The sequence below is a fragment of the candidate division Zixibacteria bacterium HGW-Zixibacteria-1 genome (genome assembly GCA_002838945.1).
In the GTDB taxonomy this organism is placed as follows: domain Bacteria; phylum Zixibacteria; class MSB-5A5; order GN15; family PGXB01; genus PGXB01.
Map to the genome: position 1 here is coordinate 1 of PGXB01000007.1, position 107,961 is coordinate 107,961.

At 47.9% G+C, this 107,961-nt stretch carries 83 protein-coding genes and 2 tRNA genes; 54 read left to right on the top strand and 31 right to left on the bottom strand.

Features of this window, described 5'->3' with window-relative positions; translation table 11 throughout:
* Positions 1-117: 117 nt before the first annotated feature.
* On the top strand, positions 118-3,069 hold the full coding sequence (locus tag CVT49_04285; GenBank protein PKK84192.1) for a hypothetical protein: 2,952 nt from the start codon (positions 118-120) through the stop codon (positions 3,067-3,069).
* Between the two features lie 76 nt (positions 3,070-3,145).
* Here CVT49_04285 and priA read toward each other — a convergent pair whose 3' ends face one another.
* The 3 genes from priA to CVT49_04300 form a co-directional block, all read right to left on the bottom strand.
* The gene (gene priA / locus CVT49_04290; protein PKK84193.1) at positions 3,146-5,542 is read right to left on the bottom strand and encodes a primosomal protein N'; all 2,397 of its coding nucleotides are present in this window, start codon (positions 5,540-5,542) and stop codon (positions 3,146-3,148) included.
* 55 nt (positions 5,543-5,597) lie between these two features.
* The gene (locus tag CVT49_04295; GenBank protein ID PKK84194.1) at positions 5,598-6,983 is read right to left on the bottom strand and encodes a hypothetical protein; all 1,386 of its coding nucleotides are present in this window, start codon (positions 6,981-6,983) and stop codon (positions 5,598-5,600) included.
* Positions 6,984-7,073: 90 nt separating this feature from the next.
* A complete protein-coding gene (locus CVT49_04300; protein ID PKK84195.1) occupies positions 7,074-8,432 on the bottom strand; it encodes a DUF4139 domain-containing protein in 1,359 nt (452 codons plus the stop codon).
* Between the two features lie 208 nt (positions 8,433-8,640).
* On the opposite strand from CVT49_04300, the gene CVT49_04305 reads away from it, so the two are divergent.
* From CVT49_04305 to CVT49_04330, 6 genes are all read left to right on the top strand, one after another.
* Complete coding sequence (locus tag CVT49_04305; protein PKK84196.1) at positions 8,641-10,038, top strand: hypothetical protein; 1,398 nt, start codon at positions 8,641-8,643, stop codon at positions 10,036-10,038.
* A gap of 288 nt (positions 10,039-10,326) precedes the next feature.
* Positions 10,327-10,830 carry a hypothetical protein gene (locus tag CVT49_04310; protein ID PKK84197.1) on the top strand — a complete coding sequence of 168 codons (504 nt, stop codon included), beginning with the start codon at positions 10,327-10,329 and terminating at the stop codon, positions 10,828-10,830.
* Between the two features lie 80 nt (positions 10,831-10,910).
* Positions 10,911-11,942 carry a hypothetical protein gene (locus CVT49_04315; protein PKK84198.1) on the top strand — a complete coding sequence of 344 codons (1,032 nt, stop codon included), beginning with the start codon at positions 10,911-10,913 and terminating at the stop codon, positions 11,940-11,942.
* A gap of 18 nt (positions 11,943-11,960) precedes the next feature.
* Complete coding sequence (locus tag CVT49_04320) at positions 11,961-13,829, top strand: hypothetical protein (protein PKK84199.1); 1,869 nt, start codon at positions 11,961-11,963, stop codon at positions 13,827-13,829.
* A 40-nt stretch (positions 13,830-13,869) separates the two neighbouring features.
* Complete coding sequence (locus tag CVT49_04325; GenBank protein PKK84200.1) at positions 13,870-14,118, top strand: hypothetical protein; 249 nt, start codon at positions 13,870-13,872, stop codon at positions 14,116-14,118.
* Positions 14,119-14,292: 174 nt separating this feature from the next.
* On the top strand, positions 14,293-14,922 hold the full coding sequence (locus tag CVT49_04330; GenBank protein PKK84201.1) for a hypothetical protein: 630 nt from the start codon (positions 14,293-14,295) through the stop codon (positions 14,920-14,922).
* A gap of 148 nt (positions 14,923-15,070) precedes the next feature.
* Here CVT49_04330 and CVT49_04335 read toward each other — a convergent pair whose 3' ends face one another.
* The 5 genes from CVT49_04335 to ispE form a co-directional block, all read right to left on the bottom strand.
* Entirely contained in the window at positions 15,071-15,745 is a 675-nt protein-coding gene (locus CVT49_04335; GenBank protein PKK84202.1) for a 50S ribosomal protein L25, read from the bottom strand.
* A 33-nt stretch (positions 15,746-15,778) separates the two neighbouring features.
* Positions 15,779-16,723: a ribose-phosphate pyrophosphokinase gene (locus CVT49_04340; GenBank protein ID PKK84203.1), complete on the bottom strand. Its 945-nt coding sequence runs from the start codon at positions 16,721-16,723 to the stop codon at positions 15,779-15,781.
* A gap of 422 nt (positions 16,724-17,145) precedes the next feature.
* Positions 17,146-17,217: transfer RNA gene (locus CVT49_04345), tRNA-Gln, on the bottom strand.
* Positions 17,218-17,219: 2 nt separating this feature from the next.
* Positions 17,220-17,492, bottom strand: coding sequence for a hypothetical protein (locus CVT49_04350; protein PKK84204.1), 273 nt, complete (start codon positions 17,490-17,492; stop codon positions 17,220-17,222).
* Positions 17,493-17,518: 26 nt separating this feature from the next.
* Complete coding sequence (gene ispE, locus CVT49_04355) at positions 17,519-18,472, bottom strand: 4-(cytidine 5'-diphospho)-2-C-methyl-D-erythritol kinase (protein ID PKK84205.1); 954 nt, start codon at positions 18,470-18,472, stop codon at positions 17,519-17,521.
* A gap of 144 nt (positions 18,473-18,616) precedes the next feature.
* On the opposite strand from ispE, the gene CVT49_04360 reads away from it, so the two are divergent.
* The 12 genes from CVT49_04360 (at position 18,617) to CVT49_04415 (ending at position 33,328) form a co-directional block, all read left to right on the top strand.
* Positions 18,617-20,545 (top strand): aconitate hydratase, encoded by a 1,929-nt coding sequence (locus CVT49_04360; protein ID PKK84206.1) that lies wholly within the window; start codon positions 18,617-18,619, stop codon positions 20,543-20,545.
* Positions 20,546-20,547: 2 nt separating this feature from the next.
* Complete coding sequence (gene gcvT, locus CVT49_04365) at positions 20,548-21,663, top strand: glycine cleavage system protein T (GenBank protein ID PKK84207.1); 1,116 nt, start codon at positions 20,548-20,550, stop codon at positions 21,661-21,663.
* Complete coding sequence (locus tag CVT49_04370) at positions 21,664-22,392, top strand: hypothetical protein (protein PKK84208.1); 729 nt, start codon at positions 21,664-21,666, stop codon at positions 22,390-22,392.
* 37 nt (positions 22,393-22,429) lie between these two features.
* Positions 22,430-24,343, top strand: a complete 1,914-nt coding sequence (locus tag CVT49_04375) for a hypothetical protein (GenBank protein ID PKK84209.1) — start codon at positions 22,430-22,432, stop codon at positions 24,341-24,343.
* A gap of 27 nt (positions 24,344-24,370) precedes the next feature.
* The gene (locus tag CVT49_04380) at positions 24,371-25,285 is read left to right on the top strand and encodes a hypothetical protein (GenBank protein ID PKK84210.1); all 915 of its coding nucleotides are present in this window, start codon (positions 24,371-24,373) and stop codon (positions 25,283-25,285) included.
* A 7-nt stretch (positions 25,286-25,292) separates the two neighbouring features.
* A complete protein-coding gene (locus tag CVT49_04385) occupies positions 25,293-27,371 on the top strand; it encodes a hypothetical protein (protein ID PKK84211.1) in 2,079 nt (692 codons plus the stop codon).
* On the top strand, positions 27,368-29,275 hold the full coding sequence (locus CVT49_04390) for a hypothetical protein (protein ID PKK84212.1): 1,908 nt from the start codon (positions 27,368-27,370) through the stop codon (positions 29,273-29,275). Before CVT49_04385 ends, CVT49_04390 begins: the two co-directional genes overlap by 4 nt.
* A complete protein-coding gene (locus CVT49_04395; protein ID PKK84213.1) occupies positions 29,247-29,849 on the top strand; it encodes a hypothetical protein in 603 nt (200 codons plus the stop codon). The genes CVT49_04390 and CVT49_04395 overlap by 29 nt, the downstream gene beginning before the upstream one ends.
* Positions 29,850-30,018: 169 nt before the next feature.
* Complete coding sequence (locus CVT49_04400) at positions 30,019-30,255, top strand: 50S ribosomal protein L31 (protein ID PKK84214.1); 237 nt, start codon at positions 30,019-30,021, stop codon at positions 30,253-30,255.
* A 112-nt stretch (positions 30,256-30,367) separates the two neighbouring features.
* A complete protein-coding gene (locus tag CVT49_04405) occupies positions 30,368-31,333 on the top strand; it encodes a DUF1385 domain-containing protein (GenBank protein PKK84215.1) in 966 nt (321 codons plus the stop codon).
* Positions 31,334-31,390: 57 nt separating this feature from the next.
* Positions 31,391-32,452, top strand: coding sequence for a peptide chain release factor 1 (locus tag CVT49_04410; GenBank protein PKK84272.1), 1,062 nt, complete (start codon positions 31,391-31,393; stop codon positions 32,450-32,452).
* A 66-nt stretch (positions 32,453-32,518) separates the two neighbouring features.
* Complete coding sequence (locus CVT49_04415) at positions 32,519-33,328, top strand: TdeIII family type II restriction endonuclease (protein ID PKK84216.1); 810 nt, start codon at positions 32,519-32,521, stop codon at positions 33,326-33,328.
* Between the two features lie 18 nt (positions 33,329-33,346).
* On the opposite strand, the gene CVT49_04420 is transcribed toward CVT49_04415, so the two are convergent.
* On the bottom strand, positions 33,347-34,504 hold the full coding sequence (locus CVT49_04420) for a DNA methylase (protein PKK84217.1): 1,158 nt from the start codon (positions 34,502-34,504) through the stop codon (positions 33,347-33,349).
* A 238-nt stretch (positions 34,505-34,742) separates the two neighbouring features.
* Positions 34,743-35,564 carry a hypothetical protein gene (locus CVT49_04425; GenBank protein PKK84218.1) on the bottom strand — a complete coding sequence of 274 codons (822 nt, stop codon included), beginning with the start codon at positions 35,562-35,564 and terminating at the stop codon, positions 34,743-34,745.
* 143 nt (positions 35,565-35,707) lie between these two features.
* On the opposite strand from CVT49_04425, the gene CVT49_04430 reads away from it, so the two are divergent.
* From CVT49_04430 to CVT49_04465, 8 genes are all read left to right on the top strand, one after another.
* Entirely contained in the window at positions 35,708-37,156 is a 1,449-nt protein-coding gene (locus CVT49_04430; GenBank protein ID PKK84219.1) for a peptidase C69, read from the top strand.
* 4 nt (positions 37,157-37,160) lie between these two features.
* Complete coding sequence (locus CVT49_04435) at positions 37,161-38,516, top strand: hypothetical protein (GenBank protein ID PKK84220.1); 1,356 nt, start codon at positions 37,161-37,163, stop codon at positions 38,514-38,516.
* Positions 38,510-38,731 carry a hypothetical protein gene (locus CVT49_04440; protein PKK84221.1) on the top strand — a complete coding sequence of 74 codons (222 nt, stop codon included), beginning with the start codon at positions 38,510-38,512 and terminating at the stop codon, positions 38,729-38,731. Before CVT49_04435 ends, CVT49_04440 begins: the two co-directional genes overlap by 7 nt.
* Positions 38,732-38,733: 2 nt before the next feature.
* Positions 38,734-39,594 carry a peptide chain release factor N(5)-glutamine methyltransferase gene (prmC, locus tag CVT49_04445; GenBank protein ID PKK84222.1) on the top strand — a complete coding sequence of 287 codons (861 nt, stop codon included), beginning with the start codon at positions 38,734-38,736 and terminating at the stop codon, positions 39,592-39,594.
* Entirely contained in the window at positions 39,591-40,223 is a 633-nt protein-coding gene (gene nth / locus CVT49_04450; protein ID PKK84223.1) for an endonuclease III, read from the top strand. The genes prmC and nth overlap by 4 nt, the downstream gene beginning before the upstream one ends.
* Before the next feature lie 40 nt (positions 40,224-40,263).
* Entirely contained in the window at positions 40,264-40,854 is a 591-nt protein-coding gene (locus CVT49_04455; GenBank protein PKK84224.1) for a hypothetical protein, read from the top strand.
* A 28-nt stretch (positions 40,855-40,882) separates the two neighbouring features.
* Entirely contained in the window at positions 40,883-41,320 is a 438-nt protein-coding gene (locus tag CVT49_04460) for a sporulation protein (GenBank protein PKK84225.1), read from the top strand.
* A 157-nt stretch (positions 41,321-41,477) separates the two neighbouring features.
* Positions 41,478-41,738 (top strand): hypothetical protein, encoded by a 261-nt coding sequence (locus CVT49_04465; GenBank protein ID PKK84226.1) that lies wholly within the window; start codon positions 41,478-41,480, stop codon positions 41,736-41,738.
* Between the two features lie 111 nt (positions 41,739-41,849).
* On the opposite strand, the gene CVT49_04470 is transcribed toward CVT49_04465, so the two are convergent.
* Both CVT49_04470 and CVT49_04475 read right to left on the bottom strand, forming a co-directional pair.
* Positions 41,850-42,950 carry a hypothetical protein gene (locus CVT49_04470; protein PKK84227.1) on the bottom strand — a complete coding sequence of 367 codons (1,101 nt, stop codon included), beginning with the start codon at positions 42,948-42,950 and terminating at the stop codon, positions 41,850-41,852.
* 79 nt (positions 42,951-43,029) lie between these two features.
* Positions 43,030-43,731, bottom strand: a complete 702-nt coding sequence (locus CVT49_04475) for a hypothetical protein (GenBank protein ID PKK84228.1) — start codon at positions 43,729-43,731, stop codon at positions 43,030-43,032.
* 404 nt (positions 43,732-44,135) lie between these two features.
* On the opposite strand from CVT49_04475, the gene CVT49_04480 reads away from it, so the two are divergent.
* From CVT49_04480 to CVT49_04505, 6 genes are all read left to right on the top strand, one after another.
* A complete protein-coding gene (locus tag CVT49_04480) occupies positions 44,136-44,345 on the top strand; it encodes a hypothetical protein (protein PKK84229.1) in 210 nt (69 codons plus the stop codon).
* An 18-nt stretch (positions 44,346-44,363) separates the two neighbouring features.
* Positions 44,364-44,867, top strand: a complete 504-nt coding sequence (locus tag CVT49_04485; protein ID PKK84230.1) for a hypothetical protein — start codon at positions 44,364-44,366, stop codon at positions 44,865-44,867.
* A 273-nt stretch (positions 44,868-45,140) separates the two neighbouring features.
* Positions 45,141-45,434 carry a preprotein translocase subunit YajC gene (yajC, locus tag CVT49_04490; protein PKK84231.1) on the top strand — a complete coding sequence of 98 codons (294 nt, stop codon included), beginning with the start codon at positions 45,141-45,143 and terminating at the stop codon, positions 45,432-45,434.
* A gap of 16 nt (positions 45,435-45,450) precedes the next feature.
* Positions 45,451-45,969, top strand: coding sequence for a peptide deformylase (def, locus tag CVT49_04495; GenBank protein PKK84232.1), 519 nt, complete (start codon positions 45,451-45,453; stop codon positions 45,967-45,969).
* 33 nt (positions 45,970-46,002) lie between these two features.
* Positions 46,003-46,959, top strand: coding sequence for a methionyl-tRNA formyltransferase (locus CVT49_04500; protein PKK84233.1), 957 nt, complete (start codon positions 46,003-46,005; stop codon positions 46,957-46,959).
* Position 46,960: 1 nt separating this feature from the next.
* Complete coding sequence (locus CVT49_04505; protein PKK84234.1) at positions 46,961-48,502, top strand: hypothetical protein; 1,542 nt, start codon at positions 46,961-46,963, stop codon at positions 48,500-48,502.
* Positions 48,503-48,524: 22 nt separating this feature from the next.
* On the opposite strand, the gene CVT49_04510 is transcribed toward CVT49_04505, so the two are convergent.
* The 3 genes from CVT49_04510 to CVT49_04520 form a co-directional block, all read right to left on the bottom strand.
* Entirely contained in the window at positions 48,525-48,758 is a 234-nt protein-coding gene (locus CVT49_04510) for a hypothetical protein (GenBank protein PKK84235.1), read from the bottom strand.
* Between the two features lie 583 nt (positions 48,759-49,341).
* Entirely contained in the window at positions 49,342-50,172 is an 831-nt protein-coding gene (locus CVT49_04515) for a hypothetical protein (protein PKK84236.1), read from the bottom strand.
* Between the two features lie 105 nt (positions 50,173-50,277).
* Positions 50,278-50,481, bottom strand: a complete 204-nt coding sequence (locus CVT49_04520; GenBank protein ID PKK84237.1) for a hypothetical protein — start codon at positions 50,479-50,481, stop codon at positions 50,278-50,280.
* Positions 50,482-50,911: 430 nt separating this feature from the next.
* Here CVT49_04520 and CVT49_04525 point away from each other — a divergent pair, with 430 nt between their 5' ends.
* A complete protein-coding gene (locus CVT49_04525) occupies positions 50,912-52,285 on the top strand; it encodes a hypothetical protein (protein ID PKK84238.1) in 1,374 nt (457 codons plus the stop codon).
* A gap of 4 nt (positions 52,286-52,289) precedes the next feature.
* Here the strand turns inward: CVT49_04525 and CVT49_04530 are convergent, their stop codons facing one another.
* On the bottom strand, positions 52,290-53,276 hold the full coding sequence (locus CVT49_04530; protein PKK84239.1) for a hypothetical protein: 987 nt from the start codon (positions 53,274-53,276) through the stop codon (positions 52,290-52,292).
* A 336-nt stretch (positions 53,277-53,612) separates the two neighbouring features.
* On the opposite strand from CVT49_04530, the gene CVT49_04535 reads away from it, so the two are divergent.
* The 6 genes from CVT49_04535 (at position 53,613) to CVT49_04560 (ending at position 60,419) form a co-directional block, all read left to right on the top strand.
* Complete coding sequence (locus CVT49_04535) at positions 53,613-54,107, top strand: RNA polymerase subunit sigma-24 (GenBank protein PKK84273.1); 495 nt, start codon at positions 53,613-53,615, stop codon at positions 54,105-54,107.
* Positions 54,108-54,126: 19 nt separating this feature from the next.
* Positions 54,127-55,191 (top strand): hypothetical protein, encoded by a 1,065-nt coding sequence (locus tag CVT49_04540; protein PKK84240.1) that lies wholly within the window; start codon positions 54,127-54,129, stop codon positions 55,189-55,191.
* Positions 55,192-55,200: 9 nt separating this feature from the next.
* Entirely contained in the window at positions 55,201-56,550 is a 1,350-nt protein-coding gene (locus CVT49_04545) for a hypothetical protein (GenBank protein PKK84241.1), read from the top strand.
* A gap of 33 nt (positions 56,551-56,583) precedes the next feature.
* Complete coding sequence (locus tag CVT49_04550; GenBank protein ID PKK84242.1) at positions 56,584-57,438, top strand: hypothetical protein; 855 nt, start codon at positions 56,584-56,586, stop codon at positions 57,436-57,438.
* Positions 57,439-57,614: 176 nt separating this feature from the next.
* Positions 57,615-58,988 (top strand): peptidase S1, encoded by a 1,374-nt coding sequence (locus CVT49_04555; GenBank protein ID PKK84243.1) that lies wholly within the window; start codon positions 57,615-57,617, stop codon positions 58,986-58,988.
* Between the two features lie 33 nt (positions 58,989-59,021).
* Positions 59,022-60,419 carry a hypothetical protein gene (locus CVT49_04560; GenBank protein ID PKK84244.1) on the top strand — a complete coding sequence of 466 codons (1,398 nt, stop codon included), beginning with the start codon at positions 59,022-59,024 and terminating at the stop codon, positions 60,417-60,419.
* 39 nt (positions 60,420-60,458) lie between these two features.
* On the opposite strand, the gene CVT49_04565 is transcribed toward CVT49_04560, so the two are convergent.
* Both CVT49_04565 and CVT49_04570 read right to left on the bottom strand, forming a co-directional pair.
* The gene (locus tag CVT49_04565; protein PKK84245.1) at positions 60,459-62,795 is read right to left on the bottom strand and encodes a hypothetical protein; all 2,337 of its coding nucleotides are present in this window, start codon (positions 62,793-62,795) and stop codon (positions 60,459-60,461) included.
* 90 nt (positions 62,796-62,885) lie between these two features.
* Positions 62,886-64,001 carry a hypothetical protein gene (locus CVT49_04570; protein PKK84246.1) on the bottom strand — a complete coding sequence of 372 codons (1,116 nt, stop codon included), beginning with the start codon at positions 63,999-64,001 and terminating at the stop codon, positions 62,886-62,888.
* 161 nt (positions 64,002-64,162) lie between these two features.
* Between CVT49_04570 and CVT49_04575 the strand changes: the two genes are divergently transcribed.
* Complete coding sequence (locus tag CVT49_04575; protein ID PKK84247.1) at positions 64,163-65,518, top strand: Trk system potassium transporter TrkA; 1,356 nt, start codon at positions 64,163-64,165, stop codon at positions 65,516-65,518.
* Between the two features lie 14 nt (positions 65,519-65,532).
* Positions 65,533-67,134 (top strand): potassium transporter, encoded by a 1,602-nt coding sequence (locus CVT49_04580; GenBank protein PKK84248.1) that lies wholly within the window; start codon positions 65,533-65,535, stop codon positions 67,132-67,134.
* 16 nt (positions 67,135-67,150) lie between these two features.
* Here CVT49_04580 and CVT49_04585 read toward each other — a convergent pair whose 3' ends face one another.
* Both CVT49_04585 and CVT49_04590 read right to left on the bottom strand, forming a co-directional pair.
* Positions 67,151-69,034, bottom strand: a complete 1,884-nt coding sequence (locus CVT49_04585) for a hypothetical protein (protein PKK84249.1) — start codon at positions 69,032-69,034, stop codon at positions 67,151-67,153.
* 10 nt (positions 69,035-69,044) lie between these two features.
* Positions 69,045-71,000 (bottom strand): hypothetical protein, encoded by a 1,956-nt coding sequence (locus tag CVT49_04590; GenBank protein PKK84250.1) that lies wholly within the window; start codon positions 70,998-71,000, stop codon positions 69,045-69,047.
* A gap of 267 nt (positions 71,001-71,267) precedes the next feature.
* On the opposite strand from CVT49_04590, the gene CVT49_04595 reads away from it, so the two are divergent.
* Positions 71,268-72,398, top strand: a complete 1,131-nt coding sequence (locus tag CVT49_04595) for a virion core protein (lumpy skin disease virus) (GenBank protein ID PKK84251.1) — start codon at positions 71,268-71,270, stop codon at positions 72,396-72,398.
* The gene (locus CVT49_04600) at positions 72,376-73,779 is read left to right on the top strand and encodes a hypothetical protein (protein ID PKK84252.1); all 1,404 of its coding nucleotides are present in this window, start codon (positions 72,376-72,378) and stop codon (positions 73,777-73,779) included. Before CVT49_04595 ends, CVT49_04600 begins: the two co-directional genes overlap by 23 nt.
* Before the next feature lie 376 nt (positions 73,780-74,155).
* Here the strand turns inward: CVT49_04600 and CVT49_04605 are convergent, their stop codons facing one another.
* Together CVT49_04605 and CVT49_04610 are read right to left on the bottom strand one after the other, a co-directional pair.
* Positions 74,156-75,508 (bottom strand): hypothetical protein, encoded by a 1,353-nt coding sequence (locus CVT49_04605; protein ID PKK84253.1) that lies wholly within the window; start codon positions 75,506-75,508, stop codon positions 74,156-74,158.
* 30 nt (positions 75,509-75,538) lie between these two features.
* Positions 75,539-77,860 carry a hypothetical protein gene (locus CVT49_04610; GenBank protein PKK84254.1) on the bottom strand — a complete coding sequence of 774 codons (2,322 nt, stop codon included), beginning with the start codon at positions 77,858-77,860 and terminating at the stop codon, positions 75,539-75,541.
* A 186-nt stretch (positions 77,861-78,046) separates the two neighbouring features.
* Between CVT49_04610 and CVT49_04615 the strand changes: the two genes are divergently transcribed.
* The 6 genes from CVT49_04615 (at position 78,047) to CVT49_04640 (ending at position 87,617) form a co-directional block, all read left to right on the top strand.
* Complete coding sequence (locus tag CVT49_04615; protein PKK84255.1) at positions 78,047-79,978, top strand: hypothetical protein; 1,932 nt, start codon at positions 78,047-78,049, stop codon at positions 79,976-79,978.
* A 45-nt stretch (positions 79,979-80,023) separates the two neighbouring features.
* Positions 80,024-82,831: a hypothetical protein gene (locus tag CVT49_04620; GenBank protein PKK84256.1), complete on the top strand. Its 2,808-nt coding sequence runs from the start codon at positions 80,024-80,026 to the stop codon at positions 82,829-82,831.
* Positions 82,832-83,098: 267 nt separating this feature from the next.
* Complete coding sequence (locus tag CVT49_04625) at positions 83,099-83,551, top strand: plastoquinol--plastocyanin reductase (protein ID PKK84257.1); 453 nt, start codon at positions 83,099-83,101, stop codon at positions 83,549-83,551.
* A gap of 38 nt (positions 83,552-83,589) precedes the next feature.
* Positions 83,590-84,681 (top strand): cytochrome bc complex cytochrome b subunit, encoded by a 1,092-nt coding sequence (locus CVT49_04630; GenBank protein ID PKK84274.1) that lies wholly within the window; start codon positions 83,590-83,592, stop codon positions 84,679-84,681.
* A complete protein-coding gene (locus CVT49_04635; GenBank protein ID PKK84258.1) occupies positions 84,624-85,946 on the top strand; it encodes a hypothetical protein in 1,323 nt (440 codons plus the stop codon). Before CVT49_04630 ends, CVT49_04635 begins: the two co-directional genes overlap by 58 nt.
* Positions 85,947-86,090: 144 nt before the next feature.
* Positions 86,091-87,617 carry a cytochrome C gene (locus tag CVT49_04640; GenBank protein ID PKK84259.1) on the top strand — a complete coding sequence of 509 codons (1,527 nt, stop codon included), beginning with the start codon at positions 86,091-86,093 and terminating at the stop codon, positions 87,615-87,617.
* A gap of 82 nt (positions 87,618-87,699) precedes the next feature.
* Here the strand turns inward: CVT49_04640 and CVT49_04645 are convergent, their stop codons facing one another.
* The 8 genes from CVT49_04645 to CVT49_04680 form a co-directional block, all read right to left on the bottom strand.
* Positions 87,700-88,230 carry a hypothetical protein gene (locus tag CVT49_04645; GenBank protein ID PKK84260.1) on the bottom strand — a complete coding sequence of 177 codons (531 nt, stop codon included), beginning with the start codon at positions 88,228-88,230 and terminating at the stop codon, positions 87,700-87,702.
* A 212-nt stretch (positions 88,231-88,442) separates the two neighbouring features.
* A complete protein-coding gene (locus tag CVT49_04650) occupies positions 88,443-89,501 on the bottom strand; it encodes a hypothetical protein (GenBank protein ID PKK84261.1) in 1,059 nt (352 codons plus the stop codon).
* 12 nt (positions 89,502-89,513) lie between these two features.
* Positions 89,514-91,064, bottom strand: a complete 1,551-nt coding sequence (locus tag CVT49_04655) for a hypothetical protein (GenBank protein ID PKK84262.1) — start codon at positions 91,062-91,064, stop codon at positions 89,514-89,516.
* A gap of 11 nt (positions 91,065-91,075) precedes the next feature.
* Entirely contained in the window at positions 91,076-92,023 is a 948-nt protein-coding gene (locus CVT49_04660) for a hypothetical protein (protein PKK84263.1), read from the bottom strand.
* 309 nt (positions 92,024-92,332) lie between these two features.
* On the bottom strand, positions 92,333-93,796 hold the full coding sequence (locus CVT49_04665; GenBank protein ID PKK84264.1) for a hypothetical protein: 1,464 nt from the start codon (positions 93,794-93,796) through the stop codon (positions 92,333-92,335).
* Between the two features lie 123 nt (positions 93,797-93,919).
* Positions 93,920-96,841 (bottom strand): hypothetical protein, encoded by a 2,922-nt coding sequence (locus tag CVT49_04670; protein PKK84265.1) that lies wholly within the window; start codon positions 96,839-96,841, stop codon positions 93,920-93,922.
* Positions 96,842-97,486: 645 nt separating this feature from the next.
* A tRNA-Arg gene (locus CVT49_04675) sits at positions 97,487-97,560 on the bottom strand.
* Between the two features lie 92 nt (positions 97,561-97,652).
* The gene (locus CVT49_04680; GenBank protein PKK84266.1) at positions 97,653-97,832 is read right to left on the bottom strand and encodes a hypothetical protein; all 180 of its coding nucleotides are present in this window, start codon (positions 97,830-97,832) and stop codon (positions 97,653-97,655) included.
* 329 nt (positions 97,833-98,161) lie between these two features.
* Here CVT49_04680 and CVT49_04685 point away from each other — a divergent pair, with 329 nt between their 5' ends.
* From CVT49_04685 to CVT49_04700, 4 genes are all read left to right on the top strand, one after another.
* Positions 98,162-101,227, top strand: coding sequence for a DNA helicase (locus CVT49_04685; GenBank protein PKK84267.1), 3,066 nt, complete (start codon positions 98,162-98,164; stop codon positions 101,225-101,227).
* 635 nt (positions 101,228-101,862) lie between these two features.
* Positions 101,863-103,008 (top strand): hypothetical protein, encoded by a 1,146-nt coding sequence (locus tag CVT49_04690; protein ID PKK84268.1) that lies wholly within the window; start codon positions 101,863-101,865, stop codon positions 103,006-103,008.
* A 128-nt stretch (positions 103,009-103,136) separates the two neighbouring features.
* Positions 103,137-103,331, top strand: coding sequence for a hypothetical protein (locus tag CVT49_04695; GenBank protein PKK84269.1), 195 nt, complete (start codon positions 103,137-103,139; stop codon positions 103,329-103,331).
* A gap of 118 nt (positions 103,332-103,449) precedes the next feature.
* The gene (locus CVT49_04700) at positions 103,450-104,220 is read left to right on the top strand and encodes a hypothetical protein (GenBank protein PKK84270.1); all 771 of its coding nucleotides are present in this window, start codon (positions 103,450-103,452) and stop codon (positions 104,218-104,220) included.
* A 568-nt stretch (positions 104,221-104,788) separates the two neighbouring features.
* On the opposite strand, the gene CVT49_04705 is transcribed toward CVT49_04700, so the two are convergent.
* Complete coding sequence (locus CVT49_04705) at positions 104,789-107,503, bottom strand: hypothetical protein (protein ID PKK84271.1); 2,715 nt, start codon at positions 107,501-107,503, stop codon at positions 104,789-104,791.
* Between the last annotated feature and the right edge of the window lie 458 nt (positions 107,504-107,961).

The window sequence follows — 107,961 nt, forward strand, 5'->3', positions numbered from 1 at the left end:
CGGCGCTGGGCTATCGCACGCCAAATCAAATGGCAGAAACCTATAATTTAACCACGAGGACTCTCTTAGAAAAGGCTTGCTAAATGGGGAGCATTACACAGGGACGATATTAAACTCATGGGAATCAGAATGAGACAAATAATGAGACTATTTCATGCCCCCGTATTGCTGTTCTTGCTTTTTCTCGCTGCCATAAGCCCGACCTATGGCCAGGTCAGTTTTGGCGGCAAACCTGTCAGCTTCGAACGAAAAGTCCGGACCGAAATCCAAAAAGTGACCACGCCGGCGGTTGACGTTCAGGCCCTTCTGGCTCAGGATGACATCGAAGAGGCGGAGGGAATGCCGTTTCGATTCGGTGAACCTATCGAAGTCGATTATGATCTTATCAATTCGGGAACGTGGGAAGAACTTCCCGACGGCTCCGGCCTGTGGCGATTGGAAATCCGGTCGGACGGGGCCTATTCACTGAATTTGATTTATGATCGGTACTGGCTTCCGCCTGATGCGAAATTATTCATATATAATGAGGACCGCTCGACGACCATTGGCGCCTTTACCGAACAGAACAACAAGGAACACGGCCAATTCGGCACGGCGCCGGTGCCGGGTGATATCTGTATTCTGGAATACTTTGAGCCTGCCGGCGTACGCGGGCAGGGCGAAATCGCCATCTCACGCGTGGTCCATGCCTATAAAAATATTTTCGATTATAGTACCACCAAGGAGCTTCTTGATTTCGGCAGTTCCGGTTCCTGTAACAATAACATAAACTGCCCGGAGGGTGAACCCTGGCAAAGCGACAAAAGATCGGTGGCCATGATCCTGACAGCTTCGGGATCGCGTATATGCACCGGCACCCTGGTTAATAATGTGCGGCAGGATCGGACGCCGTTCTTCCTGACCGCCGAACATTGCCTCGGCGGTGAAGAAACCTGGGTCTTCATGTTCAATTACGAGAGTCCGACCTGTGAGAATATCAATGGCCCGACCTGGATGACTGTCTCCGGTTCGACCCTTCTGGCCAATTACGGCGGCTCCGACTTTGCCCTTTTGATGCTTGATGAATCACCGCCCGATTCTTACTACGTTTACTATGCCGGCTGGTCAAATGTGGATGTCGCCTCGCAAGCCTCGACCGGAATCCATCACCCCAGGGGTGATATAAAGAAAATTTCATTCGATTATAATCCGGTAACCTCGGCCAATTATCTCACTACCAGCGGCACCACTCATTGGCGGATCGGCTCATGGGACGACGGCACCACCGAACCGGGCTCCTCCGGCTCGCCGCTATTCGACCAGAATCATCATGTCGTCGGCCAGCTTCACGGCGGCTATGCTTCATGCACCAGTATCACATCCGACTGGTATGGGAAGTTCTCGCTCTCCTGGACCGGCGGCGGGACCCCGGCCGCTCGTCTGCGCGACTGGCTCGATCCTTACAGCTCCGGCGCCACGACTCTGGATGGTTATGATCCGTTTGCAACTGTTGTTATCAGCCATACCCCGCTGGGCAATACCAGGGATACCGTCAATGATTACGAGGTCGTTTGCACCATCACTTCGAACGCCGATTTGATTGACGATTCACTGCTTTTATATTATGAAATTGCCTCAGTATGGAATACGGAATTGCTTTTGCCGACCGGAATAAACAACCAATACCATGCTTTTATCCCGGCTCAGCCGGCTGGAACGGCTATTGGCTATTATCTGTTTGCAAAGGACAGCGCCAACACCGCCGATACCACCGGAATTTATACTTTCAACGTCGAATATTCACCGGAAATCGCGGTTTCACCACTGTCCATTTCGCACACTCTGCCGGCCAATGATTCGACCACCGATGAAATAATAATTGAAAATACCGGTGAGGGTTTCCTTGATTACACGATCGACGTCGAGATGCTGATTGCGGTCAACCCGTTTTATGATTCCCTGGCGGCGGCCGATTTGCTCGCGCCGGCGACACGCGTTTATCCCGAAGGATTCGATGACAACTACATCGACGTGAAGGGACTCGAGGATTACCGAATTGGTTACACGGTTGATAAAAACGCCGGCGGACCCGACCTGTTCGGATATTACTGGATTGACTCCGACCAGAATGGCGGCCCGGTCTTCAGTTGGATGGATATCTCGGCCACCGGCACCGATATAACCGCCGGGTTCGACGATGACAATTTCACGGGGCCGTTTGAGATCGGTTTCACTTTCCCGTTTTATGATGATAATTATACTCAGTTTTATGCCGGATCAAATGGATTGATCGGTTTCGACACGACCAATCTGAAATCCCGCACCAAGGTGGCCATTCCCAGCGGAAATACGCCCAATGCCTTTCTGGCCTGGCTGTGGGATGACCTCGACATAACCAACATAAATAATCCGGGCGGTCAGGTTTTCATGCAGTCCGACGGAGAAAAATGTATCATACAATTCGTAAATTATCCCGAGTACAACGGAAATGCCGGTGATGCCATCAACGCGGAAGTGATCATGGAATCTGACGGAACCATAACCTTCCAATACAACAGCATCGCCGCCGGATTTGATGTCGCTTCATGCGCGGTTGGAATCGAAAATCAGGGCGGAACCGATGGCCTCGAAGTGGCCTACCTTACGCCCTATTTGAGTGATGGTCTCGCCATCCGTTTTGACCGGCCGAAGCAATGGCTGATTCTTTCGAAATTCAGCGGCTCCATCGGAGCCGGTCTCGCCGATACCGTTTTTTGCATGATATCTTCCGTCGATCTCGATACCGGGTTGTACAATTCCAATGTTCTCATCTCCAATAATGACTCTGACCCTGCCGACACCCTCTGGCCGGTGCCGGTGATGCTGACCGTTACCGATATGCCGTCGTACATGTGCGGTGATGTCGACGGCAATTTGAGCATTAATCTTCTCGATGTCACCTATTTGATAAGCTATCTGTACAAAGGCGGCCCGCTGCCGATTCCTGTCGAAGCGGGCGATGTCAATAACAGTAACTCGACTAATTTACTTGATGCCACCTATTTGGTAAGTTTCCTGTATAAAGGCGGTCCTGCTCCGACCTGTCCATAGGTTTACCCCGTTGATACAATTAAAAAAGGACAGCTATAACAGCTGTCCTTTTTTATAAAAAATAATAATGTCGCTGCTACATCATATCATAAGGATCAATGTCGATCGTCAACCTGATCGAAGACGGCAGGCCGTAGTTAGCTTCGGCCTGTTCCCAGGTCCCGAGAAAACCAATAAATTTCAAAATCGACTTGGTCTTCACGAACATGTGGCGGCGGTACATTCCGCGCAGACGATACAGCGGGCACGGCGCCGGCCCGAGGATTTGAACCTTGAGACCGACCTCACTCAGTCTGGCCTCAAGCCTATCCTTGAATCCAAGCGACTGTTTTATGGCGGCATCTTCCTTCACTGATGCGAACCTGAAATTGATAATATGCGAAAACGGCGGATACAACAACTCCCGACGTGATTGAATCTCCCGGGCATAAAATGATTCGTAGTCCTGCCGTGCGGCATCATCGATAAGGTCAAGTTCCGGCCTGAATGTCTGGATAACCACCTCACCCGGAATGATCCCGCGTCCGGATCGGCCCGCCACCTGTATTAATTTCGCAAAGAGTTTTTCCGAGGCCCGGAAATCCGGCATATCCATCCCGATATCAGCCATCAAGACACCGACCAGCGAAACGTCCGGGAAATCGATCCCCTTCGTAACCATCTGCGTCCCGAGTAACAGGTTGTACTTCTTTGATGCAAAGTCGGATAATATCAAATGCGCCCTCTCGCGGCCGGAAGCACTGTCCGAGTCGAGCCGAACGACCCTCGCCTGTTTGACCAGCTCTCCGATCTGATCCTCGATTTTCTGCGTTCCTGTCCCCAGATATACAAAATGATCCCCGCCGCATCCGGCGCAGATATTATACCCCGCGTTGATATAGCCGCAGAAATGACACATCAACCGATTTCCCGATTTATGATAGGTCAGGCTGATATTGCAGTGCGGACATTCGGGCGTGTGGCCGCAGTCGGTGCATTTTATTCTGGGCGAGAATCCCCGGCGGTTAAGGTACAAAATGACCTGCTGGTCCTTATCCAGCGACTCCCTGATCATTCTCAGCAACGGGTGCGTAAAAAAGGGATTGTCCCTGACCGGCGGTTCTTCGCGCAAATCAATCAGCCGCACCAGCGGTATCGCTGCCTCTTCCGGGCGACGGGTCAGTTTCAGAAGGCGGTAGCGGCCCTGCTCGGCATTGTAAAAGGATTCCACCGAGGGTGACGCCGAACCCAGCACGACCGGTACTCCGGCAAGCTTGGCCCGCATCACGGCTGCATCCCGCGCCTGGAACCTCGGCGCCGGATCATCCTGCTTATACGACTCATCATGTTCTTCATCGACAATGATCAAGCCCAGATCGGGCAGCGGTGCAAAGATGGCCGACCTTGCGCCGATAACTATCCGGTACTTGCCGCCCTTGATATTCTGCCAGACCAGCACTCTCTCCCTTGCACCCAGGGCCGAATGAAGCAGGGCGATTTCGTTGCCGAAAAAGCTCTTGAAATAACTCAAAAGCGTCCCGGCCAAGGCTATTTCAGGCACCAGAACGAGAACCGTCTGCTTCCGTTCAAGGATCTTTCGGGCAGCATGACAGTACACCAGAGTTTTGCCTGATCCGGTGATTCCATACAGCAGAAACGGGTCAAACTTGCCGGATGCCGCCGTAATCGCTTCGATGGCCGCCGTTTGCTCGTCGGTCGGTTTTATTTTTTCGATATCCGGGCGCGGCTTGAAATACGCAAAAAGATCCGGCATCCCATAAACAGGTTTAACGGCTCCGCAATCAAGAAGCTTTTTAAAACGATACTCGCTGATTCCGGATGAAATAATATCGGACTTGTTCAACAAATGATCCGAAGCACTGATCTTATCAAGATACCCGGAGACATCTTTCTCCGCTGACAGAGCACTATCTATTTTATATCCCAGCAAAAGTCCGGAAATGACCCCAGACTCATCCACCCAGCTTGGCCTAATTCCACCCTTATCAAGCAGTTTCTCAGCTGCACCGGGCACCATTTTTTCCAGCAGGGTAATATCACGAGGCCGCAGGGATGATTTCTTTTTTAATGATTCCCTTATTTTTTCGGGAATCTGCAATTCATCAGCCGCCTCAATAAAATATTCGGTAATGATATAATTCGGCTTCTTTATTTTTCGCATATCGGGCGGAAGCGCCGCATTGAAGACATCGGCCGAATTAACATAATAATACGAGGCCATCCATTTGAGGAACTTGATAAGCTTATCATCGAAGAGAGGCTGGGGATCAAGAATCTCCGTTACATTTCTTAGCTTCGCTTCCGGTTTTTTTGTCGCCGTTTCGATAAAATACCCGATGGCGCGGCGGCGCCCGAAAGGGACTATGACTCTTTGCCCCGGCTGAAGCGGTCTTTGCGCCTGTTCCGGTTCCAAATAGGTAAACAACCGGTTGGGAGTATTCGGAACGGCAATGTTTAGTAATTGTTTTGTCATCGGAAAAAAAAGGCAGGTCGCGTTAGACCTGCCTTGTTGTTTTATCTAAAATCAATTAAAGATTCTCAAGTTCGGCAATCTTATCCCTGGCCTCTTTGGCTTCTGTCTCCTTGCCCGCCGAAGTATAAAGATCAACCAGAACGGTCCAGACCTTTACATCACTGGGATCGATTTCTGCTGCTTTTTCAAAAGGCGTCAGGGCCTCGTCGAATCGCTGCAACTGGATCAGACAATCTCCCATGTCAATCCAATGTTCTTTGCGAAACGGCTCAATCTCGGCGAGTTTTTCGAAGACGCCCAGAGCATCATCATATTTGCCGCGAATCATGCTGATAATGCCGAAATTGGTAAGAGCATCCATATTTTCAGCGTCCAGGTCCAGACCCTTCTTGAAATAAACCGATGATGAGTCGAACATGTTATCACGCATCTTGATATTGCGTTCGGCCCCCTTGCCATCCGCAAGATCCTGATAATACTTTACGGAATCCGAGAAATCGCGGGACTTGACCAGCCAGTACTTGCCGATATCGATAAAAGCCACCGCATCGTTGGGATTTGCCTTGAGCGCCATCATATTATATGAATAGGCGGAATCATAATTCTGAAGATTGTTATAACAAGCAGCGATATTCATCATTGTGGTAGCATCATCAGGAATCAACTCAACCACTTTGTTAAACCAGGTTACGGCATTCTGCCAGTCACGATTCTGAATAAAGGCATAAGCGGCATTCATGGCCATATTGGCCTCACCCGGCTTCATTTTACTCGCTTCGATAAACCAGACCGCCGACGAATCAAATTGATCGTTACGGTCAAAAACAAGCCCCAGTCCTTCATAGCATTGCGAACTGTCCGGAATAACCAGAATAGCCGACCTGAAATACATGGCCGAACTGTCGACAGCCGCGGCCCTGGCCGCGATTGCCGCCTCTTTTGAGGTCTCATCCACGGCATTGTCTATGTCTGTCTGATATTTTTCATCAAGGTTACCCAGGATTTGAACCGCATTATTATAATTTTCGCGCCAGTAATAGGCCTTGATAGAATCGACTCTTTTGATAAATTCGCTGCAATTCTTTTTCCACTTCTTCTTTATATCATTATCGCCGCAGGATTCAAAAAGAGAATCATAATAAACCGACATTGTATCCAGAAAATCGATTTTCTTGCGAAGATCATATTCCCGGCTGGCGTACTCGCTGAAAATATTGCCTTTATAATAGTAAGCTTCCGGATGCGGCCCATGCAGCGATAATACCTGATTGCAGAGCTCTAGCGCCTCCTCGATTCGGGGCGGATTGGCATATAGAGCGATTCTGGCCGATGACAACAAGGCCCCTTCGCTTTTGACGGCCTCTTTCCTTTGTGCCATTGCGGGCAGGGCCAAAGCTGTCAATAAAAACAGAACCGTCAGATATCTAAAATATTTCATCATTTCCTCCTGTTTCACAATTGCCGGTTACCTTACAACATAGTTTGCGAATTTAATATCTTTTCATAATTATGTCAACCCCGTACATTTTTTTTATCTCGAAGTCCTGACCATGTATTTCACGACCTCCTTGCCGTCCGCCTTGACCGGCACTTCGAAGGTTAACGTGTTGGCATCCTTCTTCTTGAACTCATGGCTCGACTGCGTCACGTCCCAGTCGCCATAAAGTTGTTTTTCAATTATTATTGAGACGTTTTCTTTCTTGTGATTGCGCAATTCAATCTTATATTCACGTTCATCTATCTGCGGAGAAATTCTATTATAACCAAGCACTGTTTCTTCGGCCGAGATATCAAAAGCATAACCGATCGTGAGCTTAACTTCTTCGTCCCGCGGCGTATGATCGATATTATCTTCACCGAGAAGAACCATCGAGCCGTCGTCATCGGCCTTAAAAACCCTTGTCCGTCCCGCCGGCAGAGGAATTCCCAGTCCGGCCTCTTTGGAATTGGTGAACTTTATGACAACTTTGACTTTTTTGGCATTAAATGCCGGCTGATAATAATACTCCTTTTTGATGGTGGTGGAAGCCGGCTCGAATAGGGCGATCTGCTTTATCTCATTATCAGCAATGGTCGCTTTCCGCGGAAGTGTATACATATGATACTCGAAAAATTCCTTCTCTTCAAAACCGGCCGCGGAAGACTTCAACATGACGGCTTCATCAGCCATACCCATCGGCGCGCGCATGCGGGGCGTCGGGGCACGGTGAATATCACCCGCAATTAATTTTAGCGTGGCATTTTTATAAGTCGCCCCCGACCGATTATTGATTGACGACCAGCCGGTCAGATCAAGATTCTTCTCGTCGCCGGAAAGAATCCCCACATATTCGGCATTCCAGTCGATCCCGCTGGTCTGGTAACTGACTTCGCAGTCGGCCTTGCCCGAAAAATCGGAATCGTAAAGCCAGAAAAGTGTCGGCCGTGTGATCAACCCTTCGGGGAGTTCGGGGAAATTGGCATTGACAACCTGTTCCACCCGGACAATCTGGACCTTGCTGTTATCTTCCCTGAGAACAAAGGCCCCGCCGGAGAATGATAACAGCGTTCCGCTGAAAATATTGCCCGATTTGTCAAAGAGATCAATCTTCTTATCAATATATTTGGAATATATTTTTTCCGGCGAAACCAGGTCATAGGCGTAATTCTGCTCAAGGATGACCGCCGATTTGCCCGGATCGGACATTTCGAATCCAACTGAAGTCGGATCAATCTGTGATGGAACATCGGTAAATGAAACGCGGCCGCTTCCCTTTTCGAAATTCAGGGTTCGGGTTTCATGCACCACACCCAGATTACTATTATAGACAGTGACCGATATCTCATCAGCCACAACTGTGCCCCAAATCAATGTTCCCGCAAGCAGGAACAGAAGAGCTGTTCTTCTCATAAATGCCTCCTCTTTCTTTTATTTATACAATGACGATTGTGAAAACTTCCGATACAATCAACAAAAAACTCCATCAATAAACCTAAGCTGTTATGATTGAACTGGATAACCCACCCCGTCAAACATTGACAAAACTTGGAACCTTGCCGGAAATAGGTGGCTCGACGCCCTTCTTAATTATATTTCTCCCGTGCCGATAACCTCTTATATGGAAAGAAGTTGTCCCTCCAGAGTAATAGTCTTTGGAGCCAGACTGTTTCTTGATGAATGGGAACGTCTGCGCTCACCGGATTCTCATCAGGATAGCAGTGTCACTTTACAGGATACGGCCGCCATACCGGATACGGATTATTCCGGCAGCACCGCCTTCGTTGATCTGGATGATGAAAAATTCCGCAGCCCCGAATTTCTGAAGGAACTATCAACATCCTTCGAAAAATTGCAAATAATCGGTATTTCCAAATCCATTTCTCCGAATCAAACCATTGAAGTCGCCAGGATGGGCGTTTCTGAAATCCTGACCCGGGACCAATACCAGACACGGGTCTCATCCTATGCCGAGGCGCCTGCCGCCACTGATCCCCCGCCTGTTCACACAGCCGGGAATCAATATACCCCGGCATCGATCATCGGGATCTCCCCTCGAATAAATGAGATCAAACAGATAATCGATAATCTCAGCGATGTCGATTATCCCAATGCCATCCTTTTCGGGGAGACCGGAACCGGGAAAGATCTGCTGGCCAAGGTGATGCATTATTGTGGCGTCAGGAAAGACAAACACTTTATTGAAGTCAATTGCTCGGCGATACCGGATGAACTGTTTGAATCCGAACTGTTCGGACATAAAAAGGGATCATTTACCGGCGCCAAGTCCGATAAAATCGGCTTATTCGAATTTGCCGATAAAGGCACTATTTTTCTGGATGAAATCGGCAACCTGACTATATCGGCGCAGGCCAAGCTGCTCAAGATTCTGGAGAGCCGCAAGCTGAGACCTTTGGGAGGGGTTGAAGAGAAAGATATTAATGTCAGGGTGATTGCGGCCACCAACATTGATCTTGAGGAAGCGGTAAAGCAAAATCGATTTCGCCAGGATCTTCTTTTCCGGCTGAATCTGATAGCCATACACCTGCCACCCCTGCGAGAGCGTATTGAAGATATCAGCGAGTTGGCCTATCACAATTTTGACTTTTATCGCTCATTATATAGTAAGCCGGATTTAACCATCAGCGATTCAGCCATAAAGAAACTTCTCAATCATAAGTGGCCGGGCAATGTCAGAGAATTAAGGAATGTTATCGAGCGGGCCGTCCTGCTTTCGACCGGCAATAAGGTCGATGCCGAGGAAATAAGTAGCGCCATGCGAAACGGCCGTGAGAAAATCAGGGAAAGACGCAATATCGTTATCGAAATCCCCGAGCATGGCATTCCGCTTAAATCAATTGAGCGCCAGGTGGTTGGTGAAATCCTGAACATGGTCGAGTGGAACCGTTCCGAGGCCGCCAGGATTCTGAATATATCACGGGCAAGGCTTCGCAGGATCATGGAAGAGAACAATCTTGAAAAGGATCGTCGCACTTGTGTTGCTCCTGGCACAAAATAGACCACCCATCATTATCACTCATAAGTCGTTATCAATCAATTAAGTCAATTCTATTTTAGAATATTTGTAAAAAAACCGACTGGTCCATTCTATACCGGTCGATCCGATTTGTGACTGATTCCGGCTATTTGCGAACACCTCATAGCATCCCGTAACTCTTTGCCAGTGAAAAAGTTGTCTAATATTATGCGGGACCGGCATAAGAATTGAATATGTATTCTGATACAAGAACGAAGATGAAAACCGAAAGGAGAGAGTATGTCCAAGGTTAGAAACTTCACGTCAGTCATGGCACTCCTGGCCGCTCTGTGCTTTGTCGGAATCATGGGTTGTTCGCAATTACCGACTGCGAACGATGAACCGGTTATAGCCGATAATCCAATTCTGCTAACACGCGCCGCTTCGGCCGCCAAAATTCTGGGCGATTCGGCCTATGTGGAAACCATCATATCCGCACAGCTGGGCGGTGTCGTCAGCCTCATTGATGTGGAACTGTCTTTCCCGCCCGGGTCTCTGAACAATGACACTTTGATTTCTATTGCCATCCCCGACCTCTTCGTTTTCGAAAATCACTTCGGAACCGACGGTCTGGTATTTAATATGCCGGTCAAGGTTGTCATGAGTTATCGCGACGCCGATCTTACCGGAATCGATGAAACCTCGATCAAGATGGCATGGTACAATGACTCGTTCGATCACTGGGACATTATTGATTGTGAAATCAATTTTGAAAACAAGACAGTTACGGCATTTGTCAATCACTTCTCTGCTTACGGACTGATTTCTGACTAAGGAGACTGAACCGGTTAACAAAACGGTAACAGGTGGTAATTAATATGAAGACCAGTGCAGATCGAAAGAGAGGTGATCGTATGACCCACAGCGCACAGCAACTGCTCGAACTGGCCAGGGACTGGATGAAGCAGGGCAACATTACGATTGCATTTCAATTGCTCAATGATGCACTCAAGCGAAAGGAATCCTCAGAGGATAAAGTCATCCGTGGCGAGATATCCAAAGAAATCGGCCGGATTCATATGCAGACCGGTGAATGGAGCCGGGCCGAAGACGCTTACAATCAGGCGACCTCATTATTCCTTGACCAGGGTTACTTCAAAGGTGCGGCCGAATCAGTCCGGAATCTCGCCAATATGAAATTCCAGCTCGGGCAATTCAGCGATTCGAACTCTCTGTGTGAAAAAGCCGTCGGTTGGGCGACTCATTCCGGCGACTTTCAACTGCGCGCCACCATACTTAACACTCAAGGAGCCATCAAATCAATTGAAGGCAAACAGCATGAGTCGATTAAGATATTTAAGCTGTGTTTATCCGATTTCAGGCGATCAGGCAACAGGCTCAGAGAAGCCTATGTCCTTCATAATATCGGTCTGGCTTATCTGGAAATAAGCGAATTTGCAAATGCGTCCACAGCGCTCGAGGAAGCCCTGTCTCTGGCCCTGGAGAGCAAAGATGCCACACTGGTGGAACTTTGTTATCAGAACATGGCCAAACTACACTTGCGACAGGGCGACGCCGTCGCGGCACGGTCACTGATCAAATCGGCCGGGGAATTGCTTGAAACGCTCAAATCCCCCAATCTGGCGGCAGATCTATCCATAATCGAGGCCGTGGCGATGAGGATGACCGGCGACCTGACCGGAGCCGAAAATATTCTGGAGCAGACCCTGGTAAAAGCGCGCGAACACGGCCTTTTGCAGCACGAAGGTGAAATCCTTTATGAAGCCGGATTGGTGGCAATTGAACGGGGGCAGGCCGAAATGGCCCGCTCGCGCCTGGAAGCGGCAATAACACTTTTTAAGAAAACCGGTGGTGCACAGCTTGAAAAAGCAATAAACAAGCTAAAGGTTTTGGAAGCTTCGGCGAAACATTCACTAAGAATCTAATTTCAAAGGGTGAAGGCAATGGTGCAATTGGACAACATTCGGGCACAGGAAAGCGGAAACGGCAACTGGAATGACACTCTGTCCGAGTTTCTCAGCCTGGCCCGCACAGCCATTGCCGAATTCGATTATGAACGCGCCCTTAGACACCTCTCGACAATGGAGGAATTGTGCGAGCGCAAGGGGCTTCCGAATGATTCGCTGGAACTACGCTATGAACTGCATAGCGAAAAAGGGCGGGCTCTTTCCAAAATGGGGCGATACTCTGAAGCGGTCGACGAATACCAGAAACTGCTTGAATTCTGCCAGAATCATAAACTGGTTGAACAGCGGGTCGAAGTCTTTCTCGAAATCGGTCAGCTTCTGGCTAAAACCGGAGAGCATGACCGGGCCCTTGGCTATGTCCATCGCGCCCTTTCGGGTTACCGCCGGCTGAATGACTCCAACGGAGTCTGCCGGAGCCTCCGGAATCTGGGCGTCATCTATATCGAACTTGGTGAGTTCGATGACGCCGAGACCGTTTACGAGGAGGCCATTGGAATCTCGCTCGAGAACAATTTCAGACTTCTCTACGCGGACCTTCACAATAATCTCGGGACCATCAAGAACATCAAGGGCGACTGGAAAGCCGCTCTTGATTGCTATTACAGGGCAAGAGAAGTATATGATCAGGAAGGTGAAGTCAGAAAAAGCGCCTATAATCTGAATAATATTGGAATCACCCTTATGGAGCAGGAGCAGTATGAAAACGCCCGCGACATCTTTCAGTCGGCTCTGGATGTGGCCGGGACCATTAAGGATGCTTCGCTCCTGCTGATTCTGAACATTAATCTGACTGACTTATCATTGAAAATGGGCGCTTTTTCCCGGGCCAAACAGTACCTGGATGCGGCCGAAGATTATTTCCTGAGAAAAAATTTGAAAAACGGGCAATTGGCCGAAGTCGGTAAGTTGACCGGGAAAATTGCCCTGCATGAACAGGACTTTGACAAGGCTCTTGATTGTTTCGACCGGGCTCTGGAACTCTGCGAGGAACTCGGCCTGCAATATCAACAAGCCGAAGTTCTTTTTGAAAAGGGAAACCTCTTTCTTATTACCGAACAGCATGTGGAAGCGCTCCAGGTGCTCGAATCCGCCTTTAAGCTTTTCCATCAACTTGATGTCACCGGGCGCGTCGAAAAAACCGAAAAACTGATCAGCTCTATCGAGGAGTTGTATCTCAGGATTTTTGAGGCTATGGCAGGCAAAGTCGATCAGAAGGATCCTTATACCAAGGGTCATTCCGATCGCGTGGCAAATATTTCTTTGATCCTGGCCCGAAGTCTGGGCCTCTCCGATCATGACATCAAGGCGGTTGTCGCCGGAGCACTGCTGCATGATATCGGAAAACTGAAGACCCCCGACGAGATCCTCAAAAAGACCGGTCGCCTGACCAGCGAGGAATATGAAGAAATCAAAAATCATCCCGATGCCGGCGTTCAACTCCTGTCCGGAATCACCCTTCCCTGGAATGTTATCCCGCTGATACGCTATCATCATGAAAAATATGACGGAACCGGATACCCGACCGGTCTTGCCGGCGAAGATATTCCGCTTGGCGCCAGAGTAATTTGCCTGGCCGATGTCTTTGATGCCCTGACATCGGAACGTCCCTATCGCGAAGCCTTCTCGCCCCGGAAGGCGCTGGAAGTAATGAAATTCGAAATGCTGGCCGCTTTTGACCGGCTCGGGCTGGAAACGCTCGACCGGCTGGTCAACAATGGCAAATTGGATAAAGTCATCAACCGGCATACTGATTCCGACGAGCTCTATAAAATTTGGGCGCAATGCCGGATAGATGCAGGCTATGAAGCCTGTCAGCCTAACGTCGCCGAACATGTTCCGGCATAGCCTTTTTCAGGCTCCGGAATTTCCATAATTACCGATTTTTTTGTCCGAGCCCATCATTTATATTTTGAAGGCCAAGCGCATTTCGAATATATTATCGGATGTGACCAAAAATGGACCCGAAAATAAGACTGATCCGGCCTGCCCCATGCCGTCGAAGTCGGAAACGGTAATTTATATCAAGGAGGGGCAACTCTGCCCCAATTGCCGTTTTGCCAAATTGATTCGGGAACCGGGGCGTATTATCCGCTGCCCGATTTGCGGCTGGGGCAATGCCGCCGGATGCACCTGATAACATTAGGTGCATCGCCGGTCGGCGATCGACCCCCCCTGCAATCACTGTTGACTGACAGGCATAAAAGACTTATCCTCAAATCGTATTTAAATAATTTTGCTTTTCGAGAATCGACTGTTGAGTATAAAATTAAACATCAAAACCGGCGACTTGCTCCTCCCCCCCAATTTGATGTCGCTGCTCCGCATTGCCCTGACCGCTCCGATCGCTTATTTTCTGGCACAAGACAGCGATGCCGGCGCCCTGACCGCCGCTGGCCTGCTTATCGCAGCCGGGGCCACCGATTTTCTGGACGGCCTGATGGCTCGCAAACTGAATCAAATTACCGCCATGGGACACATTCTCGACCCGCTGGCCGACAAACTTCTGGCCATTATATTGATCATCGAACTTATCATCTTCCGGGATTTCCCCATCTGGCTGGCCGTTGCCGTATTTCTCCGCGATTTGGTGATTCTGACCGCGGGCCTTAAAATTATAAGGGGCCGCCATGAAATCGCGGCCTCGAGTCTCAGTGGAAAATATTATTTCGCGTCACTGGCGATACTTCTGGGAAGCTATATTCTTCGTTTTGAGTTCGGCATAAATCTCTTCTTCTGGATCGTCCTGATATTCTTCACCATGTCATCGATCAATTACGGGCGAGCCTTCGCCGCGATCCTGCGCAACAAACGGATTCCGCAATTTAATGACCGGCCGATTTATGTCCGGATCCGGGGGATTCTTAATCTGTCTGTCTGGATCATCTTTCTCTATCGTTTATATACCGATATCCTGTCAAAATTTATCAGTACTATATAATCACTTCTAATGGGCATTGTTAGTATCGCAGCTTTCATAACTCGATAAATATAAGTCTGAACTGAAATCTCTCGTGCAAAAAAAAGACCGCTCATATGAGCGGTCTTTAATTCCTGTTCGATTTGCCGAAATTCTGCAAATAAAAAAACTATTTCTTCTCGGTCTCTTCTTTCTTTTCTTCGCCTTCGGCAGCACCCTCGGCAGCCTCGCCTTCAGCCGCTTCGCCTTCGGCGCCTTCACCGGCAGCCGCTTCGGCAACCTTGATGACTGTCGGCGGAACGACCGTCACAATCGTCCGCACCGGAGGGGTTAGAATATCCACTTTATCGAGCTGTATGTAGCTGACATGAATCGAGTCGCCAATCTCCAGCTTGGAGACATCCAGCTCTATCCTGTCCGGAATATCGATAGGCAGGCAGGCGATCTCGAGATCGCGAAGAATATGCTGCAATATGCCGCCCAGCTTGACCCCCTCGGGTGTTCCGGTAAGGTGCACGCGGACCGTCATATTGAGTTTCTTCTTCATGGAAACCTGATAAAAATCGACATGTTCATACCCGCCGGTTACCGGTTCCCTTTGCAGTTCGCGGATAATGACCTTGCGCGGCTCCTTCTCATCATTCAGATTAAGATCGATCAGTTTACCGGTGCCGCCCTGCGCACGCAGCAGAGCCGCCAGTTCTTTGATATTGATCGAAACCGGTTGCGCTTCCGTCTCCGGGCCGTAAACCACGCCTGGCATCAGTCCTCTTGCTCGCAATTTGCGGGCAGTACCTTTTCCAACGCCGTCTCTTCGTTCGGCAATAAGTTTGATTTCATCCATTTCTATCTCAACCTCCAAATATTTATTTTCATATCAGTCGGGAAAATCGTTAAACAGCGAAGAAACCGATTTTTCACCCGATATTCTCATAATGGCTTCGCCAAAAAGATTGGCGCAGGACATCACCTCAAATTTATCCGTCAGTTTTTTCTGAGGTCCATTTATCGAATCGGAAATAAACATCTTCTTTATAGCCGATTCCTGGATTCTTTCTATGGCATTACCGGAAAGCACGGCATGCGTACAAATCGCCATAATGCTGATCGCCCCGGCATTGGCCAAAGCATTGGCGGCCTGGCACAGAGTGCCGGCGGTATCAACCATATCATCGCGAATTATAATATTCTTATCCTTTACATTACCGATAATATTGACCACTTCCGAAAAATTCGGCGCCGGGCGCCTCTTATCTATAATGGCCAGGTCGGCCTTAAAATGCTTGGCAAAGGCCCTCGCCATTTTTATCGAACCGACATCCGGCGAAACGATTACGAGCGGATCGCACTCAATATTTGAAACCATATCCTTAAAGACTCTGGTCGAATAAAGGTGGTCGTGAGGAAGATCGAAGAAACCCTGAATTTGGGAAGCGTGAAGATCCAGCGTGATAATCCTCTGGGCGCCCGCAGTCGTGATCAGATTAGCCATTAACTTGGCCGCAATCGCCACCCGGGGCCGGTCTTTGCGATCCTGCCGCGCATAACCGAAATAAGGAATTACCGCCGTTATCCTGGCGGCCGAGGCCCGCCGCGAAGCTTCAATGAGCATCAACAGCTCAATGATATTATCCGCCGGAGCATTAGTGGGCTGTATAATGAATACATCGGCCCCGCGGATATTCTCATTAATCTGGACAAATATCTCACCGTCCGAGAACCGCTTTACCTCACAAGCGGCCAGCTCAATTCCAATATACTTGGCAATTTTTTCCGCCAGGGGGCGGTTCGAATTACCGGTAATTAACTTCAACTCAGGCACGGTTCTTCCCCAATTTTTTAAAAACCCGTCTTCTCAAGTCAAGTATTATAATAGAAAACCGAGGTTTTGGCAAATGGTAATTTAAGGGAATATTAATAAATTGGTTCCGGCGCCGGACGCGGTAAAGTGGGAGCAGATTATTGATGTTTGAGCCAAAAGCATTGGCCCTCCAAGAATTACAATCGAATAATCTAAGATCAATATAGTGAAATGACCCTTATGCAAACGGGAATCAATAACCGAGATTCTATAACAGGGGTTGGCGCAGAACGCTTTCACTTTTGGAAGGTATTTGAAGGAATGGACCGATGGCCGGCACATAATATTTTTATAAGCCGGCAGGATTGGACATCTATAAAACTCGGATTACTTTGGGAGAATGACCGCTTAGGCAGACCGACAGGCCAAAACATCCTAATATGCTGGGGTGGCAGGATTCGAACCTGCGAATGCAAGCTCCAAAGGCTTGTGTCTTACCGCTTGACGACACCCCAGTTTAATAGACTTCGGTACGGCTTTTCAATTCCACTTCATAAGCCTTAAGGACCGCCTCCTCGACAACTCTGCGGGCATCGTTATTAACCGGGTGAGCAATATCCTGATGAGTCCCATCGGGTCTCCGACGGCTCGGCATGGATACAAAAAAGCCCCGGCCTCCCGAAATAATCTTCATCCCGCGAATAACGAACATATCGTCGAAGGTTACATTGGCAAAGCCCTTTAATTTGTCTTCGTCGCGTAATATAATACGCACTTCAGTTATTTCCACGGTAAATCCTCCAGCCGACCTAAAAATTAAATAAATCCGTCCCAGGCTGGCAGAGAAATCGGACGCACAAAGAAAATATCCCACTCCCCCTGGGTTAACTGAGAAAAAACCTTCTCATCGGGCTTGTTCCCAAAAAGGCCGAACATTGTCGGTCCTGATCCACTCATTCGAGCCAATAAGGCTCCGGCGGATTTTAACATCCGCCCGATTTGAGTCAGGACAGGGTAGCGGCTGAAATGATTCGTCTCAAAATCATTTCCCAGCGTCATGATCTGTGCGACCAAATCCGCGAAATCACTACAAGCTGAGAACTTAACGCCGGCATCCGATGATGTCAAGCCCAAATTAAGCCGCTCATAACTCTCTTTTGTTGAAACTGCAATTTTGGGAACAACTAATGCAATCGAATAATCAAAAGGCAGATTAATATCCCTTATCTTATCACCCCTTCCGGTGACCTCAGCCTGCCCCGATGAAAAGAAGAAAGGAATATCGGAACCAAGCTCAAGGCCGATTTTGATCATTTCACTGGTATCAAGATCCAATTCGAAAAGTTTATTAATGGCGTATATTGTTGCTGCCGAGTCAGATGACCCTCCGGCCATGCCGGCGGCAACCGGTATGTTTTTCTGAAGAATTATATCGATCCCGCCCTCCGGAACAAACCTGTCCAACATTAGCCGGGCGGTCTTGGTTATCAGGTTCCCATCGCCTGTTGGTACTGCATAAGCACCTTCACAATAAAGGTTTAGCCCCCTTTTATCCCCTTTGGTAAAGGTTAAATTATCAAAGAGGTCTATCGCCTGGAACCACGAACAGATGTCGTGAAATCCGTCGGGTCTCATCCCCAACACATTCAAAAATAAATTAATTTTCGCTGGTGTCCGTAATTTTAGCATGTCCATATCTCTAAGAGTAATATGACGAAGTTTTGATACAATAAAAATGTTCTTTTTTTCAAAAATTCGATATTTTTTCACAATTTACTCCAAAAAAATCTATTTATATCGCCTTTTGCCAAAATATCCCCATTTTTTACTCCAAACAAAATTATTGACTTTTCGGATGCAGTCCGTTTCTTATGTATTCTTGATATAAAAAGCGTCTATTGAAGGAGTTGTAGAATGGGCAAAAACATAACTGAAAAAATCATCGCAGATCACATTGTAACTGGAAAGATGATCCCCGGCGAAGATATAGCCATAAAAATCGATCAAACCTTAACCCAGGATGCCACCGGCACCATGGCCTATTTACAATTCGAGGCCCTGGGTTTAAAAAGGGTCAAAACCGAAGTCTCGGTTTCATATGTCGATCATAATATGCTTCAGGCCAGCTTTGAAAATGCCGACGATCATCAATATCTTCAGTCCGTAGCTTCCAAGTATGGCATATATTTTTCACGCCCCGGCAATGGCATCTGCCACCAGGTACATCTGGAACGCTTCGGTGCCCCCGGCAAAACCCTGCTGGGTTCGGATTCCCATACCCCCACCGGCGGCGGTATCGGCATGATGGCCATGGGCGCGGGCGGACTCGATGTGGCGGTGGCCATGGGCGGCGGTCCCTTCTACCTTAAAATGCCCGAAGTCATCAACATTCGGCTGAAAGGCAAACTCAGACCGTTCGTGACTGCCAAGGATGTCATCCTCGAGGTCCTTCGGATTTTGACCGTCAAGGGCGGCGTCGGCAAAGTTATCGAGTATGGCGGCCCGGGTGTCGCCGGATTGACCGTTCCTGAACGCGCCACGATCACCAATATGGGCGCGGAGTTGGGCGCAACCACATCGATTTTCCCGTCCGATGAAAATACGAAAGAATTTTTGAAATGGCAGAAACGGGGCGATGTCTATAAAAAACTCGAGGCCGACCCCGATGCCGAATATTCCCGCGTGATCGATATCGATCTCGGCAAGCTGGAGCCGCTTATTGCCCAGCCGCACATGCCCGACAATGTTATTGAAGTCAAAAAACTCAAGAAAATAAAAGTTAATCAGGTGTGCGTCGGAAGTTGCACCAATTCATCCCTGACCGATTTGACCCGCGTGGCAAAAATGCTCAAAGGGAAAAAGGTTCATCCAAATGTTTCAATGACCATCTCGCCGGGATCAAAGCAAGTCTTTGAAGCCATCGCCGACAGCGGCGCCCTGGCCGAGATAATCGGTTCCGGCGCCCGAATAATCGAATCGGCCTGCGGGCCGTGTATCGGCATGGGCCAGGCCCCGTCAACCGATGCGGTCTCAATCCGCTCATTCAACCGCAATTTCCTCGGTCGTTCCGGCACCAAGAGCGCTAATGTGTACCTGGCCAGCCCCGAAACCTGCGTGGCGGCGGCGCTTACCGGTGAAGTCACCGATCCCAGGGAACTGGGAAAATATCCCAAAGTCGAGATGCCGAAATCAATCAGGATTGATGATAGTGGTATTATCCCGCCGTCAAAGACGCCGGCCAAAGTTAAAATCATCCGCGGCCCGAATATTGCCGAACTGCCGCTGAACAAAGAAATGGCCGAATCGATATCGGGAGAGGTTCTTCTCAAAGTCGGCGACAATATTACCACCGATCATATCATGCCGGCCGGAGCCAAAGTCCTGCCGCTTCGTTCCAATATTCCCAAGATTTCCGAATTCGTTTATAATGTGATCGATCCCGACTTCCCCAAGCGCGCCAAAGAAAAGGGCGGGGGCTTTATTGTCGGCGGTGATAACTACGGTCAGGGTTCTTCGCGGGAACATGCCGCTCTGGCGCCGATGTATCTGGGTGTCAAAATGGTCGTGACCAAATCATTTGCCCGAATTCACCTCGCCAACCTGATTAATTTCGGCATCCTGCCCGCCACCTTTGCCAATCCGGCCGACTATGATAAGATCGAACAGGGGCATGTTCTCGAAATGCCGGATATCAGAAAATATGTCAAAGATTCGGACACCGTTGAAATCGTAAACAAGTCAACCGGCGATACATATAAATTCACCATCAGCCTGACGCCACGCCAGCGTGCAATTATCATGGCCGGTGGTCTGCTTAACTATACCAGATCTGGAGGTAAATAAGAGTGGAGGCGGAACAACCCGAGCGTGAGCCTAAAAAGACTCCATTTAATAAATACCATATAGAGGCGGGGGCCAAAATGGTCCCCTTTGCCGGATATCTCATGCCGATCCAGTATTCCGGCATCACCGAGGAGCACCTGGCCGTCAGGAAAAATGTCGGCATGTTCGACATCTCTCACATGGGGGAATTCGATGTGTCCGGCCCGGATGCCCTTGCCTTTATTCAAAAGCTGACCGTCAATGATGCATCCAAACTTACTGTCGGTCAGATACAATATTCCTGCTTGTGCTATGACGACGGCGGCATTGTCGATGACCTGCTGGTGTACCGCCTGAAGGATCGTTACATGCTGGTGGTCAATGCCTCGAATCTTGACAAGGATTTCAAATGGTTGGAAGATCACCTGGAAGGCGATGTCAGACTCATCAACCGCTCCGATGAATACGGCCTGCTGGCCATCCAGGGTCCCAATGCCTGGAAAGTCGTGGCCGAGATGTGCAACTATGACCTGGACTCCATACCTTACTATCATTCCGCGGTGGCGAAGATAGCCGGTCATGAAGTCCTCTTTTCGCGTACCGGATATACCGGTGAGGATGGCTTCGAAATTTACATCACCCACGACGCCGCCGATGATATCTGGGCGGCGGCCGTGAAGGCCGGTAAAAAATATGACATGAAACTGATCGGGCTCGGCGCGCGTGATTCCTTGCGGCTGGAAATGAAAATGACCCTTTACGGTAACGACATCGACCAGACGACCAATCCGATCGAAGCCGGTCTGGCTTGGATCGTGAGTTTCGAGAAAGGCGGCTATATCGCCCGTGAGATCCTTGAAAAAGAGAAACTTGAAAAACCCAAACGACGCCTGATCTGTCTCGAACTGGAGGGGCGCGCCTTTCCGCGGCATGGCCATGAACTGGTCGCCAACGGCAAAGTGGTCGGCCATGTCACTTCGGGTACCTTCTCCCCGTCGCTTCAAAAGCCGATAGCGATGGGCTATCTGCCGCTCGAAATGACCAAGCTTGGCCATCAGGTCGGGGTTAAAATCAGGGATAAGGTCTTCCCTGCCGTCGTGGTCAAACCACCTTTCTATAAGGAAGCGACGCACAGATAAATGAGAGTAGATTTATTTTTGGTTCCGGGGCCGGTCAATGAGGAGCGCCTGTCCAAAAAGACGCTGGTCCTGATCGATGTTCTGAGAGCCTCGACAACCATTTGCCGATCACTTAGTTGCGGTGCCAAAGCGGTCATACCGGTCAAAAAGCCGGGCGAGGCCGCCGAAATGAGATACAAAATCGGCGTCGAGGATACGGTCCTTGGCGGTGAGCGAAAGGGAATCAAAATAGAGAATTTCACCCTCGGGAACTCGCCGCTCGAATATAACGAGGATGCCGTCTCGGGCAAAATAGTGATTCTGACCACATCGAACGGAACCCAGTTATATTCGCGTGCCAGACATTCCAAGCTGGTCATTACCTGTGCGCTGGTCAATATCTCGGCCGTGGCGGCCAGGCTGGCGCAAACATGCGATGATGTGGCAATACTTTGCGCCGGAGAGGAAGGCGATTTTTCGATCGAGGATTCCCTGTGCGGCGGAATGATTATTGACAAGCTCCGGACCGAATTCAATCTTGAACTTGAACTAAATGATGCCGCGGCCCTGGCCCTGCTGCTGTATCAAAACAACAGTAACTGCCTCGCCGGGGCCATTGCCAACGGCGAGCATGGGCGGTATCTGGCTGAAATCGGGTTTGCCGATGATGTCAGATTCGCCTCACAAATCGATTCAATACCGGTTTTGCCGGTTTTGAAGGACAGAAGAATCATCCTGGCGGAAAATTAATTCCAACATTTGATAATTCTGGTTGTAGAACAAACATATGAAGAAATTAACCCTGATATTAACAGTGGGGCTTCTGGCATTTTTATGCCTGACCCCGGAAATTCGTGCTGATGAATCGGATGCCATCCGGTTCGAGCTAATCGTCCGGCAAAAACCGGAAGCAATCGACCGTTATTTCGAAATCACCAGAGACACTATCGATGCCTATGTCGGCAAAAGCATATCGACTTTCCTGGTCAACATGACCGTCGATATTTCGATCGAGGCGGCCGACACGCAGTCGGTTACTTTTAACAGCCACCTTGTCACCATCGGCCCCAACCCGTACAATGCCGCCAAAAGGTTTCGTATTGAATATAATCTGCCGGCCAGGTTCGAGAATATCCCCGGCAAGAACGGTTCCATGTATCAGCTTCTGATCAGCCCCCGTCAGCGGGTCAGGATTGACAAACCGCTGTGCGAGATTGAAGCCAATGACCGCTATTTTGGGATGGATCCATCAGCCAATTTCGATCTGTATTATGTCAAAGGTTCGCTAGGCGACTTTCACTGGAACAACGTCAAGAATTATCTTGAGGCCGACTACACCAGGTTCCGCGAAGCCTTCGACATAACTACCCCCGGCAAAATCGGCCTGTACCTCTGCCCGTGCGCCGTTGAAACGATCAATTGGGATAAACGGTTCGGATATGCCATCGACCCCGGCCGTTCAACGGTGTACACCCTCTACAATCACGATTTCTCTTCGGTCGATGTTATCCTGCCGAATATGCTGATGCTTCTTAAAATCCATGGCTACGCCCCGCCGTTTATCGTCGAGGGCCTGGCCGGATATTTCGACTTCGTGCCCTACAACATGAAAAAACTGAAAAAGGAAGCATCCGTTCCAAAGATAAAAGATATCCTGACCACATCGGGCTATTACAGCATCGACCCGGTAACCGCCGAAACCTGCGCGGCATCGTTCCTCAAATATCTGGCCAACAATTATGGCATCACCAAAACGATTAAATGGTACGATCAGGCCGATGATTTGACTATCCTGAGAAAGCTTGAAGAAGTCTTCGCCAAACCGCTCGATTCGCTGGAAAACGAATGGCTTTACTGTGTCGACACCATTACATTCGATCGAAGTATCTTCGATTATTATGCTTCCCGGGCCAATGCTCTCTATCAGTCCGATAAGATGATCGAATACATCCAGCAGATGACCCACTATGACCAGACCGGCGCCGATTCGGTCGATACGTGGAAAAAACTGTCCACCACCTACTATCAATATGGTCATTATTATGATGCCATCGAGGGATACCACCGGCTGATCGAAATCGACAGCAGGCTCCCGCTGTATTATCAGGTGCTGGGCCACCTGTACTGGATCAGCGGCGAGTATGACAGGGCCTGGGCCTGTTTTGATACCGTTCTCACGCTCGATACTACCTATGCCACGGCCGGTCTAATGCAGGCAAAAATCGCCGCCATCCGGAGCGACACTGCGAAAGCCATTCGGATGGCCGAAAATTACTATAATATCGAGCCGAATGTTCCCGGCAAGATTGAAATCATGCTGTTTTTGGGTGATATGTATGGAGCCTCCGGGACTTATCATGATTCCGCGAAAGCCGAAGGCTATTATTCCGATGCCCTGATCTGGTCGCGCGAGATGATACCGAAAGCACCCGAGGACCCGATTTTCAGACTGCGGGCCGGTCTGGCCCTGATGGGCCTGGGCGAGTATGATGAAGCGAGGCAGTATCTCGAATTATGCGACTTTATCGAATTGAGGGCCTATTACCTTGGATTGATAAAACTGAATCTGGGTGAGCTTGCCGACCTTCAGGGAAATCATGCCAAAGCGATTGAATCCTATCGCGACGCCCTTTCGGTGCCTCTGGCCGACTATTATCGCAAGCTATGCGAGCAGTACATAGAGAAACCATATTGCAGGTAGCGAAATAAATAGGGAGTTCGAGCTGTAATGGACATTATTGAATCCAGAAATCTCTATTGTGCCTATTTAGATATTCTTGGTTTCAGTGAGATCGTGAAAGATTGGGACAGAGCAAAAGACCTGTACCTAAAATTTCAGAAATTAATTGAGAAGGACCTTTCCTTGCATAGAAAGACTGCGGACATAATTGATCACCTCACGGATATAGACCCAGAAGACAGATTTAAATATTTTATAATTTCTGATTCCATTATTCTTATGGATTATAATTTTCGTAGATTGCTGCAAGTGATTCCAACATTAACATGTGATCTAATAAAAGAAGATATCTTCATAAGAGGTGGCTTGTCTTTTGGCAAACACTATTCACGCCATAGTTCTGAGAATCATTTAATACTTAGCCAAAGTCTGACAAATGCATATATAATGGAAAAAAGCATAAGCTACCCAATTTGCATACTGGATCCAAATTTATATTCTCGAATAAAACATTTACCAATTACAAACACACCAAATGAAGTTCTTGATAATTGGTATTATAATAGGATGCTGGGGACTCTTGTACAATGCGATGACCAAAACTGGGCTATTAATCCTTTCTTAGAATCAAGCCAACAGGAGTTGGATGAACTTAAGACCGTCATTGAAAAAAAACTCTCTGAGTACGAAAAGGATAAAAATATATATTTAAAATATATTTGGCTTTATAGACTTCTTATTCAATGGATGAATATACCTAAATTGCATAATGACGCTAAGAATTTAACGGAGCTTCCTCCGAAACGTATTGAAATAAAAAAAAGTGATATAATCTATAATGACAGTTGCCCTAGTTTTGTATTTTTATTGCCAGAGTGGCAAAATAATAATGGCTATGTTCTTTCTCAACTTGGCAGAAGTTTTAATCAAAACATAAAAATTTTGCTTGATTTAAAGTCATAATTTCGCCATGTTCAACTTCCTCAATTCAGCGGTTCTGGTTGCGGCGGCCGCCGCACTTATCCCTCTCCTGATACATCTGTTCTCCAAACGCAAGGTCCGCATCATTGAATTCTCGTCTCTCAAACATCTCAAGGAGATGCAAAAGCGGCAGGTCCGGCGGATTAAAATCCGCCAGTTGCTCCTGCTGCTGCTGCGCATGCTCATTATATTAATTGCGGTTCTGGCCTTTGCCCGTCCCGCCACCAAAGGCGGCTATATCGGGTCGCATGCGGGTGTGTCATCGGTCATCCTGCTCGACCGCTCGGCCTCGATGCAGCGTCAGGTAAAGGACGGCGAAACATTTGATCTGGCCAAAAAGAGCGCCGAGTCTATCCTGGAAAATTTCGGGCAGTCGGATGAAATCCTGGTCATCCCCTATGATCGCAAGACATATTTCCCGGCCGGAGAAAAATTCTTCAGCCGCGATATCGCCGAAAATGTTCTCGCCGAAACGAACGCCGGTTATGATGCCGATAATTTCGGTGATGCGTACAATAAGGCGGTCGGTTTATTGGAGCAGTCGCAAAATCTTAATAAAGAATTATATGTCATCACTGACCGGCAGTTAAGCTCCCTGCCCGATTCGGTGAATAAAACCACCGCCGACATATCGACTTATTTCGTCGATATCCCGGTCGAAACCGACGGCAACTGCGGCGTGGTCGATATCGATATGGGCGGGCAACTGATTGAAGTCGGGGCCGATTTCTCGGTCAAGGCGGAAATACAGAACTATGACACCTTCGCCAAATCGCAGCTTCTGGCCTCGCTGTTTGTCGATGGTATCCGGGTCATGCAAAGTGAATTTTCAATCGATGAAAGCGGCCGCCAATTCGTGCAATTCAAGACGGCCGTGCATCAGACCGGTTTTCATTCCGGCTGGGTGGAACTGTCCGATGATGGTTTCCCCGCCGACAACAGATATTATTTCAGCTTCATGATACCCGACCGCTTCAATATCCTGATAGTCGATGGCGACAACAGCGGCGAATTGGTTCGACTGGCACTGGTTCCGGCGGAAAAGCTGGCCATGTACTGGTCGGTCAAGATGATTGACCCGGATCGTCTCGGGACCGTCAATCTCCGCGATTATGATGCTGTCGTGATGTCGGGGATAAAATCGCTCGGTTCGGTCGAAACCTCACAACTGCTCAAATTTGTCGATGGCGGAGGCGGCATGTTCCTTATCGCCGGCGCCGATATGGAACCGCAGTATTTCAATCAAAATTTCGCCTCAAAGCTGGATATTAATCTCATTGCGCCGCCTCCCTCTTCTTTCACCGGGGCGGGCTATTATACTCTTGAAAGATTTGACTACACACATCCCATATTAAAGGCCTTTTCCAGTTTCCGGCAGGACTCTCTGCCGACTTTTCGCTTCTATGCTCTGCCCAAAATCGAGGGCGCCGGCAGCCGAAGCCTGGCCTATTTTTCCGACGGAACTCCGGCTATTGTCGAAACCGCCTACGGACTTGGCCGGATAATCATGATGACCTCCCCGATTATTCCGCGCTATACCGATCTGCCTTCACATTCGTTTTTCGTGCCTTTTGTTATCCGCACTATGGAATATCTCGCGGGCAGCGTTTCCGAATATGAATCGAAGAATCTGGTCGGCGAAAATGTTTTCAGATCGGTAACCGGACGCTTAACCAAGTACGGCGCGGTGCAACTGATGACACCGGATAATCGTATCTTCGATATTACCGGGACCGAGCAGGTCGGCCGCCAGTTATATGCCTGCCGCCCGGTTGACATACCCGGCCTTTATCAGCTTCGCGGCAGCGACCGGCTGATCGATCTTTTCCCGGTTAATTTGAGCCCCTCGGAAGGCAATCTCGCCTCGGTCGATTTTAACCGCTTTAAGTCGGCCCTGGGAATTGAAAAATTCAAAATGATTCCTTATAATAATACGGCTGCTGCCGTGATCTCGGAGGCGCGGTTCGGCCGTGAGCTGTGGAAAATATTCCTCTGGGCCGCGGTTATTATTATGGCGGTGGAGATGCTTTTCTCCCGGGAAACCGAACCGGAACTAAAAGAGCCATGACATTACTGGCCGGCGAAAACATTATCAAGCAATTCCAGGATCGGGTTCTGTTTGAGAACCTCAATTTCTCTGTCATTGAAACCGACCGGATCGGACTGGTCGGACCCAATGGCATCGGCAAGACCACCCTGTTCGAAATTATGACCGGCCGCATGACCCCCGATGCCGGCAATGTCACCCGTTCCAAAGGATGCTCTATCGCCTATCTCGAACAGGAGTTTGGCGAGTCCGAACAGATGAATCTTTTCGATTTCATTTGCTCGGCCCGCTCCGACCTGCTGGATCTGCGATCCGAAATCGATATGGTTCAGAAGCAGCTTTCGGAGCAGCCGGATTCGGTCGATCTTCTCGAAAAACTGGGCGACTGCCAGCATCGTTTTGAAGCTTCCGGCGGCTATGAATTCGAAACCGAGATTAAGATCATTTTGATCGGGCTCGGCTTTCCGGAAAACCGTTTCCACAACCGCCTGATGGATTTCTCCGGCGGTGAAAAAAACAGGGCCGCTCTCGCCCGGCTGCTGGCCGGACGCAATAATCTGCTCCTGCTCGACGAACCGACCAACCATCTCGATATCGAATCAACCATCTGGCTGGAGACATACCTCAGAAGCGTTGGCAAGGCATATATAATCGTCTCTCATGACCGGATGTTTCTGTCCAACACTATCGAAAAAGTATGGGAAATAACCGGCCGGAAAATCGACCAGTATTTCAACGGCTTCGATAAATATCTGGTCGAGCGCCAGGAACGACTGGATCAAATTGTCCATCTGTATAAACATCAGCAGGAAGAAATCAAACGCATCGAGGATTTCATCCGGCGCAATATGGCCGGACAGAAAACCAAACAGGCCCAGTCCAGACAAAAGTACCTGGCCCGTATCAAGCGCATCAGCCTGCCTCAGACGGAATACAATGCCCCGACCTTCAAAGTCGAATCCAGCGGCCGTTCCTTTAATCTGGTGCTCGCAATTGAAGCGGCTTCATTCGGCTACGGCCACCGGGTTTTGGTGCGCGATGTCAATCTCAACCTTTACCGGGGCGACCGACTCGGTTTTATCGGCCCCAACGGAACCGGTAAGACGACAATTCTTAAGACGATTCTGGGCGAAATGGATCCGGTCGATGGCTCGGTTTCCATCGGCCAGAAGGTCGATGTCGCCTATTTCGACCAGGAACTGTCCGAGCTGGATGAGAGTAACAGCATTATCGACGAGGTTTGGAATCTTGATCCTCTGATAGAAGCGGGACGCCTGCGCTCATTTCTGGCCCGCTTTGGCTTTACTGGAGAAAATGTTTTCAAAAAAATCTCGGTGCTGTCGGGCGGCGAAAAAACCAAGCTCTCGCTTGCCAAGCTATTGTTCAAACCGGCCAATCTGTTGATTTTCGATGAACCGACCAACCATCTCGATATCGACTCCCGCCATGCTCTCGAAGAAGCGCTGAAAAATTACACCGGGACTCTGGTAGTCGTCAGCCATGACCGCTATTTTCTGGATCAGGTGGCCGATCGGATTCTGTCGCTCGAGAATGGTCGAGCCAGGATTTTCAACGGCAATTACAGCTATTACAAAGAAAAAAAGAATGAGGAAACGGCCGTTCCGGTCAGGAAAACAACCGCTCCCGAGAAGATTCAACAATATGTCGAATTTAAAAAACTGTCGCAGGCCAAGGGCCGGATTAAAAAAAAACTGCGCTCGGTAAAATCAAAGATTGAAGATCTTGAAAAAAACCTGGTCCGGCTTGACCAGGACATTCGATTCAACATCCCCCGATCCGACTGGCAGAAGCTGGCCGATATCTCGAGCGAAAAATCTTCAATCGAGGATGCATTATTGGAATTATATTGCCGATTAGAAGAATTGGAGAAGCTGGATGCTCAATATTCTGACACTGACGGGTAGCCCGATTAACGGCAGTTCAACCAACTTATTGCTTGAACATATCGCCGAAGGTATCATTCAAAATGCGCCGCAACCGGCGCATAACGAAATAATTATTCTCAATCATTATCAATATCTCCCCTGTCAGTCATGCGGCAAAAGTCCCGAGCCTGATTATTGCCTGTTTCAGGACGAAATATACCCGATCTATGATCTTCTGATCGACAGCGACATAATTTTATTCGGATCGCCCATTTATTTTGACACCGTCTCGGCCCAGGCCAAATTATTTATCGACCGCTGCAACTGCCTTCGCCCGCCCGATTTTTCGGAAGAACCGGAACATCATTTCAAAAAAATCATCTCCCGGAATAGACTGGGGGCCATGGTGCTGGTGGGCGGCGAGCGCCAGCAATTCGAACATGCCCGTGTGGTGATCGCCGGTTTCTTTAAGTGGGTCGAGATAATAAATTGTGGAACAATCAGTTATGCCGGGACGGGGTGGGAAGCGGGGGCGGTCGGCCAAAATGCCGAAAAGCTGGAAGAAGCTTTTGAACTGGGCCGCCAGATTGTGTTAAAAATCGGAATTCAATGAGTCCAATGACAGCCAAATCCCGTTTTTTTCCAAAAATATTAAATATTTCCTCATTTTACCGAACCTTTTAATAATTAATCAGTTCTTTAAATTAACTTGCGTTTTGGAGTCTTTTAATTATATTTGGTGGCTAAATTGAGAAAATGACATTAGAACTTGAGGTTATGAAATGAAACCGAAGATACATCCTCAATATTTTGACACGACGATCACTTGTGCCTGCGGGAGTGTGATTCAGACCAGATCGACGGTTAAAGACATCAGAGTGGAAATTTGTTCCAATTGCCACCCTTTCTTTACCGGACGGCAGAAACTGGTTGACACCGCCGGACGTATTGAGCGCTTCCGTAGAAAATACGGATTGGACAAGGATAATAAGCCAAAATCCCAGTCCAAAGACTCCTAGACAGTTTAGACATTCAGAGATCGATATTTCCCCCATCATTTCACTGGGGGAATTTCGTATTAATATTTGATGTTTGTCTTGTTAATGTTATTATTGGAGTCATGAGGTTAAAATGCCGGATTTAAGTGTTGGCGGCCAGGCGGTCATTGAAGGGGTCATGATGCGGTCGAAAGATCGTGTCTCCACCGCAGTGCGTATTCCATCGGGCGAGATTCTTGTCAAAACCGAGAATTACATTTCACTAAGCAAAAAATTCAAGATTCTTGGCTGGCCCATTTTGCGCGGTGTCGTCACTTTTTTTGAAATGCTCGTCATCGGCGTCAAAACGCTCAATTTCTCCGCCGATATCGCCGTCAAAGAGGTCGAGAAGGAAGAAGCCATCGCCGAAGGCAAAGTCTATGTCCCGGGCGAAAAAAGCCACAACAACCTGGCTCTTATAGGAACCGTTGTCTTTGCGCTGGCGCTCGGAATACTGATTTTCTTTTTCACTCCGATCGCCATTGCCTCATGGCTCGGCATCGAACGTGACGCCGTCGTCTTTAATCTTGTCGCCGGCGCGGTTAGAGTGATTTTATTTTTGGCTTATGTCTGGCTTATATCTTTGTTTGGCGAGTTCAAAAAAGTGTTTCAGTATCATGGGGCCGAGCATAAATCGATCTTCGCCTACGAAAACGGCGAAGAGCTGACCACCGAAAATGTCTCCAGATACACCACTTTTCATCCTCGCTGCGGAACAAGTTTTATCCTGATCGTGGCGCTGTTCGCAATTTTGATATATTCGATATCGGATTCGGTATATGCCATAATAATGGGCTACCCGCCCGCCCTTCTGACCCGCTTCGCGGTGCACTTTTCGCTGCTTCCGCTGGTCGCCGGCGGTTCCTATGAACTGCTCAAGCTGTCCGGCAAGACGCGCGAAAATTCCATTACAAAGGTTCTTATCCAACCCGGTCTCTGGCTGCAGCGAATCACGACCAAAGAACCTTCCACCGAGCAGATGGAAGTCGCCATTGTCGCGCTTGAATCGGCCCTCGGCATCACCGATTCAAAAATCAGCGTCAATAAGACTTGTCTTTAGCTTTTCAACCTTTTATCCTGAAAACTCATCATTCGACAGGTGAATGCTATGCTTGATATTATAGAAAAATTTGAGAAACGCTTCGACGAATTGAATAACATGCTGCTTGATCCGGCCGTGCTCTCCGACCAGACAAAGTTGAAAAATATTTCACGTGAACGCAGACAAATCGAGGCGGTCGTCAAAGAAGGACGGATATACAGAAAATGCCTCAGCGACATCGCCGGGGCAAATGAAATTATAGAGCAATCCGAGGATCCCGAAATGACCGAAATGGCCCGGGATGAACTGACCTCCGCCGGCGATCTGCTTCAGAAGACCGAAGAGAAACTGAATCAGCTTCTCTCTCCGCGCGATCCCAATGATGTAAAAAATGCCATTATTGAAATCAGGGCCGGAACCGGCGGCAACGAAGCGGCCATTTTTGCCGCCGATCTCTATCGGATGTATTCCAAATACGCCGAGGACAAAGGCTGGAAAACGGAAACGCTCTCCTCTAATTACATCGAGCTGGGTGGTATCAAGGAAGTTATTTTCATGGTCAAAGGCGATGGCGCCTACGGCAACCTGAAATTTGAATCCGGCGTGCATCGGGTGCAACGTGTCCCGGTCACCGAATCGCAGGGACGAATCCACACTTCGGCCGCAACCGTGGCGGTTCTTCTCGAAGCGGAAGAAATTGACATAAAAATCGAAGAGAATGATATCAAAGTCGATGTGTACCGCTCCTCCGGCCCGGGCGGACAATCGGTCAACACCACCGATTCGGCCGTAAGAATCACACATTTACCGACCGGTCTGGTTGTGACCTGCCAGGATGAAAAATCTCAGCACAAGAACAAGGCACGCGCCCTGCAGGTGTTGCGCGCCCGGCTGTATGATAAAATGATCGAGGAGCAAAATCGGGAAATCGCCGAGGAACGCAAATCGATGGTTGGTTCCGGGGACCGTTCGGCCAAAATACGCACCTACAATTTCCCCCAGTCGCGGGTGACCGATCACCGTATCGGCCTGACCCTGCATCGACTGGATGATATTCTCGACGGCAACCTGGATGAATTGATATCGGCCCTGCAAAAGAACGATCAGGAAGAAAGGCTGGCTCAAAAAAAAGTATAATGAATATTGGGACAATATTTTTGGAAAAACTGATAAAAATGAATATTGGGGGCTGAGGAGTAACTCATGGCCGCATTTACTGATAAGGCGAGGCAGGAAATAATAGAAGTCATTGAAGCTTTTATGACCAGAATCCTTGATAGAAGAATATCTGGCGAACCTTTTGACGAAACCATAGAAACACAAAAAAGACCTTTTCATTATGCACTGGTTCCCATAGAGATATGGAAGAGTGCAAAATTGGAACGTTCTTTTGTCACTGTAATGGGACAAATTGGCTTTGAGCATATTGCGAAAATAATCGCTTTGGATGGAAATAATCATGCTGAAAATGGATTTCTAAAAAAGGGGGTTATCCGTAAGAATCAACTGGATACTATACATGATATTCTTTATCAATTGGAAAGAAGTAAAGAGACCGGAAGAAAACCTAATCTTGAGGCTGAATTGAAATCCCTTGATGCCCTAAAAAACAGCGGAGAAGAAGTCGAAATTGAGGTTATGGTAGATTTATACATAAAAAGAAAAACGTCAAAAGAGGAATTGTTTATAGAAATAAAATCTTCAATGCCTAATGCAGATCAAACAAAAGTTTCAAAAGAAAAGTTATACAAAATATATTGTATGGATTCGCAAAATAAAATATATTTTGCCTTACCAGACAATCCTTACCTAAAGAAAGAAAATTATGCATGGTCTCATCCTAAGAGGTACTTCGACATGAAGAATGACAAGATCGTCGTAATGGGTGAAACGTTTTGGAATGAAATTATTGGGAATTCTCCCAAAACATGGGATTATTTGATTGCTCTATTTCGCGAAGTTGGCGGAAAATACAGAGACCGAATAAAGAGTGAATATCTAGGGTTAAGATGATAGAAATCATACAATAGCCTATGACTCACATATAAATACGCTCTCAGAATAATTAAGGTTTCTGCGCCCTGTTCGACGATCTACCTGTCTATTGACAACATGCTTCATCTTAATGGATGCTGTATTAAAAATTTCAGGATAAATATTTAGACTATCATTGGCCACAATAATTATTGGGGAATTTTCTTTCAAATACTTTTTTAAATTAATTAAAACTTCCGATATATCAGAAATATAGGACTTAACAGCCAATTTGCTGCGGCCTCGATACATCGGTCCGATTTCTTTATCTTCATTATTAATAATACCAAATAGCTCATATGCATATTCATGTTGTCTATGATAGTCAATATTTCCAACATATGGCGGAGAGGTTAATACTCCCGAAATTTCCTCGCCATATTTTACTTGCCTTGAATCGGAGTGGATTATTTTAATTGCAGTATTTTTCCGAACAGCACTGAATTCCTCAATACGTCTAACCGTATCTTTTGAATATTGCTCAAGAAATTTCAAACCCTCTGACACTGGGTAACACATTCTAGAATGTTTTTTGCACCAGTATGGCCCTGAAACCGGATCCTTCGGATGATCAAGTTCATAATGCGGAATATTGCGCGCCGATCTTGCTGCGCGACTCATAATTAACATCAGAGTCTCTTTGTACTCATAGTCATTTAAGAAATACTTATATGCCAGGATTTCTTTCAAAGGCTTTTCCAAGTACCATTTATTTAAATATTTACTATTAGTTTGAAGCGATTCAGCAGGAATCTTTTCCTTGAATAATGCATCCGGCAGAAAAAAGTTCCTTGTTCTATCAAGTATCCCAAAGACCTCATTGCGCAGTTTATCTATATTATAATTCCGCGTTTTTGCCTTCGAAATTATACAGTTAAACTCCGATACATCTATGCCAATTGAATTCATATCAAGTAGATTTGCCTCTACTAGTGTCGTTCCGCTTCCCATAAAAGGATCGGCCACCGTTTCACCCTTGGAAAAAAACCTTCTTAAAAATATTTCTGCTAGCTGTGGAATAAACTTGCCAAAATATGGATGTAATTTATGAACATGCTTCGTGCGCACAGTCTGAGGTAATTCTTTCTCTTTCCAATTCAAATTTAGATCCTGCAAATCACAATCCAGATATTTATCTAACTGAAAAACATTCATTTCAATTACCCCTTGAAGCAAATTTTGTCTTCAAAACTTCAACAAACTCTGGTATTTCAACTACCTATATTTATAATAAAGCGAAATTATTACTTTTATGCCATGAGAAAAATAATACATTTTTATTCTTTGTAAATCACATATTTACAATATCTTATACTGTCAGATAATGTCATCTCATTCACCCAATAATTGGCACTAACTATAACCTGAAAGGTTGTTTCGAAATAGCACAAATTTAGTACAATTGACTAATTTGAGGAAGTCCCTTTGTATAATCAATCTCCGATCCCAGAACACTGTGCGGAATCAGATAAACTATCAACGTGACAATTGCCGCCAGAATAATCCAGAAACGCCCTTTCCCCTCGCCGCGACTCCGCCAGAGGGCGATCAGCCAGAATAATACCGCAAAGGCCGTCTTGGAATCGGTCAGGTCATGACCCACCGGCCACCCTGTCCAGTATTCGCCGAAGGCAAATTTTTGAAGCAGCGGACCGAAAATCAGCCCCCCTACTACCAGTAAAATTGTCGTCCAGATGGTCAGACTGTAAGTCTTCGCCCCTTTTGCCAGTGCTTCCAGACCGGCTCTTGTGGCCAGCAGCATCCCCATGAATATTATTATAATATGAGGGAATATAATAAATTTCGGAACCGCACCCTTGTATCTGATTACCACCGGTTCGTCGGTTAACTCATACCGCCTCCCGCCGGCGTCGATGAGCGAAACCTGATACATGACTTTCCCGGCCGGCCGTTGTTTGGGAACGGTGACAATCAAATTCTCTCCCTCTCTCGCCAGCGACTCGACACTCCAATCATCATGACTTTTATATCTTTTGAACTTCATTTCACCGGAAATATTGAGGTCGGCGACTTTTATTTCCATCCGGGCATCTTCATCGGTAACATTTGTCGTCAAAAGGCGGAATTTTATCTTTTCACCATTAACCTCGACCGAGCCCCGAATCGGGTAGGTCGGCCCGGTCGCGTGTTGATAAACAACCGAACCAAGCGTGATGACAATAGCAATAATCCATAAAACAAGCGGCCGTCTCATTGAATAATATCTCCCTTTTATTGATTTACCATCAATCGGCTAAATTACTATATGTTAATACGGATAACAAGTGTCTTTTTTTTAGGGGTGGCATAGTGAATTATTATTTTATATATTGTGGCAATTATCGGGGATAAAATATTATGGAAAAAGAAAAAATAGCACAACTGGCTCTTGATCGCTGCCGGTCACAGGGTGCCACTTACGCCGATGTCCGCATCGAGAAAATCGAAGATGAAAATGTTTCGGTATCAAGCGGCACCGTTGAACCGATCGAGCAGACGATATCTCACGGCATCGGAATCCGCGTCATCAAAAACGGCGCCTGGGGTTTCGCGGCCACCGATGATATGTCGGAAAAATCCATCGCTGAAAAAGCCATCGAGGCGGTGGCCATAGCCGAGGCCTCGGCCATGGTCAATAAGACCCCGGTGGTATTGGCGCCGGTCGATGCCTTCCAGGGACAATTCGTATCACCGCTCGAAATCGATCCCTTTGCGATTTCACTCGATGAAAAAATATCATTCCTCATGGATATCGACAAGGTTATGGCCGAAGCCGGCGGCGAAACGCTGAACTCAAGAAACTGTTTTGCCGGTTTTCGCAGAAGAGACAAATATTTTGTCTCATCCGCAGGATCACTTATTTCGCAGATGCTGATTCAAACCGGGGCCGGATTATCAGTCGGCCTGACCAAGGGTCACCGCGAAAGCTATGAGCGGTCGTTCCCGACATCTTCGGGTCAATATGAATCAAAAGGATTCGAACTGCTTGAAGAATTGAAATCGAAGGATGCCGTCCCGCAGCTAGTCGAAGAGGTCAAAATGCTGCTGTCGGCGGAAGAATGTCCAGCGAAGACGACCACCTTGTTGTTGTCGGGGGATCAGGTTTCATTACAGATGCATGAATCAATCGGCCACCCGCTGGAACTCGACCGCGTCTTCGGCTCGGAAAGAAATTTCTCCGGGACATCGTTCGCCACTCCCGAAAATCTGAATAAGCTTAAATATGCTTCCGATATTGTCACTGTTACCAGCGACCCGACCACACCGCACGGCCTGGCCTCCTATGCCTATGACGACGAAGGCGTCGCCGCATATCCGGCCGATCTGATAAAAAACGGCCTTCTGGTGAATTACCTGTCATCACGGGAAACCGCGGCCCGGATCGGGTTGAAATCGACCGCCGCGATGCGCGCCAATAGCTGGGCCAATATACCGATTGTCCGCATAACCAACATCAATCTGAAACCCGGGGATAAATCATTCGAACAGCTTTTGTCCGAGATCGATGACGGCATATACATGAGCGGGGTTCGCTCCTGGTCGATTGATGACGCCCGGCGGTATTTCCAGTTCGGCTGTGAAATCGGCTGGCTGATCGAAGGCGGCAAATTGACCACGCCCATTAAAAGTCCGACTTATTCCGGCTGTACCACCGATTTCTGGAATAAGTGCAGTGGTATCGCAGACAAAAATTCATACCGAATCTGGGGAACACCCAACTGCGGCAAGGGTCAGCCGGGACAGAATGCCCGGACGGCGCAGGGCGCCTCGCCCGCCCGCTTTGACCATATCGAGATAGGAGGATGATGCTGTGTTTGAAAAAGACAAAGCTCTGGAAATAGCCAAGAAGGCCATATCATTCTCCAACGGTGACATGTGCGAAGCGGTGCTGGAGCATCAGCGGCTGTCGTTGACCCGATTCGCCGAATCACGAATCAGCGACAATATCGATACTACGGAGACTCTTCTATACATTCGCTCCGTCAAGGACAAGCGTATCGGCGTCACCGCTACCGGGGACCTGAGTGATACCGGAATCCGTAAGGCCATCGATGACTGCGAAAAAATAATGGGCTATATGGCGCCCGATGAGAAATTTGTTTCCTTTCCGGTGCAGGAACAAAAACCGCCGGAACGAAAATATGTTATCCCCGGCACAGCCGATTTCGGCCCCAAAGAACGCGCCGATGTTGTGGAAAAAATCGACCGCGTGGGGTTGAAAGGCAACCTGAAAGCATCCGGTGCCTTCCGCATCGAACACAACGGCCTCGCCATTGTCAACAGCCTCGGCATGGAGCGGTTTTTTACGGGCAACAATGCCCAATTATCGCTGACCATGTCCGGCGAGCGGGGCAACTCCGGCTGGGCGATGGAATTTAACCGCGATGCTTCGCAGATTGATTTCCATAACATGGCCAAAAAAGCGGTCGAAAAGGCCGTCCGGTCGATCGACCCGATATCAATCGAGGATGGTCAATACACCGTCATACTGGAACCGGCCGCCGTCGGACAGCTTCTTCTGTTGCTCTCATTCATGGGTTTCGGATGCAAAACATTTTACCAGCAACGATCCTTCATGGCCGGCAAAATCAGCGAAAAAATAGCCGGCGACAATTTCTCGGTTGGAGAAGATACCGACGATCCCGATTTCAACTACTGCCCTTTTGATTACGAGGGGGTCATTCGCAAAAACGTTCCATTAATTGAAAAGGGCGTCGCCACCGGCGTGGTATATAATTCATATTATGCCAATCTGATGGAAACAGCATCCACCGGCCATGCTCTTCCCCCGACCAACAATTACGGCCCATATCCCAAAACTTTGTCGGTGGCGCCGGGCAACAGCCGAATCGACGAGATGATCAAATCAACCGAAAAAGGTATTTACATTACACACTTCTGGTACCTCAATTTCCTCAATCCCATGCGGACAATGGTGACCGGGACCACTCTCGACGGAACATTTTTGATTGAGAACGGCGCTGTCAGCCGGCCGATAAAAAACATGCGCACCAACCAGTCGATATTGGAAGCCTTTTCCAGCATCGAGATGATCTCGTCTGACAGGATCATTTATCCGCAGTATTCGGTCCTGATGAGAGTGCCGGCTATGAAAATAAATAACTTCAACCTGGCGGCTGAAGAGGAGGATGACAGCAAATGCTGAGACGTGATTTTATCAAAACGTCGGTTTTGACATTCAGCGGCGTATTGATTGCTCAAAATGCCTTAATGTCGCTGCCTCTATTGGATACGAATCACAACCGACGTAAAACCGGCAAGCCGGCTTATCACCTGCATGGACACCGGCGCTCCGGCTGTGCCTCTCCTCCCGAATTGCAGAGGATTCTTGAAAACGGCATAACATCACTTCCCTTGTAGATATGGATAAACTCGAATTTCACCGGATGATCAAAGATGCCGAGCAAAAGCTTCGCGATGTCGGTATCGATGCCGCCGCCACCGAGGTCGAAATTATTCTCGAGTATCTCCTCGAGGTCGAACGCATCGCCATCTATTTGCATGGCTGGAAACTTATTGACACCGCCGCCCTTAAAAAATTCCACAAGATTATCGAAAAACGGGCCACGCGCTATCCCCTGCAGTACATCCTCGGTGAAGCTTACTTCTATGGCCGCCGATTCCTGGTCAATCCCGACGTCATGATACCAACCCCGGAGACAGAAACACTCTGCGAACTGGCCATTAATTATATCAATAATGAAAAAATCGAGGCCCCGCAGATTCTCGACCTGTGCACCGGTTCGGGCGTGATCGCCGTGACCATTGCCTCGGAACTTCCCGATACATGGGTCACTGCTTCCGATATCTCCCAGGCCGCCCTGGCTATGGCCAGAAAAAATGCCGCCATGAATGGCGTCGAAAGTATCATTCGGTTTATTAAATCCGATATGTTCGATTCGATTCGGTCCGACGAAAGATTTGACCTGATTCTTTCCAATCCACCCTACATCCGCGATGATGAATACGACACCCTTCAGCCCGAAGTGCTCGTCGATCCCAAGATCGCCCTTGTCGCGGGCGTGGAAGGTCTCGATCTTATCAAAAAACTGCTCGACACCGCCCCTGCCTATCTGAATCCAAACGGGCGAATAATGTTCGAAATGAGTTATGACCAAACCGACAAAATCATCCGCCTTACCGAAAACGACAAACGGTATCGATCATTTACTATAATCAAGGACTTGAACGACATCGATCGCGTGGTTATTTTAAGCGTATGACCGTAAATGCCGCAAAAAAGATTGTCGCCCTTCTGAAAAAAGCCTATCCCGGAGCCGACTGTTCGCTCGATTTCAAAACCCCGCATCAACTCCTCGTGAGCACCATTCTCTCGGCCCAATGCACCGACGAACGGGTGAATATCGTCACCAAAGATCTTTTCAAAAAATATAGGAAACCCCACGACTACGCCGATGCTGACATACACGAGCTCGAAGAAGATATCCGTTCCACCGGTTTTTTCCGCAACAAGGCTAAATCGATCAAGGAATCAGCCATTGTTATTGATAATCATTACAACGGGAAAATCCCGGAAACCATGGAAGAACTGGTCAAACTGCCCGGTGTCGGCCGAAAAACCGCTTCGGTCATTCTCGGAACCGCCTTTAGGAAAGCCGAAGGTGTCGTCGTCGATACCCATGTTATCAGATTGTCCCGCAGGCTCGGTTTGACCGAAAACAAAGATGCCGTCAAAATCGAAAAAGACCTGATGCAAATATTGCCGAAATCCGGCTGGATCATCTTTTCGCATCTGATGATATCCCACGGCCGGGCTGTCTGCAAGGCCCGCAAGCCGGACTGCGGTTCCTGTGTTCTGGCCGGGCTATGCCCGTCGGCGGGCAGCTTTTAGCGCTTGGCTTATCAAAATATCAGCCGACATAGTATAATAGATGATGACCCTTCTCGTAATCATAGCGGCCCTGATAATTCTTTTCTGCCTGGTTTTGGCGGCCTCGATAAGAATTCGGGCCAAATTCGACGACTCCGAAAAGACAGTCGCCGCCGCCTATATTTTCCTGAAGTCGACCTATGATATTTCTTCAAAAACGGTAATGGTATCCGCCTTCGGTATCCGGCTGTTCTCATTTCCCATAAAATCGGAAAAAAAGAAAAAAGAACCGGCCCCGGAGGTCGAAGAGAAAAAGAAGAAGAAACGAAAGCGGTTTAGTTTTTCCGACATAGACATAAAATACCTGAAAATGGCCAAAGCCCTGATCGGTGGAACAAAAATAAAGGAACTGGCTATAAAAATAAGAGGCGGTTTTACCGAACCTTTTTATACAGGCAAAATGTATGGCTATTATTGGGCCGCGAAAGGAATGTATCCGAAATTGATGTCGCATGTTGACTTCAAGCCCGATTTCTCATCGGGAACTTTGATTTTCGAAGGAAAAGGGCTTGTCACTTTGCGTATGTACTATATATTTAGATTTGTCTGCAGTTTTCTATATGACAGGCTGAAACACAAATTAAGCAAATAATCTGCTTTAGAAAAGAAAGGATGAGATCATGGCGGAGAATAACAGGGTATCAGAAATCCTCAAAGATATTGTCGGCGAACTGAAAGATATCGCCAATTCCCAGACAGTTGTCGGCGATCCGATTACGGTCGGAGACAAAACGGTTATTCCGGTGGTTAAGATTTCCGTCGGTTTCGGCGCGGGCGGCGGCCAGGGCGAAACACCCGACAAAGGCGGCGGTTTTGGCGGCGGCGGCGGTGGCGGCGCCAAAATAGAACCGTCCGCATTTATTATTATCGACGGCGACCGGATTCAACTGCTCTCGGCCAAACCCGGCAAGCTGGATGCGCTGGTCGAAGCCGTCCCCGGATTATTCGGCAAAATTAAGGATATCCGGGACAGGATGAAAAAAGACAAGGGCGAGGATAAACCGGCTGAAGAAATCAAACCGGACGAAAAACCTCCGGATCCCAATCCCGGCTATTAAAGCCAAAATAGACCGAAATTAGAGCCGTCGGCGCCTGTCGGCGGTTTTTTTTATCGCCGACATTTCAATCTGATTTTTTTGCCGGTTCGGGTTAAGCTTTTCGATTTATAACCGAATGATTATTATATAGATAGATTATTATAAGGGAGGGAATCCCATGCCCACTTCGATATGTAAAGCCTGTGCCAGGCTGATGAAAGAAAAAACAGATTTCCCTCGCGGTAATTTTGACAGTGATTACTGCGCCGACTGCGTGGACAACAAGGGCAATCTCAAACCGCGCGAAATAATCAGAGTCAATATGATCAGATACAGGGTTAATAATACCGGTATCAGCCAGGAAGAAGCGGCTGAAATAGTTGACAACCTGATGCGTTCGCTCCCGGCCTGGAATCCACCCAAAGTCAAAACGACTTAGGAATCAATAGGTCCCCAAATTATAAAGGGCGTATCTTCATACGCCCTTTTTTTATACGACAGGCAGCAACCATATGCTGACACTGTCTTTAGTACACAGAAAAATACTGCACTATACAGTTGTCATCACATCACGGCGTTTACGCACAATCACGGTTATTGCGGCCAGCACAAGTAGAATTATCAGCACTAGCAATCCATAGCCGGTTAGTGACGGAAGCCTCCTCGGTCCGGGAGAATTCGACATCGACAGCATGACCTTGATTTCCTTTTGGCCTAAAGGTGAAATGGTTCCCAATGACCATTCCATAGCACCGGCGATGCAATCGGGACCAAGGGAATTTCTGTTCAAGAGAACCCGGTTTTCGACATCCTTATTAAGCCCCGTCGCAGGCCAAATATTACCCCCTGCATCCCGAAAATCAGCGACATCATAACGATTAAAAGGATATAAGGTCGAATCGACGCTAAATCCAATATATTCCACATTTCCAAAACTGGACTTGGCCCACATACTTATATCCCAGTGGTAATTCTGCTGGTTATACGTCGGAATGAAGGCTGGATCATATCTGCCTGTGACCTCAGGATCATATTCGTCGCCCGGGTGACCATGCAATAATTGATAGAAATAGACATTGGTCAATGGAAGTGTCGCCGATGTATTTTTGATTGTGTACGTAACATAGGCGATGCAATCGGTGCTTGGAACAAACAATCCGCTACCTATATTCATGGCCACCGGCCCGTCACATACCAATTCATAGTCAATCTGAATTTCCACCTGGGTCATGGCCCTGTCTCGTATCGTCGATGTTCCCGCGCTCTGGTCACCGCTGGTATATGTCGGGCCGGAAACCGGCTCGAAAGTCTCAGCAGTCCTGTAATAAGGGCAGATCCAGTAATCGGTCAGCCAGGTGGCCTGAGGCGAAGTCTCAATACCATCATAATAAATAGCCGCCGCCCAGTCGCCAGAGAGCATTTCATGCGAAGGCGTGGAATCCGGATGAAACCAAAGCCAATCCGAGTACCCAAATACATCAACATCAATGGTCCATTCGCTGCAACCGGCTGGACATGCATAATGTATTTCTCCCGCCCCTTTAGCCTCTTTATCCCTCGATAGGGCCATGTCGGCCTGAAGGGTCACCAACAGCGCCATAAATATTACAATTACCAATAAAGAATTTCGGTTATTTTTATGAATTCTCATCTTTTTCTCCAGTCAAAAGTCATAGATATTACTCGCCTGCAATTACAATTTCAAGCGATCCTGAATTTAAAATATTATTCTAATAAATCAAATGATGGGCCTGCCGCGGAGGGGAACGAGGCGAACATCTGAATATCAGGACTCGAGAAATGAATACTATTTTTTTATAGCGATAAAAATGAAATGCGACATCTTTCAGATGCTTTTTCTTTTCACTCGATTTATTGAATATATAGTGCAAAAATTCCAGTAGAATGGCATTTAACAGGATTACGCCGACAGCGAAGACGACCAGACCGAACAATGTGCTGAGGCTGATTATCATAACCGATCCATTATTCTGCGGAAAAAACACGCTTCCCACTGGGCTGAATTTTTCTATAAATAACTCCTGGGGCAGCCAGGCAAGAGCGACAACCAGCGGATTGGGCCATATAAACTTTTTTATCAGGCCAAGGGAGAGACCAAAAACGGAAAAGACTATTCCAAGGAACAGCAGCTTTATTATAAATGTCATGGGCGCGATCAACAGTTCCTGCGTCGATACGGCGCCGACATAACATAACGCCAGAAGCAGCCCCAGTAGAATAGCATCAAAATAATCTGATCTTAAAACTTGCCAGAGAAATGGAATAAAGGCTGCAAATGATAGGATAAACAGTTCCGGGATAAGATGAGAAATTGCCAGAAGCAGAGCCGTACTTCCCGAAATTAGGAATAGCGATGGAACTCGTAAAAAACGTCTCTGTGCGTAATTATAACGCGATTTCTCGACTTGCATCCGAGACCCTTTCCGGAAGGGTAATTGGATGTCATGCCCCCGGTGCTCGATCCGTTTTATAGCAAATAAAATTGATGTTGGCGGCTGATGTCTGATTCAAAGACTATTAAACAGATAAAATTAATGCGGCGAAATATTAGATTAGTATAGCCCTCGACCAACAGATAAAATAAATATAACGATATTAGACTGACCTGTCAAGGTTAAATATGTGTTTGCCGACACATTTATCGCACTTCGCTACTCCAGATGTTGCAAATATTACAAGCATGTGATAACAATAATTAATATTAATTAATTGCCTTGACATATTAAGAAAATATCATTTTTTAAGCATAAATACATCATTGATTACAATTATGCACTATATACAAAAATTAGTCGTTGTTTTAGTCGCGTTCTTAATGATTCTTGCAGTGACATGCGGCGACAGCGATAATCCCATTTACAGCGGACAAAATCCATTTCCCGCGGTCAGCGGCCCCGGCCTGTATATTCCCGATACGACATTCGATTTTGGTTATGTTCCTCAGTTTGGCACCATAAGCCACAAATACCGGATGTATTCCGTCGGGGATGATACCCTGAATATCCTTCAGATCCGACCCGGCTGAGGCTGCACCAGAGCTCCTTTGGAAAAGGACCAGCTTCTTCCCGGCGATAGCCTTGATCTGGAAATTATCTTCAGCTCCAAAGCCTATTATGGGATGGTGACCAAATCACCCGCCATTTACACGAATGAACCTGATTCCCTGATGCCCCAGAAAATAAGGCGGATTGTCCTGACCGCAAATGTTTATCGCAGTCTCGATACCACTTACCCGATCAATATAATGCCCCACTTATTCAATATCACGACTCCCGTGAATGAAACCGACGACACAATTCCATTTCAAATCAAAAATTTTTCCAGGAACCGGGTCTATATAAATATCGTTGACTACCCGCGGGATTTTTTGAAATTGAGGATGCCGGATAGAATCGGCGCCGGGCAAACGGCAACCGGTTTTATTTCCCTTACGCCTCTTGGGCTGACCAGCGAATTTAGAAAATCAATCACGATCGAATTGAATGGCCCCGGCCGAACCCGCTTTACTATTCCGGTCACGCGGGTACTGCCCGATAGAACACCTTGAGATTAAGGCCATTTTTTCAATTAACCCCCCAAGCCTTATAATTTTTGTATTAATAATAGGAATTTATTAAAATAATCGGAATTGTGGCGCCGGCTGCCGGGCGGCCTGTCGGAACTTTCTATCCGGCTGACTGTTATAGCCATAGAATAAAAGTGTTGCTCAAAAAAGTGGATAGTGTATATTGTGACGATAAAATTTTCCTGTTCAGAAATTGAGCAGGCTGACGATAAAATTATTAAGGAGTAAAAGTTGCATAACTTTTTACTGTTTTTTATGGGAGGCCCCGAAGCCTCACAGGGCGGGGGTTCGTTCTTTGCAACCTGGGGTATATTAATCCCGCTATTCCTGATTATGTATCTGTTACTTATCAGGCCCCAGCGGAAAAGACAAAAGGAGCACGAGAAATTGCTTACGGAGTTGAAAAAAGGCGATAAAGTGGTGACCAACAGCGGTATTTTTGGCAGCATTTTCGCCATTTATGACGACAAAAACAAGATCGTGCTCAAAATTACCGATGAAGTTAAAATTGAAGTTCTGAAGTCCTCCATTGCGGGTAAGGTGGACTGAAAGTTAGGGAGTTTTTGTGGCAGACAGGCCGATAGTTTATTACGGCGACCCGGTTCTAAGGGAAGAAGCTGAAGCAATCCAGGAAGTTGACCGGGAGACAAAAGATTTGGTGAGCGATATGATCGCCGCCCTTAAAGATGCCGGCGGGTTGGGCCTGGCGGCGCCTCAGGTAGGCGTTCCCAGGAGAATTTTTATCATCGATTTGACATCGATTGATTTAACCGAATCCATAAAAGTTTTCATCAATCCCAAAATTATATATACCTCCGAAGAAGAGGTTGTATTGGAAGAAGGCTGCCTTTCATTTCCGGGAATATTTCAACGTATTCAAAGGCCGGAAGTGGTTAGAGTCCGGGCGACCGATCTTGAGGGAAAGGAATTCACACTCGAGGCATCCGGAATGCTGGCTCGGGCAATCCAGCATGAAAATGACCATCTTAACGGCGTCTTGTTTATTGATTATTTTTCGCCGTTATCCCGGGCACTGGTTAAGGGTAAGCTCAATAAACTTAGGAAAATGGCCGCCGCGTCATAACCTTTCGGTTATCCTGCCACAACCGAAATCCATATGAATCTCGTTTTTATGGGCACGCCGGAAATCGCCCGGCGAGCACTTGAGTATTTGTATAACAATACAAATCACAAATTACTGGCGGTTGTAACCGGCCCCGACAGGCCGGCCGGCCGCGGTTTGAAGCTGATTCCATCGCCGGTAAAAACAACGGCCGTAAAGCTGGGCGTTCCCGTCTTTACGCCCGAAGCTTTGAAAGATCCGGAATTTATCGACCGCATGAAAGAAATCGACGCCGATATATTTATCGTCGTTGCCTTTCGCATCCTGCCGGCCGAGCTTTTCACGATTCCGCCCAAGGGCTCAATTAACCTCCATGGCTCGCTGCTTCCCAAATACCGCGGGGCGGCCCCCATCAATTGGGCCATTATCAACGGTGAGACCGAAACCGGCCTGACCACTTTTTTCCTGAAAAAATCAGTCGATACCGGCAATATCATTTATCAGGAAAAAATAAAAATCGAACCGGACGACAATTTCAGCGCTCTATATGAAAAAATGGCTGAAATGGCCGGCCCGGTCATCGAAAAAACTCTGGATTTGATCGCATCCGATCAAATCGAACCGATTAAACAGGATGATTCCCTGGCCACTCCGGCCCCGAAAATATCCCCGTTTGACTGCCTCATCGACTGGGGCTTCCCGGCCAAAAATGTGGTCGATTTCATTCGGGGTATGGCAACCACGCCCGGCGCCTACACCTATTTCAAGGACAGCAAACTTAAGGTTCTCCGTGCGGTTAATGCCGGCATCGACCCTAAGGAAAAACTGCGGCCGGGACAAATCATTCCTGACAAACATAAGTTGTTGATTGCCGTCGCCGACGGAGCCGTCGAAATAACCGAACTGCTCCCTCAGGGAAAATCAAAAATAAGCGGCAATCAGTTCTTGAGAGGCTATAAACCGGCCGACAAAGAAATTTTTGGCGAAATGCCGAAAGGGGTTACAAACTGAAATGAAGAAAGAGATTCTGGTCAACTGCTCCGAATATGAAACCAGAATTGCGATCATGGAAGACGACAAGCTGGTCGAGATGTATCTTGAACGGCCCCAGTCCGAGAGATTAGTCGGCAATATCTACAAGGGCAAAATCAAGACGGTCCTGCCGGGCATGCAGGCCGCCTTCATCGACATCGGCTTCGAAAAAGCGGCTTTTCTGCACGCTTCCGATATCGGATCGATTTCTCCTCACGAGACTCGCTTCGATCCCGAATTCGTCGATGAGGACCCGCCCGAAAAAATCGTCCGCAAAAGCCGCCGTGCCGGCATCGAAACGGTTCTCAAAGAGGGCCAGGACGTTCTCGTCCAGGTCATCAAGGAACCGATTTCGACCAAGGGCCCGCGCGTTACCACCGAAGTCTCGATACCGGGACGATACCTGGTGCTGGTGCCGGATGACGATCATGTTCGCGTTTCCAAGAGAATCTCCAGCTGGAACGAAAAGCGGAGACTGAAAAAAGTGGTCAATCCGCTGCGTCCCGAAGGATTCGGCGTGATTGTCAGAACCGAGGGCGAAGAAAAAAACGAGCCCGATTTCCGGTCCGACATCAAGCGCCTCGTGAAACTCTGGGCGCACCTTAAAAAGGCCAAAGAAACGCTGCCCGCGCCGTCGGTGATTCACAAGGAAGAGGAAATGATCACGTCGATCATCAGGGATATTTTCACTGATGATGTCACCCGCCTGCTGGTCGATGACCGCCGCGAGTACCGGACGATCATGTCCTACATGCGTCATGTCATGCCGCACTTGAAAGACCGCGTCGAAATGTACAAGGGCGACACCCAGTTATTCGACCTGTACAAGCTGGAGCCCGAAATTGAAAAAATGCTCGAGCGTAAAGTCTGGATCAAAAAAGGATCCTACCTTGTCATCGACCAGACCGAAGCCCTCATGACAATCGACGTCAACACCGGCCGCTTTGTCGGCAAAGGTGACCAGGAGACGACCATCCTGCGGACCAACCTCGAAGCGGTCAAAGAGATCTCCCGCCAGATCCGCCTGCGCGATATCGGCGGCCTGATCGTCTGCGACTTCATCGACATGACCAACCGCGGCAACCGCCAGCGGCTCAGCGATGAGTTCCGGAATGCCTTCAAAAACGACCGCGCCAAAAGGTCGATTCTCCCCGTCAACGAATTCGGACTGGTCGAGATGACCCGCGAGCGCATCCGCCCTTCGCTGACCCATCAGTTCTCCGAACCGTGCCCGCACTGTCATGGTTTCGGGCGCATCACCTCGCGCGACACGGTCGCCGTCAAAATCGAGCGCTGGTTCAACCGCGCCAAAATCGACGGCCGCTTCAAGAAATTCGACCTGGTGGTTAATCCGATGATGGCCGAGACGCTGGTCGGCAACGGCGCCAACCGCATCGGGAAAATCATGAAAATGCATAGTCTCAAAATTAACATCGTCCGCGACACGATCATCCCGACGCAGGAATTCAAGGTGTATGATCCGGCGCAAAACCTCGAGTTGACCGAGACGTACAAGGGCTGACATTCATATTACGGAGCAAACTCTAAGGCAGGCGCCGCGCCTGCCTTTTTTTATTTGCAATCTGCGCGCGGTGGGTCGCCGCCCCTAAGATATCATTTCCACCCGCCTTGGCGGTATTGGTGCCCCACAGCTTGCTGTGGGTTTGTATCTTACAAAACAGTAGCCGGGCCGAGCCTGAAATGCACCGAAGACCAATAAAGCGTCTCTGCCTTTTTAAAAACCCGATTGATTCCCGCTTTGGCCAGATTATTGCCATTGCAATCGAACCCACAGCAAGCTGTGGGGCACCCCGGCCGGTGTCCTGTCCCTACCGTTATTTGGCGGGCATACCGCCGCGGCGGGTTTCCGTTCGCACCAAACAGAGTATCCACAATCCACATTTTTGACGCACCCATAGCCATAATTCTATTCACACCCCTCTATAATACCCCCTGCGGACGGAATTAACATCAAGGTGATGGTGATTTTGCAAAGAAACATGGTTTAAGAAACCCGGAGCGGAGCTCCGGGCCACGCCAGCCGCGCCAAATTTATTTGGGGCGGGGCTTTTAAAAACACATCCCCAAACAAGTTTGGGAATGCCACCCGGTCGCCCACAATTATACCTTATTGGGGGCGAACCATTTTTCTCCGGGGAATAGGTTTTTATTTATTTTAAAAACGCAAAAACAAAGCCAATTCCTTGTAAGCAAAATGAGGAATTCGAGTTACAAGGAAATTTCCGGCCGGTTTTATGGGGTCAAAACTTCAATTTGTATGTAATTTTGTCGGGGAATATCGCAGAAGGAATGTCGGGTTGCTCGCTTATTCGCCTGCGCTCAGGCGCTCGTAACACCGACCTACCTTAGACTCGATTTCTTATTATTCAAAATGGCGGGGAGCCAGTCGGTGACGATCAGATTCTGGAGTAAGATGGCGGCGGCCATGTTGGGGTGGACATCATCCCCTTCATATTCGGCCCTGATACAGGCGTACCTGGGGTCGCCGTAAATCTTCTGGACCGTGGCATCATAGAAGGACCAGGTATGAAAATTGGGATAATTGTCCAAATCCTGAAGGGTGTCGAGCCAGAAAGCGTTCCAGGCCATGCAATTGTGTTTATCCACCGAATCCATAACGACACCATATCTTCCGTCATATTTGACCGGCGTTTCCATGATATAAATAAAATCAATATCGCTGTAAAGAGCCGCCGAATCGCGCCACCGGAAAGCCTGATTGCGATACGAGGCCAGACTGTCATCGGACATCTCGACATAAATCAGCGGCCCGTATTTGAACCAGAGCATGTCGAAATCGGTGATATCGATCAATGTGTCGGGGTTCGGGATGGTATCGACAACGGTATCGACCAGCAGGAATCCGCCCTTGATACTGTCTTTGGTCATGGAGATGCCTTCCCAGAATCGGGTCAGGTGATGAATGTACATGTTGTTGATCGAATAGTTATAAATATCGTGCTGGGGATGCATCCAGCCGCAAACATGATTGGAGCTGTCGAAATCATCGGTCCGCCACCCGGCCCATGTCTCCCAGGGCGCGGTATTGGTCCGGTAATCCCACATGCGTATAAGCAGGTCATGCGCCTTGCCCAGGCTGTCAAGCCGGGATTTAAGGCCGGCAGCGGTATTATGCAGAATATATTGCCCGATAGAACTATGCTGCCACATAATCGAGAGGGTGTTGGGGCATGGCGCCGAGCCTCCCCTGTAAAGGTAATTAATAAGATAGGTGATATCCAACAGATTAATACTGCCGGAGTTATTGACATCGGCTCATGCCGTCGGCGGCTTCTCGCCACAGTCCGGGGCCGGGCCGTATTTGTAGAGATAACAGATAAGATAGCTGGCATCCAGAATATTGACGGCGCCGGAATCATCAACATCCCCGCACACGTTTGCAATCGATATCACGGGCAGCAACAGAATAATCAGGCCCAGAATCGCTGCCGGCACTCTTATCATAATAAAGTCTCTCATTCGATTTATTATACCGCCAAATCAGCAGGTGGTTCAGCCTGCCCCAATCGGCAATATATCTTGCCCAACAGATACAGAAAAGATACGAGATATATATGAGTTGGCAAGGGGAAAATGTTATGGCATTTTTGTTGACTATAACTGTCAGATCGCAAGCTCGATAAATCTAGGTCTCTTCAAGAATTCAGGATCTTTGACAAGATCTGACAGAACATTAATGCCAGGCAATTAATAATGTTTGAGGATGCCGCGAAAATAAGAAAGCCGCCAGGAACCTTCTCCCCTCTTGAGAGGGGTGCCCGAAGGGCGGGGTGTGTTTTCCCTCAAGCATGGCTTGCACACCCCTGAAGCCCCCTCTCGATAGGGGACTTGAGAAGAAATCTATGGGCGGGGTTGAGGAGTTTATTATGTTCTTGATTTCAAGGCCGTTGTGGATTTAATTTCGGTATCTATGAAAAAACCGAATTTGAATTCAGCCATCTTCGCCGCGCTCCTGATAATCTATATAATCGGGCAGTTCCTGATCGGGACCTGGCAGCCGGCCGAGAAACGCTTCATATACAATGCCCCGGCCGATGTCGATTTTTTGTACTACGGCGCCATTATCAACTCGCTGACCGATAAAATGCCGCCGCAAAATCCGGCTTTTGCCGGCGTCAAACTAACCCAGCCGTTTATTCAATATTATCCGGCGGCATTATTGGCAAAAATTATCAATCCGTATAACACCATCCGCATTCTCAATTTGCTTTATGTCATCCTTTTCTGGTTGCTTTTCAGGAGCCTATTTCCAAACCGATACGGCCTGCCGCTGATTATCCTGTTTGCGTCATCGGTTTTCGCGGTTGATCTGAATTCGCTGGGCGTGGATCTTATCGCCCGCGGGTTCACCCATGCGCCGTTTATTATCCTTCTGGCGGCGGCCATATTTTGCAAAAGACTGCCCGTCCGTCTTTTTGCGATTTTCGGCGCGGCGCTTATTAACGGCTACTCGATGCTCATGGTGGTGCCGTTTCTGGCGGTCATGGCAATCCTCAACCGGAAGCGCGAAGACATTTTCATCCTGGTTTCTTCCATACTCGGAACATTGGCGGCCTCGCTGATTGTCTCATCGGCGGTGACCGAAAGACCCTTCTATTTTGTCATCACCGAAGGTTTTTATTTCGATCCGATCGAGATTATCAAACATGCCGCGCCGTTCATTGTCCTTTCGGTCTTTTACAAGCATCGCGACATGACCATACTGCTGGCGGTGGCGCTGTTATTCGGATCGTTTATTCATTACAATCCCTTCTTTCCGATTTTCATGGCCTATTTCTGCGGGGCGATGATTGTCGCCGCGGGGCAGCCGCGGCTGCCGAGAGCGGAGATCCTGGCTTACCTGATAACGGCGGTGCTGTTTGTCGGATTTGTATCAGCGGCCCGGGCCAAGTATGATCCGGCCAAGGGCGGATATTACCCCCGGCATGATATCCGGCTGGACAAGGCGATGGCATGGATCGCAGATAATACCGGTGATACCGACTGTTTTATGGCGGTGACGGCCGAAAACAACGATCTGGCGCTGGTTATGCAGGAGCGCCCGGTGTATCTCGGGTATATCGGTCATGTGGCGCATCTTGGTTTGTCATGGCAGGAGCGGTACAATAATATCACGAAGACATACCGGATGAATCTTGCGCCCGATGAAGTGGATTATATTTTCTACGGCCCGGTGGAAAAAAAATATTTTCCCAATGCCCGGCCGTCTTTCCCGGTTGTTTTTCAGGATGAAAATGTCGTGATATATAAAGCGCGGCGCTGACTCTCTATTTGCCCTTGATCAGTTCCATGATATAATCCCAGAATGAAATCAACAGCAGAATAATAAAGGCGATCAGGACCACCCAGTTCCACGAGTCCTTCGGTTTCTTTCTGTCGTAAGTATCATAATCGGGAGCGACCTTGAAATAGCTTAGTTCGTTGATGATTTCATCGACACTCTGGTAACGATGCACCGGATTTTTGTCGAGCATTTTCATGATAATCCGGTTCAGTCGTTCCGGGATTTCGGGGTTGAAAGTGAGCGGCGGCTGCGGAGTGATCGATTTTATCACTTCGGCAACGCTCTTGCCGCTGTCGCCTATGAAGGGCTGACGGCGGGCGGTCATGGTGTAAATGAGAATCCCGAGCGAGAAGATATTCGAGCGTTCGTCGATATCTCTGAAACTTACCTGCTCGGGTGACATGAACGAGACAATATCGAACGGCAGCGAATCGATATCGCCGGCGGCGGTAATCGAGGTGTCGATCATGCTGAAATTAATGAATTTGACCTGTTTTTCGCGGGTGACGACGACCTGCTCGGGAATCATGAGCTGTGCCAGCATCCGGTTGTCATGAAGTGCCTTAATTCCGGCACAGAGTTGTCGCGATATTTCGACGGCGCCGTCGATCGAAAGACGGCCGCTTTGCATCATCTGCCTCAGGGTCAACCCTTCGGCGTATTCCATGACAATGTAATCCCGGCCTTCAAGGCGGCCGACTTCAAAAACCTCCAGCAGATTAGGATGCTTTATTTCATGGGCCCTCTCGGCGCCCTTGATCATAATATCGCGGATTTCCTTTTCGGCTCGGTCGTCATCAAACAGCAGTTTAAGCGTGACTTTTTGCTTATTCCAGGTATCTTCGGCCAGATAAACCGTGCCCAAAGCGGTGGCGCCGATTTTTCGGATAATTTCGTAATGAGATATTCTGGCTCCGGCACTCAAAGTGCCGGCGGGGCCGTTTTTTTTATTCCGGGCGTTCCAAGGCATAGCCTCATTCCTCACTGGTTTTATCGTATGGTCCTGTTTTCAAGATACATTGGGGCAGCCTGAAAACAACAATAATATCCTACTTTAAAGGTCGGGGCGGTTTGGGTCGCTTGTAGAAAACTACGATTTTCGCGGCAAAACCTGGATGTGAAAGAGGCCGGAAGTCTAAATATTTTAATTGTTTAATGACGGGCTATTTCTTATAATCCAAAGGTTATGTTGAAACCGCATAATACCGGTAAACGTAAATTGTACCAAAGGGTTTAATTGGCGGCAGACGATAAGATATTGATCGAGAGCGCCCTGGGGGGGGACCAAAGCGCTTACAAGCAACTGATGACCCGGCATCAGTCGGCCATTTTTCATATTGTTTTCAAGATTGTCCGGGATAAGGAAACCGCGGCCGATTTGGTACAGGAGACGTTTATGAAAGCATTTTCATCACTGGCGACCTATCGCGCCGAGTACAAGTTTTCCACATGGCTTTATCGTATAGGCGCCAACTGCGCGATCGATCACTTGAGAAAGCAAAAAATCCGGACTCTTTCGCTTGACGCACCGACCGAAACGGCGGACGGTACGATCGAGATGGAAGTTCCCGATGATTCCTATAATCCCGAACGGGACCTTCTTGAACGTGAACGAAAAATCTCTATCAACGACGCCATTGACTCCCTGCCGGAAAAATATCGAATGGTTATCGTTTACCGTCATAAAGACAATAAATCTTATGAAGAGATTGCCGAGGCATTGAATATACCGATTGGAACGGTCAAGGCCCGAATTTTCCGGGCAAGGGAATTATTGAAGAAGAAATTGCGGCCTTTTTAGCATTTTAAGAGTGACCGATATGAAGAGAATTCTGCCATATTTGCTGGGATTAGTCCTGTTTTTTGGTATTGACGCCGCCGGCAAGACTTTCAGTTTTGAATATCAGAAAATAGTTGAGGTTCCCGAAAAACCGGAGTTAATCATTAATAATTCGGCCGGGGATATCAAAATAACCGGGGCGCCGGTTGAAACCATAACAATTAATGCTATCAAGCATGTCCGGGCGGCGGAGCAGGACGAAGCGGAAGAGGTGGCCGAGCACATTGAAATCAAGGTGACGCAGGACCGGGGCAAAATTTCCATCAAGACAAACTTCCTTAAACTCAAGAGCCGGTCGGAGTCATTCTGGAGCAAGCTTTTTGGAAGCGGCGAGGATTCATTCGGCTCGGTCGATTTTGATATAACGGTGCCGCAAAGGTGCAAGTTAAGCGTGGATAATTCATCGGGGACAATTGCGATATCGGGAGTATCAGGTGATGTAACCGCTACGGGCGTATCGGATAAGATGACGCTTCAGGATATTTACGGCGATTTGGTTCTGAATATGATGACCGGTGATGTCACCCTGACCAGTATAACCGGGCGGGCCGATATAACGACCGGCGGATCAAATATTGATTTTACATCGATTACCGGCGCAGTTGATATACATTCGACCTCGGGAATAAAGAAAGGCTTATATATTTCAGGGCCGGTGACAATCTCGCAAACATCAGGGGCCGTGGATATCGCATATCTAAACGGCGACCTGCAGCTTCGTTCCACATCAGGAAAAGTCACCGTCGGGCAGGAAGAAGGCACGATCAGTATTCAAACACACACCGGCGATGTTGAAATAAAGACAGAACTGTTTTCGGACAAGGATTTTTACGTTTCAACCACCACGGGCTCAATTATTTTCAGCCTTCCCGAAACGACTTCGGGAAAAGTGCGTATAGAAACAAGCAGTGGACAGATTATAACCAAGCTGCCCGTTTCGATTGAGTCGGTAACGCAAAACAAACTGACGGGCAGTTTTGGGAGCGGCGGGCCGCAGATTACGTTGATAACGGAATCCGGCGATATTACCGTTACGGAATATTAGGAGTCGTCGATGACAGGGTCGTTTAAGACATTCTGGAAAATATCAGGGGCGATTATCGTGATTGCCCTGATACTGCCTTTTTATATATTTGCGGCAGCTCCTTCCGATAATGAAAAGACCCCGCTTAAAGACTCATCTGCTATCCGTGAGATGAAGGATGAGAAAGCCGCTGCCGATGAAGAAAGGCTGCTCCTGGAAGCTGAGACCCGCCGGCTGGCTGGTCAGAAAGGTGACACTGTTTTCACGGAAATACATGTTTCTCCCGACGGCGCCTATGCAATCGACAGTGCCGGTAATGAATGGGAATATGATTTTACGCAGGACAAGTTTATAACCGAGGAATTTGATAAGACCGGGACCAAGACAGTCTTTGGCAAAAAGCGCCCGGCTCCGCCTGTTCCGCCCGCTCTCGACGAAAAGCAGCTCGAGGAAATCGCCAAAAAGATGGAAAAAGCAAAGAGCATGAAGGGGCTCAAATTCGGGTCGGTTTTGATCGACACCGACGAAAAGGTTCGCGGCCCGATTATAGCCATGGGAGCCGTGACGGTGAGAGGGAAAGTTATCGGCGATGTCTTTTCGTATCAAAAGATTACGGTGACCTCAACCGGCCAGATAACCGGCAATGCCCGGGCTCCGGAAATTGTCAAAATGCGCGGCGGGATTATTTTGGGTGACCGGCTGGAGCAGGATTTCTTTCAAATGCCGCCCGATATTGAAGACATTTTCAAGGGCAAGTCATTTTCCGAAAATTCTTATGTCGCCCTGATTGCCAATACTATCATATATTTTGTTCTCTTAATCCTGTGCCTGCTGGCCATAGCCATTTTTTCGCGGCCTGTCGACCGCGTAAAAGTCTGTCTTCAGAAAAGTTTCTTCAAGTCATTTTTTGCCGGTCTGCTAATCTGGGTTGCCTATACCCCGGTTATGGGCCTTTTGGTACTGACTATTATCGGCATACCGGTGGCCCTGATAGCAATGCCGATTTTAGTGACGCTGGCGGCAATTCTCGGAGTAATCGGGTTCAGCCAGTTAGTGGGCGAAAAAATGTCGAAATACATCGGCGGTATCTCCAAATCGCAAGTGTGGCAGGTTCTTCTCGGTATTACGCTTCTGGAAGTATTCTGGATTTTGATGTCACTCTTTTATATTAAACCAGGAGGCGTCGGAGAAGGCTTCGCCATTCTATTCATGGTGCTTTCGATAATTATATGGTCCATAGCGGTGACAGCCGGCGTCGGCGCCGTCTTCCTGACCCGTTATGGTCGCAGAGAGTGTAAAGCTTCCATCGATATTGAAATCAGAATTGACGGCGTCAAACCGCCGCCACCGACGCCGCCGCCATTGAGCCCGGACAAATAAAAATAACCTGAATTTTGATAGTCAGGAGTCGCTATGTTTGTAAGAATAAGCATTGCCGTAATATCAGTTATCCTGATAATATCCGGCGCACTATCGGCGGGGGTGCTGGAAAAAGAGAGCTTTATTTTCCCGAAAGATGATATCGAGAAGGTCGTAATTCATGCCGATTTGGGCGCGGGCAGGTTCAGCATCAAGCCGGCCGACATGGAAGAGATATTCAAAGCGGATGTGGAATACAGTGCTCGGAGGTTAAGAGTTTTTGCCGATTATGAAAAGGAGGGCGGGACCGGCTATATCGATTTCGGTTCCGATCTAAGCTGGAAAAAGGAATTCGACACTAAAGATAATATGTGGGACATCATCTTATCCAATCGCTACCCGGCCGAAATGGAGATTGATATCAGCGCCTGCGAGGCGGACTTTGACCTGGGTGGGATTCCAATTACCTATCTCGATTTCGACCTGGGCGCGGCCGACGGCAAACTGGACTTCAGCAAACCAAACCCGGACATAGCCGACAAGGTCAATTTTGATGCCGGAGCGGGTAAATTCGAAATATCCAACCTCGGAAACCTCAATTTCAGGCGGCTGTACCTTGATGGCGGAGCAGGTAAATTCGAGATCGACTTTTCGGGTAAATATACCATGAGATCCAGAGCAAAAATATCTCTCGGGTTGGCCTCAACCGTCATCTATATACCGCGCGGAGTTCCCTTCAGCATCGAGGCCGACGACAGTTTCCTGTCATCGATGGATTTCGATGAACTGGAGCAGTTCGAAGTTGACAAAGGTTTTTATGAATCTGACGATTATGAATCATCGGATATCGGCCTGGAGCTTGAAGTCAATGTCGGTGTCGGATCGGTGGAGTTCCGATGGGCGGATTGATTCTTTTAGGAGTTTTGAAGAGCCATCCCAACCGGGGATGGCTTTTTTTTCGAACTTTAATACCGATAAAGTGTTAAATAATAGCTTGAAATGGAGTTAAAAGTTTTTTATTGTCATATGATATATTATTCGCGACTGTCGTCAGCAGGTCGTATAAACAATTGTCGAGGTAACTGATGAGAAAATCTTTCCTGTTTTTGGTGCTTTTGGCATTAACGTTCAAAGTCGGCCTGGCCGAAGTTTCGCCATTACAAAAAGAAATATTTATGGCGCGAGATAAGGTTCTTCCCGCGCTTGTGCATATACAACCGGTCATAACCGATTTCAGAACCGGCAAAATGAGAAAGCAATCGGTGGTCGGTTCCGGGGTCATTTTTCACAAAGACGGCTATGTCGTCACCAACTACCATGTCGCCGGCAAAGCCGAACGGATTATTTGCACCATGCCCGATAAAGAGCAGGTCAAGGCCGAATTGATCGGCGGCGATCCATTGACAGATATTGCCGTAATTAAACTTGACCTTTCGGAGTACTCCGGGAGTATTCAGGTTGTTGAATTCGGCGATTCCGACCAGCTTCAGGTGGGACAATATGTCCTGGCCATGGGTTCCCCCCTGGCCCTGGCGCGCTCGGTATCATGTGGTGTCATTTCCACCACCGACCGCTATTTTCCGGGAGAAACGCGGCTTCCCTCAGGCGAGAAGACCGGCATTTACAACAACTGGATCCAGACCGATGCGGCTATAAATCCGGGAAATTCGGGCGGACCGCTGGTTGATTTGAACGGGAAGATTGTCGGCATCAATTCCCGGGCGACCCTGTTCGCCAACAACATCGGGTTTTCGATTCCGATTAACATCGTCAAAGAAGTCATCAAAAATATCCTGGAAAAGGGAAAGGTGACCAGAAGCTGGATCGGCGTGCAGTGCCAGGAACTTCAGAATCTGGAATCATGGTTCGGGACGGAGATTAATGAAGGGGTCTTGGTCTCGTCGATCGACTCCAAATCACCCGCCGAAGAGGCCGGACTGAGGGCCGGTGATATTATTCTTAAAATGGATCAGCAGCCGGTCTCGGCGAGATTCGCCGAGGAACTTCCGGCCTTCTATAAAAAAGTCGCCGATCATCCGATCGGCAGCAATATCGAGATGACCATTTTGCGCAAAGACAAGACCATATATGTCAATGTCGAGACACATGAACTGGGTGAAATTCTCGGCGAGGACCTGGAATGTAAGGAGTGGGGATTCACGGTGAAGGGAATTACCAAACAGATGGCGGTCGAAAATCTGCTTGAGGATACTCTCGGCGTCTTTGTCTCCGGGGTCAAGCGCGTCGGCGCCGCCGCCGATGCGGGGCTTCTGCGCGGCGATATTATTCAGGGTCTTAATGAACAGCCGACACTAACGTTTGAGAAGTTCTTCAAAACATATAACGAAGTGATTGTAGCCGGTCTTGAAAAAGTTCTGTTAACGGTAAAGCGTTCCGGAAGTACTAAGTTTGTGCTTATAAAGGTAAATAATCATAAAACGGCGGAAGAAAATAAATAAAGGAGCAATAAGGTGAGGTTGATAGTTTCATTGATGATTGTACTTCTGTCGTTCGGCACGCTGTCGGCGCAGAATTTTAATTTTGATAAAATTTACGGCGAGGCGTCCCAATATACGGTGGCGGTCAACCTGGTTATCGAGGTTTCCTTCGGGACACAGACGACCGAGGCAAAAAATCGCGGCATCGGCAGTATTGTCGGCTCGGATGGATTGGTGATGTTTGACGGTACCCCGATCGACAGCGATGATCCCTTCTCGATCATGTCGGGCATGCAGGTCAGCGCCAATCCCAAGAGCATTGAAGTGGTCATGATGGACGGAACCAAATACCCGGCCGAGTTTATCGGGATTGATCGTTTCACCAAAATCGGCTTTTGCCGGATTATTTCGGAAGACAAGAAAAAATTCCCGTCCGTAAAGTTCAAGGACAGAAAAAGCTTCAGGGTCGGTGAGTGGCTGGCCCTGTACACATTGCTTCCCGAATATGTTTCGCCGCAATTGGGCGCCGATATCGGATTGGTTTCGGCCAACATTAACGAGCCGGAGCAGTTTATTTTGACGGCAGGATTCAACGAACTTGAAATTACATCGATTTTATATGACACTTCCGGGGCACCGGTGGGGATTCTGGGCGATCTTGAAAATCCGGCTCTGTCCGGTTTCGATGCTTCGCGTATGATGGAATCATTCTCCAATATGGAGGATTTTGTACCGCTGCTGGGGGTTGTTGAAGCGGACCGGCTGAACAAATTGATTAAGGATCCTCCCAAACTTGGAAAAATCGACCGCGGCTGGCTGGGCATATATCTTCAGGCTTTAACACCGGATATCGCTGAATTCTGGAACGTCGGCACCAAGGGCGGTATAATCGTGAATGAAGTCGTCAAGGATTCTCCGGCCGATTCGGCGGGAATGCTGACCGGTGATATCATTTTCGAACTCGAAGGACACCCGGTCGAGGTCAACAAGGAGGAGAATCTTCCGGTCTTCCAAAAGAAAATATCCGAACTGGGGGCGGGGGCATCGGTCGCCATGACGATCCTTAGACGGGCCGAGAATGGTCTTGACACTCTGGGATTGACCGTCACTCTGGCCCCGGCGCCGATATCACCGGCGGAGGCGCCCGAGTATGAAGACAATAATTTCGAGATGAAAATCCGTGATATGGTATTTGCCGATTACAATATTTTCAATCTCGACCGAGATTTCAAGGGTGTGGTCATAAAGGAGATCGAACCGGGAAGCTGGGGCGCGGTCGGCGGAATCTTTCCGGGCGACATAATTCAGTCAATCGATGGCGTCAAGACCGATTCGGTTGAGGACGCGCGGGTGGCTCTGGAAAAGGTCGATACCGAGCGTCCGGCTGAAGTGGTTTTCTTCATCTGGCGCGACAGCAAGACACTTTTCATAAATATCAAAACCGACTGGTAAAATTCCTGACCGTCGGCCGGGTTAACCGACCAACGGTTTTTATTCCAGGTAGCTTTCAAGATTTTTATAGAATTCGGTCTCTTCGGCTGAGTTGTGAATAAGATAGCCGACCCCGGAGGCATTAAGCATTCCAGCATACGAGATAAAGAAATTGTACTTACGCTCCACGAGGCTGAGTTCATTCGACGAGGCATACTTCTCGACCGCCAGCAGGTCAAGGGTCGTGAGTTGCCCCGCTTTGAATTTTTTATAACTTGCTGTGAGATTGTCCGAGGCAAGATTTTTGGTGAAGTAACTCATCGGAAGCGTCGATACCTGTGCCAGCAGTTTCTCGACCGCGGCCACGATCGTCTCCATGCGTTCGAATCGGATCATGTCTTTCTTGTAGAGCCGCTCATCCATCCCCGCTTTGAGTGAGGCTTGGTTGTGTTTCCATTGGGAACCGGACAAAAGCGGTATAGTCAGGTATCCGCCGATGGTCCAGGAATCGTTGTTGCGGCCGTATTCAGGTTCATATTCATCACTGTACGAATATTTCCCGCGCAAGGTGAGTTCCGGTAAGTACCTTCGGCTGCTTTTTGCGATCAAATCGCGTTGAATTTCGATCGACAATGCGGCCACCTGCATCTCAGTCGAATTGTTGATGCCAGTCCGGACCAGGTAATCCTCGAACTTTTTCTGTTTCTCAATATTTGCGGTATAATTATCGAATTTGCGGGCCATGGCAACCATGATTTCCGGCGCGAAATCGGTGTCATCGAGAACGACGATTTCATCGCCGGGCCGATTTAAGAGAACATTAAGGACCACGCGGGATACACGCAATTCCGAATTTGCATCATGCAAGAGCATCTTTGCGGAAACCAAGCGCTCCTGCAGGATTAAGATGTCGAGAGTATCGGCATGACCGATCCGGGCGTTGGTCAGGGTCATTTCCCAGTACTGGCGGAGCCGGTCGATTTTATCTTCAATCGCCCGAACCTTTTCCCCGTTTTCGAGGACCGATATATAAGCTGTAGTGATGGCATATTTGAGATCGAGTTCGGCCTGCCTGAGGTTGGCTTCCTCTATTTGCAGATTTTTTTGAGCAATATGGACCGCCTTGACGGCCGCGTATGAGAATAATTTCTGATCGAGGATGATATCGGCTGAGAACTCGCGGTTCAGGATATCGTTGTAAACGGCCGCCGAGCTTTCATTATCAGATGCAGCAGCTTCCAGATTCAGCCTGATATCGGGATAGAACGCCGAATAGGCTTTTCCGGCCGCGGCTATCGCTTTTTGATAGAGAGCCTTGTTTCCCAGCATCGAAACATTCTCACGCAGCGCCTGGTCGATGGCTGCAGCCAGGGTGTATTTCGGCGCCTCTTCACCGGGCAGGGCCGGAATGGTTCTGGCATTATTGATATTGCTGCGATCGAAATTAATATTGAGTTTTCGGGCGGATTCAAGGTTAAGGCACATGGCGGGGGCCTCATTGATGACGGTCGGAAGCGAAGCCGGGACGGCGCCATGGATAATCTGCATAATTTTATAGGCGGTAAACCGGGCCAGCGGCAGATCGGGCCGGACGCAGTTGGCGGCGGTGGCGCCTTTTTCAAGAAGCAGGTAACCTTCCGACGTGAAGGTCGGCACGCGAGCCATTATGGTTTCGCTGAGAAACTGCTGCATCTGTTCCAGCTCCATTCCCCACATGGGCGGGAGATAGAGAGCATCGCATTGATCCTGAATATTGGCGAAGGAAAGAAAAAAGCTGAACAGGCCTTCGGGCGAATAATCCTCGGCCGAGACAATACGGGCATTGAAACGGTCGGCGGCCAGGGCCAGTCTCGATTTCACGGCGGCGGACTCATCGGCCGACGGGAAATAAAGACAGCCGATTCTTCTCGGCGAGAATAATTTCTGAATGGTTTCGATATCCGACTCGATTTTGCCGGGGTGATAATTTACGGTCAAATTTTCCGCGATCGGCCGGCCAAAAGCGTCAATCAGCCCCTGATCCAGAGGGTCAAACTGGCTGATACCGACAATGGCCCCTATGTAGCCGGCCTCGAGTAAATCTTCCACCACCCACGGTCCGGCGGCGATCACGATATCGATGTCCTTCATCCGGGTGTAATCGCGGCCATAGGAGCGGCAGATATCGCGCTTCCACTCGGCGCTCCGATAGCCCTGCGGCTCGAAGACAATATCCAGGCTGTCGCCGGCCATTTGCTCCAGCTCGGCTTTAATCGCGTTATTGAGAACCTTGTGAGAATAATACTGCCCGCCTTCGAAGTAGCCCATTCGGATGATTCTCCTGGTATTCTGGGCGCTGCCGGACGAGGCCGACAGTATGACAAGAACAAATATATACACTATCAACTTTTTCAGCATATCAACAACCTCTATGTAATTTACATATTTATAGGTTATACCAAGATAAGGTAAAATGTTCAGGTTTTCAACTCATATGGAAGACCGGGATTAAATCAATCGGTAGGCCATAAAAAGCGGAAAGAGCACGTTTAATGATATAATCAGGCCCAGGACGATATAACCCGCTTTAAGCCAGAGCGGTTTTGCGGAAGCCGCAATAATCATATAGGCCGGAAATATGATCAGGTAGTGCCGGTAAATCGACATCGTCGTGCCGGTTGTCAGCGAAAAAAGGTAAAGAACAAGGGCGGTTATCCAGAGTTCTTTCTTCAGCCGGAACGGCATAAAAAGCAGAAAAATCAGCCCATACCAGATTATAGCCAGGTTTTCCGGGCCAAAGATCGGTTCCTTGAACAGGTTTTTCAGCATTATCCAGAAGGGAAAGGCCCAGGTTCGGTCATACTTGGCCTGAAAATGCAGCTGCAGGAAGAAATCATCAAACTTGAAATAAAAATAGGTCCAGAGCAGAAGCAGGCCTAATCCAAAAGGAATCAAATTTCCGAAAAGAGACGCCCACTTAGAAATTGGTTTTTCGGAACCGCCGGATTTCTTATGTTCGGCCAGATACCAGACCAACGGAATCACGGCAATCAGGATGCCGGTGGGGTATGTCAGCGACAGGGCCATGGCTGTCAGGAAGAGAACAATGCTTCTGGTTATTCCCTCGGGCCGGTACAGCATTATCAAATAAACCATGAACAGAAGCATAAATAGCGCATAGGGGAAGCCGGTCAGCAGGTAAAATGAAGCCGGCCCGCAGGCCAGCGCCGTAAGCGTGATTATGGCTGCTTTCAGACCATAGTGACGAAGCATGAAATGGAACAGGAGAACAAAAGAAATAAAGACAAAAGCAAAGGTCAGCCCGATGAACGTATATTTCGAGGAGCCCCCGAGCATGGGCCGGAACAACTTCACCACCAGCGGCCACATCGGATACCATCCCGAATTGCCGCATATGTCCCCGGCCCGGCCGTCAACGCCGGGAGTGCAAGGGTGCACATCATAGCCGGTCTCGGAAATATCCAGATAATGTTTAACATCCCAGACCGGCAGGAAGAAATACTGGTTGTTCCGTTTCTCGGATATGCCCACATATATGGCCGTAAAGGCCAGATATATCAAAACGGGAATCAGATATATTTTAATTGTTTTGATATTAATCACTTCAATGTTTAAGAATGATGTAAATTGTCATTTTGGCAACTCTTTTTTTCGCGAAAATCGTAATACGAGGGAGATTAATACTTGTTGACAATCAGGGTGGCGATGAATATTAATGGGAATTGATCGGAGGTAAACCGGAGTATGGCTGGGGAATCTGATAAATGAAAATTATTATAGTCGGAGGCGGGGTCGTCGGTTATAGTCTGGCGGAGCATCTTGTGCAGGGCCATCACGATATCTCGCTGATAGAGGTTGACTCGAAAGCCTGTCAGGATATCACCGAACGGCTGGATATAAAGATAATTTGCGGCAGCGGCAGTTCTCCCCGGCTTCTGGAAGACGCCGGTATCAAGGGGGCCGACATGATATTGGCCGTAACGCCCATCGACGAACTCAATATTCTGGTCTGCGCCATCGCCCGGCAGTATAAAGTCCCGACCCGTATCGCGCGGATCCGCAGCAATGAGTTCCGCAGCGAGGATGCCGGCATCGATATCAGCGAAATGGGCGTGACCCTGGTGATCGATCCCGAGAGTGTTCTGGTTGATTCCATAACGCAATTTGTCGAGACGCCCGGCGCCACCGATGCGGCCAATTTCCAGCACGGGAATGTCTTGATGCGGGGCTATACGGTCACTGAAGAGATGTCGATTGCCCACAAAAAACTCCGTGAAATCCGCCAGGATACCCATGATCACCCCATGCTTTTTATCGCCATCGTTCGCGAGGGTAAAGCGGTGATTCCCGACGGCGATTATGTCGTCAATCCCGGTGATGACATTTTCGGGATTTTTCCGCGGTCGTCACTTGATACCTATCTCGGCCTGTTCAACAGAACCAGAAAGGATGTGGACAATGTCATTATCAGCGGCGACAGCCTTACCGCCATTCTGCTGGCGGACGCTCTTCAGAAATTTGTCCCCAAGGTGGTGCTGGTCGATCCTAATGCGGATCATGCCCGGCACGCCGCCGATATATTGAACAATGTCGAGATAATTCACGGTGAATGCACCGACTCGGCCATACTCAATGAAGTCTATGTCCGGAATGCCAAATTCTTTATCGGAGTGGCGCGGGAGACGGATTATAATATTATGTCGGCGCTTCTGGCCAAGGCGGAAGGCGCCCGCGAGGTGATCGCCGTTTCTGCCGAGGGTCAGCACGACCGGCTCTTTACATCGATCGGTATCGATCACGTCATCCAGCCGAGGCTGGCCATCGCCCGCGAGATTTTGGAAGCCATCAATCGCGGAGAGATCGGGCGGCTGACGAGAATCAGGGATCTCGACATCGAGGCCATTCGAATCACGGCGGGTGAAGGAAGCCCCATCACCGGCAGGCCGCTTCAGCACGTTCGCAGCAAAATTCAGAAAGGTTCGATCATCGGGACAATCCTGCGCGGCGATGAAATGATCATTCCTGATGGCAACACCATCATCGAGCCGGGCGATCAGATGATTCTTATTACATATTCAAAAGATGTTTCGCGGGCCAAGAAATTATTTAAATCCCGATAGCGTCCAGGTAAAAGATGAATAAGAAAACGGTCTTCTATGTTATCGGCAAGTTAATGATTGTCATGGCCGGAATCCTGCTGGTGCCGCTGGCGATTTCATTTTACTACGATTTTCCCGAGAGTATTTCACACCTGTTCCATGATCCCGAAAAGATCGGTTTTGTCATATCCATCATTCTTTCGGCGCTGGCCGGTTTTACGCTCGCGACAGTATTCAGGTCCGATAAAGAACTCGAGGGAATCAAGGAAGGCTTTGCCATTGTCACGCTGGGCTGGGTGACTCTGGCATTCTGGGGGGCAATACCGTTCTTTGTATATTTCATTTCGGGCTCGGGCGACTGCACGTTCGGCCTGATGATCCGTTGTTTCACCGATGCCTACTTCGAGATTTGCAGCGGTTTCACGACCACCGGGGCAACCATCCTGAACGATATCGAAATCGTTCCGAAGGGTCTGCTGTTCTGGCGGTCACTGACCCACTGGCTGGGCGGCATGGGTATTATCACGCTGGCCATCGCCATTTTCCCGGCCATGGGAGTCTCCGGGTACCATATGTTCAGGGGCGAGGTTCCCGGCCCGACAGCCGAGCGGATTCAACCGCGTCTGGCGCAGACAGCCGCGATACTGTGGGGGGTATATGCCCTGCTATCGGCGATAGAGACGGGACTGCTGATGTTTGGCGGCATGGATCTGTTCGACGCGCTGTGCCATACCTTCGGAACCATGGCCACAGGCGGTTTTTCCACCAGGAACGCGTCGATCGGCTATTATAACAGCAATTATATTGACTGGGTAATTACTATTTTCATGTTTCTGGCCGGAGTCAATTTCCTGATTCACTACCGGGTCCTGCGCGGCAATTTTTCCGATTTGAAAACAAATAAGGAATTCGTTTTTTATACATCGACCATCCTGATAACTATTGTTGTCTTCACCGGTATTCTTTACTGGGCCGGTATCAAGCCGACCGAAAAAGCGGCCGAACATTTTCAGCATCAGCCTCGCACATTTGAACATTTCGGGCGGCATGTGGCATCCGAGGAGGCCAAAGTGGCCACGGTTTACGGATCGGTACGCCAATCGGCCTTTCAAGTTGTTTCCATCGTTACTACAACCGGCTATGGTACGGCGGATTTCGATCTGTGGCCCGATTTCTGCCGTTTCGCCCTACTGTTTCTGATGTTCTGGGGTGGCTGCGCGGGCTCGACCGGCGGCGGTATGAAAATGGTCCGGATAATGGTAGTCCTCAAGGTCGGCTGGCGCGAATTGAAAAAAATGATCAAACCTCATTTAGTAGCGCCGCTGAAAATAGGCGGCATCAGTATGGATGAACAACGGGTGATAAATATCGGGGCCTTCTTTATCTTATTCATCGTTATTTTTGTGGCCTGCTCGCTGGTCATGACCTTATTCATTCCCGATCTGGTGACATCGATTGCAACGGTTGCGGCCACCATGGGGAATATCGGTCCCGGCCTTAACGGTGTCGGCTCGACTCAAACCTACGCCTGGATACCGGTGCCCGGCAAATGGGTGCTGATTATATGCATGCTGTTGGGAAGACTGGAAATATTTACGATTCTTCTGGCCCTGCGGCCGTCATTCTGGCAGAAATAGATTCCTGCACGCCCTATCAATTGACCTTTTTGTACAATTTAATATAGCTTGACAGCATTTCTTTCTTGCGGCTGCGGTAATTTTCAAAATTCTCGAACTGCTCGACCGGCAGGATATAATCGGTGAAGACACTGCTTAAACTCACTTTGATCGTATCCAACGCATTTTGGATTCGGCATGAGGATTTCCCCAGTGCAAATTCGACACTGTCGTCGGGCGGGATATAAATCGAATCGAGCTCAAGCAGCGTGTCCCAGGTTATTACGATATTTTCCCGAAATATATAGGGGTAGCCCCAGTCCACCGCTATATCGCGGCCATCCAGATCAAGAGTCTCGGAACTGCCCAGGGTTTCGAGAATATTGGGACTCAGGTAAATGACATTGTTCAACTCATCGACCTTCTTTTTGCCGACCGCGTCAAGGCCGATTTCCAGCGGCTGCTCGACCCCGCCGAGATTCATGATGGTGTAGTTATGAAGTTTGTAGCGCCTCTCCCCTCCCGGAAGCAAATCGGTGAGATAATTTTTGGTCTCATCATTATCAAGCATTCGGATCTTATCTTTTCGCGTCTGGGCATAATTGCCATAATATTTAATTTGAGTGTTGACCTTCATGGCGCCGGCGGCGCCGATAAACACCCGGCTCTCCTTGATAACTTGATTCTCTTCCGGATCGGCTGCAGGAGTGGCCGCAATTACGCCGCCGGTATCGGTGGCTATAACAACATTGATGTTCTCATCGCCATAGGGCAAATCACCGAAGGGACAGAAGGTGCAGGTAGGATCCATCCACAGCGTGTCATCATCGATAACTGAGACAACAAAAATATGATTGAAATTAAAGTCGGGGAAATCGAGATCCGTCAGACCTTCGCCCCTGGTCAGGGCCAGCACCGGATAGGCCGGGATATCGGCCAGCCGAAGTCGTGATATAAGCAGGGTCGATAAATCCTTGCAATCGCCGTAGCCGCGGGCCTGGGTCAGCGAAGCTTCGTATGGTTTCCAGCCGCCGACGCCGATCGAAACCGAGACATAACGGGTATTGTCTCGAAGTTCATCATAAATCGCCCTGGCCGTCGAAATTTTATCATTGGTTTCAGGCGGCGTCCATGAAAGCGCAACCGTTTCCTTCATCAGGCATGGCTCCGAAAGTTGCGAATACCAATTCCCCACATTTTTCCAGCTTTGCGCGTCAAATTGGGCGCCGCCAAGCTTAAATTTTTCGGCGATAAATGAAATTCGCCCGCCATCAGGACCGCCATAGGGCGCAAAATCGATTTCCTCAAGGGCGCGTATATTTTCCGCCTTCCAGGAATAAATTACCTTATCGCCTTCATTCTCAATGGACGGTTCGATGTCAACACCATAGCATTTATATTTGAAAGCGAAATCGGCCGGGCATATCAGCCGGTATGAGGCTTCTTTTACCGGAATATAATGCTGGAATTTTTGACCGCGCCAGAGAAACAGCGATTTGATATCGGTGTCATATTCATATTCCAGTGTGAAGGGATAACCGGGAAATGCATATTCCTTATAATAGGTGCAAACTTCGCTGTAGATCTGGAAACTATCTCCAAAACCGCAGGCTTTTTTCATATCCTTTTTATCATCTTCGACAATAACATTGCCGCCGGCATCTATCAATCTGACTTTCAGCCGTTTTATTTTCTCGAACGCACTTTCATGCCCAACGACACTGTTATAATCCATGCCGCGGGAATTCAATATAGTCACGCTGATTTTGGCGCGTAATTCGGCGTTGTCGCCTTTTATTTCGCATTCCCAGATTTTGTAATTATAATAAGCGTCGGCGCCGACGGTTATATCAGATATCTCAACACCATTCAGGATATAAGGAATTATTATGAGGAAAAATGCGGCCAGGTATTTAACCATACACGGCCGCCTATTCAGAGGCAATACTTACGACGACTTCATCTTCGACGGCGGATGTCGCCTGGATAAAAAATTCCCGCAATCTGGGATACAGTTGCTGTGGGAAAAAGGGTTTATCGACCGACAACTGACTGTTTATTATTATATGCTCGCCGTCAGACATGCAGTTTCGAGTATATGACGCTCCCGGTATTTCAAGCTGAATCGGCTCCGGCAGCGTCTGAGTGACATAATTATTGTCGAAGGCAATCTGAACGATGTTTTGATACACGAAAGGAAAGTTGAAATCCACCGGAAAGAATCTTTTTTCGCTTTTGAAGGGATTTTCGCGGAAATAATACTGCACCGGCTTAAGGACCATATTGTTATCCAGGCGCCTCACATAATCATTCAATGAATAAGTGATATCAATCTGCAGTATGCCGAGGCTGTCCTGTTTGTAGTTAGGCGAGTCCATGTCATAAGCGGCATCCAGCCTATCCAGAAGATAATCCTTCACAAATTCATCCGGTTGTTTCTCATCCCATCGCTCGCCGTAGCTGGATGCAAAATAACCGCAGAACTGCACCGAGGTGGAACATTTCACGGCACCGTCGGCGTCGACCGTCATATAAGTCATATCTTTCCGGTAAGCTTTGGTATCGTCAACCACGATCTTAACCAATTCCGATTTCCTGCCGTCAAGGAGCAATCCGCCCATGGCGCGCGATTCCGGCGGCAAAATCCCGAAGGGGCAGTAGCCGGAGGTGGCATCAAGATAATAAAAAGTGGGCTTTATATCCACGAAGGTGATGATTCGATTGAACTGCTGCGCCTGATACAGTTTGGGATTAAAGACAGTTTTGTCGCGGGTTCCGATCAGGACCGGCCAGGCCGAGAGTCCGGCCGATTTCAGCATCTGGGTCAGGAGAATATTTTTCTCATCACCCGTTCCGCATTTGTTGCCAAGCATGACCGATAATTTGTCATTAGAAAAATAATAACCTTTATCATCATCCTGAGTCTTGATTTCCCTGATGACATAATTATATATGGTTTTGGCCTTTTCAAGGGGATCGGTCAGCCCGGCGGTCAGGCTGTCGGCAAGTTTTTCGATATCTTTTCTCTTATCAATATATTCCTCGATGGAGAATTGAAATTTTTCTCCGATATCGGGCCAGCCTTTAATATAGTCCCATTTCGAGTGCGCCGTTTCATAGGAGACGAGTTGATTATAAATAGAGGCCAGGTAATTGTCGCGAAAGCTCATATAAGGTTCGTCGTTGACGGGCGGAAGATCGGTCAGTTTCCAGGTGAATTTCTGATTGCGGCGGCCATACATATCATCCGGGTTCGGAAGGTACTCCGTTTCCGGTTCGCGTTTTTCCGGCGGAATCTGGACGGTGGCCGATGAGTAAACGAATCCGGGATTGAGGATCAATGAAAATTCGGAGTAAAGAGTATATAAATCACTCTGGAAGTACCAAGCATCGAGGCGATGCAGCCTCTCGTTCGTGTTGATATATTTGTACTCGATGATGCAGCCGCTGTCGAGCGCGGGGAAGGCAAAAGTAGTATATTTATGTCCGCCCAGAGTCTTGGTAAAAAACTCATCCTTATCGACCTTGATTTTTTTCCCGTCGGGCGTGATGGTCTGTGCCTGCAGGTTCCTGATCCTGTCTTTCTCGTCATAACTGAACCCGATATCACCCGCTTCCTCGATACCCGCCCTGGTAAGAATCTTGATTCGAACATAGCGGTGCAATTCAACCCGTTCCACCGAGACTTCCATACGGCCGATATCGAACAATATTACGGCATTGGCCTCGGGATAATCCTCGGGAGGACCCTGTTGAAATTCTTCATCGGTGACTTTCCCCCATTTTTGTCCAAATGCCGACGAACAAAGCAATATTATGACCGCTGTTATAATAAACATGCATCTGAAACATGAAATATGGTCAGACATAACCAACCTTTTTTGCATTGACTATTTCAATTGTCCGGAGGCGTTTTGTAATTCGACGCCCCGCTTCCGCTATTCGATTACTGCCATGTACGATTGATAACTCGAAAAAGGCCTAAAAATTAAGCCGTTTCTTCCATCCCTGTATCTTTACCAGATAATTAATAATAGACAAATTCAATATAAAATCAAATAATTTTATATAAAATCTGCCCATAAAGTCAAGGAAGTTATGCCAATTGTCGAAAATCCTTATAAAAGCATAAAAATCTCTATTAAGGATTAATCATGTCACTTTTAATTGAAGTAATTGAATGGCTTGATCCAACCGGCGAGGAGATGATTTATCGCATTCCTCAGGAAGGTTCAGCGGATTTTAAGCTTGGCGCCCAGTTAATTGTACGGGACAGCCAGATGGCCCTGTTTTTCAAAGACGGCCACGCCTGCGACTCATTTTCAGTCGGCCGGCATACCTTGTCGACCCTGAATATCCCGATTCTAACCCGGCTTCTGGCCTTTCCTTTCGGCTTCAATTCACCTTTCAGAGCCGAGGTTTATTTTGTTAACCTGAAGACATTCACAAACTTAAAGTGGGGAACGACACATCCTGTCACCTTCAGAGACAGCAAGCTGGGTCTGGTCAGGCTTCGCGGCCACGGCGCTTTTACCATGAAAATCGTCCAGCCAACCCTGTTTTTGAACACGATTGTGGGCCGGCAGGCCAAATATACCACCGATGACATTCAGGGCTATTTGCGCGATGTTATCACGGCCCGCCTTAACGACCTGCTGGGCGAGAAACTGGACACGGTCCTGGAACTACCGGCGATATATACCGAAATGGCCGACCAGTTCAAGGAAATCGTCAGGAACGAATTTGAGAAATACGGTCTGGAACTGACCGACTTTTATATATCGTCGATCACTCCTCCGGAAGAAGTATCACAGATGATCGATCAGCGTTCCGGACTCGAGGCGGTCGGCGATCTCGATAAATTCCTTAAATTTGAAATGGCCCGAGGCATGGGCACCGCCGGCGGACCGGCCGGGTCCGGCGCCGGGGCGGGGGTAGCCGCCGGAATCGGGATGATGATGCCCGGCGTGTTGACAAATGTGTTCAATCCCGAGCAGAAGGATCTCAAGCGGGAGTCGATACCGACCGTCACCTGCCCCAAGTGCCATGCCGACACGCCGGAACAGTCGCGCTACTGCTATCGCTGCGGCTATACCATGGTGGCTCAAAATATATGTCCCTCATGCAGCCACGAACTGCCGTCGGAAGCGAATTTCTGCATGTTTTGCGGATATAAGCTCGACGCCAGACTAAAATGCCCGCACTGCTCGGCGGAACTGATTCACGGTTCGAAATTCTGCGATAATTGCGGAAAGAAGGTCAATGAAGGACCCGATCAGCAGTAAAGACGGCTTTTATATCGGTGTCACCTGCCCCGGCTGCGGCGGCGGATTGGAAATACAGTCCGATTTTTTCGTATTGAACTGCTGCCACTGCGGTTCGAATCTAAGAATCAATATGCCGGAGACGCCTCCGGCATATTTTATCCGAAGTGAGAAGCCGCTGCGGGAGGTCAGGTTCCACCTTGACCGATACCTGAAGCAGCATGCCGGACCACTCAGCGGCGCCGGCCTGACGGCCATCGCGGTCTATTATCCTTACTGGAAAATAGATGCGGTGGTTCTGAAAGTGCGCAATGAGACTATCGAGCGGGTGACCTCGGATGAATACGATTATGAAAACATAAAAACGTATGAACAGAAAATGACCGACATCAGGCTGACGCCCTATTCGGTCACACAAGCGGCCGGACCATCGATCGACTATATCCCCCCATCGATCGGTATCAGATCACAATATTCCAAAATATTGCCATATTCGGTAGAGAAACTCGAAGAAGGCTTTTCAAGCCTTCCGCTTCTAAAAAGCTGGCATATGGTGAAAAATGATCTGGATCGTTCCATCGCGGCGATTGCCTCGGTGGCCCAGCCACAATTCGGAAAAAACCGGACCGAGCTGTTTCATCCCAGCGGATCGATTATATATTTCCCATATTACATCCTGGATACGAACAGCGGTCGTGAGGGCGGCCGGTTTATCTCGGACGGCGTCACCGGCAAAGTTATCAGCCAAATCGATAAAGAGATCGATCACGATCAACTAAGGAATCTCCCCCCCGGAAATATGGAGTTCGGTCGGTTATCGGTGGAGTTTCATCGCTGCCTCAATTGCGGTGTGGACCTTCCCGACCGGCAATCGCATATATATATCTGCGATAATTGCGGCCAGCTGATCACACCCGGCAAAAGACAGCAGGGTCTGAAAAAAATATGTTATATCGGCTCCGGTGAGGCGCAGGATCGAATGTTTCCTTTCTGGGCGCTGAAGCTGAATAAAAGTGACGCTCAAAGGATGCGAAAATTCTTTGGGGGGATTTATGCCTCGGACACATTGGCAATTCCGGCCTTCAAAATCCCCAATTTCGAAGCCATGTTCCGTCTGGCCAAACGTATTTCCTCGGCAATGCCGAAGCTGGAACTGATGCAGCTGGAAAGACAGGGCAAGAACTTCGCCGATGTGACTCTAAGTCTTGAAAACGCCCTGGCCATGGCCGAGGTTATATTGTATAGAGAATATATTAAGCGTGCTGAAGGCGCCGGTAAATTTGACGGCAGTCTTAAACCGGATGAAATCAGCCTTTTCTACGCTCCCTTTCGAAAAGAGCATTATTTCTTTGTTGACACTGTTTTGGGAGCTGTTACTTTCGAAAAAAGTCTGGCACTTTAATACCGCAAAATTTGGGGCAAAAAAAAGCCGGCGGTGAGAGCACGACACCGTCGGCTGAAAAGGCCCCTCCTTAAGGACGAGCCAAGAGTCAATTCCCCCCTGATTTATAATGCTGGCGGTGGAAACAGCGACTTCGAAAGGTAATCACAAAATTTTTTAATCCTGGCATGAATCGACCATTTTCCCCGGTGTCAAATCAAGAATATTCCATGGTTTCAATCTTCCGCTTATTATTGCATACAGATTGCATGCCGGAAGGGAAAATTAATTCAAACAGTTAAGTGATTGCAGGATAGCTAATTAATAGAGTTTAATGAAAAACAAAATGATGATGTGGTTATTTTCACCAAATTACCGTCCTGATGGCGGTGTCAGATCAACCAAGCGATATTTCAAGTTCCTTGATCATCTTATGCAAATTGGACTTATCCAGTGAAAGCAGCCTTGCCGCGGCACTAATATTATAATTGGATTGGGCCAGCGCCTTTATGATAATCAGCTTCTTCATTTCTTTCAGCTGATCGGAGTAACTCATGCTTCCATTATCGCCATAACCGGGAAATGACAATTGCCGCTCGACATCGTCCCGGGTTACATAATAAGAAGCCGAGAGATCCATGACCGCCCTGACAGTATGAATCAATTCACGGACATTGCCGGGCCAGCCATATTCGACCAACAGGTCAATTGCAGCGGGTTCGAATATTTTAAAACCATCTTCATTATGCATAGAATAATATTCAACCACATGATCTATCAGATCAGGAATATCTTCGCGTCGCTCCTTGAGAGCCGGCAGAACAATGGTGACCATTTTAAGTCGATAATAAAGGTCCTCACGAAAATCGCCGGCCGCAACCATTTCCTCGAGATTCCTGTTGGTGGCACAGATCACCCGGACGTCGGCTTTCTCTATGCCGGGCGATCCCAGCTTCTGACATTCGCCGGTTTCGAGCACCCTTAACAACTTCATCTGGGACGTCTGGTCAAGATCGGAGATTTCATCGAGGAACAGCGTCCCGCCATCAGCATATTCAAACATGCCGATCCGATCATCAATGGCCCCGGTAAAGGAACCCTTCAGATGTCCGAATAATTGCGATTCGACAAGATCGGGCTGTTTATGGTTGCAGTTAAGGATTCCCAGTCTTTTATGAGAGCGGGCACTTCTTCGGTGAATAGCTCTGGCGACCAATTCCTTGCCGCTTCCGGTGGGACCGATGATCATGACTTTACTTTCGGTCGGAGCGATTTTCTCGATGGTCCGATAGACGGACCTCATTACGTCCGATTTGCCGACCATGCCGTACTCCGTCCGCGCCATCGCCACCAGTTCGGCGCTTTTCTTCTCGAGCTGATGGAAGCCGACGGCATTTTTGACCGCCCGATATAAACGCACCGGCTGATCGCTTTTGGCGACATAGTCAAAAGGATGATACTGCCGGTCTATCCTGCTTTCCGAGAAATCTCCGGGATAACCGGTATAAAGAATAATCGGAAGTCTTGAATTTATCTTACTGATCGCCGAGGCGGTCTCAAGGCCATCCATCCCGGCCATTTTGATATCAAGAACAACGGCATCGAGTTCGGCGTCGTTTTTTACCAGTGTCAAAGCTTCGGCCCCTGATGCGGCGGTCAGAACCTCGAATTCATCAATGAAAGTCTCGTACAATGATTCCCGCACCAGGCTGTCATCATCGACAATAAGAATCCGCCCTTGTTTTTCCATTAACCCCTCCAATTTGACCAGAGTATTGAATTAACCAGACGGCATTAATATAATGAATTTTGTTCCTTTGTCCAGTGAAGAATGGACCTCAATGGTACCATTATATAAATCGACAACTTTCTTGACAATCGCCAGCCCCAGGCCCGTGCCCGAGCTCGGCTTGGTGCTGAAAAAGGCGTCAAAAACCCTGTCGAGATTTTCCTCGGGAATACCGCTTCCGCTGTCCTCGATTTCGATCCGGATATGGCCGCTGCTTCGACCGGCAGTAATGGCAATCAGCCGTTTTTCGACATCACCCATGACATCAAGGGCATTAACAAATAGATTATTAATCAACGAATAAACATGCGGTTCGAAACACGGAAGGTTAATATCGTCGGCAACAACGGTCTTTATTTCGACACCCAATTTCTGAATAATAGTCTCATGTTCCTCGATAACACTGCCCACGACGGATTTAAGATTGACATGGTCGTCACGTTTCTCCAGATCAAGGCGGGAATAACGGTTGACCAGTTGAGTCATGCTGTTGGCCCGGTTTATGGCCCGGCCGGTCAAATCAATGAGGCGCGCCACCCTTTCCGGATCATCGATCCGGCCGGCTTCAAGAAGACGTTCCAGCTTGTCCAATGAATTAAGAGCCGGGCTGAGGGCATTATGGATTTCGTGGGCCACGCCACCAGCGATGTCTTTGGCCTGCCGGTATTTCTCGACGGCGATCAGTTTCTCCTGGGTTCTTTTCAGTTCCTGCAAGGCTTCATCGAGTCGGTCGCGCTGGCTGGAAATGATTTTATTTTTTTGCCGGAATTTGGCCATGATAAACCAGATAATGGCAATAATCAGGCTCAAGGGAACAAAGGCGGCCAGAAAGGCCAGGAGCGGCTTTCTGGAGAAAACGGTATGCCAGGGAGTATGAGCGAAGGAAAGAACGGCGTTTTCCAGACCGTTATTCCTATTCAGTATCATTCTCTGTTTCAGTAAATGCTGGGCCGGGCGCGACACCCAGTAGTACATATAGTTAACGTCGTCCAACTGGTCGAGTTGAGCAAGAGGATTAAAGGCAAGATCGGTCAGTGTAAGTTTCTTATCTGCCGTTCTTAATAGCAGTTGATTTTCGCCGATACCGAGAAAATCAAAACAATCCCAGACTTCCAGGTCCGCATAGGCATGACATATTTTAAGCGGATTCAGTTTCTGATCATATATAACCAGAGAATTATCTTTGAATGAAGCGAAAATCTCGTCAACACCGTCGTAATTGTAATCAAAACAGGTAAGCAGTCTTACCTCTCGCTCTTTTCCGGGATCAAAAATCTGAAGAAGTTCTCCGGAAAGGCTCAGAATATAAAAGCCGGTTTCCGGGGCATTGGGATATTTATCATGATGAGCGGTCGCCCCGGGATAATAGGGAACCAGAATTTCACCGGTGCTATCACCATCATAGTCTATTATGACCGGCTTGCCGGAAGTAAAGGTCTCCCCTGTTACAACTTTCCACTTTTCCACTCCGTTCCCATCCAACGCAATAACACATGAATGACGATCATCCATATCCCTCATAACCGCCGCATTGCCCTTGGAGTTAATCCCAAAAATCAAAAGACGCTTGCCATCGGGACCGATGACGTCAAAATAGGAGTTGAATTGATTGATAATTCCGGCATATTCATATTCCCAGAGGATTTTGTCGTTGTGCCAATCCAGACAGATTACCTTGCGCGGATAGAGGTCATAGCCGGTATCGATGGCCACGAAAATCTCCTGGAAGCCGTCGCCATTTACGTCGCATCGTCCCGGAAAATAGGAGCCTCCATCCCAATAGCCGTTGTGGTCACGGTCGCCTCCGGTACCAATGAATCTCTTGTACTTCCACTCATCATGAAAATGAAGAATTTCCATAAAGAGGCTGTCATGACGACCATAATTGAGGGCAACCTCATCAATTCCGTCATCATCGAAATCGTAAACCATGGTATTGGAAATTAAAAATGTGTTCAGATTGACCTGGCGCACTGCCTTGGCCCCAACCGGACCGGTGCAAAACAGAACCAGTGAAACGGAATCGGGCTGCCGCCAATTATTGCCGAGGATGCAAAGCCCGATTTTTCCGTCAGGATCGATTTGTATGGGAATCCAGTATTCCACAATGGGATTGGCGACTTTTTCCTGAGGTATAAAGCGATACTTCAGGATCATCGGATCATCAACCTGATTAAAAGTATAGTTTTCGGTAGCGGCGGCGTATGAAGAAACGCCCCAAAATATCAGCAGGATGGTAAATATTGACAAATAAGTAATGTTTTTCAGCATATTTTGAACAGAGAATCTTCCATTTATGAATAATATAATCACTTCCTGACTAAGGTCAAGTTATAAGCCGTAAGGGTGGCGGCAATTAATTGAAAGATGTGAATTTTTTCACTTGCAAATTTTGTGTCTATTTAGTATTTTGCTCGGGAAACAGGGGTACACGAACAAAATATTAATTTATTATGAAGTAACTTAAATGATTATAAAGAATTACAGGTTAAGCTAAAGATGACAAAGAAGATATTCATACTCGCCATTATCGCCGTTTTATCATTCATTTTTTTAATCCCACCCATGGCCCAGGCAGGCGCCAGCGAGCTTGGAAAAGCGAATTGCCTGGAATGTCATGACGGAATCGATAAAGATGCTTCGGCTCCCTATGACAGCGCCCTGGCTATGTCAATTCATGGGGACATGGAATGTGTTGACTGCCACGCTTCAATCATCGAGCTGCCCCATGATGACAAGGTGGCAAAAGTAATTTGCGGGGTTTGCCATGATTATGAAGTTAAGACTTATGTGGAGCACGGTCGTCTCAGCGTCGAGTTCGGCGAAGATATACCGAGTTGTGCCGATTGCCATGGCCATCATTATATTCTCCCATCCAGCGAGAAGCAGTCCAAGGTCAATCCCATCCATCTGCCGGAAACCTGCGGTAAATGCCACGAGGACCTCGATCTGACCAACAAGCATGAGATTTTGTACGGCAAAGCGGTTGAGGTTTATACCAGCAGTGTTCATGGAAAGGCCACGATGGGCGGGATTTATGTGGCCGCCACCTGTAATGACTGCCATTCAACCGGCGGCACGGCGCACCGTATCCTGGGACCGGGCGATGCGGAATCATCGATTAACCACTTTAATATTCCGAAGACCTGCGGCAAGTGTCACCGTAATATCGAAAAAGACTACTGGGAAGGCATTCACGGCAAACTGGTTCGGCGCGGTGAAACCGATTCGCCGGTATGCACCGACTGCCACGGCGAACACGGCATTATATCACATACCGATCCCCGCTCAAGAGTTAATCCGGTGCGTGTGGCCGAGGCCACCTGCTCGCCCTGCCATGAATCGGCCAGGCTCAATGAAAAATATGGAATTCCTTCCGGACGATTGCAGACCTATATTGACAGTTATCATGGTTTGAAGAGTATGGCGGGCGATCTGTCGGTGGCCAATTGCGCTTCCTGTCATGGCGCCCACAGAATTCTTCCGCATACCGACAAGACATCATCGATTTTTCCCGACAATCTTCAAGCGACCTGCGGAAACTGCCATCCCGGGATATCGGCGGCCATGGCCCAGACGCCGATTCACGGGACGCCCGGAATCACTCAGACACCGGTCGCGAACATTGTTCGCAATATTTATATTATCGCGATAGTAATAATAGTGGGTCTGATGGCGCTTCACTGGCTGATTGATTTGCGCAAACAGATCCGGAGGGCTCTCAACCGCGAGATGATCAGAAGAATGACTATGAATGAAGTCTGGCAACATACATTCCTGATGGTTACCTTTCTCACGCTTGTAATGACCGGGTTTGCCCTGCGATATTCCGACGCCTGGTGGGCGGTCATGCTTTTCGGCCATGAAGGCGGCTTCCCGCTGCGCGGAGTCATTCACAGAACCGCCGCCGTCCTGTTTATAATAACGGTAATATGGCATGTCGTTTACCTGACTCGCGCCCGGGGGCGGAGCTTCCTGAGAGATATCTTCCCGATCAAAAGGGATTTCACCGACTTTGTCGATATGAACCTGCATAACCTGGGAATCAAAAAAAACCATCCCAAATTCGGACGCTTCAGTTATGTCGAGAAGGCGGAATACTGGGCGCTGGTATGGGGCTCGGTGGTGATGATTTTCAGCGGCTTCTTTCTCTGGTTCGATAATTTTGCGGTTCAGTGGTTCCCCAAGGGGTTCCTCGATGTGATCCTGGTTATTCACTACTACGAGGCCTGGCTGGCGACCCTGGCCATTTTGATATGGCATTTCTATTCCACCATATTCAGCCCGAAGGTGTATCCCATGAACCCGGCCTGGATTAACGGCAAGATGCCGGTCGATCTTTATGAAGAAGAGCACCCGGATGACCCTGATTTCAAGAAATATATGGGGAAAGTTGAACCTGCAAAAACGGACGTCAAAAAGGATGCTTGACAACTCTGTCAAATATTCTTTAAATAAGTAAATTAGTCAGGGTTTATGGTTATAAATACATTGAACAGGATTTTCCCGAAAGTCATTTTGGCGCTGATTACGGCGGCAATGCTGTTTTTCCCTGCTTCCGCCGTATGGTCGCAGTCGGTTGACGACTGCATGATGTGCCATGAAGATTCCGACCTGACCAGGATGAGGAACGGCCGTGAAATCTCGCTGACGATCAATCTGAACAAGTTCAAGAAGTCGATTCACGGCGATATGGACTGTATCGACTGTCATGCCGATCTCAGCGACGCCGAATTTCCGCATGAGGAAAATCTGCAGCCGGTCGATTGCGGCATGTGCCACGACGATATTGCCGAAATATACAAGGCCAGTCTGCACGGACAGGTGGCCGCTTCGGGCGGGGAACTGGCCCCCAAATGCTGGACCTGCCATGGGGCCCACGACATTGTCCCAACCGATTCGCCGGATTCAAAAGTCACCAAATTCAATATTCCCTTTATTTGCGGCGAATGTCACAAGGAAGGGACGCCGGTCAGCCGAACCTATAACATCCCCCAGGACAGCATTCTTACTCACTACTCTTTCAGTATTCACGGCGAGGGCCTGTTCAAGCAGGGTTTGACCGTATCGGCGGTCTGCACCGATTGTCATACATCACATAATGTTCTTAACCATCTCGACCCGAGATCAAGCATCTACCGGGGTAATGTCGCTAAAACCTGTCAGAAGTGCCATGGCCGCATCGAGCAGGTGCATCAGAAAGTCATTCGGGGCGAGTTGTGGGAGAAGGAACCCAATAAGGTTCCGGTTTGTGTCGACTGCCACGCCCCGCACCAGATACGCCGGGTGTTTTATGATGAAGGCATGGCCGATAAGCAGTGTTTGAAATGTCATGCCAATCCGGGTCTGACGGGGGTCAGCGACGGCGCCACGGCAACGATGTATGTTGATACGCTCGAGACGCATGGTTCCATGCATCGAGGCGTCACCTGCGCCCAGTGTCATACCGGGGCAAGCCCCGATCATGACCGTCCCTGTAAAACGGCTATCAATAAAGTTGATTGCTCGATTTGCCATACCGAAGTCGTTGATACGTATATGACTAGCATTCACGGGAAACTGGTCGACCGCGGCGATCCGATGGCGCCGGAATGCGTCGATTGTCATGGAACTCACGGTATCCTGGGCAAACGCGATCCAAAATCGAACACCTATCCGAAAAATGTGCCGGAACTCTGCGGCAACTGCCATCGCGAGGGCGGCCAGGCGGCGCTGCGATATACCGGCTCGATGAAACAGGTTCTCAAGACATACGAAATGAGTATTCACGGGAAGGGCCTGATTGAAAGCGGCCTTATCGTTACGGCAATGTGTACCGATTGCCACACGGCGCATCATACCCTGCCGGCCGCCGATTCCGCCTCGAGCGTTTATAAAGATAATATTCCCAAAACCTGTGCCAATTGCCACAACGGCATATATGAACAGTTCCAGCACAGTATTCACTCCCCGCTGGTAAGCGATACCGACAAGGATCTTCCCAGTTGTTACGATTGTCATGAGTCGCATTCGATTTCACGAACCGACATGACCGATTTTCGTCTGTCTGTTTTCAATCAATGCGGCCGCTGCCATGTGGATGTCACCGAAACATATTTCGACACGTTCCACGGCAAGGCCTCAAAACTGGGATTCGCCGCCGCCGCGCAGTGCTATGATTGTCACGGAACGCATAATATTCTTCCGCCGGAAGAGCCGCAATCATCCCTCTCACGCCAGAATATTGTCGGCACCTGCGCCAAGTGTCACCCCGGTTCGCATCGCAAATTCGCGGGCTATCTGACCCATGCCACCCATCACGACAAACATAAATATCCGATTCTTTTTTACACTTTCTGGTTCATGTCGACGCTTCTGGTCGGCACCCTGATAATCGCGGGCACACATACGATACTCTGGCTGCCGCGTTCGTTTCAGGCCATGAAACAGCATAAAAAATTGGAGCAGAAAATATCGGATCGGCTGATTTTCGAGCGCTTCACGCCGTACCAGCGGACGCTTCATGTTATGGTGATTATCAGTTTCCTCGGCCTGGCCATCACCGGCATGACTTTGAAGTTTTCCTACCTGGCGTGGGCCCAGTGGATCTCCGAAGTGCTGGGCGGTTTTGAGTCGGCCGGATATATCCACCGTATCTGCGCCGTGATAACCTTCGGATATTTCTTCGGGCATATATATGATTTGGTTCGGATGAAACGACGCGAGCGAAAAACATGGCGACAGCTGCTTTTCGACGTCAATTCGATGCTTCCCAATCGAAACGATATCCGTGATGCGGTCGGCACCTTCAAATGGTTCCTCGGCCGCGGTCCGCGGCCCCGCTACGGGCGCTGGACCTATTGGGAAAAATTCGATTACTTCGCCGTTTTCTGGGGCGTGGCGATTATCGGCACCACCGGTCTCATGCTCTGGTTCCCGGAATTTTTCACGCTCTTTCTGCCGGGCTGGATTATTAACGTGGCGACCATTATTCATTCGGACGAGGCGCTTCTGGCGGTCGCTTTCATCTTCACCGTCCACTTCTTCAACACGCATTTCCGTCCCGACAAATTCCCCATGGACCCGGTTATTTTTTCCGGCTGCATATCCATCGAAGAACTCCGGGTGGATCGCCCGCGCGAATATGAAGTGATGATCAAGGAGCGAAAGCTGAAGAAATGCACCGGTCAGCCGACACCACCGATGATGCTGAAGGTTCTCAAGTTGTTCGGTGCTACGGCGCTGATAGTCGGTTTGTCGCTGATTCTGCTGATCATCTATGCGGAAATATTCGGTTATCGTTAAACCGAAGTTAAAATTTCGCTGCGGGAATTTCGGCACGAAGCCATATTTCCAAAAACATACCATAATATTTTTGTGGTAAATCATCTAAGGCTCTGTATTTACCAGGCTCTTATTGCTCCATCCCGGACATTTTTTCGGGTATTTTTTCATTTACGCCCGGCTTGTCGAGCATTGCACCAGCGAATGATTAATACAGGACAAAATGGGTATTATATGCTTGACTTTTTATAGAATTTTACATACCTTCCGCCTTATTCAGGGGGTTCAATGACAGATATAGATAAAGGCAAACGAGATCTTCTGGGATGGCTTCTTAAAGGCGGAATTGGCGCCCTGATGGCGTCGGTCCTGTATCCTGTATATAAGTATGTAATTCCGCCGGCATCGGGCGAGGCTAATGTCTCTCAGATAAAGCTTCCTTTTAAGCTCGCTGAATTGAAGCAGGACGAGAAGAAATCCCGCATTTTCAAATTCGGCCGAGACCTGGGCATTATAGTCGTCACCGCCAATCAGGAAGTCAAGGCCTTCTCCGCCCTGTGTACCCACCTGGACTGCACCGTGCAGTACCGCACCGACCTCGGCATTATCTGGTGCGCCTGTCATAACGGTCAATATGATCTCGAAGGGCGGAACATCGGCGGCCCGCCGCCGCGCCCGCTGGAAAAGTACGCGGTTCACATCGATGAAGCGAACGGCGAAATATTCGTTTCGAAAGCATAGCAGTTATGGGTAATCAAAACGCCGGCAATCAGACTTTCATAACGCGGCTCTATTCCTGGGTGGATGAAAGACTTAAGATCAACACCCTGGTCGATTACATGTCGAAAAAGGTGGTACCGTCGCATTCACAATCGATCTGGTATTTTTTCGGCGGAATGACCCTGTTTTTCTTTATCGTCCAGGTCATGACCGGAATTCTGCTTCTTCTTTACTATCGCCCCGGCGCCGATTCCGCCTATGAATCGGTGAAATTTATCGTTTCCGAGGTTACTTTCGGCTGGCTGATTCGGTCGATACATTCATGGTCGGCCAATTTGATGATTTTGGCCGCATTTATTCATATGTTTTCGGTTTTCTTTACCCACGCTTACCGTCGGCCGCGAGAAATGACCTGGGTCTCGGGCGTTCTCCTGCTGGGGCTGTCAATGGCTTTCGGCTTTTCGGGTTATCTGCTCCCGTGGAACGAACTTTCATTTTTCGCGACCCGGGTCGGCACCGGCATGGCCGGGGCGCTTCCGGTCGTGGGAGATTTTTTGATGGAGGTCATGCGCGGCGGCGAAAATGTTACCGGCGCCACCATCGGCCGCTTTTTCGGTTTTCATGTAGCGGTTCTGCCGGGCCTTTTCACGGTTTTTATCGCGCTGCACCTGTTTTTCATTCAGCGACAGGGGATGTCGGAGCCGCTGGAATGGGCCATCAACAATCAGGCCCCAAAAAAATATATGCCCTTCTTCCCTAATTTTCTCCTGCGCGAATTATTGATATGGCTGATTCTGCTCAATATTCTGGCCGTGCTGGCGGTGTTTTTCCCTGACGGTATCGGCCCGGTACACTGGCCGCTGGGCGCGAAGGCGGACCCGTTTGCGCCGCCTCCGGCCGTCATTCGACCCGAATGGTACTTTATGTTCGCCTTTCAGATGCTGAAACTTCTTCCGGCCCATATCCTTTTTATCGAGGGTGAGCTGTTCGGAATAATTATCCTTTCGATTGCCGGACTGGCCTGGCTGGTGGCACCTTTCCTCGTAGCGCGCAAACCGGAGGGTACAAAAAGCCACAAGATGATTGTCTTCGGATGGGCGGTCGTGACATTTATCGTTGTAATGACAATTCTCGGTTATTTTCTGGAGTGAGCAGGATGATATTTATGACTAATAGAATAAAAAGAACTCTGGTGCTTTTCGGCACGCTGGTCCTGGTATGTTTCTTTCCGGGGCTTTCATTGGCCGATAACTGCCTCGGCTGTCACTCCGGCTGGGAAGATGATGAACGCGCCCCCTCGGCTTTATTTCCGACGGATATCCATGCCCAGGCCGGGCTGGGATGTTCCGACTGTCACGGCGGCAATCCGGAACTGGATGATATGGATGATGTGCGCGCCGGCAAGGGTTATCGCGGGGTTCCCAAGCCGAAGGAAATACCGGCCTTTTGCGCAACCTGCCACAGCGATCCCAATTATATGATCAAACATAATCCCCCGCTGGCCACGGATCAGTTCGACAAATATAAAACTTCGGTTCATGGCAAGCAGCTTCTGGGAAAAGGCGATATCAAGGCGGCCAACTGCGTTTCATGCCATTCGGTTCATGATATCGCCAGCCCGCAACTGCCGGCTTCGACAGTTTATGCCCTGAATATTCCCGGGACCTGCGCCAAATGCCATAGCGACGCCGCCTATATGGCCGGATATGGCATCCCGACCGATCAGTATGATGATTATGCCAAATCGGTCCACGGCCACGCCCTGCTCGATAAAAAGGATATCGGTGCGCCGGCCTGCAATGATTGTCATGGTAATCACGGCGCCACGCCGCCGGGGGTGACCTCGATTTCAGCGGTCTGCGGAATGTGCCATACACTGATCTCGGAAGAATTCTCGAAATCGCCGCATAAGAAGGCCTTTGATGAGATGGGTTACCCGGAATGTGAAGGATGTCACTCCAATCATCTGGTGCTGGAACCGCAGCTTTTCTGGGTCGGGACATCTGATTCCTCGCTCTGTGTCAATTGTCATTCGGCCGATGACGGCACGATTGCGCTGGCAACAGCGGAGAAAATGCACAGCAGTCTGCAGGAATTGTATGATGCCTATGACCGAGCCGAGGAAAAAACCGATGAGGGCGATGTGAAGGGCATGATGGTGACCGACCAGCGCTTCGCATTGAAAGAAGTAAGCCAGGCAATAATCAAGACCAGGACCATTATTCATTCCTTCGACGCCGAGGCTGTTGCAAAAACAACGGCACCGGGGATGCAGGCGGCGGAAAAAGTCTATGAGGCATCCGTGGCGAAAATCGATGAATATTACTTCCGGCGATACGGGCTCGGAATTGCAACTCTGATCATTACGTTTCTGGCTGTCATGCTATTTTTGAAAATAAAGTCCGTTGAGAAATAGTGTTGCTCCCCTGAAAATGTTTTCCCAGGACCAAAATACTTTAATTTATTATCATGATAATGGTTCTTTTTTGTATATTGGAAGCGATTACAATCGATATGTAAATGGCCCGCCGGTTCGGCACTCGGGCTTCAAGAATAGAGGATGATAATGAAAATACGAAGATTCAAATTTCCCCGGTTGGCATATAACTGGATCAGCGGCATCGGAATCGCCATGGCCCTCGTCACGGCCTTTCTGATGACCTTTCTATACGTTATCGGCGTTTTTGCCAAGGTGACAAATCCATATCTGGGCATTTTCCTGTATATGGTCATGCCGCCGGTCTTGATTGCCGGCCTGCTGCTGATTCCGATCGGAATGCTCTGGCGCTGGCGCAAGGTCCGCAAGACCGGCGAGGAGTTTTATCCGTCCTGGCCGTATATTGACCTTAACCGGAAGCCGCACCGCAACGCGGCCATGATTTTCTTCTTTGGAACGATTCTTTTCCTGGGCATCGGTTCCGTCGGAAGTTATGAGGCGTATCATTTTACCGAGTCGGTGACATTCTGTGGGAAAACCTGTCATGAGGTTATGAAACCGGAATTTACCGCCTATCAGAATTCGGCTCACGCCCGGGTGGCCTGTGTGGAATGCCATGTCGGCCCGGGCGCCGACTGGTTCGCCAAATCGAAACTCTCCGGGCTTTATCAGGTCTATGCCGTGATGGCCAATGTTTACCCCAAGCCGATTCCGACGCCGATCAAGAGCCTTCGCCCGGCCCGCGAAACCTGTGAACAATGCCACTGGCCGGGAAAATTCTTCGGATCCCAGCAGCGTATTTTCGATCATTACATGTATGATGATACAAGCACCCACTGGCCGGTCAATATGCTTGTCAAGACGGGCGGCGGTGACCCCAAAACCGGCCAGGTTTCCGGCATTCACTGGCACACCTTTATCAGCAACAAGATCGAATATATTGCCCGCGATGAACGCCGGCAGGAGATCCCCTGGGTGCGGGCGACCAGCCTCAAGACAGGCAAGGTGACCGTTTTTCAGAACACCGGAAATCCCCTTACACAGGAAGAGATTGATTCGGCCACGATCCGCGTTCTGGACTGCATGGACTGCCATAATCGGCCGAGTCATGGCTATGATTCCCCCGATGAGTCCGTCGACCAGGCCCTTTTAATCGGGCATATAGATCACTCACTGCCCGAAATCAAACGCGTGGCGGTCGAGGCTATGGCCAGGGAATATGAGAGTGATGAAGCCGCCATGCACGGCATTGCCAATTACATCACCGAGTTTTATATGCATCAATATCCCGAAGTGTACCGCGAGAATAAGGACAAGATCGACCAGGCGGTCATTGGGGCTCAGGAACAATTCTCTCAAAACATCTTTCCCTTCATGAAGGTTCGCTGGGAGGAATATCCCAACAACATCGGCCACTTCTACAGCCAGGGCTGTATGCGATGCCATGAGGGCAAGCATATCAGTGACGATGGGTTGACATCGATTGTCAGGGACTGTGATGCCTGCCATATTATCATCGCCCAGGGCAGCGGCGACAGGGCCCAATATTCCGGCTCGCAGGAAGGGTTGAGATTCGAGCATCCTGAAGACATCGACGAGGCCTGGACCGAAATGGGTTGCTACGAGTGCCATTCCGGCACGCAACCTTAAAGCAAATAGAACCAAAGAAGATCAAGGGAATAAAAAAAAGCGTTCCGGATTGGAACGCTTTTTTTCTTACTTATAACGATCTCTATTCCGTCGTTTTCTTGACTTCCTCTTTTACGGCCATAGCGTGAACGCCGGCGGCTTTCATCTTCGCGAAATCAAATTTTTCCTTGGAACGGAATTGTTCGGGAACCTTATCGTTATGGCAACTCAGACAGGTTTTCTCATCAGGAACAATCAGCCCCATTTTGACGGCTTCTTCCCTGTTTTCCATAACGGTTTTCTTCTTGTAGTCGCTTCCCGCACCATGACAGGCCTCGCACTGGACGCCGGTCAGAAGAGCGCCTTCAGCGGTGGTGCCGGTGGAGTGACAGCCGGCACAGGCGGCATCTTTCTGCTGTTCGGCATTAAGACTTTCCCAGGCTTTGGCATGTTTGGTTTCAAGCCAGCTGGTATGAGTACCATCTTTCTTGTGACACATTTTACACTTGTCGGCGCCGATGAATTCATGCTTGGCGGCCGTCTCTTCGGCAGCCTTTTCCTGAGCAGAAATGTTGACGGCAAATGCAGTTACAAGACAGATGATGGCAAATGCAATCAAGAACTTCTTTACCATTGCTCCTCCTTATTATTGAAATATCCTTCTATTAATGATGTCCATTTTAACATTACCTATTATACAAAATAATCAACCAATTGGGTATACTTTTATAAAAAAAACGGCAAAAATAAAACTTTACCATTTTGTACATGTATGAATTGGTTTTACAGACAAAATGGCATAAAAAAACCCTCCCATAAAAGGAGGGTTTTTTATTAATTCGCTAATTAATGGGCAGTTAGTGGCTTGAGATCACCGACGGCAACCTTGCCAGCCAAGCTTTCCATATAATTGATGGATGTTTCCAGCAGATCAACGATATAGGCTGGATTATGAACGCCTTCGGAGCGGTCTTCCTCGACCAGAACATAGTTGTAAAGCGCCCCGGCCAAATCCTTATCCGCAAGTATGGCATCGCCGATAATAGTGTCGGGCGGGGTTCCATCTTCAACAAGAATACCGGCATCGAATAAGAGCAGTTTTAGATCTTCAAGAAGCGTTAGCACATCGGTCTGAATGTCGTCATAATCATAATCCACGGCATCAGGATGACAACCCTGGCAGATACCCACCAGCGTGGCGCCGCTCTCTTCGTCAACCATATTGAAGCTGTGTCCGCCAATTCGGTACCCGACATGAGTTTCAGGATTTCCCATATGGCATCCGATACAGGCATTGTTGTCGTCGACATTATAGTGGCCGGTATTGCCGTAGGCGTTGCCGGCAAATTCATATCCGCCGGTACCCTGAAGAAGATCACCCTGCGGCCCATGGTGCGGCCCGAAGCGTTCCTCGACCTCGGTTGAATCAACAATGTCGTCGACATTATAGCGCGCATGATGGCAATTGACACAGAGGTTCCCCGCGCCATGGTCAAATGTAACGCCGTTGGCAAGAGCATAGGGATCATCGGTACGCAATGTCAGGTTGCCCCTGGTATGCGGCGCATGACAGGTGAAACAGTGAATGGCACTGACATTTTCATAAGGCGCCGAAACCGATCCCGTGGCAAGGAATTCCAGGAAGCCCTGATGGTCGTGACACTGCGCGCAATCCCTTCCCGCGCGGTTGGTGTAATCGACGTTATTGCCGGAGGCATGTATCGAATTGAGCCACTCCCCCTGCGCGGCCAGGATATAGCCGTCCTCACCATGACAGGTGAAGCAACTGCTATAGGAAACCTGATCGTCTTGCGGCTCGTTGATTACTTCGCGATCGCAGCCGATGCCGAATAACAGCATGGCCGACAGGGCCAGGATTCCCAATGTTAGACTGATTACTCGCATAGTAATTCTCCCCTAAAATGATAATATTTTTGTTAAACTTATTTCGACTATATTCGAAGTGTAGTAATTGTCCCGGACAAGGAAATCATCGAAATTATCAACATTATATTTGACTTCAAGGCGATGATCTTCCATAAAGTTATAACCCGCTTTGAAATGCAGCGAAAAACTCTCCACATCGAGATCACGAAGGCTGCGATAATAGACAACTCCGAAACCGGCATCGAAACCGCGATACTCCGCCGAAGTGATATCACCGTAAACGATATGATCCGCGAATTCGAAAGCTGTTTCGAGGTTGTCATAGTCGCCGATAGAATAGGCATAGCCGGCCGACAGATTGCCGTAATCCTTCCGGATCAGAGCGGCATCGATGGCCAGGCGCGTGAAATCTATTTCCGTTCCAAGCTGCTCATTTTCGCGATTGCGCCCTTCATATTTTATGGAAATGAAGCCATTCTCCGGCTTGCTGTATTTTGCCGAGAATTTGAAGCGTGAACGATCCTCATCCCCTATCAGCCGCGAGCCATCATCGACACTTTCGGAACGCATACCATGCTCGCCGCGTAATTCGAAATATCTGCCGGGCTTGAGCCAGCCATAGAAATAATAGGCATTGGATGTCACCTGGGCTTCATAATCATCATTGATGCCGTATTGGTAACCGGCCGTAAGACCGGCGACATTCATCCAATTATATGTGGCGTAAACGGCATGGGCAATATTGTCGGTGGCAATAATGTCGCTGTCAGAACTGGTGCGGTCGAATATAAAATAGTAATTCAGCAGCACTTTCTCTGACAATTTCGCCATCGCCCCGCCGCGCACCTGATTGGTACTGATTTTAAATTCGGTGTCATCGTACTTGGTTTCGAAATGAAAAAACCGACCGGATAACACCAGCCATTCATATCCCGGAACCGGTATCAGACCATACAAGTTGATGCGGGAACGGGTCTGATCTCGTTCGATTTTGAAATCATCATGATATTCGCCGGCCCGATACTCGGCCTGAAACATTCCACCGCGGTGATTGAGCCTGATTCCGGCATTATAGCAAAACTGTTTATAATCGACATCCTGCGGCGGTGTCGCGCCTCCCAGGTCAAAAAGCGGCAGCATTTTTCCGGAATTGCCGACATACTCCCCACCCCCGAACAGGCGAATATAACGGTGCGGATAAAACCAGACCGTCCCGCCCGTGTTGTGGCGGCGGGTAAAACTGTCGCCTTCAAAATTGTAAACCCGGCGGTATTGGTTATTATAGGCCCTGAACCCGAATAACCCCGATCTTTCCAGCCCGATAACCGCATTTCGATTATTCAGGGTCAGATTATTCAGATCGGCTTTGAGCCGCAGGCCGCTGTCGAAAAGATAGTTGAATTTTTCCAGCGACAGCCCGACGCCTTCATACTGATTGAAGGTGCCGTGGTTGACCGACTGGTTGCCTTCCTCATCGATATAAGTATACCCGACCGTGACCCGTCCGCCGCCATCGGCAAGAACGGATGTTCCGGCAGTCAGAAGGAAGGCGCATGATACGATTAATAAAATCTTTCTCATCGTCCACCTCCTCACCGGTTTGAATCATGGCAGCCGGATTGGTAGCAATCCGGGAATAATTTGACGCCAAGGTCGGGATCGAGAAATTTGCTGTTTTCGTCGGAGCCGTGGATCATGGCATGGCAATCGACACAAGCCATTTTAGATCCGAGCCCGCTGTGCTGGGTTAGATGCAACGGCGGAACACCGTGACACTGCATACAGACGCCGTTACCGGCCTGTTTCAAAAGCCGGTCATTGGCGGAACCGTGCGGCTCATGACATTCCGTGCACCCGCCGCCTTCGACCAGATGATCGTAAATAACCGGATGTTCATGGATGTATGGCCCGGCCAGGTCGGAATGGCACTTCTGGCAGGTCCAATCGACACCGGCGGCCAAAAGCTTGTCCTGATTATCTCCCGGGAAATGGCAATCGGTGCAGCGAATATTGCCCGATTCCAACGGATGGGCCGAGCGCCGCTTGAACTCGGATAAAACCGCCGTATGGCAGGAGGCGCAGTAATTGGCATCATCATCCTTTACCAGGGACCGATTATGATTATCATGTATTTTATGACATGATAAACAGCCGACGCCGGATCGGTTGTGCGGATCACCTGAGTACATAGCACTCTGGTGCGGATTAAGGTGACATCTTCCGCAGACTTCGGCCTGATCGAACGAAGTTAATGAACCGGGATTGGTGATGTTTTCGCGGGCTGGATCCTCGACATGGTTCTTCCAGCCGTCATGACAGCCGATACATCCGACCGCTATCGGTGTGGGATTCCCGGGATCGGTCAGGCGATGCGTCGACATTGACAGAGAAGCCGCCTTGTCATCGTGGCAGTCGAGACAGCTTTCCGATTCTTTGATCAGAATATCCCGGTCAATATACTCCTTTGCCGAAACCGCCGGCATTATGATCAGAAGCAGCAAAAGTCCCATGAATGCTGACAATCGCAAGTTCATAGACATTCTATCCTCATAAATGACAGTTTATTTCTTGACGATAAATGGGTGAGCCGTAAAAATATTGAGGTGGCCGTCCGGCGCAATTTTATAAAATAAGATTTATGCATTCCCTGCAGGTTCCTTTGCCCAAAAAAAGAATATCCATATTGTATTAATTCGGACGCCTTTATGAAAAGTTAACCGCCTGATTCGGCGCCGTCCATTAAAAACACAAAAATAATACGGACGGAAATATCCCGATGATAAGACGACCGATTACTTTACTTTCAAGTATAGATGAAATTGACCTGATTTGCAATGATTTTCTGGTCTTTACGCCGTCTTTTCCCGAATTACGCGAAAAATCTCGACCATCGCCAGAGTGTCGCGCTCACAGTATTTCAGGAGTGATTCCCGAATATCCGCTTTCATCTCCGGTTCGGTTTCCGGATTGAGAAGATGAATGTATCCCAATGCTGCCATCCCCCCTTCTTGAATCTTCAAATCATCATAGGATAATTCCGGAACCAGAATCGGAAGAACTTTCTTAATCGAATATGAGCCTTTCATCTTATAATGATAATAATTCCTATAAAGGAATTGTAGAAGATCCCAAAGGCGTTCAATTATTTGCGACAACGGGTCGCGGTATTGCGGGAAAAAATCCGCCAGTTCGCCAAGCCGCGTTTTCTCGAAGGGGGCGTAATGGATTATGGTGCCTTTATCGCCAATCATTTCGATCAATGATTTTATGAAAGCCTCACGCGGATCATTATCGTCATTATTCAGAAATTCAAAATGCTCCAGCGCACCGTCCTGATGCTGTTTATGGCACGACCATTGAAAGACAATCTGGTCATAGGGCCGGGTGCCGGGGAAATGCGGCAACGCGGTGGAGAAAGATTCGAAATCGAGAAAATACAACGGATATTCCAATTTGCTTAATTCCTCTCTCAATTCGGGGGCAATATATTCGGACTCACCCGTAACGCAATCTTTTACCATTTTCTGCTTATCCGACAGTTTGAAATCACCCGGAATATCCCTGATATCTTCAATGCCCATCTGCCGTAGCGATTCATATTTATCTTTGCCAATTCTGGGCAGCAAAAGAGTCGGATATTCGGCATGGTGGTAAGGGCAATGCTCGAAGAAAATACATGCGCGGCAATGAGTCGAGATATTCGGTTCCGGCGGCTGTTCGGCCGCGATGACTTCAATAAACAGGCGGACATTTTGGGCCAGAACAGCTTCGCGTTCCAGTACTTCTGATGTCAAATCTTCCAGAGAAAACAGTTCATCTAATTTATAATTTTGGCTATCGTATTTATATTCGCGGTTGAGATGCATCAATCCGGCTTTGCCGAGCTTGATCCCGAGTGATTTGAGCACCATATACTGGAAACCGACATCATAATAATATTCTTCCTTGACGCCGGTAGATGATTTAACCTCAACAATATCCCATTGATTATTTTCTGCTCTGACAAGAATATCAACTCTTATTCTAACATTGTCGAACTGAAAACTGGCTTCGAATATAGCCGGGATACTCTCGTCCTCCATCAAGTCGGCGGTCTGAGCGATCGCTTCGTCAAAACTGACATTTTCCGTCTCAATTCGCTGTCCGCCCGGATATAGACCGCAGGCCAGTTTCCCGATTTCAATGCCCTCCTCCATCCGGTGCCGCTCGTCCGATGTTGTTTCCGGTATCAGATCCGGTCTTTTAATTTGAAACCACATTCGAAGCGGGCATTCCAGTCCCACCAGAAATAATGATTTAATTAGATGAACCATGAGTATAACTCCGACATTCGGCTATTAGCAATTTTAGTCAAAATAATAGCAGTCTGCTATTCCGCCAATAAAAAATATCTGAAAGTGAAAATATTTGATCGTTAATTATGGTAGTTTGTCGAATTATGGGCAGGCCGGCGCCGGGCCGCCTTTATAAAGATAATTGATCAAATAGGTGGCATCGAGAATATTCATGGCGCCATTGCCGTTGATATCGGCTTGATTCATACAGGGCGGCTCCGGTCCGCCTTTATAAAGATAGCCGATCAGGAATGTTATATCCAAAAGATTAATGGCCCCGTTATCATTCGCGTCTCCGGCCCCGCCGTTTATATCACAGCATATGGGATCACAGACATCGCCCGATCCGTCGTAATCAAGATCGGACTGATTATCATTAGCTACGTTCGGGCAATTATCACACGCATCGCCCCAGATATCATTATCCGAATTGACCTGCTCCGGATTTTGGATATTCGGGCAGTTGTCGCATGGATCGCCGACTCCGTCGCTGTCCGAATCCAGCGTCTGGTCCGGATTGAAATTCATCGGGCAATTATCACATCCGTCGGGATGGTCGTCTTCATCGGTGTCAATGCGGTCATCAAATCCGGGGCAGTTATCGCAGGCATTACCGGCGCCATCGTTATCGTCATCGGCCTGGTCTGCATTGGTGCTGTCGGGGCAATTGTCGCATGGATCACCCACACCGTCTCCGTCCGCATCGAGCGACTGGTCAGGATTATATAACATCGGGCAATTATCGCATCCGTCGGGATGCCCGTCCTCGTCGGTGTCAACAGCGTCATCGAAACCGGGGCAGATATCACAGGCATTACCCACGCCGTCACTGTCATCATCAGCCTGATCCTCATTATCAATAAAACGGCAGTTGTCGCAAACATCACCATGACTGTCATTGTCGGAATTCAATTGATCTTCGTTGCCGACAGCGGGACAGTTGTCGCAATTATCACCATAGCTATCGGAGTCCGAATTTTCCTGATTCGTATTGGGAACATCGGGGCAATTATCACAGAGATTGCCGACATTATCCGTATCCGCATCGGCCTGATCGGGATTGTCGATGGTCGGACAGTTATCGCAGGCATCACCGACGGAATCGGCATCGGAATTTGCCTGGTTCGTATTGGAAGCCGCCGGGCAGTTATCGCAGACATCGCCGACTCCGTCCTGATCCGTGTCCGCCTGATCGTTATTTGCATTGACCGGGCAGTTGTCAACATCTCCGCAGATACCGTCATCATCAATATCATTATCCTGATCGTTAGGACATTCATCGCAGACATTTCCGATACGATCTTTATCAGTATCGGCCTGGTTCTGATTGGTGCTGTCGGGGCAATTGTCGCAGACATCACCAATACTATCCCCATCGGAATTCAGCTGATTCTCATTGGCGATCAGCGGACAGTTGTCGCAGATATCGCCAAAACTGTCCGAATCCGAATTATTCTGATTGGAATTGCCGACAGAAGGACAATTATCGCATACATCACCGACTCCATCACCATCGGAATCTTCCTGACCCGGATTATAGGCATTCCTGCAATTATCGACAAGGCCGCAGATACCGTCACCGTCAGTATCATTATACGGGTCCTCGGGGCACATATCGACATCGCCGCAGATGCCGTCACCATCGATATCATTGTCAGGATCGAAAGGACAGAGATCGCAGACATCCCCGACTCCGTCACCGTCGGAATCCAACTGATCATTATTGTCCGCAAGTGGACAATTATCGCAGATATTTCCGAGACTGTCGGAATCGAAATTTTGCTGCAGCGGATTGGGAACGTCAGGACAATTATCGCAGGCGTCGCCGGCATTATCATTGTCACGATCGGCCTGATCCTGGTTATCGGCCGTCGGGCAATTATCGCAGGCATCACCCAGACTGTCGGCATCGGAATTGACCTGGGTTGTATTGGGGATGTTCAGGCAGTTGTCGCAAACATCACCGACATAATCGGTATCGCTGTCGGTCTGATCGATATTGTATTCACCGGGGCAATTATCACAGGCATCGCCCAAGGTATCGCCGTCCGTGTCAACCTGATCGGTATTTGTCGAATCGGGGCAATTGTCGCAAATGTCGCCTGCATTATCATTGTCGCTATCGGCCTGATCGGGATTAAAGTCATCGCCACAATTATCGCAGGCATTGCCGATGCCGTCAGTATCATCGTCCGTCTGATCGGGATTAAATATATCCGGACAATTATCGATATCGGCGCAGAAACCATCCCCGTCGGCATCATTGGCGGCATCATTGGGACAACTATCGCAGACATCGCCAAGATTATCCCCATCGCCATCCTCCTGCCCGGGATTGGCAAGGTTCGGGCAGTTATCCTCGGTATTGGTAATGCCGTCACAGTCAAGATCATTGACGCATCCCACTACCCAGCAGTAGGGGCCGTTAAAAGGATAATTAGATCCCGGCGGATCGAACAGCCAGTCATACAGATTATTGGGATGGTCGAGTGAATCGATGCAGAATATGCCCGGTTCATCGATCTGGAAGGCAAATTGTACGAAAAGCTGCTCGCCCAGTCCGGACGGCCAGCCGGTTGTCGAAAGCACGGTGTGATTAATCGAATCCGGCAGGACACCATCCCAACTGAAACCAAACCACTCATTCAGGATATTCCAGTAAGTATCGAAGCCGTTCGACATAATGATGGAACTGTCGTTGTAGGAGGCCTGATAGGGAATGCTGTCCGCACTGTAGCCCTGGACATTCCGATGAATGACATTGGCAATGCTCAGATCCGGACTGAAGAAATAGAGCGGCCAGCTATAAGCGACATGGTCAAAGCCGTCATTATTATTCAGATAGAGATCGACCGTAAAGGGAGTATTTATTTGAATGACGCCGGGCTCAAGCTCCGGAGAGATTTCGGCACGAAAAGTTACGGCCCAAGCCTGTCCGGCCATAAGCAAAAGACTTACAAGAATCGCAAACAAAGATCTAAATTTCATAGCCTCTCTTAAGCCTGTCGAAAAGCCCTCGTCCATAGGCAATGTGGTTGTGCATCAACAGCTTACAAAAGCCCTTAAGGCGGGACCGGCAATAATGTCAGTAGTCCGCTCGATTCAATCCAAAACCTGGCGCCGGCTTGACGCCGGGATTTCAATGAATCGTCCTTGCATATTAATAGTATCGGAAAAATCGCGATTTTGTCAAGGGAAAAGGCCGAACCGGCGGGCTAAAACAGGCTGTGGCCTGATAGTTAGCCATTTTTGGAAAGATTTGCAGATTTGCAATTATTCAGGAGTTTCCCCCCAATAAAAAATGCCGAAGGTGGGATTCTCCGACTGCTGTTTTCATAATTCGTTGAAATACAAGCTATTACACTGGCAATCAAAGATTTAGATGGAAATTATTCTTTTATATTCTTTTGTCTGTTTGTGTCTGATTTTGGATTTTTTTCCCACCGATGGACACAGATTGGTCACAAAAGGGAAATCTCTCTCACTGAGGCTTATGGACTCTGACTTGCATTGCCACTCATCGAACACTCGTTTCGTTAAGACTAAATTACCAAAACTACGTCTTAACTAAAAGCCCTTCCGTGTCCGATTTCGGCTGAACCGCCACACTCTGAGTCTGTTTTTTTGTTTGAGTAATCGCTGGAAGTTGTTGTGGGGCTTTAAGTAAAATACCCCCGGTAGGATTCGAACCTGCTACCCTCTGCTTAGAAGGCAGATGCTCTATCCTAATGAGCTACGGGCAGGTATTTCAACGACTTACGAAGGATAATCACGTTGACTTTCTTGTGAATCAGATGCCCTTTTGAGCTTGTTGCACTATGGACACCCGATATAATCAACTATCCTCCTTTCTTTTCTTATCAGCTTCTATCGCCTCAATCGCCCTGTCAACAACAGCAAGCCTGATGAAGTCAGACGTAGACCGTCTGTCGATCCTGGCAGCCTTCTCAATGAGCTTACGCTCTCCAGGGGCCAGCCTGAAATAGAACTGGGTTGTTTTCTTATCTCGCTTCATATCGTTTCTATCAGCAATTTAAGCCATTGTATATACAAAGTCAAGGATTATCTTCAAAAATACCCCTGAAACGTCCATAGCTCGATGCTGAGCGAGGTATGAGGGGTGGGGGTAGTAAGAGACTGCCCAGGGGGGATTATGCAACAATTCCGCCCCATTTGACACCAAGAATCCCGCTTTCCCAATCCCGACAAATATTATAAAGATTCCAAGCGAACATTATCCCTGCGGAAAAAATGGAGCAATGTATAATTGACAATTGTTTCTTTTATTTCTTATTTTAATTTTATATAATACTTGAAGATTATCAATTATGGTGGGAGCGTCATATGCCGCGGACGGTTACTAATACAAAGCCGAGTTCCAAAGCCATCAAATCCTATTACTCGGCCCTGCAGGAACTTCACCAACAGGAAATATTCCATGAAGGCGCCGTTCGCTCCGCATTTCAAAATCTGCTAAGCGATGTTGCAAGAAAAAATAAGTGGATTTTAATTCCGGAATTATCGGAAACGGCGACCAGTCGGCGGGTTGTCCCCGACGGCACCATCCGCGATCAGTTCCACATGCCCAGAGGATACTGGGAAGCCAAAGACAGCGCCGATGATCTCGATATCGAAATTCAAAAGAAGCTCAACAAAGGTTATCCTACCACCAATATTATTTTCGAAGATACCAACACCGGCGTTCTGTATCAGAGCGGTCGTGAAATTCTGCGCGCCGATTTAACTAACAGCGGCCAGTTGACGGAGCTTCTGAACAAATTTTTCGCGTATGAGCAGCCGGATATTAAGGAATTCGAAAAGGCGGTTGTGGAATTCTCCGGCCATGTCAAAGACCTGGCCACCGGATTGAAGGAAAAAATAGAGCTTGCACATAAAAATAATGACAAATTCAAAACAGTATACAAAGGATTTTTCGAGCTTTGCCGAAAATCACTGAATCCGAATATAAGAAAAGAGGCTGTCGATGAAATGCTCATCCAGCATTTATTGACTGAGCGGCTATTCCGGACGATCTTCGATAACCCTGAATTCACCAGTAGAAATGTAATTGCCGTGGAAGTCGAAAAAGTAATCGGCGCTCTGGTAAGCAAAGATTTCAGCCGGAAGGGGTTTTTGACTTCTTTGGATCGCTTTTATGTGGCAATAGAGAAAGCCGCCCGAAATCTGACCGATTTTTCCGAAAAACAGCATTTCCTGAACAGCATCTATGAGCAATTTTTCCGCGGTTATTCGGTCAAAGTGGCCGATACGCACGGCATTGTTTATACGCCGCAGCCGGTGGTCGAATTTATGTGCAACAGTGTGGCCGAAGTTCTTAAGAGCGAATTCGGGAAGAGCCTGAGCGATCCCGATGTTTATATTCTCGATCCCTGCACCGGCACCGGCAATTTTATCGTCAACCTTATGAAAATGATTCCCAAACGGGATTTACCGCGCATGTACCGGGATCAGTTATTTGCCAATGAAGTGATGCTGATGCCGTATTACATCGCCGCCATGAATATCGAGCATGCTTATTATGAGAAGACCGGGGAATATGAGTCGTTCGACGGCATCTGCTTTGTCGATACGCTTGATTTGGCAGAAACACAAACGGAAATATTTTATATATCCGCGGAAAATGCAGAAAGAGTACACCGCCAAAAAAACGCGCCTATCACGGTAATTATCGGTAATCCGCCTTACAATGTCGGACAGCTTAATGAAAATGATAATAATAAAAACCGTGTTTATCCGACCATTGATGGTATGATAAAGGAAACCTATGCCAAGTCATCAAAAGCGACCAATAAAAATGCCCTATATGATGCGTACGTCAAATTTATTTGTTGGGCAACTGATCGTATCGGTTCGCGCGACGGAATTATTTGTTTTGTAACAAACAATAGTTTTGTCGATAATATCGCATTTGACGGCATGAGATATCACTTGTCGGATAAATTTTATCGCATTTACCATGTAGACTTGCATGGAAATGTCCGAAAAAATCCTAAATTAAGTGGAACAACTCATAATATTTTTGGAATCCAGGTTGGAGTTGGCATAACAATCTTGATTCGGAAATCAGAATCGGATGAAAAGGAAATATATTATAATCGTGTTCCTGAGGAAATAAGGAAGGAAGAAAAAAATAAGATATTAAGAGATGCAGGGGATTTTAGAAAAATCAAGTGGCAGAAATTAACTCCGGATGAGAAAAATGTATGGTTGAAATCCATGGGTGCAGACTCATTTGGATTATTATTGCCAATAGCCTATAAGAGTAATAAGGAAACGAAACCGAATAATACGAAGGCAATATTCCAACTTTCTTCCAGTGGTATTAAAACAAATAGGGATACTATAGTATATGATTATCATCAGCGAGCACTATCACTAAGAATTAAGAATTTTATTGAAAATTACAATTCTGAAGTTGATCGTTATCTCAGATCGAAAAAAACAAAAGTCGATACTTTTGTTAGTTATGATAAAGTTAAATGGAGTGAATCGCTTAAGAACAGTCTTGCTCGCGGTGTTCATGGCGCTTATGATGAAACTAAAATACGCCATTCAATTTATAGACCCTTTACAAAAAAATATCTATTCTTCGATTCGTTATTAAATGAGCGACATTATCAATTTCATCATATTTTCCCAACCTCTAATACTGAAAAAGAAAATTTTGTTATTTGCATGTCTGGGATTGGTAGTTCCAAGCCTTTTCATGAAATTATTACCAATATTATTCCATGTCTTGATCTAATTGAAAAAACGCAGTGTTTCCCTTTATATATCTATAACGAAGACGGCTCGAATAGAAAAGATAATATTACCGATTGGGCGCTTAAGGAATTCAAGGCGCATTATAATGACAAGAAAATAAGCAAGAAAGATATATTCTATCATATCTATGGCTTCTTGCACCATCCCGAGTATCGCAGGAAATATGCCGACTGTCTCCGGCGCGAATTGCCGCGGATTCCATACGCCCCCGATTTCTGGGCCTTTTCGAAAGCCGGGAAAAAACTGGCCGAGATTCATCTCAATTATGAAAAGGCCGAACCGTATAAGCTTGAATTTATAGAAACCGCCGATATCCCGCTATCTTACATGGTCAAAGATAAAATGCGACTGAGTAAAGACAAGGCATCATTAATAATTAACCCCTCGTTGACATTAACCGGAATCCCAATCAAGGCATTTGAATATAGGCTCGGCAACCGCAGCGCATTAGATTGGGTAATCGATCAGTACAGAATTAAAGAAGATAAAAGAAGCGGTATAATATCCGATCCCAATAATCCCGATGATCCGGAATATATTGTTCGTTTAGTAAGCCAGGTAATAAGTGTAAGCCTCGAAACGGTCGATATCGTCAATTCCTTGCCAAAAGATTTCGGCGATTGATTGCATTGTACTGTCTTTTGATAGGATACGGCCAAAGTCCGAGACCGGAAATAGCCGAAAATACGGTCATTGAAAGACAACGATTTACAAACCCCCAATTATTCTACGGGCTTGCTGACGGGCCTTAAATCGACCGGGGGTATCAAAGTATGGGTCGGTCGCAATCCCTCATATTTGGCAGTTCTGGGAGCGTTTTGGCTGTCTGGATTGAAAGGTGGGGGAGCTGCAGGATACCCTTAGAGGATGTGACTCTCAGAGGCAACGAGGCCCTTTAATGACTCACATACCCTGCTGACAAATGAGCTTTTGTGGACAATACTGGTAATCTGCTAGGATATTAACTTACTGATGTAAAATAAAGAAGCCGTCAAAGAAGTGCCAAAATTCAAAATCTTAAGTGCTCTCAGCCAGGTCAAAGAAGCCCAAGCCTTAGGGCGCGTGAGAAAAAACGCTGGGGCGATGTTTACAAATTTAATATACTCAAAATAATATTTTCGCAAGCTATTGTACCATCGTCACAAAGTTAAATACAAGGCTTTGGGAAAACATATCTTTGAAATTTAAAAGATTGAATATACTATAAAAATACTAAGGCTAGTGCTTTCTAAGTTTCGTTTCACCGAGATTTTTGATATTTGTGGCACTTGTTTATTTTCGAATTTCATTATAGATTTAACAGGATAGAAGGAGGTGATAGCTTGAACAATCAAGTATTTCTTAGTTATGCGAGAGATGATGAGGAAGTCGCAAATCGATTGTATTCAGACCTTACAAGGCGAGGAATAAAAATATGGTTTGACAAGTATTCGCTAAAACCTGGTCAGAATTGGAAACTGGAAATCAAGAAAATAATAACTGAATGTAAATACTTTCTTGCAATATTATCTACAAGTTCTGTAAATCGAAAAGGATATGTGCAAAAAGAACTGAAAATCGCATTGGATGTTCTTGATCTTTTTCCTGACAACGAAATATTTATTCTGCCGATTCGGGTGGATAATTGCAAACCATCTTACGATAAACTTCATGATTTGCAATGGGTTGATCTATTCCCAGATTCAAAATATGGCGAAGGTCTTCGAAAAATATTAGGTGTTATAAATCCTAAGTTGTCTTGCTTTCGATCCCATTCAAGAGAGCTCGACTTTGAAGAAGTAGCGAGAATAATATTAGAAAATGATTACTACGAAAGCATAATTAACTCCGGTGGCAAAGGAATACCCCATGACTATATACTAAAATCGATTGATGGAGATGAAGTAGTATATGATAAAATGACTGGATTAATGTGGATTCGTACGGGAACAGACTTTGGGCGGCGGGGTTTATATTTTTCACATGAAGATGGAGAAATATGGATTCAGAGATTTAACCAGGTTCCCTATGCTCAGAGGAAAGACTGGAGACTGCCCACTCTGGAAGAAGCGATGTCATTGCTTGAACCAAAAAGCATTCCACATACTGAAACTCGCGGCATAAATTATGATACATGGTTTCAGAGAGCGATTGGACAAGATCATTTGAAAAGAGATCAAATTCCCGTTTTTGGTAGCGTTGAATTATATATTGATGAGATTTTTGGGAATCAAAGAAGCATAATAACTTGTGATAAGCTAAAAGACAATGCAGTCTTTTGGGGAGTAGATTATGAATATGGCAGATGCTGTTATAATTTACCCAACGAAAAATGGAACTATAAGGGCAATTTTAAGCAAGGTGGAGACGTAAGACCTGTCCGTATCCCCGAACCGCAGTTTCTGGAATCACATGGAATTATATAGGGGTTGTAAGAATATAGTAGTCAATAGCCCTGTATTTTGGAAACTTCTATCACGAATCATGCACGACTGGCAAAAGCAGTGACCTAAAATAGCCCAAAATACAGGCATTGAAAGACAGCAACTTACGATTGCCCAAATCAGTTATAAAGGCCATGACGGGCTTTAAATCGACCCGGGGTATCAAAGTATGGGTCGGTCGCAATCCCTCATATTTGGCAGTTCTGGAAGCATTTTGGCTGTCAGGATTGAAAGCAGGGGTATTGCCGAATAGCCTTGATATTCCCCATGATTGGCTTCAGCATCGGCGCAACCAGAAAATCTGACAAAATTTATCCTCATCATGGAATGCCTTGACTTATTTAGTATATTCATTATAATTTATTGAATAATCTTGATGTTGACTAATTTATCTCTAACCAGAACCAATCAGGAGGCAGAATCATGAAACGAGCATTAACGGCAATTTTAGGCATTGTCATTTTAATCATTCCTGTAATATCATTTGCAGGCGACTGCGGGGATGTCAACAATTCCGGCTCCATCAACATTCTCGATGTAACTTATCTAATCAATTACATCTATAAGGGTGGCCCGGCGCCGGGTTGCGAATGTGATAGTGTTATGGATATAGACGGCAATATGTACAGTACGATTCAAATCGGGAGTCAGTGCTGGATGGCAGAGAATCTAAAAGTCACTCATTATCGCAACGGTGACCCTATTCCGAACGTTACCGATGATGGCGTATGGGCAGAACTTGCCACCGGAGCTTATTGCAATTATAATAATGATGAAGGCAATGTGGCCACCTATGGGCGTTTATATAACTGGTATGCCGTGGATGACAGCCGCAATATTGCCCCTGAAGGCTGGCATGTGCCGACTGACGCAGAGTGGCAGACGTTAGTTGATTATCTTGGCGGCGAAACTGTTGCAGGTGGGAAAATGAAAGAGGCGGGAACGTCGCATTGGCTGAGTCCCAACACCGACGCGACCAACGAGAGTGGTTTTTCCGCGTTGCCGGGTGGCAACCGTTACTATTATGGAGGTTACGGCGGTGTGACTGGGAGCGGCATCTTTTGGTCTTCTACGGAGAGGGAAATCGCTGATATTGCTGCATGGTACCGACTCTTGAATTTCGCGAGTTCAGCAGTCTTCCGCAACGCTGAGTATAAGAAAGGCGGTCTTTCAGTTCGCTGTGTCCGGGATTAGCTGACTATAAAAAACTGCTTTTACTTTTCTTTGCTTATTTGGCTTTGTAAGACAGGACAAATTGACCATATGGGGAGGGATGGGGGTAACGACCGACGGCCCTGGCCAGTCCGGGTATCATAAGTCCCCTGTCAATTTTTATAAATTTTTCATAAAAAAGGCAAGCCCGGAAGACATCAGGAAATCACCGTATTTTGGGCTTTTATTCCGGTTATTTTAGAGGTGCAAAATCTCTATAAGTCGTTACTATTGATAAGAATATGGCGAGACAGGTCATTCCGATGAGTATCTTGAGGCTGATATTGACTAAAAATGGTCGTAACTGTAAAATATTTCTCTATGTCAAACGGGATTTAGGTTCTGTAACAATTGAAAGATAATAACCGACACCTGTTGATGACATCACCGCGCACTGGGCCTTAAGTCTTTTAAGTATAATTATTTATAAAGATTAACCTTTGGGATTTAATCGTGGCCTCATTCCCCAAATTCCCCATATGGGATGGGCCGAAAGTTACCAAAAGGTTACACATATAAAAAAAGAGATTCCACCCCAATTCGGACAACATCACTCACACCCCACCACTGGCCCTGGGCCGGATTTGTAGAGATAGTTTATCAAGTAAGTCACATCAAGGATATTAGTCGAGCAGGAGCCATTGATGTCGCCCATAACTGTCGGATAAGGCGCAATGCCGCCTTTGTAAAGATAGCTGATCAGGAACGTGACATCAAGAATATTTACACTGTTGTCGCCGTTGGCATCACCCAGCATCCAGGTGCGGAAATCGGGTCGGTTGGTGCTATATGTAAACAGTCCGGTGTTGTCGGTCGCCTTGACTTTCCACCAGTAACGGGTGCCGAATGAAAGGCTGTCATCAGCGGTCAGAGTGTATTCGGTGGCCCAGATACTGTCGATGGTATTGACAAAGTTGAAATTGCTGTCGAGCGCGATAAATAGAGTGTAATAGACTGAATCAAGCGGGTCATATTCCAGTGATGGCGCCCACCAGAAATTGGTTAGCATATCAACTATATGAGTGTATCCGGTATCCGGGGGATAATTGGCCTGGAATGCGGACGGCGCCTCCTCGACGGCGTTGACCCAGAAAGTCTGAGATTCACTCCATTCGGAATATTCATATTGGTCAAAAGCGCGGGCGCTCCAGAAATAGTGCCAGTTTTCATTAAGCGGCTCGGTCACTTGCCAGCCGGTTGAATCAATGCCCTCGGCAATACTGTCTTCGTATATCGGATCCGGCTCGCCAAAGGTTGTATCATTGGCAACCACAAATTCATAAGTCAGGGTGTCATCGGTTTCAGCATCGGTGGAGTTTTGAAGATAAAGGAAAGGTTGGAGATCGGCCACAATCATATTAGCAGCCGGGCTTGAAAGAATCGGAATTGACGGGATGCTGTTCATGTGGAAAGAGGTGTAATACCAGCTGGACCAAACTTCGCCATTATGAACACGTAGCCTCAAATAATATGTTACCCCGTCAATTAATGGGGAGCCGTTATAGACAACAAATGTGTCGGAAGATTGAACCGGAGCCGGGTTCCACATCTCGGCATAGGTCCAGTCATTGTCATCTCCGACGGCTATTTCATATTTGGTTTGAGCCTTTGACCCCAGCGGATCGGTATAGACCCATTGAATTAATGGGGCATTATTGATGACATGAGTCGGATCGGTCTGCCCATCAATTATAACTTGCTGAATAACAGGATCAGAATCATAGACTGTTATCTCGACCGTTTCACTATCGGCCAACTCGCCGTCATTTACTATAAATAGAATATTATAAATACCAGCCTGATCTATATCGGGATCAAAAGTAAACAACCCATTACCATTGCCGCTGTCGATAAAATCAGAATTTTCCGGTGGATTGTCCACAGATAGATAAAGAGTCAAATTATCAACATCCGAAGAATAAACAACAAACTCAAGATGGCCGCCTTCATAGACAACCTGCGGGCCAAGTGGTATTATTACAGGTGGATCATTAACTGGTATTACATCGATTAGGACTTCCAGAGTATCAGAATTGTAACCATCTGATACTGTGACCATAAAACTTGTATCATCAATTCCCTCAATTGGTGTTCCATATATAGAATCTGCATCCGGTATTAACCATGATGGATGATCATAAAATGTAATTATCGTATCGGGCCCGTCCGGATCGAAATATTCTACTCTATAAACAAGCAAAGAATCTTCGAAGACTTGGACTTCGGGACTTGAGACTATCTCAGGAATAAAGTTAATACAGCCTATATCCAACGCCCCGATTAGCGTCCCGCAATTATTATTATCCGGGGCGCAAGGAGAAGAAGAGTATATATTATAATTACCGGTATCAGGATAGCAGAATAATGGATTGAGGAAAAAGTCATTCAACCCCGGAACAGTGGTAGATTCAATCAGATCGACATCGATTAAATTATAGTCATTATTCCCCTTGTTGCCATAAAGATCATTACAATCAACATTCAGCGAGCACAGACTGGCCCAGACAGCATGACTGCCGTCATATAAGGCGGAATCATATGGGAAATTAAAGGCGACAATGTTGTTATGAAGATACCCATTGACCTTTCTGACCTGAATCCCGGCCCCCTGGCTTCCATTGACATTATTTACAATAGTATTGTTTGTTACATAGATCCACCTGTACCAATACTCGAAGGCATCGATATATAAACCGCCGCAGTTGTTATTACTTTGGTTATTCTCAATAATATTACCCATTACGACCCCGCCTGCCGGATCGCTTATCATAATCCCGCCGCCGTCGGTATTCGATGAATTATCATGAATGTGACAGTTTATTATCTTGAAGTACGACCAATCTCTATATGAAAGACCACCGCCGTTGCCCGTATCGGGGGCATTATTGCCATATATTTCGCAGTTTTCAATAATTGATAGTGAGTAAACAGACAAAAGACCACCGCCATATTTTCCGTAGACCGCATCATCGGTTGGACTACCTCCGGTTATACTGAAACCATTAATTCTGACCGTGTCCCTGGCATAATCAAGTGTTATTACCCGGTGACCGGGCGTTCCGGACAAAATGGTCGCGTCGCTGCCATCCGAGGATGATAGAGTAATTCCCTTATTTATGACTATATGCTCAGAATAGGTCCCGGCCATGACCATGACAGTATCACCTGCAACGGCCTCGTCAACAGCCTTTTGGACCGTCGCAAACGGGCTTTCATAGCTTCCCACACCAATTGAATCACTTCCGGAAACCGATACATAATACATCCTGTTAATCTCATCACAACCAACTGGAAACGCTCCAATTAAGGTGCTGCAACTGTTATTTTCAGGCGCACAAGGCGAATTAGAAGCTATGTATAATGAGTCCGAAGTAATATCGCAAAACCGGGGATCGCTGGAGGTATTGCCATTCATATTATATTGATTAGCAATACTGCCCGTCCAATCACCATCGTCATTGCCATAAATATTAGTACAGGATATTTGTTCTGCACTATCGCCCGTATTAAGTAAACCACTACTATAATTGTTGAAGGCAATAATGGTATTAGATAATTCAAGTGGGCAATTGTAGCTGATGCAACCACCATTTGTCATATCGAAACCATTACCGACAAATGTACAATTGGTCTTCCCCTAAAAAAATGGACACATAGTTAAGATAGGGTAGCCGCCCGTTCGAAGTCAACTGGATTTTTAAAACCCAGGCTCGAATGACGGCG

Coding starts and splice junctions, on each gene's coding strand:
- CVT49_04600 (PKK84252.1), top strand. CDS start 72,376: ATGAAGGACCCGATCAGCAGTAAAGACGGCTTTTATATCGGTGTCACC.
- CVT49_04700 (PKK84270.1), top strand. CDS start 103,450: ATGAAACGAGCATTAACGGCAATTTTAGGCATTGTCATTTTAATCATT.
- CVT49_04335 (PKK84202.1), bottom strand. CDS start 15,745: ATGGATGAAATCAAACTTATTGCCGAACGAAGAGACGGCGTTGGAAAA.
- CVT49_04295 (PKK84194.1), bottom strand. CDS start 6,983: ATGATGAAATATTTTAGATATCTGACGGTTCTGTTTTTATTGACAGCT.
- CVT49_04530 (PKK84239.1), bottom strand. CDS start 53,276: ATGCCTTGGAACGCCCGGAATAAAAAAAACGGCCCCGCCGGCACTTTG.
- CVT49_04370 (PKK84208.1), top strand. CDS start 21,664: ATGAGAGTAGATTTATTTTTGGTTCCGGGGCCGGTCAATGAGGAGCGC.
- CVT49_04560 (PKK84244.1), top strand. CDS start 59,022: ATGATTGTACTTCTGTCGTTCGGCACGCTGTCGGCGCAGAATTTTAAT.
- CVT49_04640 (PKK84259.1), top strand. CDS start 86,091: ATGATAATGAAAATACGAAGATTCAAATTTCCCCGGTTGGCATATAAC.
- CVT49_04565 (PKK84245.1), bottom strand. CDS start 62,795: ATGCTGAAAAAGTTGATAGTGTATATATTTGTTCTTGTCATACTGTCG.
- CVT49_04535 (PKK84273.1), top strand. CDS start 53,613: ATGACCCGGCATCAGTCGGCCATTTTTCATATTGTTTTCAAGATTGTC.
- CVT49_04420 (PKK84217.1), bottom strand. CDS start 34,504: ATGAATGTTTTTCAGTTAGATAAATATCTGGATTGTGATTTGCAGGAT.
- CVT49_04650 (PKK84261.1), bottom strand. CDS start 89,501: ATGCGAGTAATCAGTCTAACATTGGGAATCCTGGCCCTGTCGGCCATG.
- CVT49_04585 (PKK84249.1), bottom strand. CDS start 69,034: ATGGTTAAATACCTGGCCGCATTTTTCCTCATAATAATTCCTTATATC.
- CVT49_04620 (PKK84256.1), top strand. CDS start 80,024: ATGGTTATAAATACATTGAACAGGATTTTCCCGAAAGTCATTTTGGCG.
- CVT49_04625 (PKK84257.1), top strand. CDS start 83,099: ATGACAGATATAGATAAAGGCAAACGAGATCTTCTGGGATGGCTTCTT.
- CVT49_04685 (PKK84267.1), top strand. CDS start 98,162: ATGCCGCGGACGGTTACTAATACAAAGCCGAGTTCCAAAGCCATCAAA.
- CVT49_04500 (PKK84233.1), top strand. CDS start 46,003: ATGAATCTCGTTTTTATGGGCACGCCGGAAATCGCCCGGCGAGCACTT.
- CVT49_04580 (PKK84248.1), top strand. CDS start 65,533: ATGAATAAGAAAACGGTCTTCTATGTTATCGGCAAGTTAATGATTGTC.
- CVT49_04635 (PKK84258.1), top strand. CDS start 84,624: ATGGGCGGTCGTGACATTTATCGTTGTAATGACAATTCTCGGTTATTT.
- CVT49_04300 (PKK84195.1), bottom strand. CDS start 8,432: ATGAGAAGAACAGCTCTTCTGTTCCTGCTTGCGGGAACATTGATTTGG.
- CVT49_04470 (PKK84227.1), bottom strand. CDS start 42,950: ATGAGAATTCATAAAAATAACCGAAATTCTTTATTGGTAATTGTAATA.
- CVT49_04330 (PKK84201.1), top strand. CDS start 14,293: ATGTCGCTGCTCCGCATTGCCCTGACCGCTCCGATCGCTTATTTTCTG.
- CVT49_04660 (PKK84263.1), bottom strand. CDS start 92,023: ATGTCTATGAACTTGCGATTGTCAGCATTCATGGGACTTTTGCTGCTT.
- CVT49_04475 (PKK84228.1), bottom strand. CDS start 43,731: ATGCAAGTCGAGAAATCGCGTTATAATTACGCACAGAGACGTTTTTTA.
- CVT49_04480 (PKK84229.1), top strand. CDS start 44,136: ATGATTCTTGCAGTGACATGCGGCGACAGCGATAATCCCATTTACAGC.
- CVT49_04375 (PKK84209.1), top strand. CDS start 22,430: ATGAAGAAATTAACCCTGATATTAACAGTGGGGCTTCTGGCATTTTTA.
- CVT49_04550 (PKK84242.1), top strand. CDS start 56,584: ATGTTTGTAAGAATAAGCATTGCCGTAATATCAGTTATCCTGATAATA.
- CVT49_04595 (PKK84251.1), top strand. CDS start 71,268: ATGTCACTTTTAATTGAAGTAATTGAATGGCTTGATCCAACCGGCGAG.
- prmC (PKK84222.1), top strand. CDS start 38,734: ATGGATAAACTCGAATTTCACCGGATGATCAAAGATGCCGAGCAAAAG.
- CVT49_04605 (PKK84253.1), bottom strand. CDS start 75,508: ATGGAAAAACAAGGGCGGATTCTTATTGTCGATGATGACAGCCTGGTG.
- priA (PKK84193.1), bottom strand. CDS start 5,542: ATGACAAAACAATTACTAAACATTGCCGTTCCGAATACTCCCAACCGG.
- CVT49_04665 (PKK84264.1), bottom strand. CDS start 93,796: ATGGTTCATCTAATTAAATCATTATTTCTGGTGGGACTGGAATGCCCG.
- CVT49_04415 (PKK84216.1), top strand. CDS start 32,519: ATGGCCGCATTTACTGATAAGGCGAGGCAGGAAATAATAGAAGTCATT.
- CVT49_04310 (PKK84197.1), top strand. CDS start 10,327: ATGGCACTCCTGGCCGCTCTGTGCTTTGTCGGAATCATGGGTTGTTCG.
- CVT49_04545 (PKK84241.1), top strand. CDS start 55,201: ATGACAGGGTCGTTTAAGACATTCTGGAAAATATCAGGGGCGATTATC.
- CVT49_04590 (PKK84250.1), bottom strand. CDS start 71,000: ATGCAAAAAAGGTTGGTTATGTCTGACCATATTTCATGTTTCAGATGC.
- CVT49_04515 (PKK84236.1), bottom strand. CDS start 50,172: ATGTGGCAGCATAGTTCTATCGGGCAATATATTCTGCATAATACCGCT.
- CVT49_04285 (PKK84192.1), top strand. CDS start 118: ATGGGAATCAGAATGAGACAAATAATGAGACTATTTCATGCCCCCGTA.
- CVT49_04575 (PKK84247.1), top strand. CDS start 64,163: ATGAAAATTATTATAGTCGGAGGCGGGGTCGTCGGTTATAGTCTGGCG.
- CVT49_04615 (PKK84255.1), top strand. CDS start 78,047: ATGACAAAGAAGATATTCATACTCGCCATTATCGCCGTTTTATCATTC.
- CVT49_04315 (PKK84198.1), top strand. CDS start 10,911: ATGACCCACAGCGCACAGCAACTGCTCGAACTGGCCAGGGACTGGATG.
- CVT49_04645 (PKK84260.1), bottom strand. CDS start 88,230: ATGGTAAAGAAGTTCTTGATTGCATTTGCCATCATCTGTCTTGTAACT.
- CVT49_04380 (PKK84210.1), top strand. CDS start 24,371: ATGGACATTATTGAATCCAGAAATCTCTATTGTGCCTATTTAGATATT.
- CVT49_04440 (PKK84221.1), top strand. CDS start 38,510: ATGCTGAGACGTGATTTTATCAAAACGTCGGTTTTGACATTCAGCGGC.
- CVT49_04705 (PKK84271.1), bottom strand. CDS start 107,503: ATGTATTATGTATCGGTTTCCGGAAGTGATTCAATTGGTGTGGGAAGC.
- CVT49_04320 (PKK84199.1), top strand. CDS start 11,961: ATGGTGCAATTGGACAACATTCGGGCACAGGAAAGCGGAAACGGCAAC.
- nth (PKK84223.1), top strand. CDS start 39,591: ATGACCGTAAATGCCGCAAAAAAGATTGTCGCCCTTCTGAAAAAAGCC.
- CVT49_04405 (PKK84215.1), top strand. CDS start 30,368: ATGCCGGATTTAAGTGTTGGCGGCCAGGCGGTCATTGAAGGGGTCATG.
- CVT49_04670 (PKK84265.1), bottom strand. CDS start 96,841: ATGGACGAGGGCTTTTCGACAGGCTTAAGAGAGGCTATGAAATTTAGA.
- CVT49_04555 (PKK84243.1), top strand. CDS start 57,615: ATGAGAAAATCTTTCCTGTTTTTGGTGCTTTTGGCATTAACGTTCAAA.
- CVT49_04430 (PKK84219.1), top strand. CDS start 35,708: ATGGAAAAAGAAAAAATAGCACAACTGGCTCTTGATCGCTGCCGGTCA.
- CVT49_04395 (PKK84213.1), top strand. CDS start 29,247: ATGCTCAATATTCTGACACTGACGGGTAGCCCGATTAACGGCAGTTCA.
- CVT49_04505 (PKK84234.1), top strand. CDS start 46,961: ATGAAGAAAGAGATTCTGGTCAACTGCTCCGAATATGAAACCAGAATT.
- CVT49_04455 (PKK84224.1), top strand. CDS start 40,264: ATGATGACCCTTCTCGTAATCATAGCGGCCCTGATAATTCTTTTCTGC.
- CVT49_04425 (PKK84218.1), bottom strand. CDS start 35,564: ATGAGACGGCCGCTTGTTTTATGGATTATTGCTATTGTCATCACGCTT.
- CVT49_04655 (PKK84262.1), bottom strand. CDS start 91,064: ATGAGAAAGATTTTATTAATCGTATCATGCGCCTTCCTTCTGACTGCC.
- CVT49_04465 (PKK84226.1), top strand. CDS start 41,478: ATGCCCACTTCGATATGTAAAGCCTGTGCCAGGCTGATGAAAGAAAAA.
- CVT49_04305 (PKK84196.1), top strand. CDS start 8,641: ATGGAAAGAAGTTGTCCCTCCAGAGTAATAGTCTTTGGAGCCAGACTG.
- CVT49_04460 (PKK84225.1), top strand. CDS start 40,883: ATGGCGGAGAATAACAGGGTATCAGAAATCCTCAAAGATATTGTCGGC.
- yajC (PKK84231.1), top strand. CDS start 45,141: ATGGGAGGCCCCGAAGCCTCACAGGGCGGGGGTTCGTTCTTTGCAACC.
- CVT49_04360 (PKK84206.1), top strand. CDS start 18,617: ATGGGCAAAAACATAACTGAAAAAATCATCGCAGATCACATTGTAACT.
- CVT49_04680 (PKK84266.1), bottom strand. CDS start 97,832: ATGAAGCGAGATAAGAAAACAACCCAGTTCTATTTCAGGCTGGCCCCT.
- CVT49_04390 (PKK84212.1), top strand. CDS start 27,368: ATGACATTACTGGCCGGCGAAAACATTATCAAGCAATTCCAGGATCGG.
- CVT49_04540 (PKK84240.1), top strand. CDS start 54,127: ATGAAGAGAATTCTGCCATATTTGCTGGGATTAGTCCTGTTTTTTGGT.
- CVT49_04520 (PKK84237.1), bottom strand. CDS start 50,481: ATGAGAGACTTTATTATGATAAGAGTGCCGGCAGCGATTCTGGGCCTG.
- CVT49_04385 (PKK84211.1), top strand. CDS start 25,293: ATGTTCAACTTCCTCAATTCAGCGGTTCTGGTTGCGGCGGCCGCCGCA.
- CVT49_04400 (PKK84214.1), top strand. CDS start 30,019: ATGAAACCGAAGATACATCCTCAATATTTTGACACGACGATCACTTGT.
- CVT49_04510 (PKK84235.1), bottom strand. CDS start 48,758: ATGGCAATAATCTGGCCAAAGCGGGAATCAATCGGGTTTTTAAAAAGG.